Below are 113,344 nucleotides of genomic sequence, written 5' to 3'. Positions count from 1 at the left end.
CTGCGGCTGCGCCGCGTGGGCCCGCCCCAGGCGATCGACGCGCGGGAATCCGGGTCAGCCCGACGCCGGACGTCTCCTCGTCAGCGTGAGCAGATCCCGCGCCGGGCCCGTCGGGCGATGCGACGTCGGCCAGACGGCACGCAGGTCCCGGTGAAGGTCCACATCCTCCACCGGGACGGCCGTCAGGCGGCGGGCCGTCAGTTCCTCCGTGACCGCCAGTTCGCTCAGGACCGCCGGGCCCGCACCGCTCACCGCCGCCGCCTTGACCGCCGTCGTCGACGCGAGCTCCAGGAGCGGGTCCGCGAGGCCCCCGTACTGCCTGAGCGCCGAGTCGAGGACCTGGCGGGTGCCCGAACCCCGTTCGCGGAGGATCAGCGGGGTTGCCGCCAGTTCCGCCGGGGTCAGCGGTGCCCGGCGGCGGGCCCACGGGTGGCTCGGCGCGGCCACCACGAGGAGCCGGTCGTGGCCGATGGGCGTCCCGTCCAGGCCCTCCGGCACGGACAGGCCCTCCACGAAGCCCAGATCCGCCTCGCCCGCGAGCAGGCGCCGGGCCACCATCGCCGAGTTTCCGGCCATCAGCGAGACCGCAGTGCCGGGGCGCTCGGCACGGAGCGCGATCAGCCAGCCCGGCAGCAGGTACTCCGCGATGGTCATCGAAGCCGCCACCCGCAGCCGCGAATCGCGCCGCCCCCGCAGCGCCTGCGCCCCCGCGTCGAACGCTTCCGCCGCCTCCACCACCCGCCGCGCCCAGTCCGTGACGAGCGCACCGGCGTCCGTGAGCCGGGAGCCGCGCGGTGACCGGTCGACCAGGGCCACGCCCAGCTGCCGTTCCATCGAGCGGATCCGGCTGCTCGCGGCCGGCTGGGTGATCCCGAGCTCGCGCGCCGCACGCCCCAGACTGCCGTGCCGGGCGACAGCGAGCAGTAGCTCCAGCGCGCCCAGATCCGGCACCCGGTGTGCGAGTGGCACCCGTCCGTCGTCCTCGTCGCTCATAAATCCAGCTTATGGGGCCATAGAGGAGTGATCCCTGGTGGGGCCCCTCACGCCGCGTGACAGTGGAGACATGGTCACCGCCGTGCAGCCCCGCCCACGCACCGCCGTCTCACTCGCGGCCGTACGGCTGTCCTCGTTCCGCCACTTCGGCCCCAACTGGTACGCGACCGTCATGGGCACCGCCATCGTCGCGAACGCCGGCGCCGCCCTCCCCGTCGATGTCCCGGGGCTGCGGACGGCCTGCGCCGCGGTGTGGGTGCTCTCCGCCGTGCTGCTGGCCCTCGTCCTGGCAACGCGCGCCACGCACTGGATCCACCACCGCGACCAGGCCCGCGCCCACCTCGTCGACCCGGCGATCGCACCCTTCTACGGCTGCCTGTCCATGGCGCTGCTGGCCGTCGGCCTCGGCACGCTGACCGTGGGCCAGGACGTCATCGGCGAGCGCGCGGCCGTGGCGGCCGCAGCCGTGCTTTTCGGTGTCGGCACGCTCATCGGACTCTCCGCCGCCGCTGTCGTCCCGTACCTGATGGTCGTACGCCGCCTGGTGACGCCCGGCACCGCCTCGCCCGTCTGGCTGCTCCCCGTCGTCTCCCCCATGGTCTCCGCATCGCTCGGTCCCCTGCTGGTGCCTCATCTGCCGGCCGGCCAGTGGCGGGAGGCGATGCTGCTCGGGAGCTATGCGATGTTCGGGATCAGTCTGCCGGCCACCCTCGTCATCCTGCCGATGGTCTTCGCCCGGCTCGTCCGCCACGGCCCGCTGCCGCTCGCGCTCACCCCCGCCCTCTTCCTGGTCCTCGGGCCGCTCGGCCAGTCGACCACCGCCGTCAACAGGCTCGCGGACGTGGCTCCGGCCGCGATCTCGGCGCCGTACGCCACCGGTCTCGGCACCTTCGCGGTGATCTACGGCGTCCCGGTGATGGGTTTCGCGCTGATGTGGCTGGCGCTCGCGGGCGCGACGGTGGTGCGGGCCGTGCGCGAAGGCATGCCGTTCACGATGACCTGGTGGGCCTTCACCTTCCCGGTCGGTACCTGTGTGACCGGCGCGGAGGCTCTGGCGGCCCACACCGGGCCGGCCCCGTTCGAGTGGCTCACGGTCGGCCTGTTCGTCCTGCTCGTCACGGCGTGGGCCGTGACCGGGGTGCGTACCCTGCGCGGTCTGTTCAGCGGAGCACTGCTCGCAGCACCTGTACAGCGGTGACAACGCCGCTGATCCTCTGTGCTGAGCAGAGTCCGGGCGGTGTCCGGCCGACGACATCTGACGCACGGAGTCGTCGGCCGTACAACGCGGTTACATCTGCTGGGTTGCTCGTCGCAGCGCCGCGCTGAGCACCGCGGGCGCCTCGGCCAGTGAGGGCCCGTACCAGGTCAGATGACGGCCGCTGACAAGCGCGGCGGGCAGCCCGGGAAAGGCCTCGGGTCCGTCGTCGGCCGCGAAGCGGTACGGCTCGTCGGGCAGGACCACCAGCTGGGCGCCGCGGTTCCGCAGTTCCTCCAACGGGATACGCGGATAGCGCTCGGCGTGCCCCGCGTACACATTCCTGACGCCGAGCCGGGCCAGCAGATCACCGGCGAAGGTGTCGCGGCCGAGCACCATCCACGGTCGCCGCCAGATCGGCACGACCGCCCGCCACTCCCCCAACGACGCGACCGCGGCCCACGCCGCCTCCGCCTCGTCCAGCCAGCGCGGCCGCGCCACCCCGCACCCGGCCACCAGCACCCGCTGCAGCTCGCGGAACGCCTGCTCCAGATCGCGTACCTCGGTGACGAGGACCTCGAGGCCCGCCGCCCGCAGTGCGGCCAGATCGGGCTCCCGGTTCTCCTCCTCGTTCGCGATCACGAGATCCGGGCGGAGCCGGACCACGGCCGCCACGTCCGGGTTCTTGGTGCCCCCGATCCGTACGACATCGAGGTCCGCGGGATGGCTGCACCAGTCCGTGGCCCCGACCAGCAGCCCGGGTGCGCTGACGGCCACGGCCTCGGTCAGCGAAGGCACCAGTGAGACGACACGCACCGGGGCCGCCCTCAGCGCCGCTGGTCTGCGGACGCGTCGATGTGGTCGGAGACGGTGACGACCAGGATCCGGGTGTCGGGCGTGGTGGCGCGCCAGCGGTGCCGGACGCCGCCGGAGAGAAAGAGGGTGTCGCCGCGCGCGAGCCGGTAGGCGCGTCCCTCCGCCTCGACCTCCGCCGTACCTTCGGCGACGTACATCAGCTCGTCGTTGCGGTGCTGGAACTCGCGTCCCGCATCCTGCTCACCGGTGAATTCGAGGGCTTGCAGCTGATGCTGTCCGCGCACGAGGCGGCGGGTCGCGGCGGCGGGCGGAGGCCCGGTGTCGTCCGGGGCGCGTATGACATTGATGGTGCGGGCGGCGTCGGATGCGGCGATCAACCGGCCGGCAGTGGTCTCCAGCGCGTCGGCGACTCGCTGGAGCGAACGCATGCTGGGACGGGCCCGCTCGTTCTCGATCTGGCTGAGGAAGGGCACGGAGAGACCGCTGCGTTCCGCCACGGCGGCCAGCGTGAGGTCAAGGGCCCGGCGGCGCCTGCGGACGGCCGCGCCCACCCGAAGGGGTTCGGTCTCCTTCGGGTCCTTCGCGTCCTTCGCGTCCTTCGCGTCCATCAGCCGGGCTCCCCTCCCTGGTCCTGTCTCACCTTACGCAGCTTCCGACCGCCGGTGCTCAGGGAGCAGGCCGGTACCGCGCCCGACCCGGCCCGGAAAGCCCGAAGGGGTGGGCCCCGCCGGCAGCGGGCCCACCCCTTCGTACAACGCTCAGCCGCTACTGCGGAGCCATCGTGTTCGCGGCCTTGCCCGCCTTGGCGACCGGCGTCCACTTCTCGGCGAGGTCCGGGTTCTCCTTGAGCCAGGCGCGTACCGCGTCCTGCTCCTTGCCCTTGCCCGTCGTCTGGATCTTGGCTTCAAGGTCCGTGAGCTGATTCTCGGTCATCTTGAAGTTCTTGAGCCACTTGCCGACCTGCGGGTTGTCGGCGGCGAAGCCCTTGCGGGCCAGGGTGTGCACGCCGTCGCCCTTGCCCCAGGAGCCCTTGGGGTCCTTGAGCTTCTTCAGGTCGTAGCTGCTGTACGCCCAGTGCGGCGACCACAGCGTGGTGACGATGGGTTCCTTCTTGTCGTACGCGCGCTTCAGCTCGGCGAGCATGCCGGGCGTCGAGCCGTCGACGACCTTGTACTCGCCCTCCAGGCCGTAGTCCTTCAGGACCTTGTCCTTGAGGATGCCCATCATTCCGGCGCTCGGCTCGATGCCCACGATCCGCCCCTTGAACTGACTCGACTTGCCCTTGAGGTCCTCGAGGGAGTCGATGCCCTTCATGTACGAGGGGACGGAGAGCTCCAGCGAGGTGGGGCCGTACCAGGGGCCCAGGTCCTCGAGCTTGTTCTGGTACTTCTTCCAGTACTGGGCGTGGGTGACCGGGAGCCAGGAGTCGGTCTGGAAGTCGACCTGGCCGCCGGCCAGACCGGTGTAGAGCGCGCCGGCCTCCAGCTGCTTGGTCTCGACCTCGAAGCCGCGCTTCTCCAGCATCTCCTTCCAGAGGAAGGTGGAGGCGATGCCCTCGTCCCACGGGATGTATCCGATGGAGACCTTCTTGCCCTGGCCGACGTTGCCGGCGGCCGAGGCGTCGGCGGACTTGGCTCCGCCGAACATACCCGTGCCGCCCGCGACGAGCGCGAGGACGACGACGCCCGCGACGGCAACGGCCGGCTGCGGACGGTAGTTCCAGATCTTCACCCCGCCGGTCAGCGACTTCGCCTTGGCGAGGGCGCGACGGCCGAGCGGTGAGACCTGACGGCCCAGCGCGCCGGTCATCCGGTCGAGGTACATCGCCAGGATGACGATGGAGATGCCCGCTTCGAAGCCGAGGCCGATGTCCACATTGCCGATGGCGCGATAGACCGCGCCGCCGAGACCGCCCCCGCCGACCATGCCGGCGATGACGACCATGGACAGGCCCAGCATGATCACCTGGTTGATTCCGGCCATGATCGTGGGCAGGGCGAGCGGGAGCTGGACGCGGAGCAGGGTGTTGCGCGGCGTGGTGCCGAAGGCCTCGGCGGCCTCGACGAGCTCCTCGTCGACCTGCCGGATGCCGAGCTCGGTCATCCGTACACCGGGCGGCAGGGCGAAGACGATGGTGGCGATGATGCCGGGGACCACGCCGACGCCGAAGAAGATGATGCCGGGAATCAGATAGACCATCGCCGGCATGGTCTGCATAAAGTCCAGGACCGGCCGGGTGACGGCGCTGACGGTCTTGGAGCTCGAGGCCCAGATACCGAGCGGTACGGCGATCACCAGGGTGACGATCGTGGCGACGAGCACCAGGGAGAGGGTCGACATCGCGTCGTCCCACAGCTCGATGGAGTCGATCAGCGCGAAGCCGGCGAAGGCCAGCACGCCGCCGAGCAGCCCGCGCAGCCACCAGGCGACGACCGCGAGGATGCCGGCGAAGAGCAGCGGCTGGGGCGCGGAGAGCGCCGCGTCGATGCCGTCGTACATACCGGTGACGACCGAGGTGATGGCGTCGAAGAGCCAGGAGAGATGGGACTGGAGCCAGTTGACACCGGCGTCGACCCAGTCGCCGAGATGGAGCCTAGGCACTGGCCACCTCCTTGGTCACGCCCTGCTGCGGGACCGCAGCCTGCCGCGATCCCGCGTCCTGCGGCGGAATCGCTGCCGGGGCCATCGGCTCGCCGAGGACCGCGAGCAGCCGGGCGCGCGGTACGACGCCGATCAGCTCCCCCTCGTCGTCGATGACGGCTACGGCGACGCCGCTGGTGGAGCAGGCGGTGAACAGCTCGATGATCGGCGTGTCGGCGGAGACGGTGGCGGGCGCCGCGGCGAGCACGTCCTTGGCGTTGCGCAGTTCCTTGCCGCTGTCCGTCTTCCTGCCGAACGACGTCTGCGGATCGGCCATGATCGCGCCGGCGGTCAGCACCCGTGAGCGGTCGACGTCCTGGGTGAAGGAGGCGACATAGTCATTGGCCGGGGTGACCAGGATGTCCTCGGCGGTGCCGAGCTGGACGATCCTGCCGTCCCGCATCACCGCAATCCGGTCGCCGAGGCGCATCGCCTCGTTGAGGTCGTGGGTGATGAAGACGATGGTCTTCTTGAGCCGTTTCTGCAGCTCGAGCAGCTGGTCCTGCATATCGCGGCGGATCAGCGGGTCGAGCGCGCTGAAGGACTCGTCCATCAGCAGCAGATCGGCGTCGGTGGCGAGCGCGCGGGCCAGGCCGACGCGCTGCTGCATACCGCCGGAGAGCTCGTCGGGCCAGGAGTTTTCCCAGCCGGCGAGGCCGGCCAGCTCCAGGGCCTCGGCGGCGCGCTTGTCGCGCTCGGCGCGCGGGACACCCTGCACCTCGAGGCCGTAGCCGGCGTTCTCCAGCACGCTGCGGTGCGGGAAGAGCGCGAAGTGCTGGAACACCATGCTGATCTTGGTCGAGCGTACGGAGCGCAGCTCGCGGGGGCTCAGGGCGGTCAGGTCCTGACCGTCGAAGAGCACGCGTCCGGCGGTGGGCTCGAGCAGTCCGTTCAGCATGCGCAGCAGCGTGGACTTACCGGACCCGGACAGACCCATGACGACGAATATCTGCCCCGGCTCGACGGCGAACGATGCGTCGATCACCGCTGCGGTCGTTCCGTCGGCGCGCAGCTCGTCGCGGTCACTGCCGCTCTCGAGCTTGCGCACCGCTTCGTCGGGTCGTCTGCCGAACACCTTGTACAAGTGCTCGGCTTGCAGCCTGGACACATACACCTCACGCGTTGAACCGAAAACGGCTCGCCAACCCCCGCAGGCGAGCCGTGGAGCAGGACGGGTTCTGCCCGCTCGCCCGTGGCATGTGCCGGCCGTCTTGATCCAAAGCCGTGCCGCGGGGTCCGCTCCGGGTCCGCGCATGCCCTCGCCCTTTCGTGCCAAACCCGACAGTGACCCACCTCACGAGGGCGGTGCGAGGGGGCCGCTGCGAGTGGAGAGCGGGTGGCTGTCAGTGGGGTGCGGCATCATCAGGGTTGTGACGCGACGCCTGATGCTCCTCGACACCGCTTCCCTGTACTTCCGGGCCTATTTCGGGGTCCCCGACTCGGTACGGGCCCCCGACGGCACTCCGGTCAACGCCGTGCGCGGACTGCTCGACTTCATCGCCAGGCTGGTCCAGGACCACCGCCCCGACGACCTCGTGGCCTGCTGGGACAACGACTGGCGGCCGCACTGGCGGGTCGAGCTGATCCCTTCGTACAAGGCACACCGCGTCGCCGTCGAGACGGAGACGGGGCCGGACGAGGAGGAGACCCCGGACACCCTCTCGCCCCAGGTTCCGGTGATCGTGGACGTGCTCGACGCCCTCGGCATCGCCCGTGTCGGCGTGGACGGGTACGAGGCGGACGACATCATCGGCACGCTCACGGGGCGCGCCGCCGGGCCCGTCGACATCGTCACCGGCGACCGCGACCTCTTCCAGCTGGTCGACGACGCCCGCGGCCGGCGCGTGCTGTATCCGCTGAAGGGCGTCGGGACACTGCAGGTCACGGACGAGGCGTGGCTGCGCGAGAAGTACGGCGTCGACGGACCGGGTTATGTCGATCTGGCGCTGCTGCGCGGCGACCCGAGCGATGGGCTGCCGGGTGTGCCCGGGATCGGCGAGAAGACCGCGGCCAAGCTGCTGGACTCGTTCGGCGACCTGGCCGGGATCATGGCCGCCGTCGACGATCCGCTCGCCAAGCTGACACCGTCGCAGCGCAAGCGGCTCGACGAGGCGCGGGACTATGTCGCGGTCGCGCCCAAGGTCGTACGGGTGGCCTCGGACGTATCACTTCCCGACTTCGACCCCACGCTGCCCTCCGAGCCGCGGGATCCGGCGTCGCTCGACGAGCTCGCGGCCCAGTGGGGGCTCGGTGGCGCGCTCAAGCGTCTGCTGTCCACACTCCAGGGCTGAGTGTTAGCTTAGGCAAGCCTAAGCACTGGACGAGTTCAGGGGAGACCGCCGTGGCAGAACAACCGGCCCGCAAGGCAAGGAAGGCCCACGAGGCGCAGGTGGTGCGCGTGGAGCGGATCACACCTCACATGGTGCGCGTCGTGCTGGGCGGTGAGGGCCTTGCCGGGTTCGCTATCGACGAGTTCACCGACCACTACATCAAGCTGCTGTTCGCGCCCGATGGAGTGACCTATCCGGAGCCGTTCGACATCGACCGGATCCGCGAGGAGTTCCCGCGCGAGCAGTGGCCGGCCAACCGCACATACACGGTACGGAGCTGGGACCCGTCCCAGCGTGAGCTGACGGTCGATTTCGTGGTTCACGGCGACGAAGGCCTGGCCGGGCCGTGGGCGGCCCGGGCGCGGGTGGGCGAGACTGTGCGCTTCCTGGGGCCCGGCGGCGGCTATGCCCCGGCTGCGACGGCGGACTGGCATCTGCTGGTGGGCGACGAGAGCGCACTGCCGGCGATCGCCGCGTCACTGGAGGCGATGCCGTCGGGCGCTCGTGTCCATGCCTTCGTCGAGGTCGACGGCCCCGAGGACGAGCAGAAGGTCGACACGCCCGAGGGAGTCGAGATCAACTGGCTGCACCGCGGGGCCCGGCCGGCCGGTGAGGCACTGGTCGCGGCGGTCACCGCGCTGGAGTTCCCGGCGGGCGACGTCTGCGCGTTCGTGCACGGCGAGGCGGCGTTCGTACGGGAGCTGCGGCGCCATCTGCGGCTGGACCGGCAGATTCCGCGCGAGCATCTGTCGATCTCGGGGTACTGGCGACTGGGCCAGAACGACGAGGCGTGGCGCTCGGTGAAGCGCGAATGGAACGATCAGGTGGAACGGGAACAGGAACAGGAGAAGGCGGCCTGACGCAGGCGGCTCCTGGCCCTCGGCTGCGGTTGCGGCCGGGGGTGTTTTCGTTCCTGGGGCAGGGGACTCGGCCGGGACCTGTCCGGCGCGCGGCCGAGCGATGCCGTTCTCTGCGTAGCGGGCAGTGCCGTCAGCCATTCTCTGCGCAGCGGGCAGTGCCGTCGGCTGTTCTCGACGTGACGGGCAGAGGCGTCGGCCGCGCGAAGGGGGAACGGCATCGACACCGACCCCTCGCCCCCTGAGCCCGCCCCCCTCGTCCCTTCAGTCCGGCAGCCTGTCGTCCCCGTACCTGCGTGCCGAGACGTCCACGTGGGCAAGTCGGCGCAGTGCGACCAGCACCGCGTCACCCAGCACCGTGCCGATCACCACGCTCTCCACCAGGTCCTCAAGGCCCGCCCGGCGTCCGACATACGCGATGTCCGCCCGCGCCACCTGTTCCGCGGCGGACGCGTAGTCGTCCAGCACTTCGATGAAGGCTCCGTGCCCCACGCGGTCCAGCGCGGCCAGCGCTGCCGCGAGCGCCTCGGCTGCCGGGGTGTCGTCGTCCACCCGCCAGCCACGCCGTGCGATCAGTTCCCGGACCTCCTCGCGCGCCCCTTCCAGCTCCGCGTCCGGCTCACCTTCGCCGTACCGCGGGACGATGGGGTCCGTGGCCGCGCCCAGCACCTTGTGCACGGACCGTCCGGGGTCGTCGACCGCCGCGAGGACCTCCGCGATCGCCGCCACCTTCAGCCCGCCCACATCGAGCAGCGCGCGGATCAGCCGCAGCCTGCGCTCGTGCGCGTCGTCGTAGCTCGCCTGGTTCGGGCTCGTCAGCTGCCCGGCGGGGAGCAGGCCTTCACGGACGTAGTACTTGATCGTCGGCACCGGGACCCCGGTTCTGCGACTCAACTCTCCGATGCGCACCGCGTGTTCACCTCTTCGCTCTTGCCAGCCACAGCCCTCATCATAGATAGTTCCACTATCGGATAGCAGATAGTTCCGCTATCCATTCAGGAATCCGATGGAGGGGATACCTATGTCTTCATGGCGTTCTTGGCACCGGCCGCTCATGGTCTTCGCCGCCTCGATGGCGGTCGTATTCGTCGTGTCCGGCGTGGGCATGGTCGTCGACGACCGGGTTTTGGTGGGCTCGCCGATCTGGTTCAAGCCCCTCAAGTTCTCGGCCTCACTGATGATCTACGCGCTGACGCTGGCCTGGATGCTCTCGCTGGCCGGCCGCGGCCGCCGGGTGGGCCGGTGGGCCGGCACCGTCGTCGCGCTGACCGGAGCGATCGAGATGGTGATCATCACCGGGCAGGTGATCCGCGGCAAGCGAAGTCACTTCAACTTCGAAACCGCCTTCGACGGGATGCTGTTCAACATCATGGGGGCGACCATCGTCACCCTCTGGATCAGCTCTCTGATCATCGTCATCCTGTTGTTCCGCTCGCCGATGGCCGACCGCGCCGCCGCCTGGGCGATGCGGCTCGGCGCGGCCATCGCACTGGTGGGCGCCGCCCTCGGAAACCTCATGACACGGGCGACTCCGGAGCAGGAGGCGGCCGGTGGCCGCAGCGTCTCCCAGGTGGTCGGCGCCCACAGCGTCGGCGTACCCGAAGGCGGTCCCGCCATGCCGCTCACCGGCTGGTCGACCACCGGCGGCGATCTTCGCATCCCGCACTTCGTCGGTATGCACGCCCTTCAACTGATCCCGCTCTTCCTGCTCGCGCTCATCGTCCTGGCTCCGCGCTTCGCCCGGCTGCGGGACGAGCGCGTACGGCTGCGGCTCGTGCTGGTCGCCTCGGGCACGTACGCCGCCGTGCTCGCCCTCGTTACCTGGCAGGCGCTGCGCGGCCAGCCGCTGATCCACCCGGACGGTGCGACGCTCGGCGCCGCGGCTCTGATCCTCGTCGCCGCCGCAGCCGGAGCACTCGTATCGCTCCTGAGCACAACTCCCGCACCAACTCCCGCACAGGGCACCGCAGATGACACCGAGAAGGAGCTTGTGGCATGACCGGAGCGCTCTTTGAAATCACCTTCTGGCTGGCCGCCCCGTTCTGGCTGCTGATGATCTTCGCGCCCGCCTGGCCGCCGACCGCGCGGCTGGCCGCGTCGCCCTGGACCATCTCGGGTGTCCTCGTCATCTATGTCGTCATGGCGGTACCGGTCTTCCCGGAGCTCTGGACCGCGGTGAGCAGCCCGGACATCGACACCTTCCGCGAGCTGGCGGTACGGGCCAACGGCGCCGGCGCCCTCTGGGCACAGGTCATCGCCTGGGATCTGCTCATCGGCCAGTGGATGTTCCTCGAGGCGCGGCGGCTGGGTATCCATCCCCTGGTGATGGGCCCGCTGCTGGTGCTGACCATCCTGCTGTCGCCGTTCGCCCTGCCCGTCTTCCTGGTGCTGCGCGCGGCGAAGGCCCGGTCCGCGACCGGAGTCACGGACCGGGCCGTACACCCGCTCTCGTACTAGAAAGGTCAACGGACTTCTGGTCAGGAAGCGGTTCGGCGTGCCGCACCCGAACCAATCCGCCTGGAATCAGCTGCGAACCCTGTACCAATCCACCTGGCCATCGGCTCCGAATGCCTGATGAAATCTGTCCGTCCACTCATCCACACCGTGGAGGAAAGTGCGCGTGAAAGAAGCCGTACACATCGGCGGCCCGACCTCGGCGGGTCCCGATCTGCAGCAACTGCTCGGCCTGGTGGCCAGAGGCGACCAGGAGGCCTTCTCCCGGGTCTACGACAGTGTCTGCGGACCTGTCCTCGGGCTGGTGCGCGCCGTGCTGCGCGACCCCGCCCAGTCGGAGGAGGTGACCCAGGAGGTGCTGATCGAGGTCTGGCGTACGGCAGCCCGCTTCCAGCCGTCCCGCGGATCGGCGATGACCTGGATTCTCACGCTCGCGCACCGGCGAGCCGTGGACCGGGTCCGGTCGGCACAGTCCGCGAGCGACCGCGAGCGGCGAGCGGCGCTGCTCGAACGGACGCCGGCCTATGACGACGTCACCGAGCAGGTCGAGGCCCGCCTCGAACGTGAGCAGGTACGGCGGTGTCTGCGCAGCCTGACCGAGCTGCAGCGGCAGTCGGTGACGCTCGCGTACTACCGGGGGCTGGCCTACCGGGAAGTGGCCGAACTGCTCTCCGTGCCGCTCGGCACGGTCAAGACACGACTGCGCGACGGGCTCATCCGGCTGCGCGACTGCCTGGGGGTGAGCGCATGACCATCGCTGATCTGCACACGCTGACCGGCGCCTATGTGCTGCACGCGCTGGCGCCCGACGAGCGTGCCGAGTTCGAGCGGCATCTGGAGGTGTGTCCGGCCTGCGCGCAGGAAGTACGCGAACTGGCCGCCACCGTCGGAAAGTTGGGGCTCGCCGTGGCCGTGACGCCACCGCCCGCGCTCAAGCAGCGGGTGATGCGGCAGGTCTCCGCGGAGCGCCAGGTTCCGCCGCGGGTCTCACGCCGGGCACGACCCGGCGGCAACCGCGGCCGGGCTCTGTCGCGCTTCGCGCTGGCGGCCTGCCTCGCCGCTGCCGCCGCCTTCGGCGGGGTGGCCGTCTGGCAGCACCAGGAGGCGCAGGACGCACGCGACCTGGCGCAGCGCTCTCAGCAGCAGGCCGAGGAGCTGACCTCGGTGCTCGCCGCCCCGGACGCGAGGGTCGGCGCCGTGAAGCTCAAGGACGGGGCGACCGGCACAGTGGTCGTCTCACGCGACAGGAACAAGGCGGCCTTCCTCGCCTCCGACCTGCCGAAGCCGCCGCAGGGCAAGGTCTACCAACTCTGGTTCAGCGACAGCGGAAAGATGCGTTCGGCGGGGCTGATGGACCCCGCGACCACCACCAACGCCGTCCTGATGGACGGACCGGTGAACACCGCCTCGGGCATGGGCATCACCGTCGAACCGGCGGGCGGCTCCCCCCAGCCGACCTCCGCCCCCCTTGCCCTGACGAGCTTCCCCGCCTGAGGAAGGACGGCGCATGAGTGTTGCGGTCATGCTCTTCACCTCCGATCTACGGCTGCACGACCAGCCGGCGCTGCGTGCGGCACTGCGCGGCGCCGACGAGGTCGTCCCGCTGTTCGTGCTGGATCCGGGCATCCGGAAAGCGGGCTTCGACGCACCCAACCGCCGCGCCTTCCTCGCCGACTGCCTGGCCTCGCTCGATGCCGGGCTGCATGAACGCGGCGGTCGGCTGGTGATCCGTACCGGCCATGTCGCCGAGCAGGTCTGCCGGGTCGTCGCCGAGACCGGGGCCCGCGCTGTGCATGTCGCCGCCGGGGTCAGCACCTACGCCGTACGCAGGGAGGATCAGCTGCGCAGTGCGCTGGCGGCGGTGCGCTGTGCCCTGCACGTCCATGACGCGGTGGTCACCGCGCTGCCGCCGGGGCGGGTCACGCCTGCCGACCGCGACCATTTCGCGGTGTTCTCGGCGTACTTCCGCAGGTGGGAGGCGGCCGGGCTGCGCGAGACCATGGCGGCGCCGCGGTCGGTGCCGGTCCCCGAGCTCGCCGGCCATCCGATGCCGCGCCGCACCGCAGTGACCGGCGTGTCACCCGGCCTCGCCAAGGGCGGGGAGCCGGCGGGCCGACGGCGGCTGAGCGCCTGGCTCGCCGACACAGACGCGGGCATCGCGGCGTACGCGGAGCGGCACGACGATCTGCCGGGCGATGCCACCTCCCGGCTCTCGCCGCATCTGCACTTCGGCACGCTCTCCGCCACCGAACTCGTCCACCGGGCGCGGCGCAAGGGCGGTCCTGGCGCGGACGCCTTCGTACGTCAGCTCGCCTGGCGGGACTTCCACCATCAGGTCCTGGCGGCCCGGCCCGGGGCCGCCCACGCCGACTACCGTGCGCGCGGCGACCACTGGCGCAGTGACGAGAAGGCGATCGCCGCCTGGAAGGCGGGCCGCACCGGCTGCCCGATCGTGGACGCGGCGATGCGTCAGTTGCTGCACGAGGGCTGGATGCACAACCGCGGTCGGCTGCTGGCGGCGAGCTACTTCACGAAGACTCTGTACATGGACTGGCGCATCGGCGCCCGCCACTTCCTGGATCTGCTGGTGGACGGGGACATCGCCAACAACCAGCTCAACTGGCAGTGGGTGGCGGGCACCGGGACCGACACCCGCCCCAACCGTGTCCTCAATCCGCTCGCTCAGGCGAAGCGATTCGACCCGCAGGGCGACTACGTACGCCGCTGGGTCCCTGAGCTCGCACAGCTGACCGGGCCCGCCGTGCACCAGCCGTGGAATCTCGACGGGCTGGACCGGCCCCGGCTCGACTATCCCGATCCGCTGGTGGAACCGGCGGAAGGGCGGGCGCGGTTCGAGCGGGCCCGCGGCCTGCGCTGATCGGAGATCACCCGGGTCCCGGGCACCCGGGGCAGGGCGGTCCTCACACCGTCTCCTCCTTCGTCAGCAGCAGTTGCTGCACATCCAGCCGGCCGGAGCGAAAGCCCGCTTCGGAGTAGGCGAGATAGAAGGTCCACATCCGGCGGAAGGTCTCGTCGAAACCGAGGGCGCCGACCGCGGCGGCCCGGTGGGCGAAGCGCTCGCGCCACAGCCGCAGCGTCTCGGCGTAGTGCGGCCCGAAGCCGTACCGCTCGGCCACCCGCAGTCCGGTGCAGCCGGTGACGACCTGCTCGATCGCCTCGGTCGAGGGCAGCAGCCCGCCCGGGAAGATGTACTTCTGGATCCAGGTGTAGTTGGTTCGGGAGGCCGGCAGCCTCTCCTGCGGCGTGGTGATCGACTGAAGCGCGATCCGCCCGCCCGGCGCGAGCAGCCGGTCCAGCATCCTGAAGTACTCCGGCCACAGCTCCTCGCCGACGGCCTCGATCGTCTCCACGCTGACGATCGCGTCGTAGCGGCCGAGCACCTTGCGGTAGTCGCGCAGCAGGACGGTCACCCGGTCCGCCAGTCCCGCCTCGTGGACGCGTCGCCGCGCAACCGCATGCTGCTCACTCGAGAGGGTCACGGTCAGCACGCGGGCGCCGCGCTGTGCCGCACGGATCGCCAACTCACCCCAGCCTGTGCCGATTTCGAGCAGCTGAGTGCCGGATCCGACCTGCGCCAGGTCGAGCAGCCGGTCGATCTTGCGGTGCTGGGCGGCGGGCAGCAGATTCTGTTCGGCGGGGAAACCGCGGAAGAGGGCTGAGGAGTACGACAGGGTCTCGTCGAGGAAGAGCGCGAAGAGCTCGTTCGACAAGTCGTAGGGGTGGCCGATGCCGGCGCGGGGGCCGTCGGACGTGCTGCGGTGCCCGGCCGGCCGCGTGGGCGCCCAGGCTCCGCGCAGCCGGCGGAGCGGCTCGGGGACGAGGGTCGCAGGGTGCTCGGCGAGTACGGCCAGTACGCCCACGAGGTCACGGGCCTCCCATTCGCCCGCCATGTACGACTCACCGAAGCCGATGAGTCCGCTCGCGCCGATACGGCGGAAGAAGGCCTGCGGATTGTGCACCTCAAGGAGGGGCCCGCCCAGGCCGATCGGCTCGCCGCCCGCGGGGCGGACCCGTAGCGGCAGCCTGCCGAACGCGCGCAGGACGAGCCGTTCGGCGGCGGCGGTCCGCAGCCGGGAGGTCCGGGGCAGCCTGGCCACGTCGGGCCAGCTCCGCGCGTCGACGGACGCGGCTCTCGATGGTGCCGAGGACACGGTCACGCTCACTTCACACCCTCCTGGGGGCACATGGCGGGAACGAGTTTGTACGGGCGGTCCGCGCAGACGGAGGCGGATGCCGTGGAACCGGATACCGGCGGATACGGCCGGGGTGGAGAGGGGTTGCTCAGGGCCGCACGGAGCAGGGGGGTGTGCGTATGCCCGCCGAGCCGGTCGTCCGCCTCGTACAGCGACACCTTGTGCGAGCGCTGCAGCTCGTACGCGGCGCTCAGCCCTGCGACTCCACCGCCGACCCCGGCCGTACGCCGCCGTTCCGCTGTCATTCCCGCTCCCCTCCCGGCCGGCTCCGGCACCGCCGTCCACCGTTCATTCGGCGCGGTGGGGGCGTTGGATTGGTCGACGGGGAGATCTTTCGGCGGACGGCGCACAAGGAGTACGGGCGTGAGGAGTTGGGCCCCGCGCGGACATGGACGTGTGACACCGGTGAAACAGCCCGTCCCTAATTTCTGTCACCCGACCGGAATCAACAACCGGAATCAGCGACAGGGGCTGCCATGACCGCCACCGCACCCACCGACGTACGACCTGATCCCCCGGAGAACGACCGCGGCGGCGACGCGGCCGCGCTGGCCGGCTTCGGCTACCGGCAGGAGCTGCACCGCAGCATGGGGCGGTACGCCTCCTTCGCCGCCGGGTTCTCCTTCATCTCCGTCCTCACCACGGTCTTCCAGTTCTTCGCGTTCGGCTTCTCCTTCGGTGGCGCGGCCTTCTTCTGGACCTGGCCTGCCGTGCTGGCCGGGCAGTTGCTGGTCGCGGCCTGCTTCGCCGAACTCGCCGCCCGCTACCCGCTGTCGGGCGCGATCTACCAGTGGTCGACGCGGCTCAGCACACCGTCCTTCGGCTGGTTCGCGGGCTGGATCATGGTGATCGGCCAGATCGTGGTGGTCGCCGCGGCAGCCCTGGCACTCCAGGTCGTACTCCCCGCGATCTGGTCAGGTTTCCAGCTGTTCGGCGGCGACCCGTCGCCCGTGACGCCGTCGGGCGCCGCGAACGCCGCGCTGCTCGCGGTCGTACTCCTCGCCCTGACCACCGCCGTCAACCTCCTCGACAACCGCGTCATGTCCGCCGTCAACCGCATTGGTGTGACCGCGGAGATCATCGGCGCGGTGCTGATCGTGGTGCTGCTCCTGACCCACTCCGAGCGTGGCGCGGGCGTCACCCTGCACACCGGCGGCCAGGGCGGAGCGATCGGCGCGCTGCTCGTCGGCTCCTTCACGGCGGCGTACGTCCTCATCGGTTTCGACAGCGCCGGCGAACTCAGCGAGGAGACCCGCAGCCCTCGCCGTACCGCCCCGCGCACGATCCTTCTCGCGCTGGTCTCGGCCGGTGTCCTCGGCGGACTGCTGCTGCTCGGCGGGGTGCTGGCCGCGCCGAGTCTGACCGACGGCCGACTCGCGACCGAGGGTCTGTCGTACGTCCTCACGAGCAGCCTCGGCGACGGCGTCGGCAAGGCGCTGCTCATCGATGTGGTGATCGCCATCGCGGTGGCCACGCTGGCCATCCAGACGGCGGGCGCCCGGATGCTCTTCTCGATGGCACGCGACGGCGTGCTGCCCTTCTCGGCCCGCCTCGCGAAAGTCTCCCCGCGCACCGGAATGCCGGCCGGCCCCGGCCTGGCCGTCGGCGCGGCGGCCGCGGCGCTGGGCCTGCTCAACCTGGCCTCGCCGGAGGCCTTCCTCGCCATCGGCACGACCTGCATCGCCATGCTGTATCTGGCCTACGCGATGGTGACGGGCCCGATGCTGGTACGCAGACTGCGCGGCGAATGGGCCCGCGGCCCCGGGGCCGACGAGGTGGACGAGTCGGGCCGCCCACTGTTCTCGCTCGGCCGCTGGGGCCTGCCGGTCAACATCGTGGCACTGGCGTACGGCCTGTTCATGACGGTGAACCTGGCCTGGCCGCGGGCGGCGGTGTACGACCCCTCGGGCGGGCACTGGTACTTCCAGTGGTTCACGGTCCTGTTCCTGCTGGGCACGGTGGGACTCGGAGCGATTGCGCGCGCGTGGAGGGCGCGTCGGGCGATCCCGGCACCGGAGGCCGGGCCGGCGCCGGAGGCCGGTCCCGCTGGAGGGCTGCCGGAAGGTGCGCTGTAGCCGCCGCCGTGGCCGCGCTGTGCCGCCCCGTCGCGCGCCTCAGGCTTTGCCGGCCCTGGCCCTCTTGCGCGGGAAATCGGCGTCGTCCTCGGCCAGCGGAAGCGGCCGGTGCCCTTCCGAGTGGTCGTTGACCCATCCGCACACTCCGCATGCGTAGCGCCCGTCGAGACCGGATACGCGGGTGCCGCACTGCCTGCACTCGGTTTCGGTGATCTCCGGGGCGATGAGAGCCTCTGGATCGGGTAGCGGCTCGAAGTCCGGCAGCCAGTTGTTCATCACCGCAGGCTACCCGTCGGCCCCGCGCGGGGGCGGATGCGGCGTGCGGCCCGCTGCTGAGTTTCTCTACGCTGGCGGAATGAACCGCGTGGACCGCGTCAACCGCATGGACCGAGTGATCGGCACAGTCGTAGGCTCGGCGGTCGGCGACGCGCTGGGTGCGCCCTTCGAGTTCCGTGAGCCGGGCGTCTACACCACACAATTCCCGGACGGCGTGGGCGAGATGTGCGGGGGCGGCGGCTGGGACCCCGGCGAAGCGACGGACGACACACAGATGGCGGTGCTTGTCGGCGAATCACTGCTGGAACGGAACGGACTGGATCTGCCGGACATCTTCGGCCGGTTCCAGCGCTGGGCGGCGGACGATCCGAAGGACATCGGCCTCCAGACCGAGGACGTGCTGACGAACGGCTCGCCGTGGGACCTCGCGGCACCGCTGCACTTCCGGATCACGGGCCGGGCAGCCGGGAACGGCTCCGTGATGAGGGCCTCGACATCGGCGGTGTACTTCGCGGGCGCAGGGCGCAAGGCCACAATGGCGGCCGCCCGCCGGATCGCGGCACTGACCCACGGTGACCGGGCGGCCTGGGAGGGCACGGCGATCCTCCACGAACTGGTCCGCGCGGCCCTGGACGGCGCGGATCCGCTCACCGCCGTGCCGCCGACGCTGCAGCTGGTCGACACGGACCACCGCGCCGGATGGGCGAAGGTACTCGCAGCCGACTGGCACCCGGACGAGGCGACGGAGTTCAACGGCGCGGTATGGCCGTGCCTGGGCTCGGCGCTCTGGGCACTGCGTACAACGGCGTCGTACGAGGAGTCCGTGGCGGCGGCGATCGACCTGGGCGGCGACACAGACACGGTGGCGGCGGTGACGGGCATGCTGGCGGGGGCGGTGTACGGGATCGGGGCCATCCCGACGAGATGGCTGGAGCCGCTGCACGTACCGCTGCCGGGGTACGGGGGCCGGGTGCTGCGACTGGCTGAACTGACGTGGCTGGCCGAGGCGTTGGAGTCGTGACGGCCGTCCGAGGGCCGGGCCTGTGCGGGGCGGCCGATGGGTCTCCGACGGCCCGCGGGGCAAGTCTTCGGTTCCGGGAAGGGGCGGGGTGAGGAAAACCGCGCCCTACCTCACGCCCCGGCGATCCGCAGCGCCGCATCCGCCGTCGCCCGCGCGAACACCCCCACCGCCCGCTCCGGATCCGACCTGTGCACCAGGATCACGCCCTCGATCAGCCCGAACACCAGGTCCGTACGGAGCTGCAGCTCGCCCTTGTCCAGCTCGGCCCCCGCCGCCGTCGCCCCCAGCAGCTGCCCGTACGCGTCCTTCAAATCCGCCCGCACCCGGTGGAAGCCCGCGAAGCGTTCGCCCCGCACCTCCGGCAGCAGATACAGCGCGCCCAGGTTGTGCGGCCCGCCGCACAGCAGCTCCACGTCCGAGCGGCACAGCTCCCACAGGCGCGTCTCCGCCGGGCGCGTATCGTCCGCGAGCAGGTCGCGCGCCAGGGTCAGGGAGGGCGTGACCGTCGACTCGAGGAGCTCCGCGAGCAGGTCCTCCTTGCCCCCGAAGTAGTGGTACATCGTCGCCTGGCGCATCCCCGCGCTCTCCGCGACCACCCGCGTCGTGGTCGCCGCGTAGCCGTGCGTCGTGAACAACTCGGCCGCCGCGGCCAGCAGTTCGTCCCGCGCGGACAGCCCGCTATCCGGCCGCTGCTCCGCGCGCGGCCGCCCGACCCTTCGTCCTGTGGTGGTGCCCATGCAGCCGATCGTCGCACACCCCCGGAGCGCCAACCGCACAGCCCTTCGACCAAGGTCCAGGTGAGCGTTCCGTAACCGACCGGCAACGGACGGGCAACGGCCCCGACTCCCCCTCGGCCTAATTTCTGTCGCGCGACAGAAATGACCACCGAGCCGGAGGAGGTACGCCGCAATGGCGACCGCGACGACATACGGGGCCCGCGACCACGCCCGCGCGCAGGGCGGCGCCCGCGCCGAGGCCATGCCGGTCGTGCCCGCGACCGACTGGCCCGCGCCGCCCTGCGGGGCCGGACATCTGGTGTGGGCCGAGACCGTCGCGGGCGGCAACTACACCCACCGCGTGCTCGCCCGCGGCACTGAGCTGCGGCTCACGGACCTGCACGGAGACGCCTGCGCGCATGTGCTGCTGTACGTGGACGGACGACCGTGGGAACGCCTCAACACCGCAGACACCGTCAAGGTCCAGTGGAACGCCTACCTCCGCGCCGGGCAGCTGCTCCTCTCCGACCAGGGCCGCGTACTCGCCACTCTCGTCGCGGACACCGGAGGCCGGCACGACGCCCTGTGCGGCACCTCCACGCTCGTACGCAACACACAGCGGTACGGGGACGGCTCACCCCAGTCCGCCTCCCCCGCCGGCCGCGAACTCCTCAAGCTCGCCGCGCTCAAGAACGGACTGGAGCCGCGCGATCTCCCGCCCTCCCTCTCCTTCTTCCAGGGCGTGGAGGTACGGGACGACGGCGCACTGGACTTCACCGGATCGGCCGGCCCCGGAGCCTCCGTGACGCTCCGCGCCGAGCAGGATCTGACGGTGCTGATCGCGAACGTCCCGCATCCTCTGGACCCGCGCGCCGAGTACACCAGCACGGCGCTGGAGGTGCTGGCCTGGCGCGCTGCGCCCACCGCGCCCGGCGATCCGCTCCAGCAGGCCTCACCCGAGGGACGCCGCGCCTACGCCAACACCATTGATTTCCTTGCCTCGAGGGGACTCGCATGAGCGCGACCACCGTCGTACCCGCCCGCGCCGCCTGGTCCGCCGTCGTCCGCGCCGGTGAGCAGCTGACCCTCACCGATCTGCACGGCAATCAGGCCGTGGACTTCCTGGTGTACGACGCCCACGACACCGCCGTCCGCTACAGCGCAGCCGACACCGTCCACGCCCAGGGGAACATCTTCCTCACCACCGGGAGCGTGCTGATGTCGAACGAGCACACCCCGCTGATGACCGTCACCGAGGACACCTGCGGACGGCACGACACGGTCGGCGGCGCCTGCTCCAAGGAGTCCAACACCCTGCGCTACGGCCACCACACCTGGTCGCAGCACGCCTGCGTCGACAACTTCCTCGCGGAGGGCGCACGTTACGGCCTCGGCAAGCGCGATCTGGTCTCCAACATCAACTGGTACATGAACGTCCCGGTCGAGAAGGACGGCACGCTCGGCATCGTCGACGGCATCTCCGCGCCGGGCCTGCGCGTCACCCTGCACGCCGGGACCGATGTCCTGGTCCTCGTCTCCAACTGCCCTCAGATCAACAACCCGTGCAACGGATTCGAACCGACCGCCGTCAAGATGACGATCAGCGAGGCCGCCGTATGACCGCGTTCGACACGCTGCTGGTCGCCAACCGGGGCGAGATCGCCGTCCGTATCATCCGCACCGCACGCCGCCTCGGGCTGCGTACGGTCGCCGTCTTCTCCGACCCCGACCGCGCCGCGCCCCATGTCCGGCTCGCCGACGAGGCGGTACGGCTCGGCCCCGCGCCCGCCAAGGAGTCGTATCTCGACGCCGATCTCATACTCAAGGCCGCGAAGGACACGGGCTCGGGCGCCATCCACCCCGGTTACGGCTTCCTCTCCGAGGACGCGGACTTCGCGCGCCGCTGCGAGGACGCCGGGCTCGTCTTCGTCGGGCCGACCGCCGGGCAGCTGGAACTCTTCGGCGCGAAGCACACCGCGCGGGCCGCCGCCGAGGCCGCGGGCGTACCGCTCGCCCCCGGCACCGGGCTGCTGCCCGACCTGGCCGCCGCGCTGGCGGCGGCGGACGGCATCGGCTACCCGGTGATGCTCAAGGCGACGGGCGGCGGTGGCGGCATCGGCATGCGGGCCGTGCACGACGCCGAGGGCCTGGCCGACGCATGGGAGCGGGTGCACCGGGTCGCCGCGGCCTCCTTCTCCTCGGCCGGCGTCTTCCTGGAGCGCCTGGTCGAGCGCGCCCGCCATGTCGAGGTGCAGATCTTCGGCGACGGCGAGGGCCGGGTGGTCACCTTCGGCGACCGCGACTGCTCGCTCCAGCGCCGCAACCAGAAGGTCCTGGAGGAGGCCCCGGCCCCAGGCCTGCCCGATTCCGTACGCACACAACTTACGTCCTCGGCACAGGAGTTGTGCGCCAGTGTCGGTTACCGCTCGGTCGGCACGGTCGAGTTCGTGTACGACGCGGCCCGGGAGGAGGCGTACTTCCTGGAGGTCAACACCCGCCTCCAGGTGGAGCATCCGGTGACCGAGGAGATCTATGGCGTCGATCTCGTCGAGTGGATGCTGCGGCTCGCGCAGGGCGAGACGGCTGTCGTACGCGAGCCGGGCGCACCGCGCGGACACGCCATCGAGGCCCGCGTCTACGCCGAGGACCCGAGCCGCGACCACCGCCCCGGCGCCGGCCTGCTGACCCGGGTGTCCTTCCCCACCAACGTACGTGTCGACTCCTGGGTCGAGACGGGGACAGAGGTGACGACGGCGTACGACCCGATGCTGGCGAAGGTCGTGGCGTACGGCGCCGATCGTGCCGAGGCCATCGACCGGCTGGACTCCGCGCTGGCCGCGACCCGCGTCGACGGCATCGAGACGAATCTGGGCCTGGTGCGGGCCGCGCTCGCGGACGCGTCCGTACGGGCCGCCGCACACAACACCGCGACGCTGGCGACGATCAGCGACCCGACACCGCGGATCGAGGTCATGGCGTCGGGAACCCTCACCACTGTCCAGGACTGGCCGGGCCGCACCGGCTACTGGCAGGTCGGCGTGCCGCCGTCCGGGCCGATGGACGATCGCTCGTTCCGCCTCGGCAACCGCGCGCTCGGCAACGACGAGGGCACGCCAGGACTGGAGTGCACGCTGCAGGGCCCGACGCTGCGGTTCACGCACGCGGCGACGGTCTGCGTTGCGGGCGCGCCCGCGCCGGTGACGGTCGACGGCGAACCGGTCCGCCAGTGGGAGCCGTTCACCGTCCCCGCGGGTTCCTCGCTGGCCGTCGGCACCCCCGGCGGCCAGGGCCTGCGCACCTACATCCTGTTCGCGGGCGGTCTGGACGTCCCGGACTTCCTGGGCAGCGCGGCCACGTTCACGCTGGGCCGGTTCGGCGGCCACGGCGGCCGGGCGCTGCGTACGGGCGATGTCCTGCACGGCGGCACGGCGGCGGTGACCGGCCCGGGCGTTGCCGGCGCGCCCGTCCCGCACGCCGAGCGCCCTGCCTTCCCGAACATCTGGCACATCGCGGTGACAGAAGGCCCGCACGCCGCACCGGAGTTCTTCACCGAGGAGGACATCCACGACTTCTACGCCGCCGAGTGGAAGATCCACTTCAACTCCGCGCGCACAGGCGTCCGGCTGATCGGCCCGAAGCCGCGGTGGGCGCGGACGGACGGCGGGGAGGCGGGACTGCACCCGTCCAACATCCACGACACTCCGTACTCGGTCGGCGCGGTCGACTACACCGGAGACATGCCCGTGCTGCTGGGCCCGGACGGCCCGTCGCTCGGCGGCTTCGTCTGCCCGGCGACGATCCTGAAGGCGGAGCGCTGGAAACTCGGCCAGCTGCGGCCGGGTGACACGGTCAGGTTCGTCCCGGTCACGGTCGAGGGCGAGGAGCGCCGGATCATCGTCGACGGCGGGATCCTCGGTCGGGGGGAGTCGGTCACGTACCGCCGCAGCGGGGACGACAACCTGCTGGTCGAGTACGGGGAGATGCAGCTGGATCTCGCTCTGCGGATGCGGGTGCACGCGCTGGCCGAGGCGGTGGCCGCGGAGGGGCTGCCGGGCGTCGCGAATGTGACGCCGGGCATCCGCTCGCTCCAGATCCAGATCGACCCGGAGGCCCTCTCCCAGTCGGCCCTCCTCTCCGTCCTGACCCGCCTCGAGTCCGAACTCCCGCCCGCGGACGCCCTGGTGGTGCCGTCACGGACGGTCCACCTCCCCCTGTCCTGGGACGACCCGGCGACGCGGGAGGCAATCACCCGCTATATGGCCGGGGTACGGGACGACGCGCCGTGGTGCCCGTGGAACATCGAGTTCATCCGCCGCGTCAACGGCCTCGATTCGGTGGACGACGTCTACCGCACGGCCTTCGACGCGGAATATCTCGTACTCGGGCTGGGCGACGTCTACTTGGGCGCACCGGTCGCCACGCCGCTGGACCCGCGGCACCGGCTGGTCACGACGAAGTACAACCCCGCCCGGACATGGACGGCGGAGAATTCGGTCGGAATCGGCGGCGCGTACTTGTGCGTCTACGGCATGGAAGGGCCCGGCGGATATCAGTTCGTGGGCCGTACGACTCAGGTGTGGTCGCGCTGGCAGGAACGGCCGTGGCTGCTGCGCTTCTTCGACCGGATCAAGTGGTACGCGGTCGAGGCGGACGAACTCCTGGAACTTCGCGCGGACATGGCGGCGGGCCGCTTCACGCCCCGTATCGAGGAGGGGACCTTCTCGCTGGCGGACTACCAGCGCTTCCTCGCCGAGAACGTGGAATCGATCGCGTCCTTCCGCGCCCGCCAGTCGAGGGCGTTCGGGGCGGAACGCGACGCCTGGGAGGCGGCGGGCGAGTTCACCCGCGCGGAGTCACCTACCCCGCCCGCGGTCCCTGAACTGGACGTTCCGCCGGGCGGGCAGGTCGTGGAGGCCGAATTCGCTGCCTCGGTCTGGCAGTTGAACGCGGAGCCGGGGGCTGTTGTCACGCCTGGTCAGCCGCTGCTGACGCTGGAAGCGATGAAGATGGAATCCCGCGTGCACGCGCCGTACGCGGCGCGGGTCGCACGATTCCTGGTCACGCCCGGCACCCAGGTGGAAGCGGGCACTCCGCTGGCCATCCTGACCCCCACGAACCCCTGACCGGGGCGGAGTCTTCCCCCACCCCGCCCCTTCCCGTAACGGGGAACTTCGCCCCCAGACCCCCAGTCCTCAATCGCCGGACGGGCTGAAAGACTCAGCCCGTCCGGCGGAAGATCAAGCCTCGCCGGCGATTGAGGCGCGGGGTCAGGGGCCGAGCCCCGGTTACGCGAAGGGCGGGGCGGAGTCTTCCCCCAGCCCGTACCCCAGCCGCCCCCAGCCCAAGGAGCGCCGCCCCATGCCCACCCCCACCACCGCCCTCGCCCGCGTCCGGGACGCATACGACCGCATCGACCGCGCCCGTCGGCCCGACATCTGGATCACCCTCCGCCCCCGCGCCGAGGCCGAATCGGACGCCCGCGCCGTCGACGCGCGCGTCGCCGCCGGTGAGCAACTCCCCCTCGCCGGCCGCACCGTCGCCGTCAAGGGCAACATCGACATCGTCGGCCTCCCCACCACCGCCGGCTGCCCCTCCTACGCCTATGACCCGCCTGCCGACGCCCCCTCCGTCGCCAGACTCAGAGCCGCCGGTGCCGTCGTGCTCGGCAGTACCAACATGGATCAGTTCGCGACCGGCCTCGTCGGCACCCGCTCGCCGTACGGCGTGGTACGCAGCGCCCACGACCCGGCAAGGATCGCCGGAGGATCCAGCTCCGGATCCGCCGTCGCCGTCGCCCTCGGCATCGCGGATCTCGCGCTCGGCACGGACACCGCCGGCTCCGGCCGTGTCCCCGCCGCCTTCAACGGCATCGTCGGCATCAAACCCACCCGCGGCCTCGTCCCCACCGACGGCGTCGTCCCTGCCTGCGCGAGCATCGACTGCGTCAGCGTCTTCGCCCGAACACTCCCCGAGGCCGAACTCGCCCTCGCCCTCATCGCCACGCCGCCCGGCCGCGCGGCCCCGCACCGTACCCCCGGCCCCTGGCGGGTCGCTGTGCCGCCGGCGGAGCAGCTCGGGGCCATGGACGAGGGCTGGGCCGATGCATACGAAGCGGCAGCAGACCGTCTCGCGGCCGCCGGCGCCCGCCTCAGCCCCATCGACCTCACCCCCTTCACCGAGGCGGCCGCGCTCCTCTACGACGGCGCATTCGTCGCCGAGCGCTACACCGCCACAGGCGCCTTTGTCGATAAGGAAATGAACGACCTCGATCCCACCGTCGCCGCCATCATCCGCCGCGCCCGCGACATCCCCGCCCATCGGCTCTTCGCCGACCAGGCCCGGCTCGCCGCCCTCCGCGCCCGCGCCATGACCGCCCTCGCGGAAGCGGACGCGCTCCTCCTGCCCACCACCCCGGGCCACCCCACCCTCGACGACGTCGCCGCCGACCCGTTCGGCGCCAATGCCCGGCTCGGCCGGTTCACCAACTCCACCAATCTCTTCGACCTCGCCGCGGTCGCCGTCCCCGCAGGTGAAGTGGACGCCCGGCCCTTCGGTGTCATGCTGATCGGCCCGGCCGGCACGGACGACCGACTCGCCCGGATCGCGGCACTGCTCACTCCGCCCGTTCGACTCGCCGTCGTCGGAGCCCATCTCACCGGCCAGCCCCTCAACCCCCAACTCCTCGCCCTCGGCGCCAGGTTGATCCGTACCACCACCACAGCCCCCGCCTACCGGCTCTTCGCCCTGCGTACCGACCCGCCCAAGCCGGGCCTTGTCCATGTGGACAGCGGCGGCCGGCATATCGAGGCCGAGATCTGGGAGCTGCCTCCGGAGGGCATCGGCACGCTCACCGCCACCCTCCCCCGCCCCATGGCGATCGGCCGCCTGGAACTGGCCGACGGCACCACCGCCCCCGGTTTCCTCTGCGAACCCGCCGCCCTCGACGACGCCGTCGACATCACGGAGTACGGCGGCTGGCGAGCGTACAGAAACAGTTGACTCGGCCCCAACACGCCTGTTCCACTGGGCAGATGCGCCCTCGGCTGCGGTTGGTCACCCGCGACCACATCGACTTCGGTCGTGTGTGGTCCGCCTCGTGTTGCCTCTGACGGTTCCACACCGGCTCCACGCCACTGACCACGTCACCGCATCACAAGATATGAGGCCGCACCATGCCCGTCGAGTTTCTCGGCATCGCCGCAACCAATGAAGGCTCCGAAGTCACGCCCCGTTCCGGGCCGTCCTTCGACAAGGCGTACACGCTCAAGCTCGCCCGCGCCCACGAGGACCACGGCTGGGACCGCGTCCTGTTCGCGTACGGCTCCGGCTCGCCCGACCCCTCCCCGGCCGCCGCGTACATCGCGGCCCGCACCGAGAAGCTCCAGATCCTCGTCGCGCACCGCCCCAACGTCGCGTACCCGACCTTCGCCGCGAAGACCTTCGCCACGCTGGACCGGATCAGCGACGGCCGGCTCGCCGTCCACTTCATCACCGGCGGCAACGACCACGAGCAGCAGCGCGAGGGCGACTTCCTCACCAAGGACGAGCGCTACGCCCGTACCCGCGAAGCCATCCAGATCATCAAGAAGGCCTGGACGAGCCATGAGCCCTTCGACCACGAGGGCGCGCACTACCGCTTCAGCGACTTCGTGAGCGACACCTTCCCCGTACAACAGCCGCATCCGCGCGTCTCGTTCGGCGGTTCCTCGCCCGCGGCCTACGAGGCCGGTGGCGCCGAGGCCGATATCTACTGCCTCTGGGGCGAGCCGCTCGCCGAGACCGCTCAGCAGATCGAGTCGGTGAAGGCGGCCGCGAAGGCGGCAGGCCGCACCGATGTCCCCAAGATCCAGGTGGCGTTCCGGCCGATCATCGCGCCCACCGAGGAACTCGCCTGGGAGAAGGCGTACCGGACCCTCGACCGGATCAAGGCACGCAAGGCGGGCGCGCCGCTCAGCCGGCGCCACCCGCTCAAGGACCCGGAGAACACGGGCTCACAGCGCCTTCTGGCCGTCGCCGCGCAGAGCGAGCGGCACGACCGCGCGCTGTGGACGCCGACCGCGGCCGAAACGGGCGGCGCGGGCAACTCCACCGCGCTCGTCGGCACGCCCGAGACCGTCGCCCGGGCACTGCTCGACTACTACGACCTCGGCGTGGAGATTCTCTCCGCCCGTGGCTACGACCTGCTGGACGACGCGATCGACTTCGGCCGCCAGGTGATCCCGATCGTGCGTGAGGAAGTCGCCAAGCGCGACGCCGTGAAGGCGATTGACGCCGCCGCGTGACGACGGCGGGTCCCGGCACCTTGCGTGGACAGCCCTCTGGACCCGGCGGATGATGGGAAAAGAGGGATCCATAGGGACGGAAGGTGGGAATCGCTATGGCTGAACACCCGGACTGTGCCCTGATACGCCGGGGTTACGCAGCGTTCGGATCAGGTGACATGGAGACGCTGGGCTCCTTGATGACGGCGGATGTCGTCCACCACGTACCCGGAAGCAGCCCGATATCCGGGCACCACAAGGGCCGGGACGCCGTTCTCCAGCTCTACCGCAGGTTCGGCGAGGAGACCAACGGCACCATGCTGATCGAGCTCGAAGCCGTGCTCGCCGACGGGCGCGGCCATGTGATGTCCTTCCACACATCCCGGGCCGACCGGGGTGACCACGGCCTCGAAATGCGCGAAGGACTCTTCTTCACGATCGTCGGCGGAAAGATCTCCGACATCGACGAGTGCCTCGAAGACATCGACGAGTCGGACAGGTTCTGGAGCTGACCGGAAACGCTGTGGCCCCGTTCACCAGCGGCCGGTGGTGAACGGGGCCGTCATGCGTCGTCCCGCTCAGCCCACCGAGCTGTACGCCACCACACCCCGCAGCAGCGCGTCGACCGCCCTGCGCGCGTTCTTGGCGACCGTGCTGCCCTCGCGCGGCGCGGCTGCCGCGATCTGGCCGAGGACGTCGATGACCTGCTTGCTCCAGCGGACGAAGTCGCCGGCAGGCATCTCCGCCTCGCGCAGCACCTCGTCCAGGCTCCGGTCGGAAGCCCACTGGTACGCGGCCCAGGCGAAGCCGAGATCGGGTTCGCGCTGTCCGACACCCTCCGACTGGTTGATCTTGAACTCTTCCTCCACGGCGTCGAGCCGGCCCCAGATGTGCACCATCTCGCCGAGTGCGACCTTCGCCTTGCCCGCCGGGACCTTGGGCGCCACCGCGTCGTCCGACTGCCGCGCCTCGTACACCAACGCCGAGGCGCACGCGGCCAGTTCGGCCGGACTGAGTCCCTCCCAGACACCGTCACGCAGGCATTCGCTCGCCAGCAGATCCAGCTCGCCGTACAGCCGGGCGAGCCGCCTGCCGTGCTCGGTGACCTCGTCCCCGCGCAGATAGTCCAGCTCGGTCAGCAGCGCCACGATCCGGTCGAAGGTACGGGCGATGGTGTTCGTACGCCCCTCGATACGCCGCTCCAGCTGCTGGGTGTCGCGCTGCAGCCGGTGGTACCGCTCCGCCCACCGCGCATGGTCCTCGCGCTCGTCGCAACCGTGGCAGGGGTGCGCGCGCAGCTGCGCACGGAGCCGGGCGATCTCACGGTCGTCGGCGGCCGCGGCCCGCTGCTTGCGGTGCCGCTCGGGAACGATGTGGCCGGCCTTCGTCCGCAGCGCGGACGCCAGATCGCGCCGCGACTGGGGCGAGCGCGGATTGAAGGACTTCGGGATCCGCATCCGCTCCAGCGCCTCGACCGGCACCGGGAAGTCCATCGATGCCAGCCGCTTGACCTGCCGCTCGGCGGTCAGGACCAGCGGCCGCGGGCCGTCCTGCTGCTCGAAGCCGCGGTGGCCGTTACTGCGTCCGGCCGGGAAGCCCGGGTCGAGCACCAGCGCGAGGCCCGCGAACTTGCCCGTCGGGACATGGATGACATCACCGGGCTTCAGCTTCTCCAGCGAGGAGGCCGCGGCGGCCCGCCGCTGTGCGACGCCGTGCTTGGCCAGCTCCGTCTCGCGGTCCTTGAGCTCACGGCGCAGCCGTGCGTACTCCTCGAAGTCTCCCAAGTGGCAGGTCATGCCCTCGCGGTAGCCCTCGAGCCCCTCTTCGTTCTTCTGCACCTGGCGACTTATGCCGACGACCGACTTGTCCGCCTGGAACTGCGCGAACGACGTCTCGAGCAGCTCGCGCGAGCGGTGGCGCCCGAACTGCTGCACCAGATTGACGGCCATGTTGTACGAGGGCTTGAAGCTGGAGCGCAGGGGATATGTGCGGGTGCCCGCCAGACCGGCGAGCGCGGCCGGGTCCATGCCCCGCTGCCACAGCACCACCGCATGGCCCTCGACATCGATGCCGCGCCGTCCGGCCCGGCCGGTGAGCTGGGTGTACTCACCAGGGGTGATGTCGGCGTGCTGCTCGCCGTTCCACTTGACGAGCTTCTCCAACACCACTGAGCGGGCAGGCATGTTGATGCCGAGCGCCAGTGTCTCGGTGGCGAAGACGGCCTTGACCAGACCGCGTACGAAGAGCTCTTCGACGACCTCCTTGAAGGTCGGCAGCATGCCGGCGTGGTGCGCGGCGATGCCCCGCTCCAGACCTTCCAACCACTCGTAGTAACCCAGGACATGCAGATCCTCGCCGGGGATGGCGGCGGTCCGCTCCTCGACGATCTCGCGCACCTTGAGCCGCGCTTCCTCGTCGTTGAGCCGCAGCCCCGCGTACATGCACTGCTGTACGGCAGCTTCGCAGCCCGCCCGGCTGAAGATGAAGGTGATCGCGGGCAGCAGCCCTTCCGCGTCGAGCCGCTCGATGACCTCGGGCCGTCCCGGCGTCCAGATCCGGGTGCGCTGGCGCCGCTCACGCTCACGGTCCGCCTCACGGACCATCTTGCCGCGGCGGCGGTCGCGGGGGTTGTACGTGCGCTGGTTCTCCATCCGCGCCAGGCGTACGAGATCGGGGTTGACCTCGCGCCGGGTCACGCCGCGGCCGCCGTGGTCGGTCTCCTCCTCGAAGAGGTCGTGCATCCGGCGGCCGGCCATGACGTGCTGCCACAGCGGCACGGGCCGGTGCTCGGAGACGATCACCTCGGTGTCGCCACGGACGGTGTCCAGCCAGTCGCCGAACTCCTCGGCGTTCGACACGGTGGCCGACAGGGACACCAGGGTCACCGACTCGGGGAGGTGAATGATCACTTCCTCCCAGACGGCACCACGGAAGCGGTCGGAGAGGTAGTGGACCTCGTCCATGACCACATAGCCGAGCCCGAGCAGGGACTGCGAGCCCGCGTACAGCATGTTGCGCAGCACCTCGGTGGTCATCACGACCACCGGTGCCTCGGAGTTGACGCTGTTGTCGCCGGTGAGCAGGCCGACCTTGTCCGCGCCGTAGCGCCTGGCGAGGTCGGTGTACTTCTGGTTGGACAGTGCCTTGATGGGTGTGGTGTAGAAGCATTTGCGGCCCTGCTGAAGAGCCAGGTGGACGGCGAACTCGCCGACGATGGTCTTGCCGGAGCCGGTGGGCGCCGCGACGAGCACGCCCTTGCCCGCTTCCAGGGCCTGACAGGCTTCGATCTGGAAGGGGTCCAGGTCGAATTCGTACAGCGCTCGGAAGGGGGCCAGCGCAGTGGCCTCCTCAGCAGCGCGAATACGGGCAGCGGCGTAGCGCTCAGCGGGAGAGAGGTCCTCGGTCATCTTGCTCACGAGCCTACCCGTCACCTATGACAGAGAGCGCGATCTTTAATTGACCGGGGCAAGTACCGGTACGGGCGCCCGCACGAGCACCCGCACGGCGCACGGCACGCACGAGCGGCCGGTTGCGCGGCGTGCGCGCCCCGGCCGCGTCCTGCGGTGGGATTGACGAAAAGGTGATCCCGCCGGTCACCCGGCGGACCCTGCAAGGTCAGGTGACGTCGTCGTAACCGTTGAGCCGGTTCGAACGCCCACCGTCCGCTTCGCCGCCGGTCTGCTCCGGTACGGAGCGCGAGGCCAGGACGGGCTCGACGTCACTGACGGCATCGGGGGTCAGATCGAGGTCGGAGGCCTCGTCGTCGTCGAGCTCGGCGTCCGGGTCGTTGCGGCGTCGCCGCTTGTCGTTCAGCAGCGAGAAGCCGACGGCCATGAAGTAGAGGATGCTCATCGGTCCGGCCAGCGCGATCATGCCGATCGGGTCCGTCGTCGGGGTGATCACGGCACCGAATACGAAAACACCCATGATGACGCCGCGCCACCACCGGGCCATGCGCCGGCCGCTGAGGACGCCTGTGAGGTTGAGCATCACCAGCACGAGCGGCAGCTCGAAGGCGATCCCGAAGACGAGCACCATCCGCAGGGTGAAGTCGAGGACATCGCCCAGCGACAGGATGTTCGCCGAGCCGTCCGGCGTAAGGCTGATCAGGACCTTCACGCTGACGGGGAGGATGAGGTACGCAAGGTAGGCACCGGCGGCGAACAGCGGTACCGCCGCGGCGACGAAGGCGTACGTGTACCTCTTCTCGCTCTTGTGCAGTCCAGGTGCCACGAAAGCCCAGAGCTGGTAGAGCCAGACCGGGCTCGCGACGACGAGGCCGGTGGTCAAGCTCAGCTGGATCGTGGTGCTGAAAGGCGCAATCAGCGTGTTGAAGGAGACGATCGCGCAGTTTCCGCCGTTACTCGTCACGCCCGGCGGACATTTGGGCACCGACTTCGTCAGGAACTGCATGAGCTGCTCGCTGTACATCAGGGCCACAATTGTGACCGCCACGATGGCGAGCATTCCCTTCGCGAGCCGGTTGCGAAGCTCTCGCAGGTGCTCCACGAGAGGCATCCGCCCCTCGGGGTCCTTCTCCTGCTTGCGGGCAGACTTGAGCAACCCACGTCCTCATCTCGTGCGGCAGGCCATCACCGTTGTTTCGGTGCCTGCGGCGGCCCAGGGTCAGCGCTTGGTGGTGTCGGTCGGCTCGGTCACGGGACGTGAGCTGGTCACATCACCGGGCGCGGCCTGGATGGTGCGCGGCGCGGGCTGGTCCTGGGCGGCGCCCGGCTGCGGCGGGTCGGCCGGGGCGCTCTGCGTGTCGTCCGACTTCATGGCCTTGGCCTCACTCTTGAGGATTCGGGCCGACTTGCCCAGCGAACGGGCCATGTCCGGAAGCTTCTTGGCGCCGAACAGCAGGACGATGACGACAAGGATGAGAATGATCTCGGTGGGGCCGAGCCTACCCATAGCTGATTACCTTCTTCACCGAGGCGACAGGGAGTCTGATTGCCCGACTGCCGGACAAATGTCTGGCCACCGCGCTACCAGCGATCGTAACCCGCAGGAGTAAACACAGGGCAATGCCTGCGCATACGCACGATTGCAGCCCGTGCCCCCACTGTCTGGGCCGCCACCAGCAGCGTACCGCTCGCGGTCTCGGCGCAGCAGAGTGCACCCGGGCTAGCGCAAGGCGTCACCGGTGCGGGCCAAACCGGTCGCCGCGTTCTCCAGATCCTCCGCGGCCCGGTTGATCCGCTCGGCGGTGCGGGCCACCTCGATGCCCAGCCGCTGGGCCTCGAGAAAGACGCGGATACCGAGGACGCCGAGTACAGCGATCCCGAGGAAGCCGAGGGCGATGGCGAGCATGGGCCAGAGCATGGGCAGAACCTAGACCGTTCTAGACGGTGGAGTAGAGGCGCAGGGTCCGTACGCCGCCGCCGGTGAGGAGCTCGACGATGCGCTCCCCGGCCGGCTTGCGGACGGCCATGTCGCACTCGGGGCAGGTGAAGGAGTAGAAGGTGGTGCGACGGCTGGCTCCGATGGCGAGCCGCAGCGCCCCTGCGGAGAGCTCGAAACGAGCGCGGCACTCGGGGCACGCGGCCGTGTAGAGGACCGGCCCCACCGTCGCCGGAATTCCAGACATCACAGACATGCCGCGCGAATCCCCTTATTTCTGAGCGTCATAGGCAGCGAGTTATTCCTGAGCGTCATAAGCAGCGAGCGCCTCACGCGCCGCCAGCCGGGCACTGTCCGTCAGGTCCTGCGGCGAGACGATCCGCCCGTCCCGCCCCAGCCGCAGCGCCAGCCGCCGCAGCGAAGCGGGAGCAGGCGTACGCAAAGTGATGCGCAGACCACCCTCCGGCAGCTCCTCCGCGCTGTCGTGCGGGTAGTACTCGGCGACCCAGCGCCCGCCGGGGCCGACCTCGACCACGACCTCCGGATCGTCCGCCGACGGCTGCACCAGCCCCTCGGACAGATCCCGCAGCTCGATCTCGGGCGGTGCGGCCGGGGCGTCGAGCAGCTTGATCTCGGCCACCCGGTCGAGGCGGAAGGTCCTGCGCGCCTCGGAGAGACGGCACCATGCCTCCATATACGTATGCCCCACCGCGAAGAGCCGGATCGGGTCCACCTCGCGCTCGGTGAGCTCGTCGCGCGCGGGCGAGTAGTACTTCAGCCACAGCCGCCGCCGTTCCGAGATCGCCCGGTCCACATCGGCGAAGACACCGCCCTCGGACTGGAAGGTGACCGAGAGCCGGGAGCTCGCGCCGGCCGCCTCGCCCGCCGCGGTCTCCAGTTTGGCGGTGGCCCGCAGCAGCGCCTCGCGGTCGCCCTCGCGCAGCCCGGGCAGGGTGGCGACGGCGCGCGCGGCCACCAGCAGGGCGGTCGCCTCGTCGGCAGCGAGCCGCAGCGGCTCAGCTGTACTCGTGCCGGAGGCATCCGGATTGCGCCACCAGATGCGGTCACCGTCAGTGTCGATGTCGAGCAGATCGCCGCCGCGGAAGCTGGTCCCGCACATCGGCAGTACGTCGAGGTCGGAGATCAGCTCGTCCTCGGTGATCCCGAAGGCGCGGGCGACGTCCCCCACGCGCGCGCCGGGGCGCTCGCGCAGATAGGTCACCAGCGAGAGCATTCGCCGGGTCTGGTCAATGGCGTTGGCGGCCATGGTTGTACGAGTCCCCCTCAGCCCTTGGCCACGGCACGGAGCCGGTCGACCACATCGGCCCGCAGATCCGCGGGCTCCAGTACGACGACGTCCGGGCCGAATTCCACGAGCCAGGCATCGAGCCCGTGCCCGTACGGAATCTCCAACTCGTCCCAGCCCTCGCCCAGTTCCCGGATGGACTGTGCTCTTGAGCGCAGCGGATAACCGCAGCCGGTGCGCAGCCGGATCACCGCGGAGCGGGTCGCGGTCTCACCCGCCCAGCTCTCGACGGTCTCACGAACGGTCACGACGTCGGGCACGGGCGCGGTGAACGAGCCGACGCGGGAGCGGACCCGGCCGGTGATACGGGAGAGCCGGAAGACCCGCTCGGCGCCCCGGTCCCGGTCCCAGCCGGCGAGATACCAGTGACCGCGCCAGAACTCGAGCGTCCATGGTTCGACCTGGCGCTGCTCGGGGCGGGCGGCATTGGCCTTGCGGTAGTCGAAGACAACGGGCCGCCGGTCGCGGCAGGCGAGCATCAGCGGTTCGAAGGCGGCCTCATGGACCGGGATGCGGGGCTCGAGCGCGCTGTGATGAGCCTCGTACGAATCCCCGGCCTCGGGCATACCGGCCGCGCGCAGCTTCTGCAGGGCGCCGCTGGCGGCTCCGGCCAGCCGCGCCTGCTGCCAGACCTTGGCCGCGAGGCCGAGGGCAGCGGCCTCCTCGGCGTCCAGTGTGATGGCGGGCAGCCGGTTGGAGTCGCGACGGGCGAGATACCCGGTGTCGCCGTCGAGGTTCTCCACCGTCTCGATGACCAGGCCGAGTTCGCGCAGATCGTCCTTGTCGCGCTCGAACATCCGGTTGAAGGAGTCGTCGGAGCCGGCCTCCAGATAGGCCTCGATGGACCCACGCAGCTCGCGCTTGCTGAGCGGACGCCGGGTCCCCAGCAGGCACAGCGCCAGATTCATCAGCCGCTCGGCCTTGGCAATGGCCATCGACGCCCTTCGCCCCCATCTACGTAGCACTTCTGAGCGTTGACCGTACCGCTCCGGGCTGTCGGGGCAAAAGCCGAGGGCCCACGCCAGACGGCATGGGCCCTCGTTACGCTACGAAGCGATCGGACTCAGACAGCAACCAGATCGCAGACGAAGATCAGCGTCTCGCCGGGAGCGATGGCGCCGCCACCGGCGCCGCGCTCGCCGTAGGCAAGGTGCGCGGGGATGATCAGCTGGCGACGGCCGCCGACCTTCATACCCTGCACGCCCTGGTCCCAGCCGGAGATGACCTGGCCGACACCGAGCTGGAACTGCAGCGGAGTGCCGCGGTTCCAGGACGCGTCGAACTCCTCGCCGGTGGAGAAGGCCACGCCCACATAGTGGACGGAGACGGTGTCGCCGGCCTTGGCCACCGGTCCGTCACCCTCCCAGATGTCCTTGATCTCCAGGTCGGCCGGCGGCTCGCCACCCGGGAAATCGATCTCGGGCTTCTCGATGCTCACTGAACTGCTCCTCTAAATGATGAACGGGGCAACCGGGACAGTCTTACACCTTTGTCAGAAGGTCCACGGCGAAGACGAGCGTCGAGTTCTTCGGCACGCCCTGCTTCTCCTCGGCCCCGAATGCCTGGTCCGGCGGGATGACCAGCAGCAGGCGGCTGCCGACCTTCTTGCCGACGAGACCGTCCTTGAGGCCCTTCAGCGTCACCTGCGCCAGCGGGAAGGTCTGGGGCTTGCCCCGCTGGTACGTGCTGTCGAACTTCTTGGCGCCGTTCCAGAGATAGGCCTCGTAGTTCACGATGACGGTGTCCTTCGCCGTGACCACCGGGCCCGTGCCCTCGAGCACGTAGTTGGAGACGAGCTTCTTCGGCGGGTCGGACTCCTTGGGGAAGGTGACCGAAGGGGCCTTGCCATCGGTGTTGATGCCCACCTTCGGCAGGTCGATGTTGTCCTGTGCGACCTCGGTGCCCTTGGCGGACACCGGAATAGTGGTCGCCTTCAGAATGTCGACGACAAAGACCAGAGTGGAGTTGGCCGGGATCTGGTCGCCCTTGGCCTGATCCCCGTAACCGAGCGCCGGCGGGATCGACATCTCGACACGGCTGCCGACCTTCTGGCCCTCGAGGCCCTTCTCCCAGCCCGGGATGACATCGCCGGCACCGAGCGTGAGGTCGAGCGGTTCCTTGCGGTCGAAGCTGTTGTCGAACGGCTTGTCCGAAACCCAGGTCTGCCCGAGGTAATTGACCTGAAGGGCATCGCCCTTCTTGGTCGTCGCGCCGTCACCCTTGCTGATGACTTCGACCTTCAGCTCCTTGGGCGGATCACCTTCGCCCTTCGCCAGGGTCGGCTTCTGACCGAACTTGGCGCCGGCGGTGATCGCAGGCAGTCCGTTTTTGGACGAGGTGGAGTCGGAGCCCTTGTCGTCACTGCCGCACGCCACTGTCGACAACAGCAGCAAGGGGACGACGAGAAGGCCGGCAAGTCGGCGCACGTGTTCCTCAGATCTCAGACGGCACAGTAGTTGCCCGACACTCTAGGGCGTGCCAAGGGCCCCGTACGAGGACGTACGGGGCCCGAGTCGCGTTCCACCGGATGGCGGCTACATACCGGCGATGAGCTTCTCCACCCGGTCATCGACCGACCGGAACGGGTCCTTGCACAACACGGTGCGCTGCGCCTGGTCGTTGAGCTTGAGGTGCACCCAGTCGACGGTGAAGTCCCGCCGCTGCTCCTGAGCCCGGCGGATGAAGTCGCCGCGCAGCCGCGCCCTGGTGGTCTGCGGGGGCACCGACTTGCCCTCGAAGATCTTCAGGTCGTTGCAGATCCGGGCGGCCTGGCCCTTCCGCTCGAGGAGGTAGTACAGCCCCCGGCGGCGGTGGATGTCGTGGTATGCGAGGTCTATCTGAGCGACTCGCGGATGCGACATGGTCATATTGTGCTTGGCCCGGTACCGCTCGATGAGCTTGTACTTCATCACCCAGTCGATCTCGGTGCCGATCCGGTCGAGGTCCTCCGAATCGATCGCGTCCAGCGTGCGGCCCCAGAGTTCCAGGACCTGCTCGACGGTGCCGGTGCGGATCCCGCGCCGCTCGACGAAGTCCACGGCTTTCTCGTAGTACTCGCGCTGCACTTCGAGGGCCGAGGCCTCGCGGCCGCTGGCCAGGCGCACCTTGCGCTGTCCGGTGATGTCATGACTGACCTCGCGGATCGCCCGGATCGGGTTCTCCAGGGTCAGATCGCGCATGACCGTGCCCGCCTCGATCATGCGCAGTACGAGGTCGGTCGCGCCGACCTTCAGCAGCATGGTCGTCTCGGACATGTTCGAGTCGCCGACGATGACATGCAGACGGCGGTAGCGCTCCGCGTCGGCGTGTGGTTCGTCGCGGGTGTTGATGATCGGGCGGGAGCGGGTGGTGGCGGAGCTGACGCCCTCCCAGATGTGCTCGGCGCGCTGGCTGACGCAGTAGACCGCGCCACGCGGGGTCTGCAGTACCTTGCCCGCGCCGCACAGCAGCTGACGGGTGACCAGGAACGGAATGAGGATGTCCGCGAGCCGGGAGAACTCTCCGTGGCGGGCGACGAGATAGTTCTCGTGGCAGCCGTAGGAGTTTCCCGCCGAGTCGGTGTTGTTCTTGAAGAGATAGACGTCGCCCGCGATTCCCTCCTCGTGCAGGCGGCGTTCGGCGTCGACGAGCAGGCCTTCGAGAATGCGCTCGCCCGCCTTGTCGTGCGTGACCAGTTCGGTCACGTTGTCGCATTCGGGAGTTGCGTATTCCGGATGCGAACCCACGTCGAGGTAGAGGCGGGCGCCGTTCCGCAGGAAGACATTGCTGCTGCGGCCCCATGAGACAACACGGCGGAAGAGGTAGCGCGCCACTTCGTCAGGTGACAGTCGGCGCTGTCCCCTGAACGTGCACGTGACGCCGTACTCGTTCTCCAGCCCGAAAATGCGGCGGTCCATGTCTGAACATTACGCCTCAAGGCCTGTGCTGAAACCGGGTTCGGCAGCACCGTTTCGATCATTTTCCGATGAGCTCGCGATGTCCTTGGTACGGCCGGGAACTGCGAGTACCCGCTGAGTGGCCATCAGAACCATGAGTGCGGCGATCCCTCCGGCTCCGGCGACGGCGAAGCTCCAGCTCGTCCCGCCCAGCTCGACCGCCGGGCCCGCGACAGCCGTTCCGACCGCCGCGCCGACGCCGAAGGTCGTGACGAGCCAGGAGAAGGCCTCTGTCACCGTGCCGCTCGGAGCGTGCCGGTCGACGACGATGAAGGCGCAGGCGATCGCGGGCGCCAGGAAGACTCCGGCGACGGCGGAGAGCGCGGTCATGGCGACCACGCCGGGGGTGAGCGCGAGCGGCAGATAGCCGAGCGCGAGCAGGGCGACGATGAAGCGCAGGCGGCGCTCGGGTGCTCCGGCCCACTGCCGGGCGCCGTAGACCACGCCGCCGAGGAGTGCGCCGAGGCCGAGGGCGGCCATCAGCCAGCCGTACACCGCCTGGCGGCCGTGGTCGTCGGCGTACGCGACGCCGGCGACGGTGATGGAGCCGAGCGCGAGGCCGACGAAGAAGAAGGCGCCGAGGAGAGCGAGCAGCCCGGGTGAGCGCAGTGCGCCGAGCCAGTGGGCCTCGCGGGGTGCGGAACGCCAGGTGCGGGACGGTTCGGCGAGGACGACGGAGAGCGCACCGAGCACGCCCACGGCGTTGATGACGAGCAGGGCGGCGGCGGGCGACCAGAGCGAGACGAGCAGGGTGACCAGCAGTGGGCCGACGGTGAACATGACTTCCTGGGCCACGGCGTCCATCGCGTAGGCCCGGTGCACCTGGTCCTCACGGCCGAGGACGCTGGGCCACAGGGCCCGCAGTCCGCCTTCGAGGGGCGGGGTGAAGAGGCCCGCGACAACCACGGCGGCGTACGCGGCGGGCAGTGAGCCGGTGCCGACGGCGGCGAGGAGGGTCATGCCGAGGGCGGAGAGGACGGCGGCGGGCAGCTGGACCCGGGGCTGTCCGTGCAGGTCCACGGCGCGGCCGAGCAGCGGCTGGCCCACCGCGGTCGCCAGTCCGTACACGGCGGCGAGCGCCCCGGCGAGGGTGTAGCTGCCGCCTTCGGCCCGGGTGAACAGGACGATGGCGATGTGGGCGGTGGCGTTGGGCAGCCTGCCGACGAGCGTGCCGGCGAGCAGCCGTGCCGCGTGCGGCGCCTTGAGGATGTCTGCGTAGCCGGTGGCTCCCAGGGCCATATTCCGCCCCTCTCTCCCGGCTCGACCCGAGGTTTTACGTATAACGTGGTCGGTCATACGTACCATGTCGGCAGTCCGCGGGTCCACCGCGGGCGCATAACGGAACGAGCGGCGGGCGGCGAGCGCCGAGCGGCGGAGGACGGCACCGATGGCACACGGGTCCCAGGACGAGCCCGCGGCACCCGCCCCCGGGACCGACGGCCTCGTGGCAGGCGGGCGGCAGCCCGCCGGACCGGGCGAAAGGGGGCCGGGCGGCGCCCTGGGGGCCGAGAGGCCCGGCTCACCCCGGCCGGCGGACCGCCCCGCCCGCGGGCCGTCGGACCAAGAGCCGCCCACCGGCACCGCGGCAGACCGGGCGCCCTCTGCCGGACCCCGCGCCTCCGACGCGCCCGCAGGCGGAACGGCCCCGGCCGCCGCCCCCGCCGCCCCCGCGGAAGCCCGACCAGGCCTGTCGCGCGACCGCCCCACTCACGGCGCGGTGGACGAGGAACCGCCCACCACCGGCGGAGCCACGAGCCGAACCGGACCGGCCGCCGCACACACGGCCGGGGGTCCTGGCCCCGCCCGGCCGGGCGAACCGCCCACCCACGCCACGGCGGAAGGAAGCGAGCCGCCCACCGGCCACCGCAGCGAGAGCAGCCCCCGGCCCACCAGCCGGGATGTCGCCCGGGCCGCCGGGGTTTCGCAGGCCACCGTGTCGCTCGTCCTCGGTGACAAGTGGCGCGGCAGGGTGTCCGAGCGGACCGCCGGGCTGGTGCGGGATGCCGCGCGCGAACTCGGGTACCGGCCGAATCTCGCCGCCCGCAATCTGCGGCTCGGGCGGACCAGGACCGCGCTGCTCGTCGTCCCGGCCCTCACCAACGAGTTCTTCGCCCGCGTCTACACGGGCGCGGCCACCGTCGCCGCCGAGCACGGCTTCGGTGTGGTGCTCTACCCCTCCCCCGAAGGCATCGGCCCCGCCAAGGACCCCTTCGCCTCCGCCCGTGCCGCGCTCGACGGGGTGATCGCCTCCTCCATGGCCGCCGAGGCGCTGACCGCCATCCGCGGTACGGACCTCCCGCTGGTGATGCTCGACAGCGACCCGGCCGACCCCGGCGCCGTGGCCCACGTCAACCTCGATATCGCCGACGGCATGCGGCAGATGACGGACCATCTCCTCGCACTCGGCCACCGTCGCTTCGTCCATCTCGCCTCGGCCGTGGCCTCCTGGACCTTCGACGTACGGGCCCGGGCTCTCCACGAGCACCTGCGTGACGTCCCCGACGCCGTCGTACGGACTGTCCCCGCGCCGCTCGACGTGGGCAGCGCACGCGCGGCCGTGGAGCGGGCGCTCATCGGCCCGGGACCGCGGCCCACCGCCATCCTCTGCGACGACGACATCCTGGCCGCCGGAGCCTGCAAGGCGGTACGCCGGCTGGGCCTGCGGGTGCCCGAGGACATCTCCGTCACCGGCTTCGACGATCTCGCGCTCGCCACGGCCGTGGAGCCCGAGCTCACCACGGTGCGCCTGCCCGCGGAACGGGTCGGCGAGCGCGGCATGTCCGCGCTGCTCGCGGTCCTCGACGGCCGCCCGCCCGAGGAGGGCGATCTCCCGGTGAATCTGGTCGTACGGGACTCGTCGGCCGCCCCCTCTTCTTGATCCCGTCCGTGCGGACCGGTCTTGAGCCCACGAGACCTGCCATGGAACCATCACGATCATGATGAGTACGGCGGCGAATCCGATCGACGCGACGCTGATCGGAACGGTTCCCGCGACAGGCTGGATCGAGCCGCTCTCCGAGAGACGTCTTTCGGTCAGGACGGACGACCGGCTCGAGATACACGACCGGGAGGCGTTCCTCGCCGGCACGCCGTCCCCCACGCAGTCGCTGCGCCTCCCGGCGCACTCCGCGGCGACCCCGTTGCCCGACGGAGGCCTCGTCGTCGCCGAGGGGACCCGAATCCGCGCCCTGGACCCCGACGGCAGCACCCGCTGGGAACTGGCCCACGCGCCCTGGCACGGCGGCCAGTGGAACCCGAGGCCACCGGGCGCCCCGGCCGCGAGCCCGGACGGCGGGCTCGTCAGTGTCGTGGTTCCGACGCTCGCCGACGGCGACACCCCGGCGGCGCTGGTCTACGACGATCCGCCCCGGCACCGGTACGCCCGCGACGCCCTGCTCCTCATCGACACCGCGTCCGGCCAGGTCAGAGCGCGGCGGCCGATCGGTGCGGTCGCCTCGGACGTGACGCAGCGGTGGCATCCGGACGGATCGCTGCTCGCCCTCTCCTGCTGGACGGCCTGGTACAGCTGGTCGACCTGGTGGATCGAGCCGCGCCGGGACGGGCTGCACATCCGCGGCGGCACGACCATGCGCGAGGTGATCGACTTTCTGCCGGTTACGTCGCGTGTGCTCACGCTGCGGCGCGCCGAGGCGATCGCCCACAATGACGACCGCGACGAGCTCGCGTCACACGATGTGAGCGCGGATGACCCGGCCGGACTGCTCGACCTCGGCGAACTGGCCGTCGACCCCGACAACGACGAGTTCACCGGTGCGTATCTGCTCGATACCGCGCACGTCCTGGTCACCGGCCGGGTGTACCTTCCCGGGCGCCCGGCGGCGGTCCGCCACTGGCTCTGTGACACGGCGACACTGCTGCCGCTCGGCCGGGTCCGCTACCCCGTGCCGGTCGGTGCTGAGGCGACCCCGCTCGGTGACGGGAGCTGGCTCACCCGGGACCGCGAACGCCTCCACCACTGGGCGCTCCCCTGAGCCGGCGATACGGCTGCGCCCAGGAACCGCACAAGGCGGTCCGGGGCGCAGCCGTGTAAAGCCGTGTCTATGGTTGTCAGCGGTCGTCTTCGGTCGTCGTCAGCGGTCCGGGCTACTCGCCGCCGCCCTCTTCCGTCTCTTCGGTGTCCGACGGGGCATCCGTCGGGGTCGAGGCGGCGCCGTCGGCCTCGAGCAGCCGCGACAGCTGCCGCCCGACGATGCGCTTGAACTTCCGCTGCTGCGGTCGCGTGCGGTCCAGAACAGCCACCTCCAGCCGCTCCGCGGGGATTTCCCGGTCGTTGCCGTTGGTCTGGTTGGACAGGGCCTGGACGGCCAGCTTCAGTGCCTCCGCCAGCGACATTCCGTCACGGTGCCGCTGGTCGAGGTAGGTGCTGATCTGTTCGGAATTGCCGCCGACCGCGACCGAGCCGTGCTCGTCCACGATCGATCCGTCGTGCGGCAGCCGGTAGATCTGGTCGCCCTCAGGTGTGGCGCCGACCTCGGCGACGACCAGCTCCACCTCGTACGGCTTCTCGGCCGCACTGGAGAAGATCGTGCCCAGGGTCTGGGCGTAGACGTTGGCGAGCCCACGGGCCGTCACATCGTCGCGGTCGTAGGTGTATCCGCGCAGATCGGCGTAGCGCACGCCGCCGATCCGCAGGTTCTCGTACTCGTTGTACTTGCCGGCCGCGGCGAAGCCGATCCGGTCGTAGATCTCACTGAATTTGTGCAGGGCACGGGACGGGTTCTCACCGACGAAGACGATGCCGTCGGTGTACTGCAGCACGACGAGGCTGCGACCACGGGCGATGCCCTTCCGGGCGTATTCCGCCCGGTCGGCCATGGCCTGCTGGGGTGAGACATAGAACGGCGTCGACACCGGCTATCCGTCCCTTTCTGTCAGTGGCATATCGGGTCAGAAGAAGGGGGCATCAGAGCAGCGAGGCGCGCGGGCCGTCGGGCCGTTCGAGGCGCCGCTCCAGGATCGACCGGGCGACCTCGGAGGACTCGGCCTCGGTGAGCTTGCGGAAGCCCTCGTCGGTGATGACGGTGACGATGGGGTAGATCCGCCGTGCCACGTCCGGCCCGCCGGTCGCCGAGTCGTCGTCGGCCGCGTCGTACAGCGCCTGGATGACCAGGGTGACGGCCTGCTGCTCGGTCATGTCGTCGTGGTACAGCTTCTTCATCGCCCCGCGGGCGAAGATCGAACCGGAGCCGGTGGCCGCGTAACCGTGCTCCTCGGAGCGGCCGCCCGTCACGTCGTACGAGAAGATGCGGCCCTTCTCCCGGTCCACGTCGTAGCCCGCGAAGAGCGGCACGACGGCCAGGCCCTGCATGGCCATGCCGAGGTTGCCTCGGATCATGGTGGAGAGCCGGTTGGCCTTGCCCTCCAGGGAGAGCTGGGCGCCTTCGACCTTCTCGAAGTGCTCCAGCTCGAGCTGGAAGAGCTTGACCATCTCGACCGCGAGGCCGGCGGTGCCGGCGATGCCCACGGCCGAGTACTCGTCGGCCGGGAAGACCTTTTCGATGTCGCGCTGGGCGATCAAGTTGCCCATGGTCGCCCGACGGTCACCGGCGAGCACCACACCGCCGGGAAACGTCGTCGCGACAATGGTCGTGCCGTGCGGTGCCTCGATGGCGCCCTGCACGGGCGGCAGGACGCGCTTGCCGGGCAGCATCTCCGGGGAGTGCTGGCCCAGGAAGTCCATGAACGAGGACGAGCCGGGCGTCAGGAAGGCTGCCGGCAGACGCCCGGTGCTACGAGGGTTGGCTTCCACGCGTTTCCTTCCGGATTGGCGGCGGCCCGCCATGTCGGGCGCGGGCCGATCTTACGAACTGTGCACGGACCTTACCCGCGCCGTCGCCGGTCATCCGCCCCGGTGCCACCGGCTTTCGCCGACGGCACCGAGACGGACAACAGGTGCTACTCCCCGCCCTTTTGGACAAAGGAACGCACGAAGTCCTCGGCGTTCTCCTCGAGGACGTCGTCAATCTCGTCCAGTACGGAGTCGACGTCGTCCGACAGCTTCTCCTGGCGCTCCTTGAGGTCCTCAGAAGCCTGCGCTTCCTGCGTCTGCTCCTCGGTCTCCTCAGTGGAACGCGTGGCCTTCTGCTGTCCGCCGCCGGTGTCCTTGGTCGCCATATCCCTCACCCCGCTCGGTTTGCCCTGACGTGAGTTCGTTCGGTCAAGATCAGACCCTACAAGCAGGGTCCGACATCGGCCCCGCACTTGCCTCAACGTCCGGGGACCACCTCGATGATTCCCGGACTGGAACCATTTCAGCCCCCGGACAGCACCCGGACCAGGTCTTCCGCGGTCCGGCACCGGTCCAGGAGCTCCTTGACGTGGTTGCGTGTACCGCGCAGCGGTTCCAGCGTCGGCACCCGCTGCAGCGAGTCCCGGCCCGGCAGATCGAAGATCACCGAGTCCCAGGAGGCCGCGGCGACGTCGTCGGCGTACTGCTCCAGGCAGCGACCGCGGAAGTACGCACGGGTGTCCTCGGGCGGCTTCGTCCTGGCCCGCGCGACGTCCGGCTCGTCCAGGAGCCGTTTCATCTTCCCGCGGGCCGCCAGCCGGTTGTACAGGCCCTTCTCGGGGCGTACGTCGGCGTACTGGAGGTCCACCAGATGCAGCCGTGCCGCGTCCCACTCGAGGTTGTCACGCCGCCGGTAGCCCTCCATGAGCTCCTTCTTGGCGATCCAGTCCAGCTCGCCGGACAGGCTCATCGGGTCGTTCTCGAGCCGGTTGAGCGTGTCCTCCCAGCGGATCAGGACGTCCCTGGTCTGTTCGTCGGCGTCCACCCCGAAGCGCTCCTCGACGTACTTCCGCGCCAGCTCGAAGTACTCCATCTGGAGCTGGACTGCGGTGAGTGTCCGGCCGCTGCGCAGCGTGACCAGCCGCTTCAGGGTCGGGTCGTGGGAGACCTGGTGCAGGGTGCGTACGGGCTGGTCGACGGCCAGGTCCACGGCGATGAAGCCGTCCTCGATCATGGACAGGACCAGGGCCGTGGTACCCAGCTTCAGATAGGTCGAGATCTCCGACAGGTTCGCGTCGCCGATGATCACATGGAGCCTGCGGTATTTCTCGGCGTCGGAGTGCGGCTCGTCGCGGGTGTTGATGATGGGCCGCTTGAGGGTGGTCTCGAGCCCGACCTCGACCTCGAAGTAGTCGGCGCGCTGGCTGATCTGAAAGCCGTGCTCATGGCCGTCCTGGCCGATTCCGACCCGTCCGGCGCCGGTGACGACCTGGCGGGAGACGAAGAACGGCGTCAGATGGCGCACGATGTCCGAGAAGGCGGTCTCCCGCTTCATCAGATAGTTCTCGTGGGTCCCGTAGGAAGCGCCTTTGTTGTCGGTGTTGTTTTTGTAGAGGTGGATCGGCTGGGCGCCGGGGAGCTGGGCCGCGCGCTCGGCGGCCTCCGCCATGATGCGTTCGCCGGCCTTGTCCCAGAGCACGGCGTCGCGCGGGTTGGTCACCTCGGGCGAGCTGTATTCCGGGTGGGCATGGTCGACGTAGAGCCGCGCACCGTTGGTGAGGATGACATTGGCGAGGCCGATGTCCTCATCGGTGAGCTGGCTGGAGTCGGCGGCCTCGCGGGCGAGGTCGAAGCCGCGGGCGTCCCGCAGCGGATTCTCCTCCTCGAAGTCCCAGCGTGCGCGCCGCGCCCTGTGCATCGCCGCCGCGTAAGCGTTGACGATCTGGGACGAGGTGAGCATGGCATTGGCGTTCGGGTGGCCAGGAACGGAGATTCCGTACTCCGTCTCGATGCCCATTACTCGCCGTACGGTCATGCGGCCCTCCTTGCCCGGCGGCGCTCCCCTCCGGGAACGGCGCTCAAGTACCGCTGTCTCTCCGGTGCGTGTGCGGTGCCCGTCCCCGCACTGCGCGACTCGGCGGTACCGAAGAGCCTAGAACGCCTCTGCGCTGGTGGGGAGATCAATTGCGTCATTGCTCCGGTATGGCCGGACCTGTCAAGAAAGCAACCGGCTGCGGATGCCCGGCCGGGCATCCGCAGCCGGTGTGCGTTCTACAGGTACTGCCCGGTGTTTGCCACCGTGTCGATGGAACGCCCTGTGTCCGCGCCCTGCTTTCCGGTGACAAGGGTACGGATGAAGACAATCCGCTCGCCCTTCTTTCCGGAGATCCGGGCCCAGTCGTCCGGGTTGGTGGTGTTCGGCAGGTCCTCGTTCTCCTTGAACTCGTCCACGCAAGCCTGGAGGAGATGGGAGACCCGGAGGCCCTTCTGGTTCTGATCGAGGAAGGCCTTGATGGCCATCTTCTTGGCCCGGTCGACGATGTTCTGGATCATTGCGCCGGAGTTGAAGTCCTTGAAGTACAGGACTTCCTTGTCGCCGTTGGCGTACGTGACCTCGAGGAAGCGGTTCTCCTCGGACTCCGCGTACATCTGCTCGACGACCGACTGGATCATCGCGTGTGCCGCGGCGTCCTTGGAGCCGTTGTGCTCGGAAAGGTCGTCCGAGTGCAGCGGCAGCGAAGCCGTCAGGTACTTGGCGAAGATGTCCTTCGCGGCCTCCGCGTCCGGACGCTCGATCTTGATCTTCACATCGAGCCGGCCGGGCCGCAGGATCGCGGGGTCGATCATGTCCTCACGGTTGGAGGCGCCGATGACGATGACGTTCTCCAGGCCCTCCACACCGTCGATCTCGGCGAGCAGCTGCGGGACGATGGTGTTCTCCACGTCCGAGCTGACACCGGAACCACGGGTGCGGAAGAGGGATTCCATCTCGTCGAAGAAGACGATGACGGGGGTGCCCTCACTCGCCTTCTCCCGGGCACGCTGGAAGACGAGGCGGATGTGCCGCTCGGTCTCACCGACGTACTTGTTGAGGAGCTCGGGGCCCTTGATGTTGAGGAAGTAGCTCTTCCCCGCGGGCTGGCCGGTCACCTCGGCGACCTTCTTGGCAAGGGAGTTGGCGACCGCCTTCGCGATCAGCGTCTTGCCGCATCCGGGCGGGCCGTAGAGCAGGATGCCCTTCGGCGGCCGCAGTTCGTGCTCCTTGAAGAGGTCCGGATAGAGGTAGGGGAGCTCGACCGCGTCGCGGATCATCTCGATCTGGCCGCCCAGACCGCCGATCTTGTCGTAGTCGACGTCCGGGACCTCTTCGAGGACGAGTTCCTCGACCTCGCTCTTGGGAACGACCTCGTAGACGTAGCCGGAGCGGGGCTCGAGGAGCAGGGCGTCGCCGGGGCGGATGGTGATGTCCAGCAGCGGCTCCGCGAGCCGCACCACCCTTTCCTCGTCGGTGTGCCCGACCACCAGGGCGCGCTCGCCGTCCTCGAGGATCTCCTTGAGGGTGACGATGTCCCCGGCACGCTCGTACTCCATGGCCTCGACCACGTTGAGCGCCTCGTTGAGCATGACTTCCTGGCCGCGCCGGAGCTCGTCGAGCTCGACGCTGGGGCTCACATTCACCCGGAGCTTGCGGCCCCCGGTGAAGATGTCACATGTGCCGTCCTCATTCGCCTGCAGGAAGACACCGAAGCCGGCCGGCGGCTGTGCGAGCCGGTCGACCTCCTCCTTGAGGGCCACGATCTGGTCGCGGGCCTCGCGGAGTGTGTTGGCGAGCCGCTCGTTCTGTGCGGACACGCCGGCCAGGTTGGTCTGCAACTCGACGATCCGCTCTTCGAGAATCCTCGTATGACGCGGAGAGTCGGCGAGCTTGCGGCGCAGGACGGCGATTTCCTGCTCGAGATAGGCAACCTGGCCGGCTGGGTCTTCAGACCCCCGCCCCGGCCGGATGCCGCGGTTGATGTCGTCGTCGTGGGCTGCCACGGTCCTCACCTCCTCCAAGGGGAGCTGGACGCTTCCTGACCCTACCTGCGTGGGTGATGATTGAAACCCCTAGATCACAAAGACGGTAGGGGCGTGTCCGATCTTCACCCTTGCGCTCTCCCTTACGCCAGAGGAATACCCACCCAACAACATCGGAAAGCGGGCGGAGGTATCGTCGAAGCGTTCAACACCCGTCAGGGCTGGCACGACTTGCTTCACATTGCTACACCCGACGAAGGAAACGGCAGGAGATATGACCGTGCAGGACGAGGCCCCCACTCAAGGCGTCGGGGAGGCTCTGGAGGTCTGGATCGACCAGGACCTCTGCACAGGGGACGGGATCTGCGCCCAGTACGCCCCGGAGGTCTTCGAGCTCGACATCGACGGGCTCGCCTACGTGAAGAGCACCGGCGACGAACTGCTCCAGAACCCGGGCGCCACAACGCCCGTACCCCTGCCGTTGCTGAGGGATGTCGTGGACTCCGCGAAGGAGTGCCCGGGCGACTGTATCCACGTACGTCGCGTTTCGGACAGGGTCGAGGTCTACGGACCCGACGCAGAGTGACGGATCACACACCGCGCGCTTCGGCGGGGACGGTGCGTACGAACTTCCCGCCCCTCCACTGCCACTTGACCTTCTCCTGCTTGTCGGGGCAGCAGCTCGGGACACCGGGCGAGGAGTAGCCGAGCAGCGTCGCCGTGACCGCTCCGTCACGTACGGCGAAGTCGCCGACGCTCTGCTTCTGCGCGGGCTCGAGGAGCGTCGCGACGACGCGCGGGCCCGTCCCGTTGCCCCGGGTCAGTACGAAGATGGCGCTCGGCGGGGTGCCGGAGCCTGCGTCGCAGCGGGCCACCGCCACGGTCTCGGGGCTGCCGTCGCCGTCGAGATCGCCCGAGGCCTTCTTGGTCACCACACTTTTCGCGCCGCCGCACTCCAGCGGAAGCCGCACTCCCGCGGGGTCGGGCGCCGGGGCTGCGGCGGTGCTGATCTGCGGCTGGGACGCGGTGGCGGCCTTGGGCTGCAGCAGTCCGGCGGCCGCGACGACCGCTGCCATCGCCGTCGCGGTGGCGAGCCAGTGCACCGGGCGGGCGTCGGTGTGCGCGAGGTCCGGGACGGCGGAGGTCTGCACGCGGGATGTCTCCTGGGAAGGCGGTACCGGCGGGGAGTCAGCGACGGGAGGAAGTCTGCATCGTGCCATACGTCACAGCGAGTGCGGAACAGTGGGGTCCGTAACTCTCACGTAAAGACACCTGACGTACACACGGTGTGGAGATGGTCAACGCGATGACGCCGCCGCCGAGTTCTCCGTGGTGTCACGGGAACTCGGCGGCGGCGTCGGTGCATTGTGCGGGAGTCAGCCCTTGTTGGGGCCTTCGTAGTCATCGCCGTACGCACCCTTGGCGGGGCGACGGCGGCGCATCGGGGGCTCCACACCGTCGGCGAGACGGCGGGCGGTGACGAGGAAGCCGGTGTGGCCGATCATCCGGTGGTCCGGGCGGACGGCCAGTCCTTCGACGTGCCAGTTGCGGATCATCGACTCCCAGGGCTGCGGCTCGGCGAAGCATCCGATCTCCCGGATGGACTCGACGGTGCGCGCGAGCTGGGTGGTGGTCGCGACGTAGCAGCAGAGGATTCCGCCGGGGACGAGCGCCTTGGAGACGGCCTCCAGGCACTCCCAGGGGGCGAGCATGTCCAGGATGACGCGGTCGACGTCGGCGTCGGTCAGGTTGTCCTGGAGGTCGCCGACAGTGAGCTGCCAGGCAGGGTGCGGGCCGCCGAAGTAGCGCTCCACATTCTGCTGGGCGATCTCGGCGAAGTCCTCGCGGCGCTCGTAGGAGTGCAGCATGCCGTGGTCGCCGATGGCGCGCAGCAGGAAGGCACTGAGCGAGCCGGAGCCCACCCCCGCCTCGACGACGCGAGCGCCGGCGAAGATGTCGGCGAAGGCCAGGATCTGCCCCGCGTCCTTGGGGTAGACCACGGCGGCACCGCGGGGCATGGACAGGACATAGTCGGGGAGCAGGGGGCGCAGCGCGAGGTAGGCGACGTTTCCCGTGGTACGGACAACACTGCCCTCGGGAGCCCCGATCAGCTCGTCGTGCGGGAAGGAACCCTTGTGGGTGTGGAAATTCTTCCCGGCCTCGAGCGTGAACGTGTAGTGGCGTCCCTTGGGGTCGGTGAGCTGGACCTGGTCCCCGACCTTGAAGGGCCCGCGTCGGCGGGCGGCACCGGTCGGTTCGGACATGTGAACAGCCTACCGGGCCGGGCCGGGCCCCGATGACCACGTGAAGTCTGCCGGACAGCCTGGCCCTGGCGAGCCCGGGCGCGGTTCCTCGACCCCGGGACCCTGCCCCGGCCGCCCGGCCCGTGGTCCTGGCGACCCCACCCCGGCCGCCCGGCGAGTGAGCCGAGCCCGCCGCGCCTGTGGGCCGGGCCCGCCCGAGCGCACCCTGAGCGCTCACCTCTGCGGCGAGTGAGCCGAAGGGGCGCGCGGGTATCGAAAGGGAGAGCGCGCGGAGGCCGCGAGGAACGAGTGGTCGAGCACGGTCGACCGTCGACAGACGCCAAAGCGCCCTGGAGGCGAACCGAGCCTCTGAGAAGGAGCGAACCGAGCCTCTAAGAAGACGCAGGCCGGGCCATGGCGGCGACGAAGGCGCGCTCGACATCTGCCGTGGACAGGACGCCGTAGATCTCGCCCGTCTCCTCGACCACCAGGTACTCCGTCGCCGGCGAGGCCCTGAGCCTGTCGAGGAGCGCCTCGCCGGCCAGTTCGGCCGAGACCTTCATGCCCTCGGTGAGTTCCTGTGCGAGGCCGCTGACGGCGACCCAGGGGCGGCGGTGTTCTGGGACACCGACGATGGCTGTCTCGCGGACCAGGGCCTTCGGGTCGCCGTGGCCGTCGACGACGACCAGGGCGCGGGCGCCGGCCTCGTTGGCGCGGCGCAGGGCCTCGGAGAGCGGGGTGTCGGACTCGACGGGAACGGCGCGCCTGGTGAGCGTACGGGCCTCGAGCTCCGGGAGGTGTTCACGCAGCCGCGCCATCCGCAGGCTGTTGCCGGCCCCGGTCCAGATGATCGCGGCGAGGATCGCGGCGAGCAGCGCGTCGGTGACGGTCTCCATGCCGCCGATGTCCTCGGTGGCATTGCCGAGCGCTCCGGTGTGGGTGAGGAGCGGCAGGCCGATGAGGACGGTGACGGCAAGCGCCCGGCCGACCCAGGCGGCGGCGATCGTGCCCGACATCGGCTTGCCGGTGATCTTCCAGACGACGGCGCGCAGCATCCGGCCGCCGTCCAGCGGCAGGCCGGGCAGCAGGTTGAACGCGGCGACGATGAGGTTGGAGATCATCAGGCCGGCGAGCAGCACGCCGGGGACGGTGCCCGGCTCGACGGCCTTCACCCCCAGATAGAAGATGCCGGACAGGACGAGGGAGAGCAGCGGCCCGACGAAGGCCAGGATGAACTCCCGGCCCGGGGTCTCGGAGTCCTTCTCGATCTCCGAGACGCCGCCGAAGAACTGGAGCTGGATGCGGCGCACCGGCAGTTTGAAGCGCAGCGCGGCGATCGTGTGCGCCAGTTCGTGGACGAGTACGGAAGCGTAGAAGGCGACCGCGAAGAAGAGGGAGACGAGATAGCGGACGCCGCCGAGTTCGGGGAGCACCCGGTCGAGCTGGCCGCCGAACACCCAGGTGATGAGGGCGGCGACGATGAACCAACTGGGGGCGACGTAGACAGGCACCCCGAAGGGACGGCCCATGAGGATTCCGCCGCCGGGGCCGTCGGAGCGCCGCGGCTTGCCTCCGCCGGGGTTCGCTCCCCCCGTTCCGGACTGCGGCCGCTCGCGATCACCGCTCGTGTCGTCCTCGTTCACGGGTTCCCTTCGTTGCGGAGTACGTCGCTCGCTCGGTCATCTCGGTCATCTCGATCATGCATCTCGATCATGCAGTGCGCAGCGTCTGACGTCGATGGTATTCCGCTCGCTGTCAGTGGCGGGCCGTAGGGTCTGAGTCATGAGTACGAGCCAGCAGCCCACATCGCTGTCGCCGTCGCGGGCGAGCGACTTCATGCAGTGCCCCCTGCTGTACCGGTTTCGGGTGATCGACAGGCTGCCGGAGAAGCCCAGTGAGGCAGCTACCCGCGGCACGTTGGTCCACGCGGTGCTGGAGCGGCTCTTCGACGCCCCGGCGGCTGAGCGAACGGCTCCGCGCGCCAAGGCGCTGATCCCGGGCCAGTGGGACCGACTGCTCGAGACAAAGCCGGAGCTCGGTGAGCTGTTCGCCGAGGATGCCGACGGCGTGCGGCTGGCGGGCTGGCTGGGCGAGGCGGAACAGCTGGTCGAGCGGTGGTTCTCGCTTGAGGACCCGACCCGCCTCGAGCCCGCCGAGCGGGAGATGTTCGTCGAGACGGAGCTGGAGTCGGGGCTGCGGCTGCGCGGCGTCATCGACCGGGTCGATGTCGCGCCCACCGGCGAGGTGCGGATCGTCGACTACAAGACGGGCAAGGCCCCGCGTCCTGAGTACAGCGAGGGCGCGCTGTTCCAGATGAAGTTCTACGCCCTGGTGATCTGGAGGCTGAAGGACGTGGTGCCGCGTCGGCTGCAGCTCGTATATCTGGGCAGCGGCGATGTGCTGACGTACGACCCGGTCCCGGCGGACCTGGAGCGTATGGAGCGCAAACTGCTGGCGCTCTGGGACGCGATCAAGCAGGCGACCGAGACGGGCGACTGGCGGCCGCGGCCGACCAAGCTGTGCGGCTGGTGCGACCACCAGGAAGTCTGTCCGGAATTCGGCGGCACTCCCCCGGTTTATCCGCTAAGCATTTCCCCGACCGCATCGGCGGAGGATGGCCAGGGCAGAATGGGCCCGGTCTAAACGAAGGAGTACCCGTGGCTATCCGCGTCCTACTGGTCGACGACCAACCGCTGCTGCGTACCGGCTTCCGGATGATCCTGGAGGCGGAGCAGGACATCGCGGTCGTCGGCGAGGCCGGGGACGGCCTCCAGGCTCTGGACCAGGTGCGGGCGCTGCAGCCCGATGTGGTGCTGATGGACATCCGGATGCCGCGGATGGACGGGGTCGAGGCGACCCGGCAGATCACCGGGCCCGGCCGGGACGGTCCGGCCAAGGTGCTGGTGCTGACCACCTTCGACCTCGACGAATATGTGGTGGAGGCGCTGCGCGCCGGCGCGAGCGGCTTCCTGCTGAAGGACGCGCCCGCCGATGAGCTGGTGCAGGCGATCCGGGTGGTCGCGGCGGGCGAGGCGATGCTGGCGCCGAGCATCACCCGCAGGCTGCTCGACAAGTACGCGGACCATCTGCCGTCCGGCGACGAGCCGGTCCCCAACACGCTGAACACGCTGACCGAGCGTGAGATGGAGGTGCTCAAGCTCGTCGCGCGGGGCCTGTCCAACGCCGAGATCGCCGCGGACCTCTTCGTCAGCGAGACCACCGTCAAGACGCATGTGGGCCATGTCCTGACGAAGCTGAGCCTGCGCGACCGCGTACAGGCCGCGGTGTACGCGTACGAAAGCGGTCTGGTGCGTCCCGGCGCGCAGTAGGTCACCCGGGAAAAGAGCAAGCGGCGGGGGGGGGGGGGGCCCCCCCCCGGGGGGAATACGGGTAACCCGGGGGGGGGGGGGGGGGCCGCCCCCCCACCGGGGTCGCCGGTACCCTCGGGGGTGGGGGGCGCCCGGCGCCCCTGTCCCCCCCCCGCTAATGCCCCCCGGGGGGGGGGGCCGCCCCCCCCCCCCGCTTGTCTATCCGGATACCGCGGGGGTCATGCGCTGCCGCGACCCAGCTCCCAGAGCTGCAGGTCGGAGCTGGAGTTGAGCACCCGCTCGACGCCGGTGACACCGACGCGGGCGGCGACGTACTGCTTGCCCTGCCACAGCGGCAGCACCGGGACGTCGTTCGCGACGATGTCCTGCATCTGAGTGAAGGCCTTGGACGCGGCGGTGCGGTCCGCGGAGCGCCGCGACTGCGGGATGAGGTCGCGGACCACGGTGCTCACGTACGGGGTGTTGAGGAAGTTGCCCTTGTCCAGGAACGGGGCGATGTAGTTGTCGGGGTCCGGGAAGTCGGGGAACCAGCCGAGTCCGTAAACCGCGTAGTCACCGTGCTTCTGGGCGGGCCGGAACTTCGACCACTCGGCGCCCTCGACGGTGACGTCGAAGAGCTTGGTGGCGTTCAGCTGGTTCTTGAGCGCCTCGAACTCCTTGGCCGTACCGGCACCGTAGTGGTCGGTCGTGTAGTGGAGCTTCAGCTTCACCGGCGTGGTGATGTTGGCGGCGCTGAGGATCTCCGCGGCCTTGCTGCGGCTCGGCTCGCCGTACTTGTTGTAGAAGGAGTTGGTGTGCGCGGCGATGCTCGTCGGGATGAGCGAGTAGAGCGGCTCCGCGGTGGAGCCGTACACCTCGCCGGCGATGTGACCGCGGTCGACGACCGCCGCCATGGCCTGCCGGACCGCCTTGTTCTTCACCGACGGATCGTTGGTGTTGAAGCCGAGGTAGCGGATCTCCAGACCCGGCATCTCGGTGAGCTCGATGCCCTTCTTCGGGTTCTCGGACAGATCCTTGATCTGCTCGGGCGACATCGCGCGGGTCATGACGTCGATGTCCCCGTCCTCCAGCACCTTGCCCATGGAGGCGGCGTCCGGGAACGACCGCAGCTCGACCTTGTCGTTGAGGAGCTTGAGGTCGCCCTGGTACTTGGGGTTCTTGGTGAAGACGACCCTGGAGATGTTCTCGCCCTTGGTCTCCGTCTTCATGGTGTACGGGCCGGAGCCGTCCACCTGGAAGCCGTCGCGGAGCTTCTTGCCCTCGTAGTTCTTCTTGCTGACGATGCCGGCGGCCGGCGTCGAGAGCTTGTACGGGAAGGTCGCGTCCGGCGTGGCGAGGTGGAAGGCCACCTCGTCGCCGTTGGCCTCGATGGTGTCGATGTTCGCGAGGAGGGCGGCCGTACCGTTGTCGGCGTCGATGTCCCGCACACGCTCGATGGAGAACTTCACATCGTCGGCGGTGATGGGGGTGCCGTCGGCGAACTGCAGCCCGCTGCGCAGCTTGCAGCGGTAGCTCTCGCTCGCGTTGTCCGTGAAGGAGCAGGACTGGGCGGCGTCGGGCACCGGCTCGCCGCCGCCGCGCGGCGCGTGCATCAGCGTCTGGATGGTCTGCCGGAGCACGTTCCAGGCGCCGGTGTCGTACGCGTAGGCCGGGTCGAGGGGCGCGGGCGCGTCCGCGGTGGCGGTGAACTGGTCCGTGGTGCCCACGACAATGGCACCACCGCCGCCGGACCCGCCGTCCGTCCCGCCGCAGGCGACGAGCACGGGCGCGAGCAGGCCGACCACGGCCGGCAGCACCAAAGTCTTACGGTTCATCCTGGACGTACTCCCTCATCCGGCACTGGGATACAGCGATGCTTACGGGACACTCCGCCGCGACCGCCCGTTCGGGGCGGTGCGATCGGGCCGGGGAACAGAACGATCAGTTCTGTGTTCGCGTCGGCTTGATGGCCGCCGGGGCACATCGATGATGCGGCGAAGTTCTCGCGATGAGATTAGTCGGCAACGCCAGGAAAGCTTGACCGCGCCTGAGTTGGAGCGTATTCGCTCAGTGATCAGTTGTGCCTGTGAGTGGATGATCGCGCCACGGAATGATTCGTACACCACTCCATCAATACGGACAGAACGGCGGGACCGACCCGCCCCGGACGGGCACGGAACGGTCTGGACCTATCCCTTCAATGCCACTGAGCGTGACGAATGTCACGCAGCGAAACCCCTTACGGGACGCCGGAAAGCAGTTGCTCATGTCACGGAAAATGAGCGATCCGGTGCCGAGAGTTTCCCGTGTATTCAAGAAACACGGACAGTACACGCATCAGTTCATTGTGGTGATGAGAGTCCGCAGAAAGACAAGGTCGACTTCTTCGAGCGAGCGTACGACCACCCGGCCGTCAGCGGGCGCGATCGGCGCCACGGACGGCACGGCCACCACTCGGCAGCCCGCAGCCTCGGCGGCCGCCACACCCGTCGCCGTGTCCTCGATGACGGCGCATCTCGCCGGCTCGGCGCCCAGCCCCTGGGCGGCGAGCAGATAGGGATCGGGGTGCGGCTTCGTACGCGCCACCTCGTCACCCGCGACGGAGAGCGCGAAGTGCTGGGGGCCGAGCGAGGCAAGGATCCGGTCGATGATGCGGCGGTGGGAGGCGGAGACCAGCGCGGTGGGCACATTGTGCCTGGCGAGCTCGGCGAGCAGCCGGGCGGCACCGGGCATCAGCGGCACACCGCGACTGATGCGGTCCTCGAAGCGGTCATTGAGCAGCACGGTCAGCTCGGCGAGCGTGATGTCCGCGCCGGTGGCCTCGATGAGATACCCGGCGCTGCGCGTCATCGGACCACCGACCACCACGTCCTTCCACGCCTCGTCGAGTCGATGGCCGAGATCGGCGAAGACATCCACCTCCGCGTCCCACCAGAAGCCTTCGGTGTCCACGAGGGTGCCGTCCATGTCGAGAAAGACGGCCTGAAGGGCAGAGCCTTCGGCCGAACGGGTCAAGGACGCGGGGACCGTACTGGTCATCCGGCACACCTCCACTAGGGACGAGAAGGCCGGTCGCCCTCCCAGCTGGGAAGGCGACCGGCCTGCACTGGACCGACCAGTGTACGACTCTGCCGACTAACGTGCGTTGAAGTACTTCGCTTCGGGGTGGTGGATGACGATGGCGTCGGTGGACTGTTCCGGGTGGAGCTGGAATTCCTCGGACAGCTGGACACCGATCCGCTCGGGCTCCAGCAGGGCCGCGATCTTCGCGCGGTCCTCCAGATCGGGGCAGGCGCCGTAGCCGAGCGAGAAACGGGCGCCCCGGTACTTCAGCGCGAACATGTCTTCCACATCGGCCGGGTCCTCGCCCGCGAAGCCGAGCTCCGCACGGACGCGGGCGTGCCAGTACTCGGCGAGGGCTTCGGCGAGCTGGACGGACAGGCCGTGGAGTTCGAGGTAGTCGCGGTAGGAGTCGGACGCGAAGAGCTCGGCGGTCGCCTCGCCGATCTTCGAGCCGACGGTGACGACCTGGAGGCCGACCACGTCGGTCTCGCCGGACTCCTCGGGGCGGAAGAAGTCCGCCAGGCACAGCCGGCGGCCGCGGCGCTGACGCGGGAAGGAGAAGCGGGTCCGCTCGGAGCCGTCCTCGTTCAGGAGGATGAGGTCGTCGCCCTTCGACACGCAGGGGAAGTAGCCGTAGACCACGGCCGCCTCCAGCAGGTTGCGGGTGTGCAGCTGGTCCAGCCAGCCGCGCAGCCGGGGGCGGCCCTCGGACTCGACGAGCTCGTCGTAGGTCGGGCCGTCGCCGGTGCGGGCCTGCTTCAGCCCCCACTGGCCCTTGAAGAGCGCGCCTTCGTCCAGCCAGGAGGCGTACTCCTTCAGCTGGATGCCCTTGATCACCCGCGTGCCCCAGAACGGCGGCTCGGGGACCGGGTTGTCGATGGCCACATCGGAGCGGGCCGCGCCCTCCTCGGGACGCTCCTCGACCACCGCGTTCGTGGTGGCCCTGACCCGGCGTTGCTTGAGTTCGGGGAGGGAGGCTCCGGGGACGCCGCGCTTGACGCCGATGAGGGCGTCCATCAGCCGCAGGCCCTCGAACGCGTCGCGGGCGTAGCGGACTTCGCCTTCGTAGATTTCGTGGAGGTCCTGTTCGACGTAGGCGCGGGTCAGGGCGGCGCCGCCGAGGATGACGGGGTAGTCGGCGGCCATTTTGCGCTGGTTGAGCTCCTCCAGGTTCTCCTTCATGATCACCGTGGATTTGACCAGCAGCCCGGACATTCCGATGACGTCCGCCCGGTGTTCCTCCGCGGCCTCCAGGATCGCCGAGACGGGCTGCTTGATGCCCAAATTCACCACGTTGTAGCCGTTGTTGGAGAGGATGATGTCGACGAGGTTCTTGCCGATGTCATGCACGTCACCACGGACGGTGGCCAGCACGATCGTGCCCTTGCCGTCCGCGTCGGTCTTCTCCATGTGCGGCTCCAGATACGCCACCGCGTTCTTCATCACCTCGGCCGACTGGAGCACGAACGGCAGCTGCATCTGACCGGAACCGAACAGCTCACCGACAACCTTCATGCCCTCCAGCAGCGTGTCGTTGACGATGTCCAGCGCCGGACGGGACTGCAGAGCCTCATCCAGATCCGCCTCCAGACCGTTCTTCTCACCGTCGACGATACGGCGCTCCAGGCGCTCCCCCAGCGGCAGGGCAAGCAGCTCCTGCGCCTTGCCCGCCTTCATCGACTTCATATTGACGCCCTCGAACAGCTCCATGAGCTTCTGCAGGGGGTCATAGCCCTCGGCCCGCCGGTCGTAGATCAGATCCAGCGCGACCCGGACCTCCTCCTCCTTCAGCCGCGCGATCGGCAGAATCTTCGACGCATGCACAATCGCCGAATCCAGACCCGCCTTCACACACTCGTCCAGGAACACCGAGTTCAGCACCACCCGGGCCGCCGGGTTCAGCCCGAAGGAGATGTTCGACAGACCCAGCGTCGTCTGCACCGCCGGATGACGCCGCTTCAGCTCACGAATAGCCCCGATCGTGGCCACCCCGTCCTTACGGGACTCCTCCTGCCCCGTGCAGATCGTGAACGTCAGCGTGTCGATGAGAATGTCGCACTCATGCACACCCCAGTTGCCCGTCAGATCAGCAATCAGCCGCTCCGCGATCGCGACCTTGTGCTCGACCGAACGGGCCTGACCCTCCTCATCGATGGTCAGCGCGATCAACGCGGCACCGTGCTCCCGCGCCAGCGCAGTGACCTTCGCAAACCGCGACTCCGGACCGTCACCATCCTCATAATTGACCGAGTTGATGACCGCCCGGCCACCCAGCTTCTCCAACCCCGCCCGCAGCACGTTCAGTTCGGTGGAATCCAGCACAATCGGCAGCGTCGACGCGGTCGCGAACCGGCCGGCCAGCTCCTCCATGTCCGCCGCACCGTCCCGCCCGACATAATCCACACACAGATCCAGCATGTGCGCGCCCTCACGGATCTGATCCCGCGCAATCTCCACACAGTCGTCCCAGCGGCCCTCCAGCATCGCCTCACGGAACTTCCTGCTGCCATTGGCGTTCGTCCGCTCACCGATCGCCATGTACGAGGTGTCCTGACGGAACGCCACCGTCTGGTACAACGACGCCGCACCCGGCTCCGGACGCGGCTCCCGCACCGTCGGAACAAGACCACGCACCCGCTCCACCACCTGACGCAAATGCTCCGGCGTCGTCCCGCAGCACCCCCCCACCAGCGACAGACCGTACTCACGCACAAACGTCTCCTGCGCATCCGCCAGCTCACCCGCCGACAGCGGATAGTGCGCACCGTTCCTGCCCAGCACCGGCAGCCCAGCATTGGGCATGCACGAGAGCGGAACCCGCGAATGCCGGGCCAGATAGCGCAGATGCTCACTCATCTCCGCCGGACCCGTCGCGCAGTTCAGACCGATCATGTCGATACCGAGGGGCTCCAGCGCCGTCAGCGCCGCACCGATCTCCGAACCCAGCAGCATCGTCCCGGTCGTCTCCACCGTCACCGAGCAGATCACCGGAAGATGCGTGCCGGTCGCCTCCAGCGCCCGACGGGCACCCAGGATCGCGGCCTTCGTCTGCAGCAGGTCCTGCGTCGTCTCCACCAGCAGCGCGTCCGCACCACCGGCGATCATGCCCTCCGCGTTCTGCTGGTACGCGTCCCGCAGCTTCACATACGGAGCGTGCCCCAGCGTCGGCAGCTTCGTACCCGGACCCATCGAGCCCAGCACCCACCGCTGCTGCCCCGTCGACGCCGTGAACTCGTCCGCCACCTCACGCGCGATCCGCGCCCCGGACTCCGACAGCTCGAAGACCCGCCCGGGAATGTCGTACTCCCCCAGCGCCGCCAGGTTCGCACCGAAGGTATTGGTCTCCACACAGTCCACACCGACCGCGAAATACTCCTCATGCACCGACCGGACAATGTCCGGCCGCGTCACATTGAGGACCTCGTTACACCCCTCGAGATTCTCGAAGTCCTCAAGCGTCGGATCCTGCGCCTGCAACATCGTGCCCATCGCACCATCAGCCACCACCACACGAGTGGCGAGCGCCTCACGGAGGGCGTCGATTCGGGTCCGGCTGTCAGCGGAGGGGGTCGGCAACGAGGCCATGGATGTGCTCCCTGGGATGCGACGGCTGTCGGCTTTGCGTCTTCCGGTGGAAGGCGCACGGAGCCAGAGTAGCCGGGCGGCCGCCGACGGGCCTGGGCGTCCCACGAGGCGGACGGCGTCGTGTCTCCGGGCGTCCGTGATGTGTTTCTCGGTCGTGCTGTTTCCAAGGCGGTGACCAAGGTCGACATCGAGCGATAGTGTTCGGCATTGTCGAACTGCATGTGGAGAAGGGCCGACCGATGCCGAAGAACATCCAGTCGCTCGAGCGAGCGGCGGCGATGCTACGACTACTGGCCGGCGGAGAACGCCGACTGGGCCTGTCCGACATCGCCTCGTCGCTGGATCTGGCCAAGGGCACCGCCCACGGCATTCTGCGCACGCTCCAGGCCGAGGGATTCGTCGAGCAGGACCCGGCGTCCGGCCGCTACCAGCTGGGGGCGGAGCTCCTACGGCTCGGCAACAGCTATCTGGACGTGCACGAGCTGCGCGCCCGCGCCCTGGTCTGGACGGACGACCTGGCGCGCTCCAGCGGTGAGAGCGTGCACCTCGGGGTGCTGCACCAGCACGGCGTGCTGATCATCCACCACGTCTTCCGGCCGGACGACAGCCGTCAGGTCCTGGAGGTGGGGGCCATGCAGCCGCTGCACTCCACCGCGCTCGGAAAGGTGCTCTCGGCGTACGACCCGGTGGCGCACAGCGAGGTGATGGAGGTCGAGCGCAAGGCCTTCACCCCGCGCACGGTCACGGGCCTGGCGGACTTCGAGTCGATGCTCGACCACGCGCGGGCGCGCGGCTGGGCCGCCGACGTGGAAGAGACCTGGGAGGGCGTCGCCTCGCTGGCCGCGCCCATCACCGACCGTCGCCGTATGCCGGTGGGCGCGGTGGCCATCACGGGCGCCGTCGAGCGGATCTGCGATGCCGGGGAGCTGAGGTCCGAGCTGGTCGCGGCGGTACGGGACTGTGCCCGCGCGGTCTCCAGGGATCTGGGCGCCCAGCGATTCTGAGCGGCGCTTCGGCCCCGTTCGGCACCCCGTCGGTAACGATCGGGTTTCCGGCAACACAACCCTTGACGTCGTGTTAACACGGGGGCAAAACTGCCGTTCATCGGTCGGCATTGTCGAACACCTACCGGCAATACGCGCTAGGGTGTGACAACGCCAGGGCCGGCAAACGCCCTCACCTGAGGGCGCGGACCACCGGAGGGACCCGGGGTTCGCTTTCCCTGGACGAAGGACAAAGGAGTCGCGGGTGTCCAACTCCGACATCTTCATCGGCGAGATCATTGGTACCGCCGTACTCATCCTGCTCGGTGGTGGCGTGGTCGCCGCCGTCGTACTCAAGCGCTCGAAGGCGCAGAACGCCGGCTGGCTGGCGATCACCTTCGGGTGGGGATTCGCGGTCATGACCGCGGTCTACATGACGGGCACTCTTTCCGGCGCCCACCTCAACCCTGCGGTCACCGTCGGCATCGCGATCAAGGACGGGGACTGGAGCAATGTTCCGGTCTACCTCGCCGGACAGCTGCTCGGCGCCATGATCGGTGCCACTCTGGTCTGGATCGCGTACTACGGACAGTTCCACGCCCACCTCACGGACCCGGAGATCATCTCCGCGGCGCCGCACGAGGAAGGCCTGGTCAGCGAGGAGGCCGCACCGAAGGCCGGACCGGTACTCGGCGTCTTCTCCACCGGCCCCGAGGTCCGGGTCGTGTGGCAGAACCTGGCCACCGAGATCATCGGCACCACGGTGCTCGTGCTTGCGGTCCTGACCCAGGGCCTCAATGCCAGCGGCAAGGGTCTCGGCGTCATCGGTGCACTGATCACCGCGTTCGTCGTCGTCGGCATCGGCCTCTCGCTCGGCGGTCCGACGGGCTACGCCATCAACCCGGCCCGCGACCTGGGCCCGCGCATAGTGCACGCGCTGCTGCCGCTCCCCAACAAGGGCGGCTCGGACTGGGGCTACGCCTGGATCCCGATCGTCGGCCCGCTGATCGGCGGCGCCCTCGCAGCGGGTATCTACAACCTCGCGTTCGCCTAAGCCGACCCTCTGACCTCGCAGGAGCAATCCGTGACCGACACACACACCACCGGCCCGTTCATCGCGGCCATCGACCAGGGCACCACCTCCAGCCGCTGCATCGTCTTCGACACTGATGGCCGGATCGTCTCGGTCGACCAGAAGGAGCACGAGCAGATCTTCCCGAAGCCGGGCTGGGTGGAGCACAACGCCGCCGAGATCTGGACCAATGTCCAGGAGGTCGTCGACAGCGCGGTCGCGAAGGCGGGCATCACCGCCGCCGACGTCAAGGCCATCGGCATCACCAACCAGCGCGAGACCACCGTCCTCTGGGACAAGAACACCGGTGAGCCGGTGCACAACGCCCTGGTCTGGCAGGACACCCGTACCGACGCTCTCTGCAAGGAGCTCGGCCGCAACGTCGGCCAGGACCGCTTCCGCCGCGAGACGGGCCTGCCCCTGGCCTCGTACTTCGCCGGCCCGAAGATCCGCTGGCTGCTGGACAACGTCGAGGGCCTGCGCGAGCGCGCCGAGCGCGGCGAGATCCTCTTCGGCACCATGGACTCCTGGGTCATCTGGAACCTGACCGGCGGCGTCAACGGCGGCGTGCACGTCACCGACGTCACCAACGCCTCGCGCACCATGCTGATGAACCTGCACACCCTCGACTGGGACGAGAAGATCCTCCAGTCGATGGAGGTCCCGGCCGCGGTGCTGCCGGAGATCCGTTCCTCCGCCGAGGTGTACGGGACCGCCAAGAGCGGCGCCCTCGCCGGTGTGCCGGTCGCCTCGGCGCTCGGTGACCAGCAGGCGGCCCTGTTCGGCCAGACCTGTTTCTCCGAGGGTGAGGCCAAGTCGACGTACGGCACCGGCACCTTCATGCTGATGAACACCGGTCACGAGCCCGTCAACTCGTACAACGGCCTGTTGACGACCGTCGGCTACCGGATCGGCGACCAGGCACCGGTGTACGCCCTCGAGGGTTCCATCGCCGTCACCGGTTCGCTGGTGCAGTGGATGCGCGACCAGATGGGCCTGATCAACTCCGCGGCCGAGATCGAGACGCTGGCCTCCTCCGTCGAGGACAACGGCGGCGCGTACTTCGTACCGGCCTTCTCCGGGCTCTTCGCGCCGTACTGGCGTCCCGACGCCCGCGGTGTGATCGCCGGCCTGACCCGCTATGTCACCAAGGCGCACATCGCCCGCGCCGTTCTCGAGGCCACCGCCTGGCAGACCCGCGAGATCAGTGACGCCATGACCAAGGACTCCGGCGTCGAGCTGACCTCGCTCAAGGTCGACGGCGGCATGACCTCCAACAACCTGCTGATGCAGACCCTCTCGGACTTCCTGGACGCACCGGTGGTGCGCCCGATGGTCGCCGAGACGACCTGCCTCGGTGCTGCCTACGCCGCCGGTCTTGCCGTCGGCTACTGGCCGGACACCGACGCGCTGCGCGCCAACTGGCGCCGGGCCGCCGAGTGGACCCCCCACATGGATGCGGACCAACGGGACCGCGAGTACAAGAGCTGGCTCAAGGCCGTCGAGCGGACCATGGGCTGGCTCGAAGACGACGCTGACGAGGAGTAAATCGAGATGACCACCCTGCAGAGCGTCCCTGCCCTGGGGACGCACCCGGCCTCCGGCTCCCTTCCGAGCCGCGCCGAGACTCGGGAGCAGCTTTCCAAGGCGACATACGACCTCCTGGTGATCGGCGGCGGCATCCTGGGCATCTCCACCGCCTGGCATGCGGCGCAGTCCGGGCTGCGGGTGGCTCTGGTGGACGCCGGCGACTTCGCCGGCGCCACCTCCTCCGCCTCCTCCAAGCTTCTCCACGGCGGTCTGCGCTATCTGCAGACCGGCGCGGTGAAGCTGGTCGCGGAGAACCACTTCGAGCGGCGCGCGGTCTCCCGTCAGGTGGCCCCGCACCTGGCCAATCCACTCACCTTCTATCTGCCGGTCTACAAGGGCGGACCGCACGGCGCGGCGAAGCTCGGCGCGGGCGTCTTCGCCTACTCCGCGCTTTCGGCGTTCGGTGACGGCGTCGGCCATGTCATCAGCGCGAACAAGGCGCAGCGTGATGTTCCCGAGCTGCGCACGGAGGGCCTGAAGGCCGTTGCCGTGTACGGCGACGACCAGATGAACGACTCCCGGATGGCGCTGATGACGGTGCGTGCGGCCGTCGAGTCGGGCGCCACCGTTCTCAACCACGCCGAGGTCACCGGGCTGCGCTTCACCAAGGGGCGGGTCACGGGCGCGGAGCTCAAGGACCGTCTGGACGGTACCGAGTTCGGTGTCACCGCCCGTCTGGTGCTCAACGCCACCGGTCCGTGGGTCGACCACCTGCGCCGGATGGAGAACCCGGACGCGGCTCCGTCCATCCGTCTCTCCAAGGGCGCGCACCTGGTGCTCAAGCGGACCTCGCCGTGGAAGGCCGCGCTGGCGACCCCGATCGACAAGTACCGCATCACCTTCGCCCTCCCCTGGGAGGACATGCTGCTGCTCGGTACGACGGACGAGGTGTACGAGGGCGACCCGGCGGATGTCGCGGTCAACGAGAAGGACACCGCGCAGATCCTGGACGAGGCCGCGTTCTCCATCCGGGACCAGCAGCTGTCGCGCGATCTGATCACGTACTCCTTCGCGGGCCTGCGGGTGCTGCCGGGGGGTCCCGGCGACACCTCGAAGGCCAAGCGCGAGACGGTCGTCACCGAGGGCCGCGGCGGCATGCTGTCGGTGGCCGGCGGCAAGTGGACGACCTTCCGTCACATCGGCCGTACGGTGATGAACAAGCTGGCCGCCCTGCCCGGGCAGCCGCTGGGCGAGGACATGGAGCCGATCGCGCATCTGCCGAAGAAGCTCCCGCTGCCCGGGATAGCCAACCCGAACGCGGTCGCCCACCGGCTGCTCGTCGACGGCGGCACGCCGGGCCCACGGATGGCGGCCGACACGGCCCGTCACCTCGCCACCCACTACGGTTCGCTGTCCTTCGACATCGCGCGCCTGGCCAACGAGAACCCGGCGCTCGCCGAGCGCATCCACCCGGACGCGCCGGAGATCTGGGCGCAGGTCGTGTACGCGCGTGACCACGAGTGGGCCGAGACGGCGGACGATGTGCTGCGTCGCCGTACGACGCTGACGATCCGCGGTCTGGCGACGGACGAGATCCGCGGCAAGGTCGACAAGCTGCTGATCGACAAGGCCTAACAGCACGGCACTTGTCTGGCATGGGTAAGGGGCGACCTCCAGGGAGGTCGCCCCTTACCCATGCCATACGGCCGCCCATGCCATACGGCCACCCATGCCATACGGCCACCCACGCCATACGGCCGCCACAGTGCCGCAACATCCCCCAGGGACAGTTGAAGCATGAAGTTTCAAGTGCTCTCTCTCATCAATCACGCTCCGCATCCGCTGACACATGAGCAGCTCTCCCCCGCGGACCGGTTCGAGGAGGTCCTCGCGGTCGGCGAGGCTGCCGAGCGGCTCGGCTTCGACGCGTACTCGATCGGTGAGCGTCACGCGGGCGCGTTCCTCTCGTCGAGTCCCACGGCGGTGCTGGGCGCGCTGGCCGCCCGGACCAGCAGGATCAAGCTGCTGACGGGCGTCACCGTGGTCGCGATCCTCGATCCGGTGCGGGTCGCCGAGGACTTCGCGACCCTCGACCAGATCTCACGTGGCCGGATCGAACTGGTCGTCGGCAAGGGCGCGGAGGCCGGGCACTTCGATCTCTTCGGTCTCGACGAGGCGCGCCAGTGGGACCTCCAGAAGGAGAAGTACGAGCTGCTGCGCAGACTCTGGACCGAGGAAGGCGTGGACTGGGAGGGGGAGTTCCGGCCGCCTCTGCATCGGGTGACCACGGTGCCGCGTCCGTACGCCGGGCCGCCGCGCATCTGGCACGGCTCCGCCACCAGCCTCAACTCCCCGGAGCTGGCCGCCAAGCACGGTGATCCGCTCTTCACCGCCAACGCCGTTCAGCCGCGTGAGGCGTACGCGAAGCTGATCGACCACTACCGCGAGCGCTTCGTCGCGTACGGCCATGACCCGGCCCGTGCCCATGTGGCGGCCGGCTCGGGCGGTCTGCTCATCGGGGACACGGCGGAGCAGGCGGTGACTCGCTACAAGGAGGTGTACGAGGCGTGGGTGCGGCGGAACTTCAAGCCGCATCTGGAGGGCAGAGCGGGCTACAACACCCCGTTCCGCACCATCGAGGACGCGATCGCGGACGGGCCGCAGCTGATCGGCAGCCCGCAGCAGATCATCGACAAGATCCTCGGCTACCACCAGGTGTACCGGCATGATCTGCAGTCGATCACGGTGGACGGTTTCGGGCTCGATGGGGTGGAACAGATGGAAACCCTGCATCGATTTTCCGAGGAGATCGCCCCGATCGTGCGGAAGGAGGCTCCGACCACCCTCTGGGACGCATAATGGGTGCCGATACATCGGATGTCTGGAGGTCGCCCATGGCTGTCACCGACGAGGCCATCGAGAAGATCAAGGGAATGATCGTCTCGGGCGCGCTGCGCCCCGGCGACCGCCTCCCCAAGGAGAGCGAACTGGCCGCCGAGCTGGGGCTGTCCCGCAACTCACTGCGGGAGGCGGTACGCGCGCTGTCGCTGATCCGCATCCTGGATGTACGGCAGGGTGACGGCACCTATGTGACCAGCCTGGACCCGCAGTTGCTGCTGGAGGCGCTGAGCTTCGTCGTGGACTTCCACCGGGACGACACGGTGCTGGAGTTCCTGGCCGTACGCCGCATCCTGGAACCGGCCGCCACGGCGATGGCCACCACCCGGATCAGCGAGAGCGAACTGGACGTACTGAGCGCCCAGCTGGACGCGCTCGGCCCGCAGCCCTCGGTGGAGGAACTGGTCGCAGCCGACCTGGAATTCCACCGCGGCATCGTCCAGACCTCGGGCAATTCGGTGCTCTGCTCACTGCTGGACGGGCTCTCCGGGCCGACCACCCGGGCGAGGGTCTGGCGCGGGCTGACGCAGGAGGACGCGGTCAGCCGTACGCTCCACGAGCACCGGGCGATCCTGTCGGCGCTCCGCGACCGCGACGCGGAGGCGGCGAAGTCGTGGGCGACGGTGCATATCGCGAGCGTGGAGCAGTGGCTGAGGTCAACGCTGTAGCGGGGGCTCCGCCCCGAACCCCGCGCCTCAATCGCCGGGGGGGGCTATCTGTGCGGGGACAAGTCCGCGCAGCGGCCCCGCCCCCGCCCCGTCAGTCCTGCTTCTCCCCGCTCGCGAAGCGGGAGATCACCAGCGCGACAATGATGATCGCTCCGTTCAGGAACTGGTTCCACAGCGCCGGCACTCCGCCCAGCGTCATCACATTGACGACCAGCTGGAGCGTCAGCACACCGGTCAGCGCGCCGAAGAGCGTGCCGCGGCCGCCCTTGAGGCTGATCCCGCCGATCACGGCCGCGGCGAACACCTGGAAGATCCAGCCGTTGCCCTGGGTGGCCGCGACCGAGCCGTAGTGGCCGGTGTAGAGGATGCCGGCGAAAGCGGCGAGCAGGCCGCCGACGGCCAGCACGATCCAGGTGATCCGGTCGACGCGGATACCGGCCGCCCGGGCCGCCTCCGGGTTGCCGCCGATCGCGTACAGCGCGCGCCCGTGGCGCAGATACGCCAGTGCCGCGCCGCCCATAGCGAAGAGTGCCAGACAGATCCACACGGCGGCCGGCGCGCCGAGCCAGTCGGTCTTGCCCAAGTACCTGAAGGACTCGGGGACATCGGTGATCGACTTGCCCCCGGTGATGCCGATGTGAAGGCCACGCAGCATGGTGAGCATGCCGAGCGTGGCGATGAAGCCGTTGACACGCAGCTTCAGCATCAGAAAGCCGTTGATCGCGCCGATCGCCGTACCGACCAGCAGACAGAGCGGGATCGCCGTCCAGACCGGCAACAGCTCCAGGCCCGCGAAGCGCCCGCCCTCCGTCGGCAGGACCAGCCACATGGCGATGACCGGCGCGATGCCGATCGTCGACTCCAGCGACAGATCCATCCGGCCGCAGATCAGGATCAGCGCCTGGCCGAGGACCAGCAGGCTGAGCTCGGAAGACTGCTGGACCACGCTGATCAGGTTGTTCGAGGTGAGGAAGACCGGCGAGACGATGAAACCGATCACCATCAGCACCAGAATCACCGGCACCAGCGAGAAGTCGCTCCACCGGATCAGCCGCAGCCGGCTGCGCGGGCTCGCGGTCTTGAGCTCGTCGGCCGTGAGCGGCCGTATCGTCCCGGTCATTCCTGCTCCCCCACACCTTCCATGGCGGCGACCAGTTCGCGGTCGGTCCACCCACTGCCGAACGTCGCGACCACCCGCCCGTGGAAGAGGGCGAGCACCCGGTCACACACCCGCAGATCGTCCAGCTCGTCCGAGATGATCACGGCCGCGCTGCCCTCGTCCGCCACCCGTCGTACGACTGAGAGCAGCGAGTCCTTGGACTTCACATCGACGCCCGCGGTGGGCCGGACCGCCACCAGCGCGCTGGGTCTACGGGCCAGGGCGCGGGCGACCACGACCTTCTGCTGATTGCCGCCCGAGAGGCCGGAGACGGGCTGCTCCGGTCCCTGCGTCTTGATGTCGAGCGAAGAGATCATGGACTGGGCGAATTCCCTTGTACGAGACGGCAGTACGGTCCCCCAGGGGCCGAGCTGGTCGGTGACGGTGAGCGTGGCGTTCTCGGCGACGCTGCGGCCGATGACCAGCCCTTGGAGGTGGCGGTCCTCTGGGATGTAGCCGATACCGGCGTCGAGCGCGTGCGGGACGCTGCCCGGCTTCACGGCCCGGCCGCGTACGGTGATCCGTCCCGCGCTCGCCCTGCGCATACCGACCAGGGTTTCACCGAGGGTGGTGTTGCCGCTGGCGGCGGCCCCGGCAAGACCCAGCACCTCGCCGGGCCGCACCTCCAGGTCGAGCGGCTCGAACTCGCCCTCCACGGTGAGGCCTTCGGTACGCAGTACCGGCTCCTCGCCCCGGACCGCGCCGACGGGCGCGTGCCACGTCGACGGGCCGCCGGTGGACTCGCCCGTCATGGCCGTGACCAGGTCGTCCTTGGAGAGTTCCGCGACCGGGGCGGTGATGACGTGGCGGGCGTCGCGGTAGACGGTGACGGCGGTGCACAGTTCGTACACCTCCTGCAGATGGTGGGAGATGAAAAGGAACGCCACTCCCCCGCTCTGCAGTTCGCGCAGTTTGGTGAAGAGCCGCTGGATTCCGCGGGCGTCGAGCTGCGCGGTCGGTTCGTCGAGGACGATCAGCCGCGCGCCGAAGGAGAGGGCGCGGGCGATTTCCACGAACTGGCGTTGCTCGACGGCGAGATCCTTCGCCCTGGTCCTGGGGTCGACGCTCACTCCGTATCCGGCGAGGAGCTCCTCGGCGCGCCGCCGCAGCTGCCGCCAGCTGATGAAGCGGCTACCGGCGTCGAAGCGATTCAGAAAGAGGTTCTCGGCGACGGTCAGATCAGGGACGACCATCGACTTCTGGTAGACGCAGGCGACCTTGGACTGCCAGGCCGCCATGTCCCCGAAGGCCGGCGCCGGCTCGCCGTTGAAGCTCACCTCGCCCGCGTCCGGTCTGTGCAACCCGGTGAGGACGCTGACCAGCGTGGACTTGCCCGCTCCGTTGCGCCCGACCAGCGCGTGCGACTCGCCGGGCGTGACGGTGAGGCGTACACCGTCGAGCGCCACGGTCGGACCGAAGCGCTTGACGATGCCTGCCGCGTGTACGGCGGCTGGTGCCTGGTGCTCCATGGCTAGCTCTTCTTCTCCAGCTGGTTGGCCCACAGCTTCGGGTCGTCGACGTTCTCCTTGGTCACCAGTGGCGCGGGCAGCTGGTCCTCGAACCCGTTCGGGATCTTGATGATCGTGGACTCATGGTCGGTCGGACCCTCCTTGGGGGTCTTTCCGTCCAGCGCCTGCTTGGCCCAGTACAGCGCGTACTTGGCGTACAGATCGGCGGGCTGGGAGACCGTGGCGTCGATCTTCCCGGCCTTGATGGCGTCGAGCTCCTCCGGGATGCCGTCGTTGGAGATGATCGTGATGTGGCCCGGGGTGCCGGGGGCCTTCAGCAGCTTCTTCTGCTCGAGCAGCGCGAGTGTGGGCTGCAGGAACACACCGCCGGCCTGCATATAGATGCCGTTGATGTCAGGGTGCGCGGCAAGCGTGGACTGGAGCTTGGCGGACGCGACATCGCCCTTCCAGTCGGTGGCGAGCTCGAAGACCTTGATGCCGGGGAAGTCCTTGGTCATGCAGGACTTGAAGGCCTCGGAGCGGTCCCGGCCGTTGATGGAGGACAGGTCGCCCTGGAACTCCACGACCTTGCCCTTGCCCTTCAGCCGCTCGCCGAGGTACTTGCAGGCCTTCTCGCCGTATGCGCGGTTGTCGGCCCGGACCACCATGTAGACCTTGCCCTTGTCGGGCCGGGTGTCGACGCTGACGACCGGGATCTTCTTCTCCTGAAGGCTCTGCAGCGACTCGGCTATCGCGCCGGTGTCCTGCGGGGCCATGACGACGGCCTTGGCGCCCTGGTCGGTGAAGGTCTGGACGTTGGCGACCAGCTTTCCGATGTCGTTCTGGGAGTTGGTCAGGGACAGCGCGTCGACCTCGCCGTCCTTGACGCCCTTCTCCATGTACTGCTGGTAGGAGTTCCAGAAGTCGCTGTCGCTGCGCGGCAGATCGATGCCCACCTTGCCCCCGCCGGACCCGGTGCCCGAGTCACGGTTGCAGCCCGCGAGGGCCGTCACGGCCAGAAGTACTGTGCAGGCCACGGCACTTGTCGTACGCACTCTCATTGTCCCGTCCTTCGGTGGTGTCGGCTCAGGGCGCTTGGTTCGGGGGACGCAGGCGCAGGCCCTGCATTCCGCCGTCGACGGCGAGTGCCGTGCCTGTGACGGCGGCCGCGGCGGGGCCGGCGAGATAAACGATGGCGGCGGCGACCTCGTCCGCCGCGACCAGCCGTCCGGTGGGCTGGCGGGCCTCGAGGGCGGCACGTTCGGCCGCGGGGTCGGCGGCCCGGTCCAGCAGGCGGCCGATCCACGGGGTGTCGGCGGTGCCGGGGTTGACGCAGTTGACGCGGATGCCTTCGCGGACATGGTCGGCGGCCATTGCGAGGGTGAGTGAGAGGACCGCGCCCTTGCTGGCGCTGTACAGGGCGCGCTGGGGCAGTCCTGCGGTGGCTGCGATGGAGCAGGTCTGGGTGATCGAGACATGGCCGGGGCGGTCCGCGGCGGCGCGGCGCAGATGCGGCAGGGCGTGGCGGGCTACCCGGACCATGCCGAGCACATTGATGTCGAGGACACGCTGCCATTCCTCGTCGGCGTTGTCGGCGACGGTGCCGATGGCGCCGATACCGGCGTTGGAGACGACGGTGTGCAGGGCGCCGAACTCCGCCGCGGCCCTGTCGACGGCCGTGCGGACCGCGGCGTCGTCGGTGACATCGGCGTTGAGGACGAGGACGCCGTCGGGCGCTCCCGCCGTCTCACGGTCGAGTACGGCGACCTGGGCGCCGCGGCTGAGCAGCAGTGTCGCGACGGCGGCGCCTATTCCCGAGGCGCCGCCGGTCACCAGCGCGGACAGTCCCTCGAAGTCCATTGTTCCGCTCATGAGTTGACCTCCTCGATGGTGCGGCGGACCTGCCAGACCGGCCCCTCGGGATAGCGGTGGGCGGCGATCGACTCGGGGAGCATGCGGGCGGAGAAGCCCGGTGCGCGCGGTGCGACATAGCGTCCGGAGGCGATCACGGCGGGGTCGGTGAAGTGCTCGTGGAGGTGGTCGACGTACTCGATGACCCGGTCCTCCCAGCTGCCGGAGACGGCGACGTAGTCGAACATGGCCAGATGCTGGACGAGCTCGCACAGTCCTACCCCGCCGGCGTGCGGGCAGACGGGGACGCCGTATTTGGCCGCGAGCAGCAGGATCGCGATGTTCTCGTTGACACCGGCGACACGCGCGGCGTCGATCTGGACGAAGTCGACGGCCCCGGCCTGGAGCAGCTGTTTGAAGACGACGCGGTTGGCGGCATGCTCGCCGGTGGCGACCTTGACCGGCTGGCCGGCGCGGACGGCGGCGTGGCCGAGGATGTCGTCGGGGCTGGTCGGCTCCTCGATCCAGTGCGGTTCGTACGGGGCAAGTGCCGTCATCCAGCGCAGGGCATCGGCAACGTCCCAGCGCTGGTTGGCGTCCACGGCGATGCGTACGGACGGGCCGACAGCGGCGCGGGCCAGCTTCATCCGCCGTATGTCGTCGTCGAGGTCCGCGCCGACCTTCAGCTTGATCTGGCCGAAGCCGTCGGCGACCGCTTCCTTGGCCAGCGCCACCAGCTTCTCGTCCGAGTAGCCGAGCCAGCCGGGCGAGGTGGTGTACGCGGGATAGCCGCTCTCCCGCAGGTTCGCGGCCCGCTCGGCCCGGCCGGGTTCCGCGGCCCGCAGGATGGCCAGCGCCTCCTCCCGGGTCAGGACATCGGTCAGATAGCGGAAGTCGACGAGCGAGACCAGCTCCTCGGACGACATCGAGGAAAGGAACTCCCACACCGGCCGGCCTGCGCGCTTCGCCGCCAGGTCCCAGGCCGCGTTGACGACCGCGCCGGCCGCCATATGCATCACGCCCTTCTCCGGGCCGAGCCAGCGCAGCTGTGAGTCATGGGTCAGATCGTGGTGGAGCGCGGCCAGGTCGGCTGCGGTACGGGGCGCCGGTCGCCCGACCACATAGGGACGCAGCGCTTCGATGGCCGCGGCGGTGACATCGTTGCCGCGCCCGATGGTGAAGCAGAAGCCGTGTCCTTCGGCCCCGTCGGTCGCGCGCATCACCACATAGGCGGCGGAGTAGTCGGGATCGGGGTTCATGGCGTCCGAGCCGTCGAGCTGTTCCGAGGTGGGAAAGCGGATGTCGTGGACCTCGAACTCCGTGACGGTCTGACTCATGCACGCACCCCCGTGAGACGAACATCGGAGAACATCGGACCTCTTGGTCATCCGATGTATAGCGTCGTCCACGCGGCAACGTCCAGGGCAGGGACGAAATTTCCCGGACACAGCTCGGATGAATCGACTGCTGGACGCCTGGCTCTCCGACGTATGCCCTATCGAGCGGAAGTTCACCCGGCCGTGCAAGGGGGCTGCGGCGAGGTGCCTCGTAAGCCGTAAGGTTGGGGCGTAGACAAGGAACTTCGGAAGGAGGCACTGGGTGATCGAGCTCGAGGGGGTACCCGAGCTGATCGACCCGGTCATGGTGGCTGCGTTCGAGGGCTGGAACGACGCCGGCGACGCCGCCTCCACCGCGGTCGCACACCTGGACCGGGAGTGGAAGGGCGAGGTCTTCGCGGCGCTCGACGCCGAGGACTACTACGACTTCCAGGTCAACCGGCCCACGGTGTGGCTGGACGGCGGGGTACGGAAGATCACCTGGCCCACAACCCGGCTCTCCGTGGTCCGCATCGGCGGCGAAAAGCCGCGTGACCTGGTGCTGGTCCGCGGCATCGAGCCATCCATGCGCTGGCGCTCGTTCTGCAACGAGATCCTGGGCTTCGCCCACGAGCTGGGCGTCGAGATGGTGGTGATTCTGGGCGCGCTGCTCGGCGACACCCCGCACACCCGGCCGGTGCCGGTCAGCGGGATCACCTCGGACCCGGATCTGGCCAGAACCATGGATCTGGAGGAGACCAGGTACGAGGGGCCGACCGGCATCGTCGGCATTCTCCAGGAGGCGTGCACGCATGCGGGGGTGCCGGCGGTGAGTCTGTGGGCCGCGGTGCCGCACTATGTGTCGCAGCCGCCCAACCCCAAGGCGACGCTGGCGCTGTTGAACCGTCTTGAGGACCTCATCGGCCTCCGTATCCCGCTCGGCGAACTGCCCGAGGACGCACGGGCCTGGCAGCTGGGCGTGGATCAACTGGCCGCCGAGGACAGCGAAGTGGCGGAGTACGTCCAGACCCTGGAGGAGGCACGGGACACCGCGGAGCTTCCCGAGGCTACGGGCGAGGCCATCGCCCGCGAGTTCGAGCGGTATCTGCGGCGGCGCGACGGAGGTCCCGGGCATGCGACCGACGGGGGCGAGGCCAGTTCGTATCTGCGCGACACCTCCAGCGGGCGCACCCGGCCGCCGATGCCACCTCGTGCGGAGGCGGAGACCGAAGCCGGGACCGGGACCGAACCCGGAACCGGATCGGGCACCGGGGCCGAAGCGGAAACCGAGTCGGAATCCGGTGGCGAGGAAGATTCCTCGGAGGACTGAGACATCTGAAGGAAGAACGGGGCGGCGCCGGTGGGCGCCGCCCCGCTCTTTACGTCTACGTCGTGTCCTTACGTCGTGCTCATAGATCTTGAGGTACTCGGACCTGGTCCACCGCGACCGCGTCATACGTCGTGTCGGGTGCCGGCTCCACATCGAAGCGGGCGTTGGGCAGATAGATCCGGTCGCCCCAGGCCGCCGCCGTCGTAGGAATTCTGAAGCGCTCCGGATCGGTGATGCGCGCGACAGCCGCGCCGCGGGTACCCGAGTCATTGAGTCGCAGCACATCGATGGCGTTCTGCGTCTGCTGTACGACATAGAGGGTGCGGCCGAGCAGCAACAGGCCGTCGCCATTGGGAAGTCGGGTGTCTCCGATGTCGACTCGCCGCGCGATGCAGGTACGCGGATCGACCCGCATCAGACCGCCGCCGCCGACCACGGTGTTGACCAACAGCAGGGCGCGCCCGTCCGGTGTGCGCTCGATGCCATTGGCCGTGAAAGAGTGCCCCTGCTCCCAGTCGCCGCCCAGCGGGACGGTCGCCAGCCTGTCGCCCGGCTCGTCGTGCCGGCCGAGCGGGAGGCGGTAGATCTGCGGTTTGAACGAGTCCGTGAACCAGGCGGCGCCCGGCGTGAGGATCACATCGTTGACCATGGTGCCGTCGGAGCCGACGGTGAAGGTCTTCAGCAGCTTCCCCGAGCGGACCTCGATGACCCGGATCTCGCGGCTCACACCGCCGCAGACGAACAGCAGCCTCTCGCTCCGGTCAATTTTGAGTCCGACCGAGGGGTGGTCCACTCCGAGACCGTGGCTGATGACGCTTCCCCGGCCGGTGGCCAGGCTCGCTCGGTAGATATCGCCGGTGGCTATCGACCCTAAGTAGGCATACGGACTCTGTCCGATGGTGATCCCTTCGGGCTGGAAGCCGTTCGGCAAGGGGAAACGGGTGGGCAGGCGTGTACCGGTTAATCCGGCCGCCCGGGCCACGCCTTCCCCTGGGGCAAGGAGTGCAGCGCCGGCCATGGCCGCGGCTGCTCCGAGCACTCCTCGACGTGCGAAGGAACGGTGCATCGAGTCGTCCTTCCGACAAGTGTTCTGCAGACCCATTCACCTCAGCACACGGCAGGCTTCTCCGAAGTGTTTGGCCGAATTGTGGCGTGACATCTTCTTCCGGCCGAATTGCACGGGGTTCCCATTCAGCTTGATTTAAAACGTATTTCGCGTAAGCAGGGTGGACGGGCTGCGGCGGAGGGAGCAGGGTGGCCACCACGCAGACCGAGCACAGACCAAGCAGAGACCGAGCACAGACCGAGCACGGACAACGCACAGTCCACGAACGACAAGGAGCACGGCACCCGAAGGGAGCGGTCATAGCGATGACCGATCAGGCACTCCCAGGTCAGGGCCCCGGAACTGCGGGCCCTGGACCCGACGGAGCTGGATTCACCTATCAAGGAGCCGAGCCGGAGCTGATCGTCGTCGCACGGGCCGAGGCCCTGCTGCGCGCCGACACCCAAGGCGTACGGTCGGCCTCCGGGGCGGACATCTCCGCACTGAACATGTTCCTGAGCGACGAACAGCTCGCGCTGGAACCGGTGTTCGGCAGTGAGGAGCGGACCCGGGCCGCTCTGCCTCCGCAGCCGGAGGGACCGGCCGGCGGCGGCCGGGGCACGCTGCCGGACCTCTCGCTCTTCTACCGGGTACGGGGCGGCGGGGACCGGACCGAGGAGCTCACCGCCCGGCTGGCCGCCCTCCCCGAGATCGAGACGGCGTACCTCAAGCCCGGCGCCGTACCCGCTCGGACGGCACCCCACGGCGCCACGGCGAAAGCCCGGCCCGAAGAGGCCAAGCGGCTCAAGGAAGGCACACCCGCGACACCCGACTTCACCGGCCGCCAGGGCTACTTGGCGCCCGCGCCCGAGGGCGTGGACGCGTACTGGGCCTGGCAGCGGCCGGGCGGCTCCGGACAGAACGTCACCGTCGTCGACGTCGAAGGAGCCTGGCAGCTGGGCCATGAGGACTTGGCGGAGAAGCTCGCCGGCATCGTCGTCGGCAATCCGGTCCAGGACATCGCATGGCGCAACCACGGCACGGCGGTCCTCGGCGTCATCGGCGGCGACCGCGACGAGAAGGGGATCACCGGTATCGCTCCCGGGGCGCTGACCGCGGCGGCGTCGTTCCAGGGCATCGGCTCCGCCGCGGCCATCCATGCCGCGGCCGAGCGTCTCACCCACGGCGACCTCCTTCTGATCGAACTCCACCGGCCGGGACCGCGGTTCGACCACGAGGTCCGCGACGACCAGCGCGGCTACATCGCGCTGGAGTGGTGGCCGGACGACTTCGCCGCGATCCGCTGGGCGACGTCGAAGGGCGTCCTGGTCGTGGAGGCGGCCGGCAACGGCGGCGAGAGCCTGGACGAGGCGGTGTACGAGCGCAGGCCGGACGCGTTCCCCGAGTGGTGGCGCAACCCCTTCAACCCGTCGAACCAGCCCTCCGGTGCGGTCCTCGTCGGCGCGGGCGCTCCCCCGCCCGGGACGCACGGCCGCGACCACGGTCCCGACCGCTCGCGGCTGGCGTTCTCCAACTACGGCGCGCGGCTGGACGCCCAGGGCTGGGGCCGCGAGGTCACCACGACCGGCGGCTTCTGGGACCGGGCGGGTGACCTGCAGGGCGGCGCGGAGGAGATCGCCTGGTACACGGACACCTTCTCCGGCACCTCCTCGGCCTCGCCGGTGGTGGTCGGCGCCCTGGCAGCCCTGCAGGGAATCCTCAAAGCCGCGCACATCGCGCCGATGGGCCCCGAGCAGGCCCGCGAGGTGCTGCGCAGGACCGGTTCGCCGCAGCAGGACGCGCCGGGGCGCCCGGCCTCGCAGCGGATCGGCAACCGCCCCGACATCAAGGCGGCGGTCACCGAGCTGGTGCCGTCGTCGGTCGGCTCGGGACAGGCGGAGCGGTACTGGGACGAACTGATGCCGTACCCGCGTGAACTTCCGCCGCGCCTGAGGCTGTTCGTGGCCGGCGCGTGGCGCAACCTCGACCACCCCGCCCCTGGAGTCCGCCAGGCGGTACATGCCGCCTTCGCGGGGGGCCGGCCGGACGTACGCGTCTGGTACTCGGACGACGAGGTCGTGGGCCTGGTCGTCGCCGGATGAATCGAAAGGGAAGGTGAACATCGCATGAGCACCACCCCGCAGATGAACCCCAGCTCCATGAGTCAGCAGTACGGCCAGCAGCAGTACGCGCAGCAGCAGCACGGGCAGCAGCAGCCGTTCGGCCGGCTGCAGGGCGCAAGCACCTCTCCGCCCTCGCAGGGTCAGCAGATGAGCCAGCAGCCGCTCCAACAGCTGCAGCAGCTCGGCCAGCAGCAGCCCTACCAGCAGCTGCTCCAGCAGCTCGGCCAGCAGAGCCAGCAGCAGGGCCAGCAACAGCAGGGCCAGGGCCAGCCGCTGATCCTGCCGAGCGCGATCGACAGCCAGGCCATCACCAGTGGTGTGGCCGAGCACTTCTGGGACGTCGTGACGCCCCTGCCCGGCCAGCCGGTCATCCTGTACCTGTTCATCCAGGGCGCCTGGCGTCAGCTGGTGAACCCGAACCAGATCACGCATGACGAGGTCCAGGAGGCGTTCGCCTTCGGGCAGCAGGTCATCGGGTTCTGGGACACCAACAACGCCGGTGTGCTCGTGGCGATCGTGGTGAACAAGTAGCACGTCGGATCGGAGGGCGCCGGGTGGGCAGCGGCCCGCCCGGCGCCCGTACCTGTGCCTCAGGCTTCAGGCTTCAGGCTTCAGGCTTCAGGCTTCAGGCTTCAGGCTTCAGGCTTCAGGCTTCAGGCTTCAGGCTTCAGGCTTCAGGCGCAGTTGAAACGCGCGGCGCCCCAGTCCCCGTGATCGCCTGTCTTCGACCCGTTGGTGTCGGTGACCTTCAGCCGCACATGGCGTGCGCCGTCCAGAGCGACATCGACGGGCACGGTCGCCGAGGCCCCCGTCACCTTGGGCGAGGTCCACAGCACCTTTCCGTCCGCCTCGACCGAGAAGGCCACCTCCCCATAGCCGTTGATCTCGTCGTCGACTCCGACATCCGCGGTCAGCGCTGTGCAGCGGCCGCCGAGATAGACCTCGATATCGGAGTCGGCGTGGGTGCCGACCCCCTTTTCGTACGTCTTGCCCGCCAGCGTGAGCGGGTGTCCGTCGGCCGCTCCCGACTCGCCGTTGCTGCGGTCACGTTCCGCGGGCCCGTAGCCGTTCACCGACTTCAGCCACACCAGGTCACTGACCCAGGCGTCGCCGGCCGGCGGTGGCGGCATCACCCCGACCGCGAACCGCTGTCCGGCGGTACGGTCCACACCCGCCGACCGGTGACGTGCCGTCGCGGTCAGCGTCACCTCGCCCGGCTTGGCGTCCGCGGCCGGGACGACGGCCACCTCGACGCGCTTCGTCGTCCCGGCCGGGATCCGGTCCACGACCTGCGCCGGGGTGATCTGCCAGCCCGTCGGCGCGTCCAGCGAGACCTGGACGCCGGTCGCGTCCCGGCCGCCCGCCGTGACGTCGACGGCGACCGTGCCCGGCGACCCGGCGCCGAGCTCCTGAGCTGCCGGGACGGAGACAGTCGCGGCCGCGCCCGGAGTCGTACCGCCGACCGCGCTGGTGTCCTCGAGCTTCAGCTCGAAGCCACGGTCGGTGCGCAGCGACGGCGTCTTGACGTGCACCACACCGCCGCGGTCGTCCTGGTCGTACCACCAGCCCTGCGTGGCCTTCGCGTAGGCCGCCTTCGAGGTCTGCCGCGGCAGCCTGCGCCCGTTGAGCCCGACCGTGCTCGGCGCGTCCCCGGTGTGCACGCTGAAGGTGTACGGACGCGTGGACTGCCTGCCCGTGAACTCGCCCTTGCTCGCGCCGATCCGGACCGTCACATCGCCCGCTCCGCGCCGTGGCGCCTGGACGTCGGCGCGCTGCGTGGCGTACTTGCCGCTGCGGTGCTGCCGCGTGACGCCGTCGTCCTCGTACAGCGTGAAGGAGGACGTGCCCTGCGGATAGATGTCCCAGGCGAGCGGGGAGGCTGCGGTGCGGTCGGCGTACGAGCGGATACCCGGCCACATCGGGACGGTGGCCCCCGCCTTCACGAACAGCGGCAGCGTGTCGAGCGGCGCGCTGTAGTCGTCGACGGTGACCGGTCCTTCGTAGGTCCGCCCGCTCCAGTAGTCGATCCAGGTCCCCTTCGGCAGGTAGATCCCGTCGCGCTCGACGGCGTCCTGGTAGACGGGCGCGACAAGGAAGTCCGCACCGCTGAGGAACTCGTACTTGGCCGCGTCCGTCGCCGCTTCGGGGTCGTTCGGATACTCCAGCACGAGCGGCCTGGCGAGCCCGACGCCCGTCTTCGTCGCCTCATGTGCGTGGGAGTAGATGTACGGCAGCAGCGACTCATGCAGCTTGAGGTAGCTGCGGTTGACCGAGGTGTACGGCTCTCCGTACCGGAAGGGCTGCTTGTCGTTCGCCGCCCAGCCGTCCATGGTCATCGTCACCGGCAGGAACATCTTCCACTGCAGATCACGGGCGTACGTCTTGGGGCTGCCGCCGAAGATTCCGTCCACGTCGCCGGTGGTGTAGGCGAGTCCGGACATGCTCGCGCCCGCGTAGGTCGGGATCTGCCAGCGGATGTACTCCCAGCTCCCGGACTGGTCGCCGGACCACTGGACTCCGCAGCGCTGCGCGCCCGACCAGCTCTCCGGCGCCCAGGTGAAGCCGCGGGCGTCGCTGTTCTCCTCGATGCCCCGGTGGGCGTCCTTGCAGCCGTCCAGCGCGAACTTGTATCCGTCGCCGACCCAGGCCACGTCCAGTTTCGCGACGCGCTGGCCGGCCTTGACCTGGTCGCCGAGCTTGCCGATGCCGTCCTCGGTCCACAGGCCCATCTGCATCCTGCGGTCCTGCAGCCCCTTGGCGGTCTCGGCGAGGTTCTCGTATCCGCACCCGTAGCCGTCGTTGATGAGCATCCACCCGTTGGGCATGTCGTTCTGGACATACCCGTCGGCGACCTTGAGGGAGTCGAGGGTGTGCCGCTCGCCGCGGTTGGCGTTGTGCAGATAGCAGTCGGCGTCGCCGATTTCGAGGCCGTAGACGGGTGGCAGGAAGGGTTTGCCGGTCAGCCGGGTGTACTGGCCGATGACGTCCTTGGTGCTCGGGCCCGCGAAGTAGTAGGCGTCGAAGCGCTGTTCCTTGGCAGTGGTGGTGACCGGCTCGCCGAAGACGTACGTGTTGGGGGCGTACGTATTGCGATAGACGCCGTATCCCGCGGAAGAGAGGTAGAACGGGACGGAGTTGGGGTGTCCACCGTCGTTCCAGTTGTAGTCGACGCCGACCTCGACGGTCTTGCCACGATGCGAGGTGTTGCCACGGCCGTTCTGCATTCCGGCGCCGTAGTACTGCTCCTCGGCGCCGCGGGCGAGGGTCTGTGTGGTCCTGTCCCGGTTCCAGGTCAGGCCGTTGGTCTCGGCCCAGAGCGGGGTGCCGTCGGCGCGGTGGAGGGCGAAGCGCAGGGGCGTCTTGTAGGCGCGCAGGGTGACCTTGGAGGTGCTCAGCTCGTAACGGTCGCCCTTGTCGCGCCAGTGGGTGGCGGGCGGCGCGCTCTGCGGCAGGACAATGTCCGTGCCTGTTGGGTCGGTGAAGGCGCCGTCCGGGGCGAGTTCGATACGGAAGGTCTCGGCGGAGACGAAGCTGACGCGGGCGGCGGCGTCGCCGGCGGTGAACCGGTATACGGCTCCGTCGTGAGCGAAGCCGGTGATGTCACCGACCGTCGTGTCGGCCGGTTCGGCGTGCGCGCCCGTGACCAATGGCACGAAGGCGGCGAACAGACCGAGCAGAGCGGCAACGACCGCTGATCTGAACCGTGTTGGAGATCTCATGGCGTGTGTGTAGCGCGTCGGCACATACACGACCATGGACTTGTGTCCGGCCGCTCCTGGACTTATCGCACGCCCAGGAGCGGCCGGAGGGGCTTACAGGGCTACGCCGAGGAGGGCATCGACAGCGCGGGAGACGAGGCCGGGCGCGCCCTCGTCCGTACCGCCTTCGGACTGCTGGAGCGCGGCCCAGCGGTCGACGGCGACGAGCGCGGCGGGGGCGTCCAGGTCGTACGCGAGGGCGTCGCGGATCTCCTCGACGAGGGCGTCGGCGGACGGCCCGTCGGGCCGCGAGACGGCCGCGCGCCAGCGCCCGAGCCGCTCCACCGCCTCGTCGAGTACGGCGTCGGTCCACTCCCAGTCGGTCCGGTAGTGGTGCGAGAGGAGCGCCAGCCGGATCGCCGCCGGGTCCACGCCGTCGCGCCTCAGCTTGGAGACGAAGACGAGGTTGCCCTTGGACTTGGACATCTTCTCGCCGTCGAGTGCGACCATGCCCGCGTGGACGTACGCCTTCGCGAAGGGGTACTCACCGGTGAGCGACTGCGCGTGCGAGGCGCCCATCTCGTGGTGCGGGAAGGCGAGATCGGAGCCGCCGCCCTGCACGTCGAAGCCCATGCCGAGGTGATCCAGGGCGATGGCCACGCACTCGATGTGCCAGCCGGGCCGGCCACGGCCGAGGGTGGCACCGTCCCAGCTCGGCTCGCCCTCACGGGCGGCCATCCAGAGCATCGGGTCGAGCGGGTTCTTCTTGCCGGGCCGGTCGGGGTCGCCGCCGCGCTCGGCGGAGAGCAGCCGCATGGCTTCGGCGTCGAGACGGGACACCTCCCCGAAGTGCGGGTCGGCCTCCACGGAGAAGTACACGTCGCCTTCGAGCTCGTAGGCGGCACCGGCGTCCCGGAGCCGCTCGACGAGCGGCACAATGCCCGGTATCGCCTCGACGGCGCCGATGTAGTGCTGCGGCGGAAGCATCCGGAGAGCGGTCATGTCCTCCCGGAAGAGCGCGGTCTCCCGCTCGGCGAGCTCGGTCCAGTCGTGCCCGTCACGGATCGCCCGCTCGAGGAGGGGGTCGTCGACATCGGTCACGTTCTGGACGTAGTGAACCTGCCGCTTGGTGTCGAGCCACACACGCTGAACGAGGTCGAACGCGTTGTAGGTCGCCGCGTGACCCATGTGGGTCGCGTCGTACGGTGTGATGCCGCAGACGTAGATACGGGCGACGGGACCGGGGTCGAGGGTCACTGGACCATTGGTCGCGGTGGAGTGGATCCGTAGGTCGCGGCCCTTGCCAGGCAGGGCGGGGACCTCAGAAGCGGGCCAGGCATGCATGTCATGAGCCTAACCGGACGGGTGTTCCGCATACGAGTGCGGGTGGCCGTGCTTGGGATCGGCGCCCGGGGTGCCCGGTCTTGTCCTGTGATCCTCTGCCCCGCCCCACGGCGCCACGCTCAGGGGGTGTGGGGGCGTCAGCCCCCACGTCTCTCCCCCCCGGGGGTCCGGGGCCTGCCCCCGGTTTCGGGAAGGGGCGGGTCAGTGGAACACCCCCACCTCACACCGGTGGCCAGGGAATCGCCGGCCACTCCCCCGACGGCCCCGGATGCCTCCCCGACTCCTTCAGCTCCGTCACCCTGCCCCGCAGCGCCTCCACCTCCGCCGCCGTCAGCAGTTCCGCCAGACGGGTGGCCAGCGGTTCGCCCTCGGCCAGGGCCGCCACCAGCCCCGCCAGTGCCTGCGTCGCCTCCGACGGCAGTCGCTCTCCCGCCCACCCCCACAGCAGCGTCCGCAGCTTGTCCTCCACGTTGAACGTGACCCCGTGGTCGATCGCGTACAGCCCGCCGTCAGCCGTCGGCAGCAGATGCCCGCCCTTGCGGTCACCGTTGTTGATCACCGCGTCCAGCACCGCCAGCCGCCGCAGCCGCACATCGTCCGCGTGGACAAGCAGGGCCGTGCGGCCCTCGCCCACCTCCGCGAAGCCCACCGCCTTCCAGCCCTCTCCCGGCTCCTCGTCCTCGACCAGGGCCAGCAGGGACGCCGAAGGGTCCGCCTCGACCCAGAGCTGGACCATGCCCTCGCCGTACGGGCCCTCCCGCAGGACCGTCGTCGGCACCAGGCCCCACCCGGTCGCCTCGGAGAGCTCGTATGCCGCCACCTCGCGCTGCGCCAGCGTCCCGTCCGGGAAGTCCCACAGCGGCCGCTCCCCGGCGATCGGCTTGTAGACGCAGTGGGCCTCTTCACCCTCGTACGAGACGGAGCAGTACAGCACCGCGTTGGACGCCCCACGGATCCGTCCGCGCACGGTGAGCTCGCCCTTGGTCAGCAGGGTGCGCAGGTCCCCCGAGCTCACGCGCCCCGGCGGTATCCGTTCTGGCGCGGGCATACGTGTCCTTCCGGATCGAGCGGCAGGCTGCACAGCGGGCACGGCGGCCGGCCGGCGTTCACCACGTCCAGCGCGCGTTTGGCGAAGGCCCTGGCCTGCGCTCCGGTCAGCCGGACACGGAGCATCGGCGGACCGTTCTCCTCGTCCTGCAGCAGCCGCTCCTCGGCCTCCGCGAGGTCCTCCTCGGAGTCCGCGTCCAGCTCCACCAGCGCCTGTGCCTCGACGATCATGCGCTGTTCCTCGCCGTCCCAGGCCAACGCCATCGTGCCGACCCGGAACTCCTCCTCCACAGGCGCGTCGAGCGGCGCGGTGTCCGCTACGTCGGCGGGCGCGACAGCCGGCACCGGCGCATTGCCCCCGGTCCGGCGCACGACCTCGTCCAGCAGCTCGTCGATCCGCTCGGCGAGTGCGGCCACCTGGGTCTTCTCCAGGGCGACGCTGGTGGTGCGCCCCTCTGAGGAAGCCTGCAGGAAGAACGTACGGCGTCCAGGCAGCCCGACCGTACCGGCCACGAAGCGGTCCGGCGGGTCGTAGAGGAACACCTGACGGGACACGTTCTGTCTCCCTTGGGATCGGTCGGTATCGACGACTGTCGTACGACTTCGGACGGCTATCGAGCGGGCATACGGGTTTTCGGCCCGTCCACCCTACTGCGCGCGGCGATCACGGTGCGCCCGCGCCGCCCCCGACGACCGCGGCCCCGCCACCGCCGTTCTCGCGCGGCGCCAGCGAGCCGAAGTCCCCGGTGTCACCGAGGCGCAGAAGAAACGGGCGAGTGCGGGTGTAACGGATCGCCGTCACGGAACACGGCTCCACATGGATCCGCTGGAAAAGATCGAGATGCATACCAAGGGCATCGGCCACCAGGGACTTGATGATGTCTCCGTGCGAGCACATCACATAGGCCGCGTCCTCGCCGTGCGCGGCGTCGATACGCGCGTTCCAGTCGCGTACGGCGTCGACGGCACGCGCCTGCATGTCCCGCATCGACTCGCCGCCCGGGAACGCCGCCGCGGACGGATGCTGCTGCACGACCTCCATCAGCGGCTCGTCGGCGAGCTCCGCGAGCTTGCGCCCGGACCAGTCGCCGTAGTGGCACTCGCCGATCCGTTCGTCGGTGTGCAGCTCAAGACCTGGCCGGGCGTCCAGCAGCGGTCGCAGGCTCTGCAGGCAGCGCTCCAGCGGGCTGGAGACGGCCGCGGCGAGCGGCACGGCAGCGAGTCGCTCCGGCAGCGCGGCTGCCTGCGCCGCACCGCGCTCGTCGAGGGAGACGCCCGGCGTCCAGCCTGCGAGCACCCCCGCGGTGTTGGCGGTGGAGCGTCCGTGGCGTACGAGGATCAGCGTGGCCATGCCCGTCAGCCTAGGCGGCCCGGCGCCCGGGGGTGCGTCCGGGCCGCAGGCAGGGAAGAATGCACGCCGTGATCGTGGACTGTGCCATCTACCGCGACGGGCGCCGAACGAAGGGCCCGCCCGACCTTTCCGATGCTCTGGCCGAGGCACGGGCCACCGGCGACGCCTTTCTCTGGATCGGTCTTTACGAACCGACCGAGAAGGAGTTCGAACACGTCTCGGCGGAGTTCGGGCTGCATCGGCTGGCGGTGGAGGACGCGCTCAACGCTCATCAGCGCCCCAAGCTCGAGGTGTACGACGACTCGCTGTTCATGGTTCTCAAGCCGGTGGTGTACGAGCCGAAGAGCGACGCCGTCTCCACCGACGAGCTGATGGTCTTCATCGGCGACTCGTTCGTGGTGACGGTGCGGCACGGTGAGAGCTCGCCGTTGCACGCCGTACGGCAGCGTCTGGAGGCCGAGCCCGAGGTTCTCAAGCACGGCCCCACGGCGGTGCTGTACGCGATCAGTGACGCGGTCGTCGACCATTACATCGATGTCGTCGGTGAGCTCCAGGTGGACCTGGAGGAGTTGGAGACCGAAGTCTTCGCACCCGTCGGCGGCGCCACGCGCAACAGCGCGGTGCGGATCTACACCTTCAAGCGGCAGGTGCTGGAGTTCCGCCGCGCCGCCGCGCCGCTGGTGGCTCCGATATCCCGTCTTGCGAGCGCGGGCGTGCCGTTCGTCAATCAGCACTCACAGCCCTTCTTCCGGGACGTCAGCGACCATCTGACCCGAGTGAACGAGCAGGTGGACGGGTTGGACCGGCTGCTGTCGGACGTCCTGTCCGCCCATCTCGCGCAGATGGGCGTGCGGCAGAACGACGATATGCGCAAGATCTCGGCGTGGGCAGCCATGGTCGCAGTCCCCACGATGGTCGCGGGCATCTACGGCATGAATTTCGAGCACATGCCGGAGCTGCGGTTGGCGTGGGCGTATCCGTCGGTGCTGCTGTTCATGGCCGGGACGGTGTACGGGCTGTTCAAGCTGTTCAAGCGCCGCGGCTGGCTGTAATGCTCTGCGGCTGGGGCGCTAGAAGGCGGGCGCAGCGGTGGGCGGTCCGTCGAGTGCGCCGCGACGCTGCGGCATCTTCAGGCTGACCATCCGGTGCCAGCCGCCGAGCCTCTCGTACGCGTACATGGCGTGGATGCCCGCGGCCAGCGCGGCCGACTTGGCACGGGGCCAGTGCAGCAGACGTCCCATATGGCCCACCACGGCAAGGCTGACATCGCGGTAGACCTTGATCTCGGCGAGGGCGCTCTCGCGCAGCACCCCCTGGATCGTACGGCCGTGCCCCTCGGCGGCGAGGCGGAGCAACTCCTCGTGGCAGTACGCCAGATGGTTGTCCTCGTCGTCGCAGATCATTCTGATCGCCCTGCCGAGTTCGGGGTGGTCGCCGAAGTACCTCACCAGCATGACCATCTGGTCGGCGGCCCGCTGTTCGGTGACCCTGCTGTGCGAGAGATAGACGACGATGTCCTGTTCGCTCAGCGGCTCTTCGCGGCGCAGCTTCGCGTGGGTGAGGCCGACGCCCCGCTTCTCGAGCAGCATCGTGTAGTCGGTCTCGGGCGGGACGTCGACCGGAGCGAGCTCCCGCTTCCTGAGCAGGGCATGAAACAGCCTGCCGTGCTTGTCCTCGTCGGCGCCGTGCCGGGTGATCTTCGGCGCGAGGCCCCGCATGCTCTCGGGGACCAGGGCGGCGATACGGCCGTTCTCCCAGCCGCCCTGTGCCTCACCGCTGGCGGCGATCGAGCAGAAGAGCTGGAAGGCATCATCGTCGTCGATGATTTCCTGGAAGAGACTTCGCGCCGAGAGCATCACTTCCACCTCCGTGAGAGCGTCCGCAAAGAACAAGTCAAATGCGGCGCGGGAGGCGAGGCAACAGGTGAGCGGCACAACTGCGCCGAACGGTGGACGACGGGGAACCGCGCGGCAGTAACCAGGACCGGCTTTCGGGCGTTGTGCTGCGTGACGGCCGTGGCGGGGAGACCCCCCGAGCCCCCACCACGGCCGCAGACCTCTCCAGCTACGTACGAGCGTCGCTCACCCGAGTTGCCTGCGCACATTCCTCACGCGAGGCCGGCGCGCTCCAGAGCCTCGGTGCCCGCCCGCAGTGCCGTGATCCGCTCGTCGAGCGTGAAGCCGGCCGGAGCGAGGGTCAGCGTGGTGACACCGGCATCGGCGTACGCCTGCATCCGCTCGGCGATCCGGTCCACGGAGCCCAGCAGCGTCGTCTGGTCGATCAGCTGGTGGGGGACGGCCGCGGCCGCGCCCTGCTTGTCGCCGGCCAGGTACTTGTCCTGGATCTCGGCGGCTTCCTTCTCGTAACCCATGCGCTGCGCAAGCTGGTTGTAGAAGTTCTGCTTGCGGCTGCCCATGCCGCCGACGTACAGCGCGGTGTACGGACGGAACATGTCGGCCAGTCCGGCGACGTCGTCGCCGATCGCGAGCGGCAGCGTCGGACAGACGTCAAAACCTTCCATGGTCTTTCCGGCCTTCTCGCGGCCCGCGCGCAGGTACTTGAGCGCGGTGTCCTCGAGGTGGTCGGCGGACGGGAAGATCAGCAGGGCGCCGTCGGCGATCTCGCCGGTCTGCTCAAGGTTCTTGGGGCCGATCGCGGCGATGTAGAGCGGGATGTGCTCGCGCTCCGGGTGGACGGTGAGCTTGATCGGCTTGCCCGGACCGCCCGGCAGCGGGAGCGTCCAGTGCTCTCCCTCGTACGAGAGGCGCTCGCGGGACATCGCCTTGCGGACGATCTCGACGTACTCGCGGGTGCGGGAGAGCGGCTTGTCGAACTTGATGCCGTACCAGCCCTCGGAGACCTGCGGGCCGGAGACGCCGAGGCCGAGCCGGAAGCGGCCGCCGGAGAGCGAGTCGAGCGTGGCGGCCGTCATCGCGGTCATGGCCGGCTGGCGGGCCGGGATCTGCATGATCGCGGAGCCGACGTCGATGCGCTCGGTCTGGGCGGCGACCCAGGCGAGCACGGTAGGAGCGTCGGAGCCGTACGCCTCGGCTGCCCAGCAGACGTCGTAGCCGAGCTGGTCGGCCTCCTTGGCGACGGCGAGATTGTCTCCGTCCATCCCCGCGCCCCAGTAGCCGAGGTTGATGCCGAGCCGCATAACCGCTCCCTCTTACTGATCAGTAACGTCCCTGTTCCGGGGACTCTAGCGCGGGTTCACAGGATCCGTCAGGGGGAGGTTGTCCACAGGCCCTCTCCGGGTGGGCGCCCGGCCAGTAATCTCAGCGCCCATGGAGCAGAGGCATCTCGGCCGTACCGGCCTGCGCGTGTCCCGGATCGGGCTCGGCACCCTTACCTGGGGTCGCGACACGGATGAGCACGACGCTGCCGACCAGCTGAAAGTGTTCTGGGAGGCGGGCGGGACCCTGGTCGACACCGCGGATGTGTACGGCGGTGGAGATTCGGAGTATCTGCTCGGGCAGCTCGTCGAGCGGCTCGTACCTCGGCGGGAACTGGTCATCGCGACGAAGGCGGGCAGCGTGCCCGATCCGGACCGGCGCTTCGACGGCTCGCGGGGGCATCTGCTGTCGGCGCTGGACGCCTCACTGGAGCGGCTCGGGACGGACTACGTCGACGTCTGGCAGGTCCACGCCTTCGACCCGGAGACCCCGCTGGAGGAGACACTCCAGGCGCTGGACATCGCGGTCGGCAGCGGGCGCGCGCGGTACGCGGGAGTGTCGAACTTCTGCGGCTGGCAGCTGGCGAAGGCGGCGACCTGGCAGCTGGCCTCGCCGGGAGTGCGGACACGGTTGGCCAGTACGCAGATGGAGTACTCGCTGCTGCAGCGCGGGGTGGAGCGGGAGGTGCTGCCGGCCGCTCTCGACCTGGGGGTCGGGCTGCTGCCGTCGTCGCCGCTGGGGCGCGGGGTGCTGACGGGTAAGTACCGGCATGCCACTCCGGTGGATTCGCGGGGTGCTTCGGAGCAAATGGCTCCGTTCGTGGAGCCGTATCTCGACGAGGCGGCGAGCCGGATCGTGGACGCGGTGGCGACAGCGGCTGACGGGCTCGCCGCGACGACGCTGCAGGTGGCGCTGGCATGGGTGCGGGACCGGCCGGGTGTGGTGGCCCCGATTGTCGGCGCACGCAACGCACAGCAGCTCACGGCGGCATTGTCAGTGGAGGCCCTTAGTCTTCCTGACGAGATCTGCCAGGCGCTCGACGATGTGTCGGCGCCCGTGCACCGCTATCCCGACCAGGACTGGAGCACGCTGTGACTGTGCCTTCCCGGGGGACGACCCCCGGACCCCCGGACGAGGCCCGCGACGCCGCGGACGAGAGCGCGGACGAGACCGCGGACGAGGCCGCCGACCCGGCATCGGGCACCGCCGAGGCGGACGCACCCGAGGGGGACAAGCCGGAAGCCGGCACATCGGAGGCCGAGCAGACAGCTGCCGAGAAGGCGGCCGAGCTGTCCGAGGCCGAGGCGGAGCTGGTCGCGCAGCGGGAGTTGCGGGCCCGGATCGAGCAGCGGAAGGCCGAGAAGGCGGGGCCCGTCGAGAGCGGCACCAAGCTGAGCGGCACGGCCGCCGATCTGCTCGCGGCGGTGCGGGCCGTGGAGAGCGGCGAGAAGGCCGACACCGCGTTCTTCGACTCCGCCGCGCCCGCCCCCAGACGTGCCGCACCGACCGCGGAGCCCGTACGACACCGGGTTCCGCAGCCTGTGCAGGCACCACGGGCCACGGCACCGGAGACCGTGACGACGGTGCAGACCGTGCTCGCCGAGGGCGGCGCACCCGAGGCGCTGGCGGCGCAGGTCGCGCGCGTGCTCGGCGAGCAGGCCGCGGATGTGCTGCGCGAGGATCCGTGGCGCCTGCTGTCCGTGCCCGGCGTCCGGCCGGAGCAGGCCGACGGCTTCGCCCGGGCGCTTCTCGGCGCTGAGTGCGGCCCTGGTGACGAGCGCCGGTCGGCGGCACTCGTCGCCTGGGAGCTGGAGCGCGCGGCGCTTCAGGGCCACACCGCGTTGGAGTCCTCGGCCGTACGCGCGGCGCTGGCAGAGCGGTCGGTGCCCGATCCTGACGAAGCGCTGCAGCAGGCAATCGCCGAAGGTGCCGTGCTGGTGTTCCAGGACGGTGTCGAGGAGACCGAGCAGGCCGCGGACGGGGAGGAGTCCGAGCAGTCGGCTGTGCCGGTGCTGCTGGGGCTCGACCGGTACGCACTCGCGGAGGAGAGTCTCGCGGACGGACTGGCACGGCTTGCCAAGGCCGGTGCGGACGCCAGGTGGGATGCCGCGGAGCCCACCGAGCTGATCCGTGCGGTCGCCGCGAGCGGTCTGGTCGTGCACACGGGCGGGGAGGAGTCGCGGGCCGAGCCGGTCGCGGTGGCCGAGGCCGCCAGTGCGCTCGGACTGCGCGCGGTCGTCGCGGTCCACAGCGAGAACGGCAGACGGCGGCTCGGCCCTGCGGCGGTCACCGTCTCCGGGCTGCTGTCCGGTGCGGAGGGTCCCGGCAGGGACGAGGACGGGGCATTCGCACTCGATCTCCTGGTCGTGCTGGACGCAGCGCAGTTGGACGTGGAGACCGCGGCGATGCTGGTGGAGTCGATGCCGGACGGCAGCCGACTGGTGCTGAGCGGCGATCCCGGTGTGCTCTGCTCGGCGGGCGCGGGCCGGGTGTTCGCGGATGTACTGGCGGCCAGGGTGTGCCCGCAGATCGCCTCGCGGACGCCGGACCCCGGACCGATCGGAGAGCTTGTCTCGGGCATCGGCATCGGCGAGCTGAACCAGGTGGCGGCGCCCGGCAAAGAGGTCGTCATCGTCCCGGTGCGTGACGCGGGCGAGGCGGTCCACCGTACGGTGCAGCTCGTCGCGGACTCGGTGCCGCGGGCCATCGGCGTGCCGACCGAGCAGACCCAGGTGATCACGGTGGGACACGGCGGCTCCGCCGGGACCCGCGCGCTCAACGCCGCGCTCAAAGAGCGGCTGAACGCTGGTCCGGGCCGTTTCGGCGGCTTCGACCCGGGCGACCGGGTCGCCTACACACCCGCCCTCGGCCGGACACTTACCGGCACGGTCGTCTCGGCGGACGCTGCGGGCCTGCACCTCGACTGCGACGGCACGCCTGTCGTCGTACCGAAGGAGCGGGTCGAATCGGCGGTGCGCCACGGCTGGGCGCTGACGGCGCACCAGGCCGCGGGGATGCGCTGGCCCGCGGCGGTCGTGGTACTGCCGGGCGACGCGGCGCAAGGGCTGAGCCGACCGTGGGTGTATACCGCGTTCAGTCGTGCCGAGCGCCATCTGTCCGTGGTGCACGGCGTGGATCAGGCGCTGCCGCGCGCGGTGGCGGAGGTGGCGTCCCAGCACCGCACGACGCGGCTGCGGACGCTGCTCGAGGAGCTGCTCGCGACGCCGACGCCGCCGTCGTAGCTCGTGCGACAGCCGGGGCCCGCCTCCTGGACGGGGCGGGACCCGGGCTGCGGGTCGCACGAGGCAGTGTGGTCAGGACTCCACTTCGTCGAGGTCGTCCAGCTCCTCGGCCAGCTCGTCCTCGTCGAAGACCGAGCTGACGTCGAAGCGGCAGACGATCCGCTGCGGATCCGCCTGGTCGAAGGGTGTGCTCAGCCATTCGCCCGGTTCGGGAGCATCGTCCGAGGCCGACACCCACAGCGTGGAGTCGCCCTCCTCCAGACCGAACTCCTTGTGCCGGGAAGCGATTTCATCCGGTTCGTACTCACCGAAGAGTACGCCGAGTGCCGCATGCACGCTCGTGCCGACCACCGGGGCGTTCTCCGGCCCCCGGTCGTCATCGGGGTCCAGGTCGGCGAGGCGCTGGGCCTGTGAAAGCAGTCGCTGTGGCTCCACCACCGCATAGTCGCGGCGGATCAGCACGCTCAGCGCGCTCGGCTCCTCGGGACCCGTGTACGGCGGAAGTGAATCGTCCGCGCCCGGGATCTCGAACGGCGTCACCTCGTCATAGCGGTCGTAGAGCCGCTCGTCGTACGCCTCCGCCGCTGCGGCAAGGACATTGAACGCGTCATAGACGGCCGGGTCGTCCTCGCCCGTGCGGTTTTCGACCGCCTCGAGGTGACGGTCCAGTGCGGCTTTGACCGCCTCGGCGGCGGCACGTACCTCGGCAGCCGTGGGCTGCGCAGCATCAGACATAGTGCAGACGCTATCCGTACCTGGGCTCTGCCCGCACAATAGATGCGATGCCGGAATACGAATTTGTCGACGTGTATGTACCGCGCGGGGTGTCCCGCAAGGAAGCGACCCGTCTGCTGACCGACCATGCCGAGTACGGACACTGGGAGTTGGACCGACTGAGTCTGCACCGGGACGGCAGCCGTAGGGTGCGGCTGCGCCGGCGCATCATTCGTCAGGTGCGCGCCACCTGGTGAGCGAATAAGGCGGAGCGGGCCCCGCCTACGCGGGGCCCGCTCCGTTTTCATGCCATTTATACCGATGCGACCGCTTGACTACGCCGAGGCGCGGGCCCGGCGGTACAGCACCGCTCCCGCCAGCAGCATGCCCGCGCCGGCCGGGGCCAGCATGTCGAGCGAGTCGGCACCCGTGTGCGCGAGCTGGCCGACGCCCTTGGGCGAGGTGACGGTCTGCGTGCCGGGGGTGTTCGGCTTGCTCGGGGTGACGGGCACTACCGGCGTGGTGGACTTGCCCGGCTGACTCGGGGTGCTCGGCTTGCTCGGGGTGTTCGGGGTGGTCGGGGTGTTCGGGAGACCCGGGGTGGTCGGGGTGTTCGGGAGACCCGGGGTGGTCGGGGTGTTCGGGAGACCCGGGGTGGTCGGGGTGTTCGGCAGACCCGGGGTGGTCGGGGTGTTCGGCAGACCCGGGGTGGTCGGGGTGTTCGGCAGACCCGGAATGCTCGGGGTGTTCGGCAGACCCGGAATGCTCGGGGTGTTCGGCAGACCCGGAATGCTCGGCTTGCCCGGGGTGGTCGGGCTCTCCGGCTTGCTCGGAGTGCTCGGCTTGCTCGGAGTGCTCGGGCTCTCCGGCTTGCTCGGCTGAGTGTGGTCACACGGCTGACTCGGCTTGCTGGGCTTGCTCGGGGTGCTCGGCTTGCTCGGCTTGCTCGGAGTACTCGGCTTCGCGGGCGGGGTGGAGACGCTCGAGCCGTTGTCGCACTCGTTGCCCGTGGCGGTGTTGCCGAGGCCACCGATGGTGACGGCGTTCCCGCAGGCGTTCACGGGGACGTCGATCGGCACCTGGACGTGGTTGCCCGAGATGACGCCGGCATTGTCCTTGGGGTCCTCGCCTGCGTGGGACCCGCCGGACTTATTGCTGCACTCATTGCCGCTGGCGGGGTTGAGCAGCGCGAGTACATTCACGGTGTTTCCGCACACGTTGACGGGAACATGCACCGGAACCTGGACCGTGTTCCCGGACAGTACGCCCGGCGAATTCGCCGTGCCTCCGTTCGCACCGGCGTCCGCGTTCGCATAGCCACCGCCGAGCGCGAGTACGCCGCCCGCCGCTGCCATGGTGATCAGGCCCTTGCGCGTGATCTGTCGCATAGGTTGAATCCCTGCCTTCTTGCTTCAGGAATACCCGCGGGCGTCGGTACCCGGGGGTGGAATGCTCGGACGGCCCCGGAGTGCGTGGCGCGCACTCCGGGGCCGCTCGAGTTCAAACCCAGACCCATACGGGTCGAGTCACAACGTCACTCGTTGACGCAGGTGTTGCCGAAGGTAGGGTTCAACAGCCCGACCACGGAGACCGTGTTGCCGCATGCGTTCACCGGCACGTGGATGGGCGCCTGGATGACGTTGCCGGAGACCACCCCGGGGGAGTTGACAGCAGCACCCTGGGCACCCGAAGAGGCCATGGCGACACCCGCACCAGCGAGCACCAGACCACCGGTGGCAGCCGCAGCAGCGACGACCTTCTTGATCATTGTTCCTCCTTGTTGGCAATGCGGCCCCAGCCGCGGACCGCACCACCTGTAACGAGGAGGAGGGAACGGGGCTACGAGCCGACGGCCCCATTCACTCTTTTTGGTCAAGTACGCACGCACTGGCGATTATTAGAGTTCCGTTTCAGCAGATCTGACCCCGATACGGTTCAGCACTGGTCCAGGAATCGGTCAAGCACCCGTACACCGAACTTCAGGCCGTCCACCGGAACCCGCTCGTCCACCCCGTGGAACATGCCCGCGAAGTCCAGCTCCGGCGGCAGCTTGAGCGGCGCGAAGCCGAAGCAGCGGATGCCGAGGTCGTCGAAGGACTTGGCGTCGGTTCCGCCGGAGAGCATGTACGGCACGGCCCGGGCGATCGGGTCCTCGGCCTTGAGCGCGATCTGCATGGCGTCGACGAGATCCCCGTCGAAGCTGGTCTCGAGCGCCTTGTCCCCGTGCACGTCCTCCCGCTTGACCCGCGGGCCCAGCAGCCGGTCGAGGTCGGCCAGGAACTCCTCCTCGTACCCCGGCAGAAAGCGCCCGTCGACATGTGCGGTCGCCTGCCCGGGGATCACGTTCACCTTGTAGCCGGCGCCGAGCATGGTGGGGGCGGCGGAGTTGCGCAGCGTGGCGCCGATCATCTTGGCGATGCCGCCGAGCTTGGCGAGCGTCGCCTCCATGTCCTCCGGGTCGAGCGGTGTGCCGAGCGCGTCGGAGAGCTCGTCGAGGAAGGACCGTACGGTCTTGGTCATCCGTACCGGCCACTTGTGCCGACCGAGCCGGCCGACCGCCTCGCAGAGCTCGGTGATGGCGTTGTCGTTGTTGGTCATCGACCCGTGGCCGGCGGTGCCCTCCACAGTGAGCCGCATCCAGTGCATGCCCTTCTGCGCCGTCTCGACGAGATAGAGCCGCAGATTTTCGTTGACCGTGAAGGAGAAGCCCCCGACCTCGCCGATCGCCTCCGTCACGCCATCGAAGAGATCCGGGTGCTTGTCGACCAGATGCCGCGCCCCGTACGTGCCGCCGGCCTCCTCGTCGGCGAGGAAGGCCAGCACGATGTCGCGCGGGGGCTTGCGGCCGCTGCGCAGCCGGTCCCGTACGACCGCCAGGGTCATGGCGTCCATGTCTTTCATGTCGACCGCGCCCCGGCCCCACACACAGCCGTCCGCGATCTCGCCGGAGAAGGGGTGGTGCGTCCAGTCGTCGGCGTTGGCCGGTACGACGTCGGTGTGGCCGTGGATGAGCAGCGCGGGCCTCGACGGGTCCTCACCCTCGATACGGGCCACTGTGGAGGCGCGGCCCTTGTGGGACTCGAAGATCTGCGGCTCGAGTCCGACCTCGGCGAGCTTCTCCGCGACATACTCCGCGGCGGCCCGCTCCCCCGGGCCCGAGTGGTCGCCGTAGTTGCTCGTGTCGATCCGGATCAGCTCACGGCAGAGGTCGACGACCTCGTCCTCACCCGAAAGGGGCTTGGTCTTGTCGGCCCTGTTCGACTCGCTCACGCTGATTCCTCCCACTGTCGCTGCTGGTGGTTCCCCCTCATCCTCCCGCGCCCCGCCCCGTACCCCAAGGGCGACTGTCCGCCGTCACACGGCCGTCACACCGGATCCGGGCGTGATCGAGCACAGTCGAATGTTTGCTATGGTTTTCCACGTCGGAACGGCCCAGCGCCGCGAGACAGACACCTGGTCCGGGTGGCGGAATGGCAGACGCGCTAGCTTGAGGTGCTAGTGCCCTTTATCGGGCGTGGGGGTTCAAGTCCCCCCTCGGACACAATCAACACAATCAAGATCCCCACGGACGCCCGTGGGGATCTTTTTGTACCCCTGGGTGCCTTGCGTCTTCCGTACGCGCGCGGCCGGGGCGCAGCCGAAGCGGGCGTTGTGCGGGGTGGATGGCAGCGGCCTCGGCTCCGGCCCCCGTTCCACCGGCATCCGATATCGGCATCCGATGTAGTGGGCATACAGTCACGTCGGTGAGACGCAGACACAGAGCCCCGGCCGCGCCGCTCCCCCAGCGCGACGGGATCGACCCGGTGCGGCTGCGGTTGCCCGCCGATCCGGACGGCGCCTGGGCGACGGTGCGCGACCATGTCGCCGGGCGGTACGCCGACGCCATCGGCGCCGAAACCGTCGACGCGATGTTCCGCGAGGACCGCATCGTCGGTACGGACGGTCCTGTCGCCGCCGACGAGCCCTACACCGCCGGCCGGTATCTCTGGTTCCACCGGGACTTCGCCCCCGAGGAGCCCGTCCCCTTCGGAGTCGGGATCGTCCACCGCGACGAGCGTCTCGTGATCGCCGACAAGCCCCACTTCCTCGCCACCACGCCGCGCGGCCGGCACATCACCGAGACGGCGCTCGCCCGGCTGCGCCGCGATCTGGAACTGCCCGAGCTGCAGCCCGCGCACCGTCTCGACCGGCTGACCGCGGGGCTCGCGCTCTTCGTCGTACGGCCCGGGGACCGGGGCGCGTACCAGACGCTGTTCCGGGACCGGGAGGTGCGCAAGGAGTACGAGGCGGTGGCACCGTACAACCCGGCGGTGGCGCTGCCCCGCACCGTACGCAGCAGAATCATGAAGGAGCGCGGGGTGATGGCCGCGCGCGAGGAGCCGGGCGAGCCGAACAGCGAGAGCCGGATCGAGCTGCTCGAGCACCGCGCCGGGCTCGGCCGGTACCGGCTGCTCCCGGCCACCGGCCGCACGCATCAGCTGCGGGTCCATATGAACAGCCTGGGGCTGCCGCTCCTGAACGACCCGGTCTATCCGGTCGTCCAGGAGGCGGGGCCCGACGACTACTCCCGTCCCCTTCAACTCCTGGCGAAGGTGCTGGAGTTCACCGACCCGGTGACGGGAGAGCCGTACCGCTTCGAGAGCAGGCTACGACTGACTCAGTGGCCCCTCTGAATCCACTCCACGAGCTGAGGTGACTCGTCTCCGACAGTGGTCGCGTCGCCGTGCCCGGTGAGCACCACGGTCTGCGGCGGCAGTGTGAACAGCCGGTCCCGGATCGAGTCGATGATCGTCGGGAAGTGCGAGAAGGACCGGCCGGTGGCGCCGGGGCCGCCCTGGAAGAGCGTGTCGCCGGTGAAGACCGTGGACAGCTCGGGCGCGTAGAGGCATACGGCACCGGGGGCATGGCCGGGTGTGTGCAATACGCGCAGCCGTGTCCCGGCGACTTCCAGCACCTGGCCGTCGACGAGTTCGCCGTCGGGGGCGCGGTCCGGGTGCGTCTGCTTCCACAGCGGCAGGTCGTCGGCGTGGAGCAGGATCGGCGCGCCGGTGGCGGCGGCGAGGGCGGGAGCGGCGTCGATGTGGTCGTTGTGCGCGTGGGTGCAGACGATGGCGCGCAGCGTACGGTCGCCGAGCGTATCGAGGATGGCCGCGGCGTCATGGGCGGCGTCGATGACGATCGCCTCCTGGTCGTCGCCGACAATCCAGACGTTGTTGTCGACGTCCCAGGTGCCGCCGTCGAGCGAGAAGGTGCCGGAGGTGACCAGATGGTCGATCCTGCAGTTCCGGGGGTTCATCAGAACTGCACCACCGAACGCAGTACGTCACCCTCGTGCATCCGGGCGAAGGCCTTCTCGATGTCGCCGAGTCCGATGGTCTCGGTCACGAACGCGCCGAGGTCGATACGGCCCTGCTGATGGAGGTCGATGAGCATCGGGAAGTCACGGGACGGCAGACAGTCGCCGTACCAGGAGGACTTGAGCGCGCCGCCGCGGCCGAAGACATCGAGGAGCGGCAGCTCCAGTTTCATCTCGGGCGTCGGCACACCGACGAGAACGACCGTGCCGGCCAGGTCACGGGCGTAGAAGGCCTGTTCGTACGTCTCCGGTCGGCCGACCGCCTCGATGACGACGTCGGCGCCGAAGCCTCCGGTGAGCTCGCGGATCGCCTCGACGGGGTCGCCGGAACGGGAGTTGACGGTGTGGGTTGCGCCCATCCTCTTCGCCGTCTCGAGCTTGCGGTCGTCGATGTCGACGGCGATGATGCGGGCCGCGCCCGCCAGGCGTGCGCCGACGACAGCCGCGTCGCCCACACCGCCGCAGCCGATGACCGCGACGGAGTCACCGCGGCCGACCTGGCCGGTGTTGATGGCGGCACCGATGCCGGCCATCACGCCGCAGCCCAGCAGACCCGCGACAGCCGGCGAGACCGCCGGGTCGACCTTGGTGCACTGGCCGGCGGCGACCAGGGTCTTCTCGGCGAAGGCGCCGATGCCGAGCGCCGGGGAGAGCTCGGTGCCATCGGTCAGCGTCATCTTCTGCTCGGCGTTGTGCGTGGCGAAGCAGTACCAGGGGCGGCCGCGCAGACAGGCGCGACAATGTCCGCACACGGCACGCCAGTTGAGGACGACGAAGTCGCCGGGAGCGACGTCCGTGACGCCCGCGCCGACCGACTCCACCACTCCCGCGGCCTCATGCCCGAGCAGGAAGGGGAAGTCGTCGTTGATCGCGCCCTGCTTGTAGTGCAGATCGGTGTGGCAGACGCCGCACGCCTGCACCTTCACCACGGCCTCTCCGGGTCCGGGGTCGGGGACGATGATTGTCTCGACCCGTACCGGCTCGTTCTTCCCTGGCGCGACCACGCCCTGCACCTGCTGCGACATAGAGAACCTGCCCTTCTTCGCATGTGAAGTCGACCACCACTATGGACTGTCACCGCGCGGGCCACGGTCCGCACCACGGCTGACCGGTACGGGAACGGCCCCCGCGATCTCGCGGGGGCCGTTCTCCTGGAATGATTCGGTCAGGCGTCCTGGCGCTCCTGCGCGATGGCGCTCACCCGGCCGCGGACCAGGTACCAGCCACCGACCAGCGCCGCCGCGATCAGCGGCAGGAACATCACGGTCGTACGGCCTACACCGCCGCCCCACCACATCAGGAAGGCCACGGTGGCGAGGAAGAACAGCGTGACGATCTGGGTGTACGGGGCCCAGGGCAGCCGGTAGGCGGGGCGGGTGACCCGGCCGTCCTGCGCGCGGTGCCAGAACAGCAGCGAACAGAGCATGATCATGCCCCAGGTGCCGAGGATGCCGATCGACGCCAGGTTCAGGACGATCTCGAAGGCCTGGCCGGGCACGACATAGTTGAGCGCAACGCCCAGCACACCGAAGCCTGCGGTCAGCAGGATGCCGCCGTAGGGCACCTGGCCCTTGTTCATCCGGCCGGTGAACTTGGGTGCGGAGCCCGACAGCGCCATGGAGCGCAGGATGCGGCCGGTGGAGTAGAGGCCCGAGTTCAGGCTGGAGAGCGCCGCGGTCAGCACCACGAGGTTCATCACGCCGGCCGCGCCCGGGACGCCGAGCTTGTCCATGACGGTGACGAAGGGGCTCTGGTCGCCGGAGTACGCCGTGTACGGGAGGAGCAGCGCGAGCAGCACCACCGAGCCGACGTAGAACAGACCGACACGCCACATGATCGAGTTGATCGCCTTGGGGATGATCTTCTCGGGGCTCTCGGTCTCACCCGCGGCGACGCCGCACAGCTCGACGGAGGCGTACGCGAAGACGACACCCTGGATCACCAGCAGCATCGGCAGCATGCCCGTCGGGAAGATGCCGCCGTTGTCGGTGATGGTGGAGAAGCCGGGGGTGTGGCCGTCGACCGGGTGCTGGGTGACCACCAGGAAGATGCCGACGATCATGAAGGCGACCAGCGCGGCGACCTTGATGATCGCGAACCAGAACTCCATCTCACCGAAGTACTTCACCGAGATGAGGTTCGCGGTGAGGACGACGGCGAGTGCGATCAGCGCGAGGACCCACTGCGGGATATCGCTGAACATGGCCCAGAAGTGGGCGTAGGTGGCGGCCGCGGTGATGTCGGCGATCGCGGTGGTCGACCAGTTGAGGAAGTAGAGCCAGCCGGCCGCGAAGGCGCCCTTCTCGCCCATGAACTCACGGGCGTACGAGACGAAGGCGCCGGATGAGGGGCGGTAGAGGACCAGCTCGCCGAGCGCGCGGACGACGAAGAAGGCGAAGACACCACAGACCGCGTAGGCGATGGCCAGCGAAGGACCCGCGTCGGCCATTCGGCCGCCCGCGCCGAGGAACAGGCCGGTGCCTATCGCTCCGCCGATGGCGATCATGTTGATGTGGCGGGACTTGAGGTCCTTGCTGTAGCCGGCGTCGCCTGCGTCGACGTGGGGGGAGCTCTTCGCCGGTGCCCCGGCGGCGAGCGTTTCGGCCGCAGTGGTGCGGTCACTCATGGAGAAGTTCGCCTTCGTGAGGGGAGGGGTGGGCGTCCCGGCCGTAACCGGTGGGGGGTGGTCACCCTGTTATGGCCCGAGGGCACATAACCCGGAACATAATCAGGGCAACCCTGCGATTTTGGCAGTGGCCTAGGTCACGCAGGAATAGATCTGAGGTATTTCAGAGGTTACGGCCCAGTAAACCAAGGTCGCGCACGCACTCGCCTCGTCGGGGGTACGGCGGCGCCGGACGCCTCAGGGCGCCAGCACATCCAGTTCCGCGAGCGCCCCGACCGAGATCCGGCGGGTGATCTCCTCGGCCCGGACCGCGTCGCCCTCGCGGACCGCCTCGGCGACCTGGACATGCAGAGTCACGGCCGCCGGATCGGGGTCGTCGAACATCACCTGGTGGTGCGTACGGCCGGCGAGGACCTCGGCGACCACATCTCCGAGCCGCGCGAACATCTCGTTGCCGGAGGCGTTGAGCACGACACGGTGGAAGGCGATGTCGTGCTTCAGATATCCCTCGAGCTGGTGTCCGCGCGAGGTGGCGACCATGCCCAGGGCGCACTCGGTGAGTTCGACGCACTGCTCGGGGGTGGCGTTGCGGGCGGCGAGCCCGGCCGCGACCGGCTCGACGGCCGAGCGCAGCACGGTCAGTGAGCGCAGCTGGCGCGGGCGGTCGGTGCCGGCCAGCCGCCAGCGGATGACCCGCGGGTCGTAGACGTTCCACTCCTCGGTCGGGCGGACAGTCACACCGACCCGGCGCCGGGACTCCACGAGGTGCATCGACTCCAGGACCCGGACCACTTCGCGGACGACGGTGCGCGAGACATCGAAGCGCTGTGCCACCTCGTCCGTGCGCAACACGCTGCCCTGTGGATACTCGCCCGCGGTGATCGCGAGGCCGAGGTTGTCCAGCACATGCGTATGGAGCCCCCGGCCCTCAGTGGTCATGGGGCAAGAGTACGGGGCACGATTCGGGGACGAAAAGTATGACGTTTAGATCTCAACCTCTTGAATACGTCATACCTAATGGGTTTCAGTAGCGCGACGGACCGATGTCGACGAAGACAGCGAGGCACGTAATGAGCACCCCCCACGTCGTCGTGGTGATGGGCGTGGCAGGCACCGGCAAGACCACGATCGGTCCCCTGCTCGCCGCCGTACTGGGCGTCCCGTACGCCGAGGGCGACGATTTCCATCCCCCGGCGAACATCGCCAAGATGTCGGCCGGCACCCCGCTGGACGACACGGACCGCCGGCCCTGGCTCGATGCCATCGGGCAGTGGGCGCACGGCAGGGCGGGCCTCGGCGGAGTGGTGTCCAGCTCCGCGCTCAAGCGGGTCTACCGCGACCGGCTGCGGGCCGCCGCGCCCGGTGCCGTCTTCCTCCATCTCACCGGCGACCGGGCGCTCGTCGAGCAGCGGATGTCCGAGCGCAAGGGCCACTTCATGCCCGCCGCGCTGCTGGACTCGCAGTTCGCCACGCTCCAGCCGCTCGGGGACGACGAGGCGGGCGTCGCCGTCGATGTGTCCGGCACCCCGGAAGAAATAACCGAACGGGCCGTCGCCGCGCTGCGCCGGCTCGAGAGCTAAGGAATCGCCATCGTGACCAGTCTCAGCGTCGAGACGCTGGCAGCGGACGCCACCGAAACGATCACTTCGGCCGGCAACGCGCAGTTGGGCATCGCCGTCCTCGCGGGCATCGCCGTCATCGTCCTTCTCATCACCAAGTTCAAGCTCCATGCCTTTCTGGCGCTGACCATCGGCTCACTGGCTCTCGGCGCGTTCGCCGGCGCCCCGCTGGACAAGGCCATAGTCAGCTTCACCACCGGCCTCGGAACCACTGTCGCCGGTGTGGGCGTGCTCATCGCGCTCGGTGCGATCCTCGGCAAGCTGCTCGCGGACTCCGGCGGCGCGGACCAGATCGTCGACACGATCCTCGCCAAGGCGGGCGGGCGCGCCATGCCGTGGGCGATGGTGCTCATCGCCTCGGTGATCGGGCTGCCGCTCTTCTTCGAGGTCGGCATCGTGCTGCTGATCCCGGTGGTGCTGCTCGTCGCCAAGCGCGGCAACTACTCGCTCATGCGGATCGGCATCCCGGCCCTGGCCGGCCTCTCCGTGATGCACGGGCTGATCCCGCCGCACCCCGGACCGCTGGTCGCGATCGACGCCATCGGCGCCAACCTCGGCGTCACGCTGGCGCTGGGTCTGGTGGTCGCCATCCCGACCGTGATCATCGCGGGCCCTGTCTTCTCCCGATTCGCCGCGCGCTGGGTGGACATCCCGGCACCGGAGCGCATGATTCCGCAGCGTCCTTCCGAAGACCTGGACCGGCGTCCCGGCTTCATCGCCACCGTGGCCACCGTGCTGCTGCCGGTCGTCCTCATGCTGGTCAAGGCGTTGGTGGACATCGTCGTCGACAACAAGGAAAGCGGTGTCCAGCGCATCACCGACGTCATCGGCTCGCCGCTCATCGCCCTGCTCGCCGCGGTCCTCGTCGGAATGTTCACGCTGGGACGCGCGGCCGGGTTCACCAAGGAACGGCTCTCCTCCACCGTCGAGAAGTCGTTCGCCCCGATCGCGGGCATCCTGCTGATCGTCGGCGCGGGCGGCGGCTTCAAGCAGACGCTGATCGACGTCGGCGTGGGCCAGATGATCCTGGACTTCTCCAAGGACTGGGCGATTCCGGCGCTGCTGCTGGCCTGGCTGATCGCGGTGGCCATCCGTCTGGCGACGGGCTCGGCGACGGTGGCGACCATCTCCGCCGCCGGTCTGGTGGCGCCGCTCGCGGCCGATATGTCGACCACGCACGCGGCCCTGCTGGTGCTGGCGATCGGCACGGGCTCGCTCTTCTTCAGCCATGTCAACGACGCCGGATTCTGGCTGGTGAAGGAGTACTTCGGAATGACCGTCGGCCAGACGATCAAGACCTGGTCGGTGATGGAGACGATCATCTCCGTGGTCGGCCTCGGCTTCGTACTGCTGCTGTCACTCGTCCTCTAGCCGGTCGTCCAGCCACAGCGGGTGTTCCTGCTTGGCCCACGGACGCTCGACCGACCCGGTACGCATACCCCTCCGTGCCTCCGGGTCGGCGAGCGCCATGCCGATGTGTCCGGCCAGCACGATGCCGACGGTCAGCGAAAGCCAGTCGTGGACGAAAGTCGCGCTGGTCCGCCACACCAGTGGTGTCAGGTGGGTGAACCACATCAGCAGCCCGGTCGCCAGCATCACCAGCACCGCGCCCGCGATCCACGCCGAGTACACCTTCTGCCCGGCGTTGAACTTGCCCGCAGGACGGGACTCGGGACGGCGGTCGCGCCGGCGGGCCGCACGCAGCCACGTCCGGTCGTGCGGCCCGAAGCGGTTCAGCCTGCGCAGATCGGCTCGGAAGGCGGGCGAGGCGAGCCCGAGCAGGAACGGCACGGGCAGCAGCAGCCCGGCCCACTCATGGACGGTGACCACCAGATAGCGGCGACCGACGAGTTCGGCGATCTGGGGTACGTACAGAGCCGCTGCGGTCGCCACACACAGCAGCATCAGCGCGGCGGTCGTGCGGTGCACCCAGCGCTCGGCGCGGCTGAACCGACGTACCCGCGCGGGCCGTTCAGACAGTGGGGGTGTCGGTGCGGCCGTTGGACCGGCCGACCCAGGCGTCGACGTCATAGCCCCGCTCCTCCCAGTAGCCGGGCCGGACGCCGTTGGTGACGGTGATCCCGGAGAGCCATTTCGCCGACTTGTAGAAGTACATCGGCGCGACATAGAGCCGGACCGGGCCGCCGTGGGAGTGGCTGACCGGCCTGTCCTGCATCTGCAGGGCCACCAGCACATCGTCGCGGCGGGCCTGCGGCAGGGTCAGGCTCTCGCTGTACGTGCCGTCGAAGCAGCTGAAGCGGATCGCTTTGGCCTCGGGGCGTACGCCCGCGGCGTCCAGCAGCAGCGACAGCTTGACGCCCGCAAACGGGGTGTCGGGGACCCGCCAGCCGGTGACGCACTGCACGTCGCGTACGACCCGGGTCTGCGGCAGTTTGCGCAGCGCGTCCATGGTGTAGGTCGCCGGGCGGTCGACCAGACCGTCGACGGTCAGCCGGTAGCTCTGCTCGTCCTTACGCGGTACGGAGGAGGCGACCGAGTAATAGCGGAAACCGCCGCCGTTGGGCAGCAGCCCGCTCAGACCGGTCGGGTCCTTGTCCGAGGCCGCGCCGAGGAAGGACTCGAGCCCGCGCTGCAGATACGGCGCCGCCACGACACCGGTAGCGCCGAGGCCGAGCATGCCGAGCACCAAGCGGCGCCCGACGGGCGCGCCCTCTTCGTCGGAGTGGTGTGTGGTCACCCTTCGATTCGAACACCACGGAAGCGCGGATGCCAGGAAAATCGGCTGCACGTCAGACTTTCGTCACACTCGCGCCTTTCGGGAGCTCCGCCCCCGGACCCCCGCTCCTCAATCGCCGGAGGGGCTTGATCTGCCCGGGCGAGTATCAGCCCACCGCCTTCGCCGCCGCCCGCCCCGCCGCCCGCCCCGAGAAGATGCAGCCGCCGAGGAATGTGCCCTCCAGCGAGCGGTAGCCGTGCACCCCGCCGCCGCCGAAGCCGGCCGCCTCGCCCGCCGCGTACAGACCCGCCAGCGGCCGGCCGTCCTCTCCGAGTACCCGCGAGGACAGATCGGTCTCCAGGCCGCCCAGGGACTTGCGGGTGACGATGTTCAGCCGTACGGCGATGAGCGGTCCGGCCTTGGGGTCGAGGATGCGGTGCGGTGCGGCCGTGCGGATGAGCTTGTCGCCCAGATAGTTGCGGGCCCCGCGAATGGCCGTGACCTGGAGGTCCTTGGTGAACCGGTTCTTGATCTCCCGGTCCCGCGCGGTGATCTCGCGCCGCAGCTCCGCCTCGTCGATCAGCGGCTCCTTGGTGAGTGCGTTCATCCCTCGTACGAGTGCGGAGAGGTCGCGCTCGACGACGAAGTCGACGCCGTTGTCCATGAAGGCTTTCACCGGGCCCGGGACATCGGCCCGGGCGCGCCCGATCACATCGCGGATCGACTTTCCCGTCAGATCCGGGTTCTGCTCGGAGCCCGACAGTGCGAACTCCTTGCCGATGATCTTCTGGTCGAGCACGAACCAGGTGTAGTCGTAACCCGACTTCATGATGTGTTCCAGCGTGCCGAGGGTGTCGAAGCCGGGGAAGAGCGGGACGGGCAGTCGCTTGCCGCGCGCGTCCAGCCAGAGCGAGGAGGGGCCGGGCAGAATGCGGATGCCGTGTCTGGCCCAGATCGGGTTCCAGTTCTCGATGCCCTCGGTGTAGTGCCACATCCGGTCGCGGTTGATGTGGCTCGCGCCCGCGCCCTCCGCGATGCCGAGCATCAGCCCGTCGACGTGTGCGGGGACGCCGGAGAGCATCTTCTCGGGCGGGGTGCCGAGCCGCTCGGGCCACTGGGCGCGTACGAGATCGTGGTTGCCGCCGATGCCGCCCGAGGTGACGATCACCGCCTGCGCGCGGAACTCGAAGGCGCCGGCCACCTCACGGCTGCTCGCGGTGCCGCGCTCGGCGGCGGACGGCTCGAGAACCTCGCCGCTGACAGTGTCCAGCACTCCGGCGCTGCTGCTCAGCCCGGTGACGCGGTGCCGGAACTTCAGCTGGACCAGGCCACGCGCGACGCCTTCCCTGACCCGCCGTTCGAAGGGCGCGACGACGCCGGGTCCGGTGCCCCAGGTGACGTGGAAGCGCGGTACGGAGTTGCCGTGGCCGGTGGCGTCGTAGCCGCCGCGCTCGGCCCAGCCCACCACCGGGAAGAACCGCATTCCCTGCCCGTGCAGCCAGGCCCGCTTCTCGCCGGAGGCGAAGTCGACGTATGCCTCGGCCCACTCGCGCGGCCACCGGTCCTCGTCGCGGTCGAAGCCCGCGGTGCCGAGCCAGTCCTGCAGCGCCAGCGCCCGGCTGTCCTTGATCCGCATCCGCCGCTGCTCGGGCGAGTCGACGAAGAACAGGCCTCCGAAGGACCAGTGCGCCTGCCCGCCGATGGACTGCTCGGGCTCCTGGTCGAGCAGGATGACCTTGCGCCCCGCGTCGACGAGCTCCGCGGTGGCCACCAGGCCCGCCAGCCCTGCCCCGATCACAATCACATCAGCGTCGTACGCCATGGGTTCCATCCTTGTCGGGCTCGGGCCGTGTCATGGGCACGTGCGGTGTTCCGATCTTCGGTACGGGCCAGTAACTAGTCAACAGCCCGGCCGACCGGTGATTGGATGGAGTCATGACTCCCGCTGACGAAATCCTGGACATCGTCGATGAGAACGACGAGGTGATCGGCCAGGCCCCGCGCGGCGAGGCGTACACCCGCGGGATGCGCCACCGTTGCGCGTTCATCCTCGTCAGGGACGCGGAGGGCCGGATCTTCGTCCACCGCCGCACACCGACGAAGCTGGTCTTCCCTTCGCTGTACGACATGTTCGTGGGCGGGGTCGTCGGCGCGGGCGAGAGCTACGACGAGGCGGCGCTGCGCGAGGCCGAGGAGGAGCTCGGGGTCTCCGGACTCCCCCGGCCCGTACCGCTGTTCAAGTTCCTGTACGAGAAGGGCGAGCGGACCTGGTGGTCGGCCGTGTACGAGGTCCGCTGCGAGCTGCCCGTGCACCCACAGGCCGAGGAGATCGCCTGGCACGACTTCCTGCCGGAGGAGGAGCTGGAGCGGCGGCTCACGGAGTGGGAGTGGACGCCGGACGGTCTCGCGGCGTACGAACGGCTGCGGGAGTCAGGTACGGGGCCCTCCTGACAGGACGTCGGCGAGATCCCCGGCCGGATCAGAGGTGATGCCGAGCGCCAGGGGCAGCGCGCGGGGGCTGTGGTCGCTGCCGCAGACCGGGATCGGACTGCCGTCCCGTACGACCCGACTCGGCAGCTGCCAGAAGGAGTTGTCTAGGATCTTGCCCGCGACGTCCTGCGCGTGCTCCTGAGAGGTATGCCGCAGTCCGTCAGCGCCTGGGCGACGACCGCCGCGGCGTCGTGCGGCATGTCGATGTCGCCCAGCATGGGCAACAGCATCAGCAACCGCTCGGCGGGATGGGTGAGGCCTTCCGCGCCGTCCGGCACGGCGGCGGCGATGGCGGTCAGTTCGCGCCAGGACAGCCCGGGGATGTGCACCTGGTCACCCATGCCGCCGCACGGTAGCCGGGGCCACTGACAACCCCGCAGGTAGGGTGCGACATGTGAGCGAAATCGGACGGAGCCTGCGGCTGTGGTTCGCGCCCCAGCGGGTGCGGGAGGAGGGCGAGACTCCCGACTACCGGTTCTCGCTCGCCAATGAGCGAACCTTTCTCGCCTGGCTGCGTACGGCGCTCGCACTGATCGGCGGGGGGTTCGCGGTCGATCAGTTTCTGCCGGACCTGGCCTGGGGAATGCGCGCCGGGATGGCGTTCGGGCTGCTGGGCGCCGGGGTGCTGTGTGCGCTGCGCGCCGTGAATCACTGGGTGCGGTGCGAGCGGGCGATGCGGCTGGGCGAGGATCTGCCCGTTTCGCGGTTCCCGACCGTCCTGAGCATGGTGATCGCCGTCGTCGCGGTGGCGATGGTGGTGGTTGTGCTCTTCGGCTGGGAGGGCGGGCGTTGACCGCCGAGCCCGAGCGAGGTCCGGGGCTCCAGCCCGAGCGCGATCCGGGGCTGCAGCCCGAGCGGACCCGGCTGGCGTGGCGCAGGACCACCCTGGCGTTCACCGTGGCGGCCGTGCTCGCTGCCCGGCAGGTGGCCGGCGGCGATCTGAGCACGGCCGGGTTCGTGGCGGTGGCCTGCAGTGCGCTGGTGTGGCTGGGTTTTCTGCGGGTGGCCCACCGGCGGATGCACGCGCTGGGCGCCGGGCCCAGACCGCAGGTTCTGTCGGACCGGGCCGCGCTGGCCTCTGTGGCCTGCACGGTCGCCCTGGCCGGTTTCGCGGTCGCGATGATCGTCTGAGTTCAGGCGCCCCAGTCGACGGTGACGACGATCTTGCCGCGGGTGCGGCCCTCCGCGTTCAGCGCATGGGCCTCGGCCGTCTGCTCCAGCGGGAAGGTCCGGTCCACATGGACGGTGATCACGCCCTGCTCGGCGAGCTCCGCCAACGCCGTCAGGTCCGCGGCGTCCGGCCGGACCCACCAGTAGTGACCGCCGAGGCTGAGGACCTCGCGGTCGGCGATCGAGGCGACGCGGCCCTGGGGCGCGAGCACCTCGGCCGAGACCCTGAGCGCGTCCCCGCCGACCGTGTCGAAGGCCGCGTCGACGCCGTCGGGGGCCAGGTCGCGCACCCGGTCGGCGAGCCCTTCCCCGTACTCCACCGGCTCCGCGCCCAGCTCGCGCAAATGGTCGTGGTTGCGCTCGCTCGCCGTGCCGATGACGCGCGCGCCGGCGTGCTTGGCGAGCTGTACGGCGAGCGAGCCGACGCCGCCCGCGGCCGCGTGCACCAGGACCGTGTCCCCACTGCCCACCTCGAGCGCGCGGTTGAGCACCTGGTAGGCGGTGAGGCCGGCCAGCGGCAGCCCGGCGGCCTGTTCGAAGCTCAGGTTCAGCGGCTTGCGGGCGAGAGTGCGGACTGGAGCGGCGACGTACTCGGCGAAGGTGCCGCGGCACAGGAAGTCCTCGCGTACGTATCCCATCACCTCGTCGCCGACGGCGAACTCCGTTGCGGCGATGCCCGGTTGGACGACCACACCCGAGACGTCCCAGCCCGGCACGACCGGGAAGACCGCCTGGAACATCGCCTCGAGATAGCCCTCGCGGGCCTTCCAGTCGACCGGGTTGACCGCTGCCGCGCGCACCTTGACCAGGATGGAGTCGGGACCGACCTTGGGGTCGGGGCACTCCCCGTACTCCAGGACCTCCGGGCCGCCGTAGTGGCCGTAGCTGATCGCCTTCATGATCCGACCCTCAGGTGTGGTCGGCGCTCGCGCAAGCCGGGTCCTCCAGTACGAGCACCCCGGGCAGTACGAGCACCCCGGGCGGAACGGCGCGTGAGCCTGTGCGGTGTGCGCGGTCATCCTGTATTCCCGGGCGCGGCACGGGGCCGGGAATACAGGATGACCAGAGTCTCCACGGCTAGCCTGGTGAGCGACAGAACGCCACGAATCACATCAAAGGTGAGCGTCATGACCGTTCTCCACCACGAACATCCCACGCACGAGCACACACACGGTCCGGCCTGCGGACATACCGAGGTTCCGCACGGCGATCACGTCGACTACGCACACGACGGCCACCTCCACAGGGCGCACTCCGGGCACTGGGACGAGTGCGAGCCGGGCGAGCATGTCTCGCACAGCGGTCATGCGCACGATCACGGCCCGGGCTGCGGGCACCCAGCCGTGGAGCACGGTGACCATGTGGACTACGTCCACGACGGACACCGGCACGCCCAGCACGACGGACACTGGGACGACCACTGAGCAGCGCCGGCTCCCGCCTTCCCCCGCGCCATGCCCAACTGGCAGTCTGTTACCGACCAGTTCGGCCTTGACTCGGGGGAGTTCAGTTGTCCGCAACAGATCCGTACACCGTCCAGCTCGCGCCGGAAGTGCACGCCCATGTCCAGCCGGACGGCGGCTGGTGCCTGAACAACGCGGGGTTCGTCAGCGACGGGGAGTCGACCCTCCTCATCGACACCGCCGCCACCGAACGGCGGGCGCGAGCACTGCGTGACGCGGTCCTGGCGAGCGGCGTCCCGCTGCCCCGCACCATCGTCAACACGCACCACCACGGCGATCACACCTACGGCAACGCGGTCTTCACTCCGAGGGCCGTGGTGATCGGGCACGACCTGTGCCGCAGCGAGCAGCTCTCGGCAGGTCATCAGCTCCATCTGCTGTGGCCGCGGACCGACTTCGGCGACATCACGATCACCGCCCCCACCGTGACGTACAACGACCGGCTCACCGTCCATGTCGGCGACATCGAGGTGCGGCTGATCCACCCGGGCGGCGTCGCGCACACTCTCGGCGACACGGTCGTGCATCTGCCGCGGCAAGGAGTGGTCTTCACCGGGGACCTGATCTTCCAGGGCGGCACGCCCTTCATCCCGATGGGCTCGCTGAGCGGGTCCCTGCGGGCACTGGATCTGCTGCGCTCGCTCGATGCGACGACGGTGGTCCCCGGCCACGGTCCGGTCACCGACCCGTCGGCCTACGACGCGACGGAGCGTTATCTGCGGTACGTCGCCGAGCTGGCCCAGGAGGGGCACGCCAAGGGGCGCACTCCGCTGGAGACGGCGCGCGGGGCGGATCTCGGGGTCTTCGCGGAGCTGCGGGAGAGCGAGCGTCTGGTGGCGAATCTGCACCGGGCGTACGCGGAGCTGGACGGGAAGCCGGAGGGCTCGCCGCTGGATCCAGTGCTCGTGTTCGGCGACATGGCGGCGATGAACGGCGGCGTAGCGGTGGCCTGCCACGCCTGAGCGGTACCGGTACCGCTGTCCCCCGAGAGTGACCTTGTTCCCCTATGTGACCGACACAGATGAATGTGCTGCTCGGGCATGTGATCCAGCCCCAGGTTCTGCTGCGCACTGGACTACATACCGACTGGTCGGTCATCATGAAAGCGATCCGTTTCTATGCGCCCCCGGAGGTGCCAACCATGAGCTCAGTCCCCCCGCCAGGCCTCGATCCCGAGCAGCTGCGCGGTTATCTCGACCGCGAGCGGCCGGGTCTGGTGAGCGGACCGCTCAGCGCCCGGCTGATTCAGGGCGGCCGCTCCAATCTCACGTACTCCGTCACCGACGGCACCGGTCGCTGGGTCGTCCGCCGGCCCCCGCTCGGGCACGTACTGGCCACCGCGCACGACATGAAGCGCGAGCACCGGGTGATCAGCGCGCTGCACCCGACCGCCGTGCCGGTGCCCGAGCCGGTGCTGCTGTGCGAGGACGAGTCGGTGATCGGATCGCCGTTCTACGTCATGGAGTTCGTGGACGGCACTCCGTACCGCACGGCCGAGGAGCTGGCCCGGCTCGGCCCCGAGCGCACCAGGGACGCGGTCCTCGGCCTGGTCGACACCCTCGTGGAACTGCACGCCGTGGACCCCGAGTCGGTGGGTCTCGGCGACTTCGGGCGTCCCGAGGGCTTCCTCGACCGGCAGCTGCGCCGCTGGGGCAAGCAGCTGGACGCCTCCCGTAACCGCGAGCTGGCCGGCATCGACGAGCTGCACGCCGCGCTCGGCCGCGCCCTGCCCGATTCACCCGCGGCCACCGTCATCCACGGCGACTACCGGCTGGACAACGTCCTGGTCGGCCCGGACGACCGGATCAAGGCGATCCTCGACTGGGAGATGTCGACCCTCGGCGATCCGCTGACCGACCTCGGGCTGCTGGTGATGTACAGCGTCGAGCTGGAGCTGCCCGACTCCCCCGTCAGCACCACCGCGGGCGCGGCGGGCCACCCGGACGCGGCCGAGCTGATCGAGCGGTACGCCGCCCGCTCCGGCCGCGACACCTCCGCCATCTCCTGGTACACGGCCTTCGCCTGGTTCAAGCTCGCCGTGATCCTCGAGGGCATCCACTACCGCTACACCCTCGGCCAGACCGTCGGCGCCGGCTTCGACCGGATCGGCGATCTCGTGCCCCTCTTCATCCAGCACGGCCTCACCACCCTCCAGGAAGGCTGAGTACCCCATGGACTTCGCATTCGACGCGCGCACCGATGAACTGCGGGCCAAGCTACTCGCCTTCATGGACGAGCACGTCTACCCGGCCGAGGCGATCGAGCACGAGCAGCGCGCCCAGCTGGCTTCGCCGTGGGACACCCCGGCGATCTTCGATGAGCTCAAGGCCGAGGCGCGCAAGCAGGGTCTGTGGAATCTCTTCCTGCCCGACGCGGAGCACGGGGCGGGACTGACCAATCTGCAGTACGCGCCGCTCGCCGAAATCACCGGCCGCAGCCCGCACTTGGCGCCGACCGCACTGAACTGCGCCGCCCCCGACACCGGGAACATGGAGGTGCTCGCGCAGTTCGGCAACGAGCAGCAGAAGAAGCAGTGGCTGGAGCCGCTGCTGACCGCGGAGATCCGGTCCGCGTTCGCCATGACCGAGCCCGAGGTGGCCTCGTCCGACGCGACGAACATCCAGACGCGGATCGACCGCGACGGCGACGACTACGTCATCAACGGCCGCAAGTGGTACATCTCCGGGGCGATGAACCCCGACTGCAAGATCTTCATCGTGATGGGCAAGACCGACCCGGACGGCGCCGACATCCGCCGCCAGCAGTCGATGATCCTCGTGCCGCGCGACACCCCGGGCCTGGAGGTCCGGCGCGCCATGCAGGTGTACGGCTACGAGGACCACGCGCACGGCGGCCATGCCGAGGTCGTCTTCGACAACGTACGGGTGCCCGCCTCGAATCTGATCGGCGAGGAGGGCGGCGGCTTCGCCATCGCCCAGGCGCGCCTCGGCCCGGGCCGTATCCACCACTGCATGCGGCTGATCGGCATGGCCGAGCGGGCCATTGAGCTGATGTGCAAGCGGGCCGTGTCCCGTACGGCCTTCGGCAAGCCGATCGCCCAGCAGGGTGTCGTACAGAACTGGATCGCGGACGCCCGGGTCTCCGTCGAGCAGCTGCGGCTGCTGGTCCTGAAGACGGCCTGGCTGATGGACACGGTCGGCAACCGCGGGGCGCACGCCGAGATCCAGGCGATCAAGATCGCGACCCCGCGGGCGGTCGTCGACATCCTCGACAAGGCGGTGCAGGTGCACGGCGCGGGCGGGGTGAGCCAGGACTTCCCGCTCGCGGAACTGTGGGCGGCGGCACGGACGTTGAAGCTGGCGGACGGGCCGGACGAGGTGCACCAGCGCTCGCTGGCGCGGCGGGAGCTGAAGCAGTACCTCTAGCTTGGCCGGGGGCTCGTCCCCACCACCCTTCCCGAACCAATCGCCGGCGGGGCTCCAAAGGAGCCCCGCCGGGGGTTGGGGGGGGGGGTGCGGGGGGGGGCGCCGGGGTTCGGCGACGGGGGCCGCGCGCGGCGCAGCCTGTGCGCGGGGGGGGGGGGGGCCGGC

The 113,344-nt window shown here is 69.5% G+C and carries 101 protein-coding genes, 1 tRNA gene and 1 pseudogene; 45 read left to right on the top strand and 58 right to left on the bottom strand.

Annotated elements, in window-relative coordinates:
* Positions 1–54: 54 nt before the first annotated feature.
* A complete protein-coding gene (locus AB0D12_RS10080; protein ID WP_362679097.1) occupies positions 55–993 on the bottom strand; it encodes a LysR family transcriptional regulator in 939 nt (312 codons plus the stop codon).
* Between the two features lie 70 nt (positions 994–1,063).
* Here AB0D12_RS10080 and AB0D12_RS10075 point away from each other — a divergent pair, with 70 nt between their 5' ends.
* Complete coding sequence (locus AB0D12_RS10075) at positions 1,064–2,191, top strand: TDT family transporter (RefSeq protein ID WP_362679094.1); 1,128 nt, start codon at positions 1,064–1,066, stop codon at positions 2,189–2,191.
* 90 nt (positions 2,192–2,281) lie between these two features.
* Here AB0D12_RS10075 and AB0D12_RS10070 read toward each other — a convergent pair whose 3' ends face one another.
* From AB0D12_RS10070 to AB0D12_RS10055, 4 genes are all read right to left on the bottom strand, one after another.
* Complete coding sequence (locus AB0D12_RS10070) at positions 2,282–3,004, bottom strand: helical backbone metal receptor (RefSeq protein WP_362679091.1); 723 nt, start codon at positions 3,002–3,004, stop codon at positions 2,282–2,284.
* An 11-nt stretch (positions 3,005–3,015) separates the two neighbouring features.
* Positions 3,016–3,612, bottom strand: a complete 597-nt coding sequence (locus AB0D12_RS10065; RefSeq protein ID WP_362679088.1) for a helix-turn-helix domain-containing protein — start codon at positions 3,610–3,612, stop codon at positions 3,016–3,018.
* A gap of 157 nt (positions 3,613–3,769) precedes the next feature.
* Positions 3,770–5,605: an ABC transporter permease/substrate binding protein gene (locus AB0D12_RS10060; protein ID WP_362679086.1), complete on the bottom strand. Its 1,836-nt coding sequence runs from the start codon at positions 5,603–5,605 to the stop codon at positions 3,770–3,772.
* Positions 5,598–6,752, bottom strand: coding sequence for a glycine betaine/L-proline ABC transporter ATP-binding protein (locus AB0D12_RS10055; protein WP_362679083.1), 1,155 nt, complete (start codon positions 6,750–6,752; stop codon positions 5,598–5,600). The genes AB0D12_RS10060 and AB0D12_RS10055 overlap by 8 nt, the downstream gene beginning before the upstream one ends.
* A 277-nt stretch (positions 6,753–7,029) precedes the next feature.
* Between AB0D12_RS10055 and AB0D12_RS10050 the strand changes: the two genes are divergently transcribed.
* On the top strand, positions 7,030–7,935 hold the full coding sequence (locus AB0D12_RS10050) for a 5'-3' exonuclease (protein ID WP_362679710.1): 906 nt from the start codon (positions 7,030–7,032) through the stop codon (positions 7,933–7,935).
* Between the two features lie 50 nt (positions 7,936–7,985).
* Entirely contained in the window at positions 7,986–8,834 is an 849-nt protein-coding gene (locus tag AB0D12_RS10045) for a siderophore-interacting protein (protein ID WP_362679080.1), read from the top strand.
* Between the two features lie 261 nt (positions 8,835–9,095).
* On the opposite strand, the gene AB0D12_RS10040 is transcribed toward AB0D12_RS10045, so the two are convergent.
* Positions 9,096–9,740 (bottom strand): MerR family transcriptional regulator, encoded by a 645-nt coding sequence (locus tag AB0D12_RS10040; RefSeq protein ID WP_362679077.1) that lies wholly within the window; start codon positions 9,738–9,740, stop codon positions 9,096–9,098.
* Between the two features lie 112 nt (positions 9,741–9,852).
* On the opposite strand from AB0D12_RS10040, the gene AB0D12_RS10035 reads away from it, so the two are divergent.
* The 5 genes from AB0D12_RS10035 to AB0D12_RS10015 all read left to right on the top strand — a co-directional run bounded on the left by AB0D12_RS10035 (position 9,853) and on the right by AB0D12_RS10015 (position 14,163).
* Positions 9,853–10,830, top strand: a complete 978-nt coding sequence (locus AB0D12_RS10035; RefSeq protein ID WP_362679074.1) for a hypothetical protein — start codon at positions 9,853–9,855, stop codon at positions 10,828–10,830.
* The gene (locus AB0D12_RS10030) at positions 10,827–11,288 is read left to right on the top strand and encodes an ABA4-like family protein (protein ID WP_362679071.1); all 462 of its coding nucleotides are present in this window, start codon (positions 10,827–10,829) and stop codon (positions 11,286–11,288) included. Before AB0D12_RS10035 ends, AB0D12_RS10030 begins: the two co-directional genes overlap by 4 nt.
* A 163-nt stretch (positions 11,289–11,451) precedes the next feature.
* Positions 11,452–12,036, top strand: coding sequence for a sigma-70 family RNA polymerase sigma factor (locus AB0D12_RS10025; RefSeq protein ID WP_327322410.1), 585 nt, complete (start codon positions 11,452–11,454; stop codon positions 12,034–12,036).
* Positions 12,033–12,779 (top strand): anti-sigma factor, encoded by a 747-nt coding sequence (locus tag AB0D12_RS10020; RefSeq protein ID WP_362679068.1) that lies wholly within the window; start codon positions 12,033–12,035, stop codon positions 12,777–12,779. The genes AB0D12_RS10025 and AB0D12_RS10020 overlap by 4 nt, the downstream gene beginning before the upstream one ends.
* A gap of 13 nt (positions 12,780–12,792) precedes the next feature.
* Positions 12,793–14,163 (top strand): deoxyribodipyrimidine photo-lyase, encoded by a 1,371-nt coding sequence (locus tag AB0D12_RS10015; RefSeq protein WP_362679065.1) that lies wholly within the window; start codon positions 12,793–12,795, stop codon positions 14,161–14,163.
* 43 nt (positions 14,164–14,206) lie between these two features.
* Here AB0D12_RS10015 and AB0D12_RS10010 read toward each other — a convergent pair whose 3' ends face one another.
* Complete coding sequence (locus AB0D12_RS10010; RefSeq protein WP_362679062.1) at positions 14,207–15,469, bottom strand: cyclopropane-fatty-acyl-phospholipid synthase family protein; 1,263 nt, start codon at positions 15,467–15,469, stop codon at positions 14,207–14,209.
* A 140-nt stretch (positions 15,470–15,609) separates the two neighbouring features.
* Positions 15,610–15,744 (bottom strand): annotated as a pseudogene (locus AB0D12_RS10005) (FAD-dependent oxidoreductase); the annotation flags it as partial.
* Between the two features lie 231 nt (positions 15,745–15,975).
* Between AB0D12_RS10005 and AB0D12_RS10000 the strand changes: the two are divergent.
* On the top strand, positions 15,976–17,574 hold the full coding sequence (locus AB0D12_RS10000) for an amino acid permease (protein WP_362679059.1): 1,599 nt from the start codon (positions 15,976–15,978) through the stop codon (positions 17,572–17,574).
* 39 nt (positions 17,575–17,613) lie between these two features.
* Here AB0D12_RS10000 and AB0D12_RS09995 read toward each other — a convergent pair whose 3' ends face one another.
* Complete coding sequence (locus tag AB0D12_RS09995) at positions 17,614–17,850, bottom strand: hypothetical protein (RefSeq protein WP_362679056.1); 237 nt, start codon at positions 17,848–17,850, stop codon at positions 17,614–17,616.
* A gap of 79 nt (positions 17,851–17,929) precedes the next feature.
* On the opposite strand from AB0D12_RS09995, the gene AB0D12_RS09990 reads away from it, so the two are divergent.
* Positions 17,930–18,871, top strand: coding sequence for an ADP-ribosylglycohydrolase family protein (locus AB0D12_RS09990; protein ID WP_362679053.1), 942 nt, complete (start codon positions 17,930–17,932; stop codon positions 18,869–18,871).
* 110 nt (positions 18,872–18,981) lie between these two features.
* Here AB0D12_RS09990 and AB0D12_RS09985 read toward each other — a convergent pair whose 3' ends face one another.
* The gene (locus tag AB0D12_RS09985; RefSeq protein WP_362679050.1) at positions 18,982–19,608 is read right to left on the bottom strand and encodes a TetR/AcrR family transcriptional regulator; all 627 of its coding nucleotides are present in this window, start codon (positions 19,606–19,608) and stop codon (positions 18,982–18,984) included.
* A 172-nt stretch (positions 19,609–19,780) separates the two neighbouring features.
* On the opposite strand from AB0D12_RS09985, the gene AB0D12_RS09980 reads away from it, so the two are divergent.
* The 6 genes from AB0D12_RS09980 to AB0D12_RS09955 all read left to right on the top strand — a co-directional run bounded on the left by AB0D12_RS09980 (position 19,781) and on the right by AB0D12_RS09955 (position 28,360).
* Positions 19,781–20,605, top strand: a complete 825-nt coding sequence (locus AB0D12_RS09980) for an urea amidolyase associated protein UAAP1 (RefSeq protein WP_362679047.1) — start codon at positions 19,781–19,783, stop codon at positions 20,603–20,605.
* On the top strand, positions 20,602–21,207 hold the full coding sequence (locus AB0D12_RS09975) for an urea amidolyase associated protein UAAP2 (RefSeq protein WP_362679044.1): 606 nt from the start codon (positions 20,602–20,604) through the stop codon (positions 21,205–21,207). Before AB0D12_RS09980 ends, AB0D12_RS09975 begins: the two co-directional genes overlap by 4 nt.
* Positions 21,204–24,710, top strand: a complete 3,507-nt coding sequence (locus AB0D12_RS09970; protein ID WP_362679042.1) for a 5-oxoprolinase/urea amidolyase family protein — start codon at positions 21,204–21,206, stop codon at positions 24,708–24,710. Before AB0D12_RS09975 ends, AB0D12_RS09970 begins: the two co-directional genes overlap by 4 nt.
* A 235-nt stretch (positions 24,711–24,945) precedes the next feature.
* Positions 24,946–26,586: an allophanate hydrolase gene (atzF, locus tag AB0D12_RS09965; RefSeq protein WP_362679040.1), complete on the top strand. Its 1,641-nt coding sequence runs from the start codon at positions 24,946–24,948 to the stop codon at positions 26,584–26,586.
* 173 nt (positions 26,587–26,759) lie between these two features.
* On the top strand, positions 26,760–27,869 hold the full coding sequence (locus AB0D12_RS09960) for an LLM class flavin-dependent oxidoreductase (protein WP_362679037.1): 1,110 nt from the start codon (positions 26,760–26,762) through the stop codon (positions 27,867–27,869).
* A 95-nt stretch (positions 27,870–27,964) separates the two neighbouring features.
* The gene (locus AB0D12_RS09955) at positions 27,965–28,360 is read left to right on the top strand and encodes a nuclear transport factor 2 family protein (RefSeq protein WP_362679034.1); all 396 of its coding nucleotides are present in this window, start codon (positions 27,965–27,967) and stop codon (positions 28,358–28,360) included.
* Positions 28,361–28,426: 66 nt separating this feature from the next.
* Here AB0D12_RS09955 and AB0D12_RS09950 read toward each other — a convergent pair whose 3' ends face one another.
* From AB0D12_RS09950 to AB0D12_RS09900, 11 genes are all read right to left on the bottom strand, one after another.
* On the bottom strand, positions 28,427–31,255 hold the full coding sequence (locus AB0D12_RS09950; protein ID WP_362679707.1) for a DEAD/DEAH box helicase: 2,829 nt from the start codon (positions 31,253–31,255) through the stop codon (positions 28,427–28,429).
* Between the two features lie 208 nt (positions 31,256–31,463).
* Complete coding sequence (gene tatC, locus AB0D12_RS09945; RefSeq protein WP_362679704.1) at positions 31,464–32,366, bottom strand: twin-arginine translocase subunit TatC; 903 nt, start codon at positions 32,364–32,366, stop codon at positions 31,464–31,466.
* 108 nt (positions 32,367–32,474) lie between these two features.
* The gene (gene tatA, locus AB0D12_RS09940; RefSeq protein ID WP_362679032.1) at positions 32,475–32,762 is read right to left on the bottom strand and encodes a Sec-independent protein translocase subunit TatA; all 288 of its coding nucleotides are present in this window, start codon (positions 32,760–32,762) and stop codon (positions 32,475–32,477) included.
* A 213-nt stretch (positions 32,763–32,975) separates the two neighbouring features.
* Positions 32,976–33,173 carry a hypothetical protein gene (locus AB0D12_RS09935; protein ID WP_362679029.1) on the bottom strand — a complete coding sequence of 66 codons (198 nt, stop codon included), beginning with the start codon at positions 33,171–33,173 and terminating at the stop codon, positions 32,976–32,978.
* A gap of 19 nt (positions 33,174–33,192) precedes the next feature.
* Positions 33,193–33,447, bottom strand: coding sequence for a hypothetical protein (locus AB0D12_RS09930; protein ID WP_362679027.1), 255 nt, complete (start codon positions 33,445–33,447; stop codon positions 33,193–33,195).
* 42 nt (positions 33,448–33,489) lie between these two features.
* A complete protein-coding gene (locus AB0D12_RS09925; protein ID WP_327322428.1) occupies positions 33,490–34,458 on the bottom strand; it encodes a WYL domain-containing protein in 969 nt (322 codons plus the stop codon).
* 17 nt (positions 34,459–34,475) lie between these two features.
* Positions 34,476–35,432, bottom strand: a complete 957-nt coding sequence (locus tag AB0D12_RS09920) for a WYL domain-containing protein (RefSeq protein ID WP_362679024.1) — start codon at positions 35,430–35,432, stop codon at positions 34,476–34,478.
* A 128-nt stretch (positions 35,433–35,560) separates the two neighbouring features.
* On the bottom strand, positions 35,561–35,935 hold the full coding sequence (locus tag AB0D12_RS09915) for an FKBP-type peptidyl-prolyl cis-trans isomerase (RefSeq protein WP_327322430.1): 375 nt from the start codon (positions 35,933–35,935) through the stop codon (positions 35,561–35,563).
* A 43-nt stretch (positions 35,936–35,978) separates the two neighbouring features.
* On the bottom strand, positions 35,979–36,923 hold the full coding sequence (locus AB0D12_RS09910; protein ID WP_362679021.1) for an FKBP-type peptidyl-prolyl cis-trans isomerase: 945 nt from the start codon (positions 36,921–36,923) through the stop codon (positions 35,979–35,981).
* Positions 36,924–37,031: 108 nt separating this feature from the next.
* Positions 37,032–38,393: a Pup--protein ligase gene (gene pafA / locus AB0D12_RS09905; protein WP_327322432.1), complete on the bottom strand. Its 1,362-nt coding sequence runs from the start codon at positions 38,391–38,393 to the stop codon at positions 37,032–37,034.
* A 9-nt stretch (positions 38,394–38,402) separates the two neighbouring features.
* A complete protein-coding gene (locus tag AB0D12_RS09900) occupies positions 38,403–39,671 on the bottom strand; it encodes an MFS transporter (RefSeq protein WP_362679018.1) in 1,269 nt (422 codons plus the stop codon).
* Positions 39,672–40,149: 478 nt separating this feature from the next.
* On the opposite strand from AB0D12_RS09900, the gene AB0D12_RS09895 reads away from it, so the two are divergent.
* On the top strand, positions 40,150–41,310 hold the full coding sequence (locus tag AB0D12_RS09895) for a LacI family DNA-binding transcriptional regulator (protein WP_362679015.1): 1,161 nt from the start codon (positions 40,150–40,152) through the stop codon (positions 41,308–41,310).
* A gap of 58 nt (positions 41,311–41,368) precedes the next feature.
* Positions 41,369–42,424: a hypothetical protein gene (locus AB0D12_RS09890; protein WP_362679012.1), complete on the top strand. Its 1,056-nt coding sequence runs from the start codon at positions 41,369–41,371 to the stop codon at positions 42,422–42,424.
* 112 nt (positions 42,425–42,536) lie between these two features.
* On the opposite strand, the gene prcA is transcribed toward AB0D12_RS09890, so the two are convergent.
* The 5 genes from prcA to arc form a co-directional block, all read right to left on the bottom strand.
* Positions 42,537–43,304, bottom strand: coding sequence for a proteasome subunit alpha (prcA, locus tag AB0D12_RS09885; protein WP_362679009.1), 768 nt, complete (start codon positions 43,302–43,304; stop codon positions 42,537–42,539).
* Positions 43,305–43,356: 52 nt separating this feature from the next.
* A complete protein-coding gene (prcB, locus tag AB0D12_RS09880) occupies positions 43,357–44,202 on the bottom strand; it encodes a proteasome subunit beta (RefSeq protein ID WP_362679006.1) in 846 nt (281 codons plus the stop codon).
* 146 nt (positions 44,203–44,348) lie between these two features.
* Entirely contained in the window at positions 44,349–44,567 is a 219-nt protein-coding gene (locus AB0D12_RS09875; RefSeq protein WP_326648749.1) for a ubiquitin-like protein Pup, read from the bottom strand.
* Between the two features lie 137 nt (positions 44,568–44,704).
* Positions 44,705–46,216: a depupylase/deamidase Dop gene (gene dop / locus AB0D12_RS09870; RefSeq protein ID WP_362679003.1), complete on the bottom strand. Its 1,512-nt coding sequence runs from the start codon at positions 46,214–46,216 to the stop codon at positions 44,705–44,707.
* Between the two features lie 236 nt (positions 46,217–46,452).
* Positions 46,453–48,219: a proteasome ATPase gene (gene arc / locus AB0D12_RS09865; protein WP_362679000.1), complete on the bottom strand. Its 1,767-nt coding sequence runs from the start codon at positions 48,217–48,219 to the stop codon at positions 46,453–46,455.
* Between the two features lie 253 nt (positions 48,220–48,472).
* On the opposite strand from arc, the gene AB0D12_RS09860 reads away from it, so the two are divergent.
* Positions 48,473–48,784, top strand: coding sequence for a ferredoxin (locus tag AB0D12_RS09860; protein ID WP_362678997.1), 312 nt, complete (start codon positions 48,473–48,475; stop codon positions 48,782–48,784).
* A gap of 4 nt (positions 48,785–48,788) precedes the next feature.
* Here AB0D12_RS09860 and AB0D12_RS09855 read toward each other — a convergent pair whose 3' ends face one another.
* The 3 genes from AB0D12_RS09855 to AB0D12_RS09845 form a co-directional block, all read right to left on the bottom strand.
* The gene (locus tag AB0D12_RS09855) at positions 48,789–49,349 is read right to left on the bottom strand and encodes a hypothetical protein (protein WP_362678994.1); all 561 of its coding nucleotides are present in this window, start codon (positions 49,347–49,349) and stop codon (positions 48,789–48,791) included.
* Between the two features lie 225 nt (positions 49,350–49,574).
* Positions 49,575–50,462 (bottom strand): tRNA (adenine-N1)-methyltransferase, encoded by an 888-nt coding sequence (locus AB0D12_RS09850; RefSeq protein WP_326648753.1) that lies wholly within the window; start codon positions 50,460–50,462, stop codon positions 49,575–49,577.
* 371 nt (positions 50,463–50,833) lie between these two features.
* Entirely contained in the window at positions 50,834–52,084 is a 1,251-nt protein-coding gene (locus AB0D12_RS09845) for a site-2 protease family protein (RefSeq protein ID WP_362678991.1), read from the bottom strand.
* Between the two features lie 139 nt (positions 52,085–52,223).
* On the opposite strand from AB0D12_RS09845, the gene AB0D12_RS09840 reads away from it, so the two are divergent.
* Together AB0D12_RS09840 and AB0D12_RS09835 are read left to right on the top strand one after the other, a co-directional pair.
* Positions 52,224–53,084: a RecB family exonuclease gene (locus AB0D12_RS09840; RefSeq protein ID WP_362678988.1), complete on the top strand. Its 861-nt coding sequence runs from the start codon at positions 52,224–52,226 to the stop codon at positions 53,082–53,084.
* A 14-nt stretch (positions 53,085–53,098) separates the two neighbouring features.
* Positions 53,099–53,770, top strand: a complete 672-nt coding sequence (locus tag AB0D12_RS09835) for a response regulator transcription factor (RefSeq protein ID WP_362678985.1) — start codon at positions 53,099–53,101, stop codon at positions 53,768–53,770.
* 218 nt (positions 53,771–53,988) lie between these two features.
* Here AB0D12_RS09835 and AB0D12_RS09830 read toward each other — a convergent pair whose 3' ends face one another.
* The 3 genes from AB0D12_RS09830 to metH form a co-directional block, all read right to left on the bottom strand.
* Positions 53,989–55,584 carry an ABC transporter substrate-binding protein gene (locus tag AB0D12_RS09830; RefSeq protein WP_362678982.1) on the bottom strand — a complete coding sequence of 532 codons (1,596 nt, stop codon included), beginning with the start codon at positions 55,582–55,584 and terminating at the stop codon, positions 53,989–53,991.
* A gap of 502 nt (positions 55,585–56,086) precedes the next feature.
* Positions 56,087–56,788 (bottom strand): HAD family phosphatase, encoded by a 702-nt coding sequence (locus tag AB0D12_RS09825; RefSeq protein WP_362678979.1) that lies wholly within the window; start codon positions 56,786–56,788, stop codon positions 56,087–56,089.
* 96 nt (positions 56,789–56,884) lie between these two features.
* A complete protein-coding gene (metH, locus tag AB0D12_RS09820; protein WP_362678976.1) occupies positions 56,885–60,397 on the bottom strand; it encodes a methionine synthase in 3,513 nt (1,170 codons plus the stop codon).
* 239 nt (positions 60,398–60,636) lie between these two features.
* Here metH and AB0D12_RS09815 point away from each other — a divergent pair, with 239 nt between their 5' ends.
* The 6 genes from AB0D12_RS09815 (at position 60,637) to AB0D12_RS09790 (ending at position 67,548) form a co-directional block, all read left to right on the top strand.
* Positions 60,637–61,401: an IclR family transcriptional regulator gene (locus AB0D12_RS09815; RefSeq protein WP_326655127.1), complete on the top strand. Its 765-nt coding sequence runs from the start codon at positions 60,637–60,639 to the stop codon at positions 61,399–61,401.
* 244 nt (positions 61,402–61,645) lie between these two features.
* Entirely contained in the window at positions 61,646–62,434 is a 789-nt protein-coding gene (locus AB0D12_RS09810; protein ID WP_362678974.1) for an MIP/aquaporin family protein, read from the top strand.
* A gap of 30 nt (positions 62,435–62,464) precedes the next feature.
* Entirely contained in the window at positions 62,465–64,000 is a 1,536-nt protein-coding gene (glpK, locus tag AB0D12_RS09805; protein WP_362678971.1) for a glycerol kinase GlpK, read from the top strand.
* A gap of 6 nt (positions 64,001–64,006) precedes the next feature.
* Positions 64,007–65,617: a glycerol-3-phosphate dehydrogenase/oxidase gene (locus tag AB0D12_RS09800; protein ID WP_362678968.1), complete on the top strand. Its 1,611-nt coding sequence runs from the start codon at positions 64,007–64,009 to the stop codon at positions 65,615–65,617.
* A 162-nt stretch (positions 65,618–65,779) separates the two neighbouring features.
* Positions 65,780–66,841, top strand: a complete 1,062-nt coding sequence (locus AB0D12_RS09795; RefSeq protein ID WP_362678965.1) for an LLM class flavin-dependent oxidoreductase — start codon at positions 65,780–65,782, stop codon at positions 66,839–66,841.
* Positions 66,842–66,876: 35 nt separating this feature from the next.
* Positions 66,877–67,548, top strand: coding sequence for a FadR/GntR family transcriptional regulator (locus AB0D12_RS09790; protein ID WP_362678962.1), 672 nt, complete (start codon positions 66,877–66,879; stop codon positions 67,546–67,548).
* 91 nt (positions 67,549–67,639) lie between these two features.
* Here the strand turns inward: AB0D12_RS09790 and AB0D12_RS09785 are convergent, their stop codons facing one another.
* From AB0D12_RS09785 to AB0D12_RS09765, 5 genes are read right to left on the bottom strand one after another with little or no spacing between them, the layout of a single operon-like run.
* On the bottom strand, positions 67,640–68,668 hold the full coding sequence (locus AB0D12_RS09785) for an ABC transporter permease (protein WP_362678959.1): 1,029 nt from the start codon (positions 68,666–68,668) through the stop codon (positions 67,640–67,642).
* Positions 68,665–70,176 carry a sugar ABC transporter ATP-binding protein gene (locus AB0D12_RS09780; RefSeq protein ID WP_362678956.1) on the bottom strand — a complete coding sequence of 504 codons (1,512 nt, stop codon included), beginning with the start codon at positions 70,174–70,176 and terminating at the stop codon, positions 68,665–68,667. The genes AB0D12_RS09785 and AB0D12_RS09780 overlap by 4 nt, the downstream gene beginning before the upstream one ends.
* Positions 70,177–70,178: 2 nt before the next feature.
* Complete coding sequence (locus AB0D12_RS09775; RefSeq protein ID WP_362678953.1) at positions 70,179–71,216, bottom strand: sugar ABC transporter substrate-binding protein; 1,038 nt, start codon at positions 71,214–71,216, stop codon at positions 70,179–70,181.
* A gap of 25 nt (positions 71,217–71,241) precedes the next feature.
* Complete coding sequence (locus AB0D12_RS09770) at positions 71,242–72,027, bottom strand: SDR family oxidoreductase (RefSeq protein WP_362678950.1); 786 nt, start codon at positions 72,025–72,027, stop codon at positions 71,242–71,244.
* The gene (locus tag AB0D12_RS09765) at positions 72,024–73,343 is read right to left on the bottom strand and encodes an enolase C-terminal domain-like protein (RefSeq protein WP_362678947.1); all 1,320 of its coding nucleotides are present in this window, start codon (positions 73,341–73,343) and stop codon (positions 72,024–72,026) included. Before AB0D12_RS09765 ends, AB0D12_RS09770 begins: the two co-directional genes overlap by 4 nt.
* A gap of 262 nt (positions 73,344–73,605) precedes the next feature.
* Here AB0D12_RS09765 and AB0D12_RS09760 point away from each other — a divergent pair, with 262 nt between their 5' ends.
* On the top strand, positions 73,606–74,652 hold the full coding sequence (locus AB0D12_RS09760; protein ID WP_362678944.1) for a PAC2 family protein: 1,047 nt from the start codon (positions 73,606–73,608) through the stop codon (positions 74,650–74,652).
* A 79-nt stretch (positions 74,653–74,731) separates the two neighbouring features.
* Here the strand turns inward: AB0D12_RS09760 and AB0D12_RS09755 are convergent, their stop codons facing one another.
* Entirely contained in the window at positions 74,732–75,718 is a 987-nt protein-coding gene (locus AB0D12_RS09755) for a superoxide dismutase (RefSeq protein ID WP_362678941.1), read from the bottom strand.
* 305 nt (positions 75,719–76,023) lie between these two features.
* Between AB0D12_RS09755 and AB0D12_RS09750 the strand changes: the two genes are divergently transcribed.
* Positions 76,024–77,799 carry a S8 family peptidase gene (locus tag AB0D12_RS09750; protein WP_362678939.1) on the top strand — a complete coding sequence of 592 codons (1,776 nt, stop codon included), beginning with the start codon at positions 76,024–76,026 and terminating at the stop codon, positions 77,797–77,799.
* A gap of 24 nt (positions 77,800–77,823) precedes the next feature.
* The gene (locus tag AB0D12_RS09745) at positions 77,824–78,351 is read left to right on the top strand and encodes a hypothetical protein (RefSeq protein ID WP_362678936.1); all 528 of its coding nucleotides are present in this window, start codon (positions 77,824–77,826) and stop codon (positions 78,349–78,351) included.
* A gap of 143 nt (positions 78,352–78,494) precedes the next feature.
* On the opposite strand, the gene AB0D12_RS09740 is transcribed toward AB0D12_RS09745, so the two are convergent.
* From AB0D12_RS09740 to AB0D12_RS09720, 5 genes are all read right to left on the bottom strand, one after another.
* Positions 78,495–81,539 (bottom strand): NPCBM/NEW2 domain-containing protein, encoded by a 3,045-nt coding sequence (locus tag AB0D12_RS09740; protein WP_362678933.1) that lies wholly within the window; start codon positions 81,537–81,539, stop codon positions 78,495–78,497.
* Positions 81,540–81,632: 93 nt separating this feature from the next.
* Positions 81,633–82,862 (bottom strand): cysteine--1-D-myo-inosityl 2-amino-2-deoxy-alpha-D-glucopyranoside ligase, encoded by a 1,230-nt coding sequence (gene mshC, locus AB0D12_RS09735; RefSeq protein ID WP_362678930.1) that lies wholly within the window; start codon positions 82,860–82,862, stop codon positions 81,633–81,635.
* A 220-nt stretch (positions 82,863–83,082) separates the two neighbouring features.
* Positions 83,083–83,910, bottom strand: a complete 828-nt coding sequence (locus tag AB0D12_RS09730; protein WP_362678928.1) for an SCO1664 family protein — start codon at positions 83,908–83,910, stop codon at positions 83,083–83,085.
* Positions 83,874–84,464: a DUF3090 domain-containing protein gene (locus AB0D12_RS09725; protein ID WP_362678924.1), complete on the bottom strand. Its 591-nt coding sequence runs from the start codon at positions 84,462–84,464 to the stop codon at positions 83,874–83,876. Before AB0D12_RS09725 ends, AB0D12_RS09730 begins: the two co-directional genes overlap by 37 nt.
* 109 nt (positions 84,465–84,573) lie before the next feature.
* Complete coding sequence (locus tag AB0D12_RS09720) at positions 84,574–85,260, bottom strand: histidine phosphatase family protein (protein WP_362678922.1); 687 nt, start codon at positions 85,258–85,260, stop codon at positions 84,574–84,576.
* Positions 85,261–85,319: 59 nt separating this feature from the next.
* Here AB0D12_RS09720 and corA point away from each other — a divergent pair, with 59 nt between their 5' ends.
* Positions 85,320–86,312 (top strand): magnesium/cobalt transporter CorA, encoded by a 993-nt coding sequence (gene corA / locus AB0D12_RS09715; protein ID WP_362678919.1) that lies wholly within the window; start codon positions 85,320–85,322, stop codon positions 86,310–86,312.
* Between the two features lie 18 nt (positions 86,313–86,330).
* Here the strand turns inward: corA and AB0D12_RS09710 are convergent, their stop codons facing one another.
* Both AB0D12_RS09710 and AB0D12_RS09705 read right to left on the bottom strand, forming a co-directional pair.
* Positions 86,331–87,116: a ferritin-like domain-containing protein gene (locus AB0D12_RS09710; RefSeq protein WP_362678916.1), complete on the bottom strand. Its 786-nt coding sequence runs from the start codon at positions 87,114–87,116 to the stop codon at positions 86,331–86,333.
* 251 nt (positions 87,117–87,367) lie between these two features.
* Positions 87,368–88,417, bottom strand: a complete 1,050-nt coding sequence (locus AB0D12_RS09705; protein WP_327322468.1) for an LLM class F420-dependent oxidoreductase — start codon at positions 88,415–88,417, stop codon at positions 87,368–87,370.
* A 130-nt stretch (positions 88,418–88,547) separates the two neighbouring features.
* On the opposite strand from AB0D12_RS09705, the gene AB0D12_RS09700 reads away from it, so the two are divergent.
* Complete coding sequence (locus AB0D12_RS09700; protein ID WP_362678913.1) at positions 88,548–89,531, top strand: aldo/keto reductase; 984 nt, start codon at positions 88,548–88,550, stop codon at positions 89,529–89,531.
* Complete coding sequence (locus AB0D12_RS09695) at positions 89,528–91,678, top strand: ATP-dependent RecD-like DNA helicase (RefSeq protein ID WP_362678910.1); 2,151 nt, start codon at positions 89,528–89,530, stop codon at positions 91,676–91,678. The genes AB0D12_RS09700 and AB0D12_RS09695 overlap by 4 nt, the downstream gene beginning before the upstream one ends.
* Positions 91,679–91,750: 72 nt before the next feature.
* On the opposite strand, the gene AB0D12_RS09690 is transcribed toward AB0D12_RS09695, so the two are convergent.
* Entirely contained in the window at positions 91,751–92,413 is a 663-nt protein-coding gene (locus AB0D12_RS09690) for a hypothetical protein (protein ID WP_362678907.1), read from the bottom strand.
* 47 nt (positions 92,414–92,460) lie between these two features.
* Between AB0D12_RS09690 and AB0D12_RS09685 the strand changes: the two genes are divergently transcribed.
* Positions 92,461–92,649 carry a DUF5703 family protein gene (locus AB0D12_RS09685; RefSeq protein ID WP_005319466.1) on the top strand — a complete coding sequence of 63 codons (189 nt, stop codon included), beginning with the start codon at positions 92,461–92,463 and terminating at the stop codon, positions 92,647–92,649.
* Between the two features lie 78 nt (positions 92,650–92,727).
* Here the strand turns inward: AB0D12_RS09685 and AB0D12_RS09680 are convergent, their stop codons facing one another.
* The 3 genes from AB0D12_RS09680 to AB0D12_RS09670 form a co-directional block, all read right to left on the bottom strand.
* Positions 92,728–93,780, bottom strand: a complete 1,053-nt coding sequence (locus AB0D12_RS09680) for a chaplin family protein (RefSeq protein WP_362678904.1) — start codon at positions 93,778–93,780, stop codon at positions 92,728–92,730.
* 146 nt (positions 93,781–93,926) lie between these two features.
* Positions 93,927–94,160, bottom strand: coding sequence for a chaplin (locus tag AB0D12_RS09675; protein WP_327322472.1), 234 nt, complete (start codon positions 94,158–94,160; stop codon positions 93,927–93,929).
* Between the two features lie 167 nt (positions 94,161–94,327).
* Positions 94,328–95,662, bottom strand: coding sequence for a M20/M25/M40 family metallo-hydrolase (locus AB0D12_RS09670; protein ID WP_362678901.1), 1,335 nt, complete (start codon positions 95,660–95,662; stop codon positions 94,328–94,330).
* Between the two features lie 186 nt (positions 95,663–95,848).
* Between AB0D12_RS09670 and AB0D12_RS09665 the strand changes: the two genes are divergently transcribed.
* Positions 95,849–95,933, top strand: a tRNA-Leu gene (locus tag AB0D12_RS09665).
* Between the two features lie 202 nt (positions 95,934–96,135).
* The gene (locus AB0D12_RS09660; RefSeq protein WP_362678898.1) at positions 96,136–97,065 is read left to right on the top strand and encodes an RluA family pseudouridine synthase; all 930 of its coding nucleotides are present in this window, start codon (positions 96,136–96,138) and stop codon (positions 97,063–97,065) included.
* On the opposite strand, the gene AB0D12_RS09655 is transcribed toward AB0D12_RS09660, so the two are convergent.
* The 4 genes from AB0D12_RS09655 to AB0D12_RS09640 form a co-directional block, all read right to left on the bottom strand.
* Entirely contained in the window at positions 97,050–97,688 is a 639-nt protein-coding gene (locus tag AB0D12_RS09655; RefSeq protein ID WP_362678895.1) for an MBL fold metallo-hydrolase, read from the bottom strand. The genes AB0D12_RS09660 and AB0D12_RS09655 overlap by 16 nt on opposite strands.
* Positions 97,688–98,773: an S-(hydroxymethyl)mycothiol dehydrogenase gene (locus AB0D12_RS09650; RefSeq protein WP_362678892.1), complete on the bottom strand. Its 1,086-nt coding sequence runs from the start codon at positions 98,771–98,773 to the stop codon at positions 97,688–97,690. Before AB0D12_RS09650 ends, AB0D12_RS09655 begins: the two co-directional genes overlap by 1 nt.
* A 140-nt stretch (positions 98,774–98,913) precedes the next feature.
* On the bottom strand, positions 98,914–100,374 hold the full coding sequence (locus AB0D12_RS09645) for an amino acid permease (RefSeq protein ID WP_362678889.1): 1,461 nt from the start codon (positions 100,372–100,374) through the stop codon (positions 98,914–98,916).
* 237 nt (positions 100,375–100,611) lie between these two features.
* On the bottom strand, positions 100,612–101,313 hold the full coding sequence (locus AB0D12_RS09640; protein ID WP_362678886.1) for an FCD domain-containing protein: 702 nt from the start codon (positions 101,311–101,313) through the stop codon (positions 100,612–100,614).
* A 131-nt stretch (positions 101,314–101,444) separates the two neighbouring features.
* Between AB0D12_RS09640 and AB0D12_RS09635 the strand changes: the two genes are divergently transcribed.
* Positions 101,445–101,954, top strand: a complete 510-nt coding sequence (locus AB0D12_RS09635; protein WP_362678883.1) for a gluconokinase — start codon at positions 101,445–101,447, stop codon at positions 101,952–101,954.
* Positions 101,955–101,966: 12 nt separating this feature from the next.
* Positions 101,967–103,364: a gluconate:H+ symporter gene (locus AB0D12_RS09630; protein WP_362678880.1), complete on the top strand. Its 1,398-nt coding sequence runs from the start codon at positions 101,967–101,969 to the stop codon at positions 103,362–103,364.
* Here the strand turns inward: AB0D12_RS09630 and AB0D12_RS09625 are convergent.
* The 3 genes from AB0D12_RS09625 to AB0D12_RS09615 form a co-directional block, all read right to left on the bottom strand.
* Complete coding sequence (locus AB0D12_RS09625) at positions 103,350–104,024, bottom strand: cytochrome b/b6 domain-containing protein (RefSeq protein WP_362678877.1); 675 nt, start codon at positions 104,022–104,024, stop codon at positions 103,350–103,352. The two genes, AB0D12_RS09630 and AB0D12_RS09625, sit on opposite strands and share 15 nt — an antisense overlap.
* Complete coding sequence (locus AB0D12_RS09620; protein ID WP_362679701.1) at positions 103,966–104,631, bottom strand: molybdopterin-dependent oxidoreductase; 666 nt, start codon at positions 104,629–104,631, stop codon at positions 103,966–103,968. Before AB0D12_RS09620 ends, AB0D12_RS09625 begins: the two co-directional genes overlap by 59 nt.
* A gap of 205 nt (positions 104,632–104,836) precedes the next feature.
* Positions 104,837–106,492, bottom strand: coding sequence for an FAD-binding dehydrogenase (locus AB0D12_RS09615; protein WP_362678874.1), 1,656 nt, complete (start codon positions 106,490–106,492; stop codon positions 104,837–104,839).
* 113 nt (positions 106,493–106,605) lie between these two features.
* On the opposite strand from AB0D12_RS09615, the gene AB0D12_RS09610 reads away from it, so the two are divergent.
* Entirely contained in the window at positions 106,606–107,121 is a 516-nt protein-coding gene (locus AB0D12_RS09610) for an NUDIX domain-containing protein (RefSeq protein ID WP_362678871.1), read from the top strand.
* A gap of 143 nt (positions 107,122–107,264) precedes the next feature.
* Here the strand turns inward: AB0D12_RS09610 and AB0D12_RS09605 are convergent, their stop codons facing one another.
* On the bottom strand, positions 107,265–107,501 hold the full coding sequence (locus AB0D12_RS09605; RefSeq protein WP_362678868.1) for a hypothetical protein: 237 nt from the start codon (positions 107,499–107,501) through the stop codon (positions 107,265–107,267).
* A gap of 53 nt (positions 107,502–107,554) precedes the next feature.
* Here AB0D12_RS09605 and AB0D12_RS09600 point away from each other — a divergent pair, with 53 nt between their 5' ends.
* Together AB0D12_RS09600 and AB0D12_RS09595 are read left to right on the top strand one after the other, a co-directional pair.
* Positions 107,555–107,953 (top strand): DUF202 domain-containing protein, encoded by a 399-nt coding sequence (locus AB0D12_RS09600; RefSeq protein ID WP_362678865.1) that lies wholly within the window; start codon positions 107,555–107,557, stop codon positions 107,951–107,953.
* Positions 107,950–108,291, top strand: a complete 342-nt coding sequence (locus AB0D12_RS09595; RefSeq protein ID WP_362678862.1) for a DUF202 domain-containing protein — start codon at positions 107,950–107,952, stop codon at positions 108,289–108,291. Before AB0D12_RS09600 ends, AB0D12_RS09595 begins: the two co-directional genes overlap by 4 nt.
* A gap of 2 nt (positions 108,292–108,293) precedes the next feature.
* Here the strand turns inward: AB0D12_RS09595 and AB0D12_RS09590 are convergent, their stop codons facing one another.
* Positions 108,294–109,229, bottom strand: a complete 936-nt coding sequence (locus AB0D12_RS09590) for an NADP-dependent oxidoreductase (protein WP_362678859.1) — start codon at positions 109,227–109,229, stop codon at positions 108,294–108,296.
* Between the two features lie 228 nt (positions 109,230–109,457).
* Between AB0D12_RS09590 and AB0D12_RS09585 the strand changes: the two genes are divergently transcribed.
* The 4 genes from AB0D12_RS09585 (at position 109,458) to AB0D12_RS09570 (ending at position 113,179) form a co-directional block, all read left to right on the top strand.
* Positions 109,458–109,754: a hypothetical protein gene (locus tag AB0D12_RS09585; RefSeq protein WP_327322488.1), complete on the top strand. Its 297-nt coding sequence runs from the start codon at positions 109,458–109,460 to the stop codon at positions 109,752–109,754.
* A gap of 86 nt (positions 109,755–109,840) precedes the next feature.
* The gene (locus AB0D12_RS09580) at positions 109,841–110,755 is read left to right on the top strand and encodes an MBL fold metallo-hydrolase (protein WP_362678856.1); all 915 of its coding nucleotides are present in this window, start codon (positions 109,841–109,843) and stop codon (positions 110,753–110,755) included.
* A 179-nt stretch (positions 110,756–110,934) separates the two neighbouring features.
* Entirely contained in the window at positions 110,935–111,957 is a 1,023-nt protein-coding gene (locus AB0D12_RS09575) for a phosphotransferase family protein (RefSeq protein WP_362678853.1), read from the top strand.
* A gap of 7 nt (positions 111,958–111,964) precedes the next feature.
* A complete protein-coding gene (locus AB0D12_RS09570) occupies positions 111,965–113,179 on the top strand; it encodes an acyl-CoA dehydrogenase family protein (RefSeq protein ID WP_362678850.1) in 1,215 nt (404 codons plus the stop codon).
* Positions 113,180–113,344 lie beyond the last annotated feature (165 nt).

The organism is Streptomyces sp. NPDC048479 (genome assembly GCF_040651435.1).
Lineage (GTDB): Bacteria > Actinomycetota > Actinomycetes > Streptomycetales > Streptomycetaceae > Streptomyces.
This window is presented reverse-complemented; position numbering and strand designations above follow the sequence as displayed.

Excerpts from the sequence above, each read along its gene's own strand:
- AB0D12_RS10080 (WP_362679097.1), bottom strand. The coding sequence starts at position 993 with ATGAGCGACGAGGACGACGGACGGGTGCCACTCGCACACCGGGTGCCG.
- AB0D12_RS10075 (WP_362679094.1), top strand. The coding sequence starts at position 1,064 with ATGGTCACCGCCGTGCAGCCCCGCCCACGCACCGCCGTCTCACTCGCG.
- AB0D12_RS10065 (WP_362679088.1), bottom strand. The coding sequence starts at position 3,612 with ATGGACGCGAAGGACGCGAAGGACGCGAAGGACCCGAAGGAGACCGAA.
- AB0D12_RS10050 (WP_362679710.1), top strand. The coding sequence starts at position 7,030 with ATGCTCCTCGACACCGCTTCCCTGTACTTCCGGGCCTATTTCGGGGTC.
- AB0D12_RS10035 (WP_362679074.1), top strand. The coding sequence starts at position 9,853 with ATGTCTTCATGGCGTTCTTGGCACCGGCCGCTCATGGTCTTCGCCGCC.
- AB0D12_RS10030 (WP_362679071.1), top strand. The coding sequence starts at position 10,827 with ATGACCGGAGCGCTCTTTGAAATCACCTTCTGGCTGGCCGCCCCGTTC.
- AB0D12_RS10020 (WP_362679068.1), top strand. The coding sequence starts at position 12,033 with ATGACCATCGCTGATCTGCACACGCTGACCGGCGCCTATGTGCTGCAC.
- AB0D12_RS10015 (WP_362679065.1), top strand. The coding sequence starts at position 12,793 with ATGAGTGTTGCGGTCATGCTCTTCACCTCCGATCTACGGCTGCACGAC.
- AB0D12_RS10000 (WP_362679059.1), top strand. The coding sequence starts at position 15,976 with ATGACCGCCACCGCACCCACCGACGTACGACCTGATCCCCCGGAGAAC.
- AB0D12_RS09995 (WP_362679056.1), bottom strand. The coding sequence starts at position 17,850 with ATGAACAACTGGCTGCCGGACTTCGAGCCGCTACCCGATCCAGAGGCT.
- AB0D12_RS09990 (WP_362679053.1), top strand. The coding sequence starts at position 17,930 with ATGAACCGCGTGGACCGCGTCAACCGCATGGACCGAGTGATCGGCACA.
- AB0D12_RS09985 (WP_362679050.1), bottom strand. The coding sequence starts at position 19,608 with ATGGGCACCACCACAGGACGAAGGGTCGGGCGGCCGCGCGCGGAGCAG.
- AB0D12_RS09980 (WP_362679047.1), top strand. The coding sequence starts at position 19,781 with ATGGCGACCGCGACGACATACGGGGCCCGCGACCACGCCCGCGCGCAG.
- AB0D12_RS09975 (WP_362679044.1), top strand. The coding sequence starts at position 20,602 with ATGAGCGCGACCACCGTCGTACCCGCCCGCGCCGCCTGGTCCGCCGTC.
- AB0D12_RS09970 (WP_362679042.1), top strand. The coding sequence starts at position 21,204 with ATGACCGCGTTCGACACGCTGCTGGTCGCCAACCGGGGCGAGATCGCC.
- atzF (WP_362679040.1), top strand. The coding sequence starts at position 24,946 with ATGCCCACCCCCACCACCGCCCTCGCCCGCGTCCGGGACGCATACGAC.
- AB0D12_RS09960 (WP_362679037.1), top strand. The coding sequence starts at position 26,760 with ATGCCCGTCGAGTTTCTCGGCATCGCCGCAACCAATGAAGGCTCCGAA.
- AB0D12_RS09955 (WP_362679034.1), top strand. The coding sequence starts at position 27,965 with ATGGCTGAACACCCGGACTGTGCCCTGATACGCCGGGGTTACGCAGCG.
- AB0D12_RS09950 (WP_362679707.1), bottom strand. The coding sequence starts at position 31,255 with ATGACCGAGGACCTCTCTCCCGCTGAGCGCTACGCCGCTGCCCGTATT.
- tatC (WP_362679704.1), bottom strand. The coding sequence starts at position 32,366 with ATGCCTCTCGTGGAGCACCTGCGAGAGCTTCGCAACCGGCTCGCGAAG.
- tatA (WP_362679032.1), bottom strand. The coding sequence starts at position 32,762 with ATGGGTAGGCTCGGCCCCACCGAGATCATTCTCATCCTTGTCGTCATC.
- AB0D12_RS09935 (WP_362679029.1), bottom strand. The coding sequence starts at position 33,173 with ATGCTCTGGCCCATGCTCGCCATCGCCCTCGGCTTCCTCGGGATCGCT.
- AB0D12_RS09930 (WP_362679027.1), bottom strand. The coding sequence starts at position 33,447 with ATGTCTGTGATGTCTGGAATTCCGGCGACGGTGGGGCCGGTCCTCTAC.
- AB0D12_RS09925 (WP_327322428.1), bottom strand. The coding sequence starts at position 34,458 with ATGGCCGCCAACGCCATTGACCAGACCCGGCGAATGCTCTCGCTGGTG.
- AB0D12_RS09920 (WP_362679024.1), bottom strand. The coding sequence starts at position 35,432 with ATGGCCATTGCCAAGGCCGAGCGGCTGATGAATCTGGCGCTGTGCCTG.
- pafA (WP_327322432.1), bottom strand. The coding sequence starts at position 38,393 with ATGGACCGCCGCATTTTCGGGCTGGAGAACGAGTACGGCGTCACGTGC.
- AB0D12_RS09900 (WP_362679018.1), bottom strand. The coding sequence starts at position 39,671 with ATGGCCCTGGGAGCCACCGGCTACGCAGACATCCTCAAGGCGCCGCAC.
- AB0D12_RS09890 (WP_362679012.1), top strand. The coding sequence starts at position 41,369 with ATGATGAGTACGGCGGCGAATCCGATCGACGCGACGCTGATCGGAACG.
- AB0D12_RS09875 (WP_326648749.1), bottom strand. The coding sequence starts at position 44,567 with ATGGCGACCAAGGACACCGGCGGCGGACAGCAGAAGGCCACGCGTTCC.
- dop (WP_362679003.1), bottom strand. The coding sequence starts at position 46,216 with ATGACCGTACGGCGAGTAATGGGCATCGAGACGGAGTACGGAATCTCC.
- AB0D12_RS09860 (WP_362678997.1), top strand. The coding sequence starts at position 48,473 with ATGACCGTGCAGGACGAGGCCCCCACTCAAGGCGTCGGGGAGGCTCTG.
- AB0D12_RS09850 (WP_326648753.1), bottom strand. The coding sequence starts at position 50,462 with ATGTCCGAACCGACCGGTGCCGCCCGCCGACGCGGGCCCTTCAAGGTC.
- AB0D12_RS09840 (WP_362678988.1), top strand. The coding sequence starts at position 52,224 with ATGAGTACGAGCCAGCAGCCCACATCGCTGTCGCCGTCGCGGGCGAGC.
- AB0D12_RS09830 (WP_362678982.1), bottom strand. The coding sequence starts at position 55,584 with ATGAACCGTAAGACTTTGGTGCTGCCGGCCGTGGTCGGCCTGCTCGCG.
- AB0D12_RS09825 (WP_362678979.1), bottom strand. The coding sequence starts at position 56,788 with ATGACCAGTACGGTCCCCGCGTCCTTGACCCGTTCGGCCGAAGGCTCT.
- metH (WP_362678976.1), bottom strand. The coding sequence starts at position 60,397 with ATGGCCTCGTTGCCGACCCCCTCCGCTGACAGCCGGACCCGAATCGAC.
- AB0D12_RS09815 (WP_326655127.1), top strand. The coding sequence starts at position 60,637 with ATGCCGAAGAACATCCAGTCGCTCGAGCGAGCGGCGGCGATGCTACGA.
- AB0D12_RS09800 (WP_362678968.1), top strand. The coding sequence starts at position 64,007 with ATGACCACCCTGCAGAGCGTCCCTGCCCTGGGGACGCACCCGGCCTCC.
- AB0D12_RS09795 (WP_362678965.1), top strand. The coding sequence starts at position 65,780 with ATGAAGTTTCAAGTGCTCTCTCTCATCAATCACGCTCCGCATCCGCTG.
- AB0D12_RS09790 (WP_362678962.1), top strand. The coding sequence starts at position 66,877 with ATGGCTGTCACCGACGAGGCCATCGAGAAGATCAAGGGAATGATCGTC.
- AB0D12_RS09785 (WP_362678959.1), bottom strand. The coding sequence starts at position 68,668 with ATGACCGGGACGATACGGCCGCTCACGGCCGACGAGCTCAAGACCGCG.
- AB0D12_RS09780 (WP_362678956.1), bottom strand. The coding sequence starts at position 70,176 with ATGGAGCACCAGGCACCAGCCGCCGTACACGCGGCAGGCATCGTCAAG.
- AB0D12_RS09775 (WP_362678953.1), bottom strand. The coding sequence starts at position 71,216 with ATGAGAGTGCGTACGACAAGTGCCGTGGCCTGCACAGTACTTCTGGCC.
- AB0D12_RS09770 (WP_362678950.1), bottom strand. The coding sequence starts at position 72,027 with ATGAGCGGAACAATGGACTTCGAGGGACTGTCCGCGCTGGTGACCGGC.
- AB0D12_RS09765 (WP_362678947.1), bottom strand. The coding sequence starts at position 73,343 with ATGAGTCAGACCGTCACGGAGTTCGAGGTCCACGACATCCGCTTTCCC.
- AB0D12_RS09755 (WP_362678941.1), bottom strand. The coding sequence starts at position 75,718 with ATGCACCGTTCCTTCGCACGTCGAGGAGTGCTCGGAGCAGCCGCGGCC.
- AB0D12_RS09750 (WP_362678939.1), top strand. The coding sequence starts at position 76,024 with ATGACCGATCAGGCACTCCCAGGTCAGGGCCCCGGAACTGCGGGCCCT.
- AB0D12_RS09745 (WP_362678936.1), top strand. The coding sequence starts at position 77,824 with ATGAGCACCACCCCGCAGATGAACCCCAGCTCCATGAGTCAGCAGTAC.
- AB0D12_RS09740 (WP_362678933.1), bottom strand. The coding sequence starts at position 81,539 with ATGAGATCTCCAACACGGTTCAGATCAGCGGTCGTTGCCGCTCTGCTC.
- mshC (WP_362678930.1), bottom strand. The coding sequence starts at position 82,862 with ATGCATGCCTGGCCCGCTTCTGAGGTCCCCGCCCTGCCTGGCAAGGGC.
- AB0D12_RS09730 (WP_362678928.1), bottom strand. The coding sequence starts at position 83,910 with ATGCCCGCGCCAGAACGGATACCGCCGGGGCGCGTGAGCTCGGGGGAC.
- AB0D12_RS09720 (WP_362678922.1), bottom strand. The coding sequence starts at position 85,260 with ATGGCCACGCTGATCCTCGTACGCCACGGACGCTCCACCGCCAACACC.
- corA (WP_362678919.1), top strand. The coding sequence starts at position 85,320 with ATGCACGCCGTGATCGTGGACTGTGCCATCTACCGCGACGGGCGCCGA.
- AB0D12_RS09710 (WP_362678916.1), bottom strand. The coding sequence starts at position 87,116 with ATGCTCTCGGCGCGAAGTCTCTTCCAGGAAATCATCGACGACGATGAT.
- AB0D12_RS09705 (WP_327322468.1), bottom strand. The coding sequence starts at position 88,417 with ATGCGGCTCGGCATCAACCTCGGCTACTGGGGCGCGGGGATGGACGGA.
- AB0D12_RS09700 (WP_362678913.1), top strand. The coding sequence starts at position 88,548 with ATGGAGCAGAGGCATCTCGGCCGTACCGGCCTGCGCGTGTCCCGGATC.
- AB0D12_RS09690 (WP_362678907.1), bottom strand. The coding sequence starts at position 92,413 with ATGTCTGATGCTGCGCAGCCCACGGCTGCCGAGGTACGTGCCGCCGCC.
- AB0D12_RS09685 (WP_005319466.1), top strand. The coding sequence starts at position 92,461 with ATGCCGGAATACGAATTTGTCGACGTGTATGTACCGCGCGGGGTGTCC.
- AB0D12_RS09680 (WP_362678904.1), bottom strand. The coding sequence starts at position 93,780 with ATGCGACAGATCACGCGCAAGGGCCTGATCACCATGGCAGCGGCGGGC.
- AB0D12_RS09675 (WP_327322472.1), bottom strand. The coding sequence starts at position 94,160 with ATGATCAAGAAGGTCGTCGCTGCTGCGGCTGCCACCGGTGGTCTGGTG.
- AB0D12_RS09655 (WP_362678895.1), bottom strand. The coding sequence starts at position 97,688 with ATGAACCCCCGGAACTGCAGGATCGACCATCTGGTCACCTCCGGCACC.
- AB0D12_RS09650 (WP_362678892.1), bottom strand. The coding sequence starts at position 98,773 with ATGTCGCAGCAGGTGCAGGGCGTGGTCGCGCCAGGGAAGAACGAGCCG.
- AB0D12_RS09645 (WP_362678889.1), bottom strand. The coding sequence starts at position 100,374 with ATGAGTGACCGCACCACTGCGGCCGAAACGCTCGCCGCCGGGGCACCG.
- AB0D12_RS09640 (WP_362678886.1), bottom strand. The coding sequence starts at position 101,313 with ATGACCACTGAGGGCCGGGGGCTCCATACGCATGTGCTGGACAACCTC.
- AB0D12_RS09635 (WP_362678883.1), top strand. The coding sequence starts at position 101,445 with ATGAGCACCCCCCACGTCGTCGTGGTGATGGGCGTGGCAGGCACCGGC.
- AB0D12_RS09625 (WP_362678877.1), bottom strand. The coding sequence starts at position 104,024 with ATGACGTCGACGCCTGGGTCGGCCGGTCCAACGGCCGCACCGACACCC.
- AB0D12_RS09620 (WP_362679701.1), bottom strand. The coding sequence starts at position 104,631 with ATGCTCGGCCTCGGCGCTACCGGTGTCGTGGCGGCGCCGTATCTGCAG.
- AB0D12_RS09615 (WP_362678874.1), bottom strand. The coding sequence starts at position 106,492 with ATGGCGTACGACGCTGATGTGATTGTGATCGGGGCAGGGCTGGCGGGC.
- AB0D12_RS09610 (WP_362678871.1), top strand. The coding sequence starts at position 106,606 with ATGACTCCCGCTGACGAAATCCTGGACATCGTCGATGAGAACGACGAG.
- AB0D12_RS09605 (WP_362678868.1), bottom strand. The coding sequence starts at position 107,501 with ATGGGTGACCAGGTGCACATCCCCGGGCTGTCCTGGCGCGAACTGACC.
- AB0D12_RS09590 (WP_362678859.1), bottom strand. The coding sequence starts at position 109,229 with ATGAAGGCGATCAGCTACGGCCACTACGGCGGCCCGGAGGTCCTGGAG.
- AB0D12_RS09585 (WP_327322488.1), top strand. The coding sequence starts at position 109,458 with ATGACCGTTCTCCACCACGAACATCCCACGCACGAGCACACACACGGT.
- AB0D12_RS09575 (WP_362678853.1), top strand. The coding sequence starts at position 110,935 with ATGAGCTCAGTCCCCCCGCCAGGCCTCGATCCCGAGCAGCTGCGCGGT.
- AB0D12_RS09570 (WP_362678850.1), top strand. The coding sequence starts at position 111,965 with ATGGACTTCGCATTCGACGCGCGCACCGATGAACTGCGGGCCAAGCTA.